The sequence below is a fragment of the Bacillus sp. MHSD_36 genome (assembly GCF_030757775.1).
Classification (GTDB): domain Bacteria; phylum Bacillota; class Bacilli; order Bacillales; family Bacillaceae_G; genus Bacillus_A.
The window spans coordinates 286669-401242 of record NZ_JAVBIS010000002.1 but is presented as its reverse complement, the minus strand read 5'-3'; the positions used below and the strand labels follow the sequence as shown (position 1 = coordinate 401242).

133 protein-coding genes, 2 riboswitches and 1 other annotated feature (2 of these 136 running past the window's edge) are annotated in these 114574 nt (G+C 36.5%); of the genes, 96 read left to right on the top strand and 37 right to left on the bottom strand.

Annotated features, from left to right (window positions below):
• The 3 genes from Q9B79_RS10175 to Q9B79_RS10165 all read left to right on the top strand — a co-directional run.
• Window positions 1-479, top strand: partial view of an ABC-2 transporter permease gene (locus tag Q9B79_RS10175; protein WP_306183891.1) — the 3' portion only. 145 nt of this gene lie to the left of the window's left edge; the window shows 479 of its 624 coding nt (coding positions 146-624); the start codon falls outside the window, past its left edge; it ends in the stop codon at window positions 477-479.
• A 17-nt stretch (window positions 480-496) separates the two neighbouring features.
• Window positions 497-1090, top strand: a complete 594-nt coding sequence (locus Q9B79_RS10170) for an ABC-2 transporter permease (protein ID WP_306183889.1) — start codon at window positions 497-499, stop codon at window positions 1088-1090.
• Between the two features lie 248 nt (window positions 1091-1338).
• Window positions 1339-1527, top strand: coding sequence for a hypothetical protein (locus Q9B79_RS10165; RefSeq protein ID WP_080470802.1), 189 nt, complete (start codon window positions 1339-1341; stop codon window positions 1525-1527).
• Between the two features lie 16 nt (window positions 1528-1543).
• Here the strand turns inward: Q9B79_RS10165 and Q9B79_RS10160 are convergent, their stop codons facing one another.
• The 5 genes from Q9B79_RS10160 to Q9B79_RS10140 all read right to left on the bottom strand — a co-directional run bounded on the left by Q9B79_RS10160 (window position 1544) and on the right by Q9B79_RS10140 (window position 4192).
• Complete coding sequence (locus Q9B79_RS10160) at window positions 1544-1801, bottom strand: DUF3975 family protein (protein WP_306183885.1); 258 nt, start codon at window positions 1799-1801, stop codon at window positions 1544-1546.
• Window positions 1802-1816: 15 nt separating this feature from the next.
• On the bottom strand, window positions 1817-2131 hold the full coding sequence (locus tag Q9B79_RS10155; protein WP_000312623.1) for a DMT family transporter: 315 nt from the start codon (window positions 2129-2131) through the stop codon (window positions 1817-1819).
• A 1-nt stretch (window position 2132) separates the two neighbouring features.
• On the bottom strand, window positions 2133-2465 hold the full coding sequence (locus tag Q9B79_RS10150) for a DMT family transporter (RefSeq protein ID WP_000312349.1): 333 nt from the start codon (window positions 2463-2465) through the stop codon (window positions 2133-2135).
• A 71-nt stretch (window positions 2466-2536) separates the two neighbouring features.
• Complete coding sequence (locus Q9B79_RS10145; protein WP_002181118.1) at window positions 2537-3118, bottom strand: TetR/AcrR family transcriptional regulator; 582 nt, start codon at window positions 3116-3118, stop codon at window positions 2537-2539.
• Between the two features lie 96 nt (window positions 3119-3214).
• Window positions 3215-4192, bottom strand: a complete 978-nt coding sequence (locus Q9B79_RS10140; RefSeq protein ID WP_029439903.1) for a LacI family DNA-binding transcriptional regulator — start codon at window positions 4190-4192, stop codon at window positions 3215-3217.
• A gap of 314 nt (window positions 4193-4506) precedes the next feature.
• On the opposite strand from Q9B79_RS10140, the gene Q9B79_RS10135 reads away from it, so the two are divergent.
• Window positions 4507-5043 carry a DNA polymerase III subunit delta gene (locus Q9B79_RS10135; protein ID WP_306184801.1) on the top strand — a complete coding sequence of 179 codons (537 nt, stop codon included), beginning with the start codon at window positions 4507-4509 and terminating at the stop codon, window positions 5041-5043.
• A 39-nt stretch (window positions 5044-5082) separates the two neighbouring features.
• Here Q9B79_RS10135 and Q9B79_RS10130 read toward each other — a convergent pair whose 3' ends face one another.
• Window positions 5083-5466 carry a rhodanese-like domain-containing protein gene (locus tag Q9B79_RS10130; protein ID WP_000108655.1) on the bottom strand — a complete coding sequence of 128 codons (384 nt, stop codon included), beginning with the start codon at window positions 5464-5466 and terminating at the stop codon, window positions 5083-5085.
• Window positions 5467-5636: 170 nt separating this feature from the next.
• Here Q9B79_RS10130 and Q9B79_RS10125 point away from each other — a divergent pair, with 170 nt between their 5' ends.
• Complete coding sequence (locus Q9B79_RS10125) at window positions 5637-6473, top strand: lipoate--protein ligase family protein (protein ID WP_000514079.1); 837 nt, start codon at window positions 5637-5639, stop codon at window positions 6471-6473.
• A gap of 28 nt (window positions 6474-6501) precedes the next feature.
• Here the strand turns inward: Q9B79_RS10125 and Q9B79_RS10120 are convergent, their stop codons facing one another.
• The 3 genes from Q9B79_RS10120 to Q9B79_RS10110 all read right to left on the bottom strand — a co-directional run bounded on the left by Q9B79_RS10120 (window position 6502) and on the right by Q9B79_RS10110 (window position 8539).
• Window positions 6502-7344: a hypothetical protein gene (locus tag Q9B79_RS10120; RefSeq protein WP_306183879.1), complete on the bottom strand. Its 843-nt coding sequence runs from the start codon at window positions 7342-7344 to the stop codon at window positions 6502-6504.
• Between the two features lie 200 nt (window positions 7345-7544).
• On the bottom strand, window positions 7545-8216 hold the full coding sequence (locus Q9B79_RS10115) for a DUF1129 domain-containing protein (RefSeq protein WP_306183877.1): 672 nt from the start codon (window positions 8214-8216) through the stop codon (window positions 7545-7547).
• A 5-nt stretch (window positions 8217-8221) separates the two neighbouring features.
• The gene (locus tag Q9B79_RS10110) at window positions 8222-8539 is read right to left on the bottom strand and encodes a PadR family transcriptional regulator (RefSeq protein WP_306183875.1); all 318 of its coding nucleotides are present in this window, start codon (window positions 8537-8539) and stop codon (window positions 8222-8224) included.
• A 156-nt stretch (window positions 8540-8695) separates the two neighbouring features.
• Between Q9B79_RS10110 and splB the strand changes: the two genes are divergently transcribed.
• The 3 genes from splB to Q9B79_RS10095 all read left to right on the top strand — a co-directional run bounded on the left by splB (window position 8696) and on the right by Q9B79_RS10095 (window position 11010).
• The gene (gene splB / locus Q9B79_RS10105; protein WP_372339545.1) at window positions 8696-9721 is read left to right on the top strand and encodes a spore photoproduct lyase; all 1026 of its coding nucleotides are present in this window, start codon (window positions 8696-8698) and stop codon (window positions 9719-9721) included.
• 144 nt (window positions 9722-9865) lie between these two features.
• Complete coding sequence (gene mntR / locus Q9B79_RS10100) at window positions 9866-10294, top strand: transcriptional regulator MntR (RefSeq protein WP_001143076.1); 429 nt, start codon at window positions 9866-9868, stop codon at window positions 10292-10294.
• A gap of 53 nt (window positions 10295-10347) precedes the next feature.
• Entirely contained in the window at window positions 10348-11010 is a 663-nt protein-coding gene (locus tag Q9B79_RS10095; RefSeq protein ID WP_306183871.1) for an HAD family hydrolase, read from the top strand.
• Here the strand turns inward: Q9B79_RS10095 and Q9B79_RS10090 are convergent.
• Window positions 11007-11408 (bottom strand): SA1362 family protein, encoded by a 402-nt coding sequence (locus tag Q9B79_RS10090; protein WP_001978909.1) that lies wholly within the window; start codon window positions 11406-11408, stop codon window positions 11007-11009. The two genes, Q9B79_RS10095 and Q9B79_RS10090, sit on opposite strands and share 4 nt — an antisense overlap.
• A gap of 79 nt (window positions 11409-11487) precedes the next feature.
• Window positions 11488-12408, bottom strand: coding sequence for a DUF1385 domain-containing protein (locus Q9B79_RS10085; RefSeq protein ID WP_306183868.1), 921 nt, complete (start codon window positions 12406-12408; stop codon window positions 11488-11490).
• Between the two features lie 244 nt (window positions 12409-12652).
• On the opposite strand from Q9B79_RS10085, the gene Q9B79_RS10080 reads away from it, so the two are divergent.
• Genes Q9B79_RS10080 through efp form a run of 4 tightly spaced genes read left to right on the top strand, consistent with a single transcriptional unit; the run spans window position 12653 to window position 15279 of the window.
• Window positions 12653-13141, top strand: coding sequence for a YqhR family membrane protein (locus tag Q9B79_RS10080; RefSeq protein ID WP_306183866.1), 489 nt, complete (start codon window positions 12653-12655; stop codon window positions 13139-13141).
• 52 nt (window positions 13142-13193) lie between these two features.
• On the top strand, window positions 13194-13634 hold the full coding sequence (aroQ, locus tag Q9B79_RS10075) for a type II 3-dehydroquinate dehydratase (protein WP_306183865.1): 441 nt from the start codon (window positions 13194-13196) through the stop codon (window positions 13632-13634).
• 4 nt (window positions 13635-13638) lie between these two features.
• Window positions 13639-14700 (top strand): Xaa-Pro dipeptidase, encoded by a 1062-nt coding sequence (gene pepQ / locus Q9B79_RS10070; protein ID WP_000411048.1) that lies wholly within the window; start codon window positions 13639-13641, stop codon window positions 14698-14700.
• 21 nt (window positions 14701-14721) lie between these two features.
• Complete coding sequence (gene efp, locus Q9B79_RS10065; protein ID WP_029439892.1) at window positions 14722-15279, top strand: elongation factor P; 558 nt, start codon at window positions 14722-14724, stop codon at window positions 15277-15279.
• A 35-nt stretch (window positions 15280-15314) separates the two neighbouring features.
• On the opposite strand, the gene Q9B79_RS10060 is transcribed toward efp, so the two are convergent.
• Window positions 15315-15617, bottom strand: coding sequence for a hypothetical protein (locus Q9B79_RS10060; protein WP_306183862.1), 303 nt, complete (start codon window positions 15615-15617; stop codon window positions 15315-15317).
• 189 nt (window positions 15618-15806) lie between these two features.
• Here Q9B79_RS10060 and Q9B79_RS10055 point away from each other — a divergent pair, with 189 nt between their 5' ends.
• The 9 genes from Q9B79_RS10055 to Q9B79_RS10015 are packed head-to-tail and all read left to right on the top strand — an operon-like array spanning window position 15807 to window position 21348.
• Window positions 15807-16088 carry a YqhV family protein gene (locus Q9B79_RS10055; protein WP_000816054.1) on the top strand — a complete coding sequence of 94 codons (282 nt, stop codon included), beginning with the start codon at window positions 15807-15809 and terminating at the stop codon, window positions 16086-16088.
• 28 nt (window positions 16089-16116) lie between these two features.
• A complete protein-coding gene (spoIIIAA, locus tag Q9B79_RS10050; protein ID WP_306183860.1) occupies window positions 16117-17043 on the top strand; it encodes a stage III sporulation protein AA in 927 nt (308 codons plus the stop codon).
• The gene (gene spoIIIAB, locus Q9B79_RS10045) at window positions 17037-17552 is read left to right on the top strand and encodes a stage III sporulation protein SpoIIIAB (protein WP_000238694.1); all 516 of its coding nucleotides are present in this window, start codon (window positions 17037-17039) and stop codon (window positions 17550-17552) included. Before spoIIIAA ends, spoIIIAB begins: the two co-directional genes overlap by 7 nt.
• Before the next feature lie 14 nt (window positions 17553-17566).
• Complete coding sequence (gene spoIIIAC / locus Q9B79_RS10040) at window positions 17567-17770, top strand: stage III sporulation protein AC (protein WP_000020914.1); 204 nt, start codon at window positions 17567-17569, stop codon at window positions 17768-17770.
• 24 nt (window positions 17771-17794) lie between these two features.
• Window positions 17795-18178, top strand: a complete 384-nt coding sequence (gene spoIIIAD / locus Q9B79_RS10035) for a stage III sporulation protein AD (RefSeq protein WP_079245909.1) — start codon at window positions 17795-17797, stop codon at window positions 18176-18178.
• 10 nt (window positions 18179-18188) lie between these two features.
• The gene (gene spoIIIAE, locus Q9B79_RS10030; RefSeq protein ID WP_140970405.1) at window positions 18189-19361 is read left to right on the top strand and encodes a stage III sporulation protein AE; all 1173 of its coding nucleotides are present in this window, start codon (window positions 18189-18191) and stop codon (window positions 19359-19361) included.
• Window positions 19362-19373: 12 nt separating this feature from the next.
• Entirely contained in the window at window positions 19374-20006 is a 633-nt protein-coding gene (gene spoIIIAF / locus Q9B79_RS10025) for a stage III sporulation protein AF (protein ID WP_098667336.1), read from the top strand.
• A complete protein-coding gene (spoIIIAG, locus tag Q9B79_RS10020; RefSeq protein WP_306183859.1) occupies window positions 19996-20658 on the top strand; it encodes a stage III sporulation protein AG in 663 nt (220 codons plus the stop codon). The genes spoIIIAF and spoIIIAG overlap by 11 nt, the downstream gene beginning before the upstream one ends.
• A 15-nt stretch (window positions 20659-20673) precedes the next feature.
• Complete coding sequence (locus Q9B79_RS10015; RefSeq protein ID WP_306183858.1) at window positions 20674-21348, top strand: SpoIIIAH-like family protein; 675 nt, start codon at window positions 20674-20676, stop codon at window positions 21346-21348.
• Window positions 21349-21548: 200 nt separating this feature from the next.
• Here Q9B79_RS10015 and Q9B79_RS10010 read toward each other — a convergent pair whose 3' ends face one another.
• Window positions 21549-21743 (bottom strand): DNA recombination protein RecO, encoded by a 195-nt coding sequence (locus tag Q9B79_RS10010; RefSeq protein WP_306183857.1) that lies wholly within the window; start codon window positions 21741-21743, stop codon window positions 21549-21551.
• A gap of 464 nt (window positions 21744-22207) precedes the next feature.
• On the opposite strand from Q9B79_RS10010, the gene accB reads away from it, so the two are divergent.
• The 15 genes from accB to Q9B79_RS09935 all read left to right on the top strand — a co-directional run bounded on the left by accB (window position 22208) and on the right by Q9B79_RS09935 (window position 37552).
• Window positions 22208-22696, top strand: coding sequence for an acetyl-CoA carboxylase biotin carboxyl carrier protein (gene accB / locus Q9B79_RS10005; RefSeq protein ID WP_306183856.1), 489 nt, complete (start codon window positions 22208-22210; stop codon window positions 22694-22696).
• 16 nt (window positions 22697-22712) lie between these two features.
• Window positions 22713-24065, top strand: a complete 1353-nt coding sequence (accC, locus tag Q9B79_RS10000; protein ID WP_306183855.1) for an acetyl-CoA carboxylase biotin carboxylase subunit — start codon at window positions 22713-22715, stop codon at window positions 24063-24065.
• A 22-nt stretch (window positions 24066-24087) separates the two neighbouring features.
• Complete coding sequence (locus Q9B79_RS09995; RefSeq protein ID WP_000807630.1) at window positions 24088-24480, top strand: Asp23/Gls24 family envelope stress response protein; 393 nt, start codon at window positions 24088-24090, stop codon at window positions 24478-24480.
• 347 nt (window positions 24481-24827) lie between these two features.
• Window positions 24828-25220 carry a N utilization substance protein NusB gene (gene nusB / locus Q9B79_RS09990; RefSeq protein ID WP_098667341.1) on the top strand — a complete coding sequence of 131 codons (393 nt, stop codon included), beginning with the start codon at window positions 24828-24830 and terminating at the stop codon, window positions 25218-25220.
• 23 nt (window positions 25221-25243) lie between these two features.
• Window positions 25244-26104, top strand: a complete 861-nt coding sequence (gene folD / locus Q9B79_RS09985) for a bifunctional methylenetetrahydrofolate dehydrogenase/methenyltetrahydrofolate cyclohydrolase FolD (RefSeq protein WP_306183852.1) — start codon at window positions 25244-25246, stop codon at window positions 26102-26104.
• 26 nt (window positions 26105-26130) lie between these two features.
• On the top strand, window positions 26131-27489 hold the full coding sequence (xseA, locus tag Q9B79_RS09980; RefSeq protein ID WP_306183849.1) for an exodeoxyribonuclease VII large subunit: 1359 nt from the start codon (window positions 26131-26133) through the stop codon (window positions 27487-27489).
• Window positions 27479-27709: an exodeoxyribonuclease VII small subunit gene (xseB, locus tag Q9B79_RS09975; RefSeq protein ID WP_000428423.1), complete on the top strand. Its 231-nt coding sequence runs from the start codon at window positions 27479-27481 to the stop codon at window positions 27707-27709. The genes xseA and xseB overlap by 11 nt, the downstream gene beginning before the upstream one ends.
• The gene (gene ispA, locus Q9B79_RS09970; RefSeq protein WP_306183846.1) at window positions 27709-28599 is read left to right on the top strand and encodes a (2E,6E)-farnesyl diphosphate synthase; all 891 of its coding nucleotides are present in this window, start codon (window positions 27709-27711) and stop codon (window positions 28597-28599) included. The genes xseB and ispA overlap by 1 nt, the downstream gene beginning before the upstream one ends.
• A gap of 302 nt (window positions 28600-28901) precedes the next feature.
• Complete coding sequence (gene dxs / locus Q9B79_RS09965; RefSeq protein ID WP_098667345.1) at window positions 28902-30794, top strand: 1-deoxy-D-xylulose-5-phosphate synthase; 1893 nt, start codon at window positions 28902-28904, stop codon at window positions 30792-30794.
• Between the two features lie 3 nt (window positions 30795-30797).
• Window positions 30798-31637: a TlyA family RNA methyltransferase gene (locus tag Q9B79_RS09960; protein ID WP_306183844.1), complete on the top strand. Its 840-nt coding sequence runs from the start codon at window positions 30798-30800 to the stop codon at window positions 31635-31637.
• Window positions 31638-31779: 142 nt separating this feature from the next.
• A complete protein-coding gene (gene argR / locus Q9B79_RS09955; protein WP_001032581.1) occupies window positions 31780-32229 on the top strand; it encodes an arginine repressor ArgR in 450 nt (149 codons plus the stop codon).
• A gap of 267 nt (window positions 32230-32496) precedes the next feature.
• Complete coding sequence (gene recN / locus Q9B79_RS09950) at window positions 32497-34236, top strand: DNA repair protein RecN (RefSeq protein ID WP_306183841.1); 1740 nt, start codon at window positions 32497-32499, stop codon at window positions 34234-34236.
• A 118-nt stretch (window positions 34237-34354) separates the two neighbouring features.
• Window positions 34355-35653: a SpoIVB peptidase gene (gene spoIVB, locus Q9B79_RS09945; RefSeq protein ID WP_098667348.1), complete on the top strand. Its 1299-nt coding sequence runs from the start codon at window positions 34355-34357 to the stop codon at window positions 35651-35653.
• A gap of 287 nt (window positions 35654-35940) precedes the next feature.
• Entirely contained in the window at window positions 35941-36735 is a 795-nt protein-coding gene (spo0A, locus tag Q9B79_RS09940; RefSeq protein WP_003161566.1) for a sporulation transcription factor Spo0A, read from the top strand.
• Between the two features lie 253 nt (window positions 36736-36988).
• Window positions 36989-37552 (top strand): PRK06770 family protein, encoded by a 564-nt coding sequence (locus tag Q9B79_RS09935; protein ID WP_306183838.1) that lies wholly within the window; start codon window positions 36989-36991, stop codon window positions 37550-37552.
• A gap of 239 nt (window positions 37553-37791) precedes the next feature.
• On the opposite strand, the gene Q9B79_RS09930 is transcribed toward Q9B79_RS09935, so the two are convergent.
• A complete protein-coding gene (locus Q9B79_RS09930; protein WP_001247671.1) occupies window positions 37792-37938 on the bottom strand; it encodes a YycC family protein in 147 nt (48 codons plus the stop codon).
• Between the two features lie 50 nt (window positions 37939-37988).
• Between Q9B79_RS09930 and Q9B79_RS09925 the strand changes: the two genes are divergently transcribed.
• A complete protein-coding gene (locus Q9B79_RS09925; RefSeq protein WP_098667349.1) occupies window positions 37989-38717 on the top strand; it encodes a glycerophosphodiester phosphodiesterase in 729 nt (242 codons plus the stop codon).
• 47 nt (window positions 38718-38764) lie between these two features.
• On the opposite strand, the gene Q9B79_RS09920 is transcribed toward Q9B79_RS09925, so the two are convergent.
• Window positions 38765-38998: a DUF2627 domain-containing protein gene (locus tag Q9B79_RS09920; protein ID WP_001190188.1), complete on the bottom strand. Its 234-nt coding sequence runs from the start codon at window positions 38996-38998 to the stop codon at window positions 38765-38767.
• Window positions 38999-39134: 136 nt separating this feature from the next.
• Between Q9B79_RS09920 and Q9B79_RS09915 the strand changes: the two genes are divergently transcribed.
• The 18 genes from Q9B79_RS09915 (at window position 39135) to Q9B79_RS09830 (ending at window position 57225) form a co-directional block, all read left to right on the top strand.
• Window positions 39135-41207, top strand: coding sequence for a sigma-54 interaction domain-containing protein (locus Q9B79_RS09915; protein ID WP_306183832.1), 2073 nt, complete (start codon window positions 39135-39137; stop codon window positions 41205-41207).
• A gap of 195 nt (window positions 41208-41402) precedes the next feature.
• Window positions 41403-42302, top strand: coding sequence for a phosphate butyryltransferase (gene yqiS / locus Q9B79_RS09910; RefSeq protein WP_306183830.1), 900 nt, complete (start codon window positions 41403-41405; stop codon window positions 42300-42302).
• 35 nt (window positions 42303-42337) lie between these two features.
• Window positions 42338-43438, top strand: coding sequence for a leucine dehydrogenase (locus tag Q9B79_RS09905; RefSeq protein WP_000171362.1), 1101 nt, complete (start codon window positions 42338-42340; stop codon window positions 43436-43438).
• 87 nt (window positions 43439-43525) lie between these two features.
• A complete protein-coding gene (gene buk / locus Q9B79_RS09900) occupies window positions 43526-44629 on the top strand; it encodes a butyrate kinase (RefSeq protein WP_306183828.1) in 1104 nt (367 codons plus the stop codon).
• Window positions 44630-44633: 4 nt separating this feature from the next.
• On the top strand, window positions 44634-46055 hold the full coding sequence (gene lpdA, locus Q9B79_RS09895) for a dihydrolipoyl dehydrogenase (protein WP_306183825.1): 1422 nt from the start codon (window positions 44634-44636) through the stop codon (window positions 46053-46055).
• A 27-nt stretch (window positions 46056-46082) separates the two neighbouring features.
• Window positions 46083-47084: a 3-methyl-2-oxobutanoate dehydrogenase subunit alpha gene (bfmBAA, locus tag Q9B79_RS09890; protein ID WP_000852554.1), complete on the top strand. Its 1002-nt coding sequence runs from the start codon at window positions 46083-46085 to the stop codon at window positions 47082-47084.
• 13 nt (window positions 47085-47097) lie between these two features.
• Entirely contained in the window at window positions 47098-48081 is a 984-nt protein-coding gene (bfmBAB, locus tag Q9B79_RS09885) for a 3-methyl-2-oxobutanoate dehydrogenase subunit beta (protein ID WP_000290076.1), read from the top strand.
• Between the two features lie 15 nt (window positions 48082-48096).
• Window positions 48097-49413, top strand: coding sequence for a dihydrolipoamide acetyltransferase family protein (locus tag Q9B79_RS09880; protein ID WP_306183822.1), 1317 nt, complete (start codon window positions 48097-48099; stop codon window positions 49411-49413).
• Between the two features lie 342 nt (window positions 49414-49755).
• A complete protein-coding gene (locus Q9B79_RS09875) occupies window positions 49756-50934 on the top strand; it encodes an FtsW/RodA/SpoVE family cell cycle protein (protein WP_306183820.1) in 1179 nt (392 codons plus the stop codon).
• A 107-nt stretch (window positions 50935-51041) separates the two neighbouring features.
• The gene (locus Q9B79_RS09870) at window positions 51042-51746 is read left to right on the top strand and encodes a DUF421 domain-containing protein (protein ID WP_048546371.1); all 705 of its coding nucleotides are present in this window, start codon (window positions 51042-51044) and stop codon (window positions 51744-51746) included.
• A 69-nt stretch (window positions 51747-51815) separates the two neighbouring features.
• Window positions 51816-52274 carry an NUDIX hydrolase gene (locus Q9B79_RS09865; RefSeq protein ID WP_306183817.1) on the top strand — a complete coding sequence of 153 codons (459 nt, stop codon included), beginning with the start codon at window positions 51816-51818 and terminating at the stop codon, window positions 52272-52274.
• A gap of 143 nt (window positions 52275-52417) precedes the next feature.
• Window positions 52418-52831 (top strand): BrxA/BrxB family bacilliredoxin, encoded by a 414-nt coding sequence (locus tag Q9B79_RS09860; RefSeq protein WP_001979317.1) that lies wholly within the window; start codon window positions 52418-52420, stop codon window positions 52829-52831.
• A gap of 250 nt (window positions 52832-53081) precedes the next feature.
• Window positions 53082-53861: a transporter substrate-binding domain-containing protein gene (locus Q9B79_RS09855; protein WP_306183815.1), complete on the top strand. Its 780-nt coding sequence runs from the start codon at window positions 53082-53084 to the stop codon at window positions 53859-53861.
• 36 nt (window positions 53862-53897) lie between these two features.
• Window positions 53898-54557, top strand: coding sequence for an amino acid ABC transporter permease (locus Q9B79_RS09850; protein WP_306183812.1), 660 nt, complete (start codon window positions 53898-53900; stop codon window positions 54555-54557).
• Window positions 54550-55272, top strand: a complete 723-nt coding sequence (locus Q9B79_RS09845; RefSeq protein WP_042512209.1) for an amino acid ABC transporter ATP-binding protein — start codon at window positions 54550-54552, stop codon at window positions 55270-55272. The genes Q9B79_RS09850 and Q9B79_RS09845 overlap by 8 nt, the downstream gene beginning before the upstream one ends.
• Before the next feature lie 100 nt (window positions 55273-55372).
• Complete coding sequence (locus Q9B79_RS09840; RefSeq protein WP_306183809.1) at window positions 55373-56341, top strand: aromatic acid exporter family protein; 969 nt, start codon at window positions 55373-55375, stop codon at window positions 56339-56341.
• Between the two features lie 16 nt (window positions 56342-56357).
• On the top strand, window positions 56358-56918 hold the full coding sequence (locus Q9B79_RS09835; protein WP_306183807.1) for a L,D-transpeptidase: 561 nt from the start codon (window positions 56358-56360) through the stop codon (window positions 56916-56918).
• Window positions 56919-56985: 67 nt separating this feature from the next.
• Window positions 56986-57225, top strand: a complete 240-nt coding sequence (locus Q9B79_RS09830; protein ID WP_306183805.1) for a DUF3894 domain-containing protein — start codon at window positions 56986-56988, stop codon at window positions 57223-57225.
• Between the two features lie 72 nt (window positions 57226-57297).
• On the opposite strand, the gene prli42 is transcribed toward Q9B79_RS09830, so the two are convergent.
• Window positions 57298-57390, bottom strand: a complete 93-nt coding sequence (prli42, locus tag Q9B79_RS09825) for a stressosome-associated protein Prli42 (RefSeq protein ID WP_000549038.1) — start codon at window positions 57388-57390, stop codon at window positions 57298-57300.
• Between the two features lie 188 nt (window positions 57391-57578).
• On the opposite strand from prli42, the gene Q9B79_RS09820 reads away from it, so the two are divergent.
• Together Q9B79_RS09820 and Q9B79_RS09815 are read left to right on the top strand one after the other, a co-directional pair.
• Entirely contained in the window at window positions 57579-58124 is a 546-nt protein-coding gene (locus Q9B79_RS09820; RefSeq protein WP_142337313.1) for a GNAT family N-acetyltransferase, read from the top strand.
• A 127-nt stretch (window positions 58125-58251) separates the two neighbouring features.
• Window positions 58252-59370: a tripeptidase T gene (locus tag Q9B79_RS09815; RefSeq protein ID WP_000609803.1), complete on the top strand. Its 1119-nt coding sequence runs from the start codon at window positions 58252-58254 to the stop codon at window positions 59368-59370.
• A gap of 44 nt (window positions 59371-59414) precedes the next feature.
• Here the strand turns inward: Q9B79_RS09815 and Q9B79_RS09810 are convergent, their stop codons facing one another.
• Entirely contained in the window at window positions 59415-59615 is a 201-nt protein-coding gene (locus Q9B79_RS09810) for a hypothetical protein (RefSeq protein ID WP_306183799.1), read from the bottom strand.
• Window positions 59616-59746: 131 nt separating this feature from the next.
• Here Q9B79_RS09810 and Q9B79_RS09805 point away from each other — a divergent pair, with 131 nt between their 5' ends.
• The gene (locus Q9B79_RS09805) at window positions 59747-60985 is read left to right on the top strand and encodes a DNA polymerase IV (RefSeq protein ID WP_306183797.1); all 1239 of its coding nucleotides are present in this window, start codon (window positions 59747-59749) and stop codon (window positions 60983-60985) included.
• A gap of 41 nt (window positions 60986-61026) precedes the next feature.
• Here Q9B79_RS09805 and Q9B79_RS09800 read toward each other — a convergent pair whose 3' ends face one another.
• The 3 genes from Q9B79_RS09800 to Q9B79_RS09790 all read right to left on the bottom strand — a co-directional run bounded on the left by Q9B79_RS09800 (window position 61027) and on the right by Q9B79_RS09790 (window position 65420).
• A complete protein-coding gene (locus Q9B79_RS09800; protein ID WP_306183795.1) occupies window positions 61027-61728 on the bottom strand; it encodes an MgtC/SapB family protein in 702 nt (233 codons plus the stop codon).
• A gap of 73 nt (window positions 61729-61801) precedes the next feature.
• A complete protein-coding gene (gene mgtA, locus Q9B79_RS09795; RefSeq protein ID WP_306183794.1) occupies window positions 61802-64507 on the bottom strand; it encodes a magnesium-translocating P-type ATPase in 2706 nt (901 codons plus the stop codon).
• A gap of 334 nt (window positions 64508-64841) precedes the next feature.
• Window positions 64842-65007, bottom strand: a riboswitch (M-box (ykoK) riboswitch).
• Window positions 65008-65168: 161 nt separating this feature from the next.
• Complete coding sequence (locus tag Q9B79_RS09790; RefSeq protein ID WP_000656495.1) at window positions 65169-65420, bottom strand: DUF3932 family protein; 252 nt, start codon at window positions 65418-65420, stop codon at window positions 65169-65171.
• 189 nt (window positions 65421-65609) lie between these two features.
• Here Q9B79_RS09790 and rnz point away from each other — a divergent pair, with 189 nt between their 5' ends.
• The 4 genes from rnz to sdaAA all read left to right on the top strand — a co-directional run bounded on the left by rnz (window position 65610) and on the right by sdaAA (window position 68832).
• Window positions 65610-66533 (top strand): ribonuclease Z, encoded by a 924-nt coding sequence (gene rnz, locus Q9B79_RS09785; protein ID WP_306183791.1) that lies wholly within the window; start codon window positions 65610-65612, stop codon window positions 66531-66533.
• Between the two features lie 347 nt (window positions 66534-66880).
• The gene (locus Q9B79_RS09780) at window positions 66881-67066 is read left to right on the top strand and encodes a hypothetical protein (protein WP_306183789.1); all 186 of its coding nucleotides are present in this window, start codon (window positions 66881-66883) and stop codon (window positions 67064-67066) included.
• Between the two features lie 209 nt (window positions 67067-67275).
• On the top strand, window positions 67276-67935 hold the full coding sequence (sdaAB, locus tag Q9B79_RS09775; protein ID WP_306183787.1) for an L-serine ammonia-lyase, iron-sulfur-dependent subunit beta: 660 nt from the start codon (window positions 67276-67278) through the stop codon (window positions 67933-67935).
• 18 nt (window positions 67936-67953) lie between these two features.
• The gene (gene sdaAA, locus Q9B79_RS09770) at window positions 67954-68832 is read left to right on the top strand and encodes an L-serine ammonia-lyase, iron-sulfur-dependent, subunit alpha (protein ID WP_306183784.1); all 879 of its coding nucleotides are present in this window, start codon (window positions 67954-67956) and stop codon (window positions 68830-68832) included.
• Between the two features lie 171 nt (window positions 68833-69003).
• Here the strand turns inward: sdaAA and proI are convergent, their stop codons facing one another.
• Complete coding sequence (gene proI, locus Q9B79_RS09765; RefSeq protein ID WP_306183782.1) at window positions 69004-69843, bottom strand: pyrroline-5-carboxylate reductase ProI; 840 nt, start codon at window positions 69841-69843, stop codon at window positions 69004-69006.
• Between the two features lie 165 nt (window positions 69844-70008).
• Between proI and Q9B79_RS09760 the strand changes: the two genes are divergently transcribed.
• The gene (locus Q9B79_RS09760) at window positions 70009-70962 is read left to right on the top strand and encodes an MBL fold metallo-hydrolase (RefSeq protein ID WP_306183780.1); all 954 of its coding nucleotides are present in this window, start codon (window positions 70009-70011) and stop codon (window positions 70960-70962) included.
• A 9-nt stretch (window positions 70963-70971) separates the two neighbouring features.
• Window positions 70972-71766, top strand: a complete 795-nt coding sequence (locus Q9B79_RS09755) for an SDR family oxidoreductase (protein ID WP_306183778.1) — start codon at window positions 70972-70974, stop codon at window positions 71764-71766.
• Window positions 71767-71796: 30 nt separating this feature from the next.
• Here the strand turns inward: Q9B79_RS09755 and Q9B79_RS09750 are convergent, their stop codons facing one another.
• Complete coding sequence (locus Q9B79_RS09750; protein WP_306183776.1) at window positions 71797-71982, bottom strand: YqzH family protein; 186 nt, start codon at window positions 71980-71982, stop codon at window positions 71797-71799.
• Window positions 71983-72206: 224 nt separating this feature from the next.
• On the opposite strand from Q9B79_RS09750, the gene argC reads away from it, so the two are divergent.
• From argC to Q9B79_RS09715, 7 genes are all read left to right on the top strand, one after another.
• Entirely contained in the window at window positions 72207-73244 is a 1038-nt protein-coding gene (gene argC, locus Q9B79_RS09745; RefSeq protein WP_306183774.1) for an N-acetyl-gamma-glutamyl-phosphate reductase, read from the top strand.
• Between the two features lie 10 nt (window positions 73245-73254).
• The gene (argJ, locus tag Q9B79_RS09740) at window positions 73255-74478 is read left to right on the top strand and encodes a bifunctional glutamate N-acetyltransferase/amino-acid acetyltransferase ArgJ (protein ID WP_306183772.1); all 1224 of its coding nucleotides are present in this window, start codon (window positions 73255-73257) and stop codon (window positions 74476-74478) included.
• 11 nt (window positions 74479-74489) lie between these two features.
• The gene (gene argB, locus Q9B79_RS09735) at window positions 74490-75257 is read left to right on the top strand and encodes an acetylglutamate kinase (RefSeq protein WP_306183770.1); all 768 of its coding nucleotides are present in this window, start codon (window positions 74490-74492) and stop codon (window positions 75255-75257) included.
• Window positions 75254-76414 carry an acetylornithine transaminase gene (locus Q9B79_RS09730; protein ID WP_306183768.1) on the top strand — a complete coding sequence of 387 codons (1161 nt, stop codon included), beginning with the start codon at window positions 75254-75256 and terminating at the stop codon, window positions 76412-76414. Before argB ends, Q9B79_RS09730 begins: the two co-directional genes overlap by 4 nt.
• 12 nt (window positions 76415-76426) lie before the next feature.
• The gene (gene argF / locus Q9B79_RS09725; protein WP_306183766.1) at window positions 76427-77377 is read left to right on the top strand and encodes an ornithine carbamoyltransferase; all 951 of its coding nucleotides are present in this window, start codon (window positions 76427-76429) and stop codon (window positions 77375-77377) included.
• A gap of 176 nt (window positions 77378-77553) precedes the next feature.
• On the top strand, window positions 77554-78114 hold the full coding sequence (locus tag Q9B79_RS09720; RefSeq protein WP_306183764.1) for a DUF2062 domain-containing protein: 561 nt from the start codon (window positions 77554-77556) through the stop codon (window positions 78112-78114).
• A 58-nt stretch (window positions 78115-78172) separates the two neighbouring features.
• Window positions 78173-78373: a hypothetical protein gene (locus tag Q9B79_RS09715; RefSeq protein WP_306183762.1), complete on the top strand. Its 201-nt coding sequence runs from the start codon at window positions 78173-78175 to the stop codon at window positions 78371-78373.
• A 24-nt stretch (window positions 78374-78397) separates the two neighbouring features.
• On the opposite strand, the gene Q9B79_RS09710 is transcribed toward Q9B79_RS09715, so the two are convergent.
• Both Q9B79_RS09710 and Q9B79_RS09705 read right to left on the bottom strand, forming a co-directional pair.
• Complete coding sequence (locus Q9B79_RS09710) at window positions 78398-78844, bottom strand: MarR family winged helix-turn-helix transcriptional regulator (protein ID WP_000445817.1); 447 nt, start codon at window positions 78842-78844, stop codon at window positions 78398-78400.
• 72 nt (window positions 78845-78916) lie between these two features.
• Window positions 78917-79696, bottom strand: a complete 780-nt coding sequence (locus Q9B79_RS09705) for a GDSL-type esterase/lipase family protein (protein WP_306183760.1) — start codon at window positions 79694-79696, stop codon at window positions 78917-78919.
• Window positions 79697-80061: 365 nt separating this feature from the next.
• Between Q9B79_RS09705 and cpdB the strand changes: the two genes are divergently transcribed.
• Window positions 80062-82446 carry a bifunctional 2',3'-cyclic-nucleotide 2'-phosphodiesterase/3'-nucleotidase gene (gene cpdB / locus Q9B79_RS09700; RefSeq protein ID WP_306183758.1) on the top strand — a complete coding sequence of 795 codons (2385 nt, stop codon included), beginning with the start codon at window positions 80062-80064 and terminating at the stop codon, window positions 82444-82446.
• Between the two features lie 48 nt (window positions 82447-82494).
• Here the strand turns inward: cpdB and nhaC are convergent, their stop codons facing one another.
• Window positions 82495-83868 carry a Na+/H+ antiporter NhaC gene (gene nhaC, locus Q9B79_RS09695; RefSeq protein WP_306183756.1) on the bottom strand — a complete coding sequence of 458 codons (1374 nt, stop codon included), beginning with the start codon at window positions 83866-83868 and terminating at the stop codon, window positions 82495-82497.
• Window positions 83869-84145: 277 nt separating this feature from the next.
• Window positions 84146-84366 (bottom strand) — a binding site (T-box leader).
• Window positions 84367-84507: 141 nt separating this feature from the next.
• Between nhaC and Q9B79_RS09690 the strand changes: the two genes are divergently transcribed.
• The 8 genes from Q9B79_RS09690 to Q9B79_RS09655 all read left to right on the top strand — a co-directional run bounded on the left by Q9B79_RS09690 (window position 84508) and on the right by Q9B79_RS09655 (window position 91420).
• Window positions 84508-84864: a hypothetical protein gene (locus Q9B79_RS09690; protein WP_306183754.1), complete on the top strand. Its 357-nt coding sequence runs from the start codon at window positions 84508-84510 to the stop codon at window positions 84862-84864.
• A 122-nt stretch (window positions 84865-84986) separates the two neighbouring features.
• Window positions 84987-86375, top strand: coding sequence for an adenosylmethionine--8-amino-7-oxononanoate transaminase (gene bioA / locus Q9B79_RS09685; protein WP_306183752.1), 1389 nt, complete (start codon window positions 84987-84989; stop codon window positions 86373-86375).
• Complete coding sequence (bioD, locus tag Q9B79_RS09680) at window positions 86375-87103, top strand: ATP-dependent dethiobiotin synthetase BioD (protein WP_306183750.1); 729 nt, start codon at window positions 86375-86377, stop codon at window positions 87101-87103. Before bioA ends, bioD begins: the two co-directional genes overlap by 1 nt.
• The gene (gene bioF / locus Q9B79_RS09675) at window positions 87069-88256 is read left to right on the top strand and encodes an 8-amino-7-oxononanoate synthase (protein ID WP_306183748.1); all 1188 of its coding nucleotides are present in this window, start codon (window positions 87069-87071) and stop codon (window positions 88254-88256) included. The genes bioD and bioF overlap by 35 nt, the downstream gene beginning before the upstream one ends.
• Window positions 88253-88993, top strand: coding sequence for an alpha/beta fold hydrolase (locus Q9B79_RS09670; protein ID WP_306183746.1), 741 nt, complete (start codon window positions 88253-88255; stop codon window positions 88991-88993). The genes bioF and Q9B79_RS09670 overlap by 4 nt, the downstream gene beginning before the upstream one ends.
• The gene (gene bioC / locus Q9B79_RS09665) at window positions 88959-89768 is read left to right on the top strand and encodes a malonyl-ACP O-methyltransferase BioC (protein WP_306183744.1); all 810 of its coding nucleotides are present in this window, start codon (window positions 88959-88961) and stop codon (window positions 89766-89768) included. Before Q9B79_RS09670 ends, bioC begins: the two co-directional genes overlap by 35 nt.
• A gap of 1 nt (window position 89769) precedes the next feature.
• Entirely contained in the window at window positions 89770-90768 is a 999-nt protein-coding gene (gene bioB, locus Q9B79_RS09660; protein WP_000815849.1) for a biotin synthase, read from the top strand.
• 331 nt (window positions 90769-91099) lie between these two features.
• Entirely contained in the window at window positions 91100-91420 is a 321-nt protein-coding gene (locus Q9B79_RS09655) for a hypothetical protein (protein ID WP_000549778.1), read from the top strand.
• A gap of 23 nt (window positions 91421-91443) precedes the next feature.
• On the opposite strand, the gene ribH is transcribed toward Q9B79_RS09655, so the two are convergent.
• The 5 genes from ribH to Q9B79_RS09630 form a co-directional block, all read right to left on the bottom strand.
• A complete protein-coding gene (gene ribH, locus Q9B79_RS09650; RefSeq protein ID WP_000230889.1) occupies window positions 91444-91905 on the bottom strand; it encodes a 6,7-dimethyl-8-ribityllumazine synthase in 462 nt (153 codons plus the stop codon).
• 18 nt (window positions 91906-91923) lie between these two features.
• Window positions 91924-93117 (bottom strand): bifunctional 3,4-dihydroxy-2-butanone 4-phosphate synthase/GTP cyclohydrolase II, encoded by a 1194-nt coding sequence (gene ribBA / locus Q9B79_RS09645; protein WP_306183742.1) that lies wholly within the window; start codon window positions 93115-93117, stop codon window positions 91924-91926.
• A gap of 12 nt (window positions 93118-93129) precedes the next feature.
• Entirely contained in the window at window positions 93130-93774 is a 645-nt protein-coding gene (gene ribE, locus Q9B79_RS09640; RefSeq protein WP_306183740.1) for a riboflavin synthase, read from the bottom strand.
• Entirely contained in the window at window positions 93756-94868 is a 1113-nt protein-coding gene (gene ribD, locus Q9B79_RS09635) for a bifunctional diaminohydroxyphosphoribosylaminopyrimidine deaminase/5-amino-6-(5-phosphoribosylamino)uracil reductase RibD (RefSeq protein WP_306183738.1), read from the bottom strand. The genes ribE and ribD overlap by 19 nt, the downstream gene beginning before the upstream one ends.
• Before the next feature lie 309 nt (window positions 94869-95177).
• Window positions 95178-95321, bottom strand: a riboswitch (FMN riboswitch).
• Window positions 95322-95509: 188 nt separating this feature from the next.
• Entirely contained in the window at window positions 95510-95716 is a 207-nt protein-coding gene (locus tag Q9B79_RS09630) for a CDGSH iron-sulfur domain-containing protein (RefSeq protein ID WP_001151582.1), read from the bottom strand.
• Window positions 95717-95855: 139 nt separating this feature from the next.
• Between Q9B79_RS09630 and Q9B79_RS09625 the strand changes: the two genes are divergently transcribed.
• Window positions 95856-96101, top strand: coding sequence for a DUF2552 family protein (locus Q9B79_RS09625; protein WP_000360810.1), 246 nt, complete (start codon window positions 95856-95858; stop codon window positions 96099-96101).
• A gap of 10 nt (window positions 96102-96111) precedes the next feature.
• On the opposite strand, the gene Q9B79_RS09620 is transcribed toward Q9B79_RS09625, so the two are convergent.
• On the bottom strand, window positions 96112-97035 hold the full coding sequence (locus Q9B79_RS09620) for an alpha/beta hydrolase (RefSeq protein ID WP_306183734.1): 924 nt from the start codon (window positions 97033-97035) through the stop codon (window positions 96112-96114).
• A gap of 81 nt (window positions 97036-97116) precedes the next feature.
• Here Q9B79_RS09620 and Q9B79_RS09615 point away from each other — a divergent pair, with 81 nt between their 5' ends.
• Together Q9B79_RS09615 and Q9B79_RS09610 are read left to right on the top strand one after the other, a co-directional pair.
• The gene (locus Q9B79_RS09615) at window positions 97117-97596 is read left to right on the top strand and encodes a GNAT family N-acetyltransferase (protein WP_306183732.1); all 480 of its coding nucleotides are present in this window, start codon (window positions 97117-97119) and stop codon (window positions 97594-97596) included.
• Window positions 97597-97698: 102 nt separating this feature from the next.
• Window positions 97699-98562: a LacI family DNA-binding transcriptional regulator gene (locus tag Q9B79_RS09610; RefSeq protein ID WP_306183731.1), complete on the top strand. Its 864-nt coding sequence runs from the start codon at window positions 97699-97701 to the stop codon at window positions 98560-98562.
• 23 nt (window positions 98563-98585) lie between these two features.
• Here the strand turns inward: Q9B79_RS09610 and Q9B79_RS09605 are convergent, their stop codons facing one another.
• Together Q9B79_RS09605 and Q9B79_RS09600 are read right to left on the bottom strand one after the other, a co-directional pair.
• Window positions 98586-99905: a Na+/H+ antiporter family protein gene (locus Q9B79_RS09605; protein ID WP_306183729.1), complete on the bottom strand. Its 1320-nt coding sequence runs from the start codon at window positions 99903-99905 to the stop codon at window positions 98586-98588.
• 284 nt (window positions 99906-100189) lie between these two features.
• On the bottom strand, window positions 100190-101188 hold the full coding sequence (locus Q9B79_RS09600; protein WP_306183727.1) for an alpha/beta fold hydrolase: 999 nt from the start codon (window positions 101186-101188) through the stop codon (window positions 100190-100192).
• Window positions 101189-101309: 121 nt separating this feature from the next.
• Between Q9B79_RS09600 and Q9B79_RS09595 the strand changes: the two genes are divergently transcribed.
• A complete protein-coding gene (locus Q9B79_RS09595; RefSeq protein ID WP_306183725.1) occupies window positions 101310-101786 on the top strand; it encodes a ribbon-helix-helix domain-containing protein in 477 nt (158 codons plus the stop codon).
• 123 nt (window positions 101787-101909) lie between these two features.
• On the opposite strand, the gene Q9B79_RS09590 is transcribed toward Q9B79_RS09595, so the two are convergent.
• Window positions 101910-103499: a bifunctional metallophosphatase/5'-nucleotidase gene (locus tag Q9B79_RS09590; protein ID WP_306183723.1), complete on the bottom strand. Its 1590-nt coding sequence runs from the start codon at window positions 103497-103499 to the stop codon at window positions 101910-101912.
• A gap of 200 nt (window positions 103500-103699) precedes the next feature.
• On the opposite strand from Q9B79_RS09590, the gene Q9B79_RS09585 reads away from it, so the two are divergent.
• The 3 genes from Q9B79_RS09585 to Q9B79_RS09575 all read left to right on the top strand — a co-directional run bounded on the left by Q9B79_RS09585 (window position 103700) and on the right by Q9B79_RS09575 (window position 105512).
• Window positions 103700-103963 carry a YqkE family protein gene (locus Q9B79_RS09585; protein ID WP_306183720.1) on the top strand — a complete coding sequence of 88 codons (264 nt, stop codon included), beginning with the start codon at window positions 103700-103702 and terminating at the stop codon, window positions 103961-103963.
• A gap of 68 nt (window positions 103964-104031) precedes the next feature.
• Window positions 104032-104556: a GrpB family protein gene (locus Q9B79_RS09580; protein ID WP_306183718.1), complete on the top strand. Its 525-nt coding sequence runs from the start codon at window positions 104032-104034 to the stop codon at window positions 104554-104556.
• Window positions 104557-104684: 128 nt separating this feature from the next.
• Window positions 104685-105512, top strand: coding sequence for an aldo/keto reductase (locus Q9B79_RS09575; RefSeq protein WP_306183716.1), 828 nt, complete (start codon window positions 104685-104687; stop codon window positions 105510-105512).
• Between the two features lie 29 nt (window positions 105513-105541).
• On the opposite strand, the gene lolS is transcribed toward Q9B79_RS09575, so the two are convergent.
• Window positions 105542-106456 carry an aldo/keto reductase gene (lolS, locus tag Q9B79_RS09570; RefSeq protein ID WP_306183714.1) on the bottom strand — a complete coding sequence of 305 codons (915 nt, stop codon included), beginning with the start codon at window positions 106454-106456 and terminating at the stop codon, window positions 105542-105544.
• 59 nt (window positions 106457-106515) lie between these two features.
• Entirely contained in the window at window positions 106516-106644 is a 129-nt protein-coding gene (mciZ, locus tag Q9B79_RS09565; RefSeq protein WP_306183712.1) for a Z-ring formation inhibitor MciZ, read from the bottom strand.
• Window positions 106645-106718: 74 nt separating this feature from the next.
• Between mciZ and Q9B79_RS09560 the strand changes: the two genes are divergently transcribed.
• Window positions 106719-107258, top strand: coding sequence for an NUDIX hydrolase (locus Q9B79_RS09560; RefSeq protein ID WP_000067041.1), 540 nt, complete (start codon window positions 106719-106721; stop codon window positions 107256-107258).
• Window positions 107259-107282: 24 nt separating this feature from the next.
• Here the strand turns inward: Q9B79_RS09560 and Q9B79_RS09555 are convergent, their stop codons facing one another.
• Window positions 107283-107834 (bottom strand): GNAT family N-acetyltransferase, encoded by a 552-nt coding sequence (locus Q9B79_RS09555; RefSeq protein ID WP_306183709.1) that lies wholly within the window; start codon window positions 107832-107834, stop codon window positions 107283-107285.
• Window positions 107835-107989: 155 nt separating this feature from the next.
• On the opposite strand from Q9B79_RS09555, the gene spoIIM reads away from it, so the two are divergent.
• The 8 genes from spoIIM to Q9B79_RS09515 all read left to right on the top strand — a co-directional run.
• Complete coding sequence (spoIIM, locus tag Q9B79_RS09550) at window positions 107990-108607, top strand: stage II sporulation protein M (protein ID WP_306183707.1); 618 nt, start codon at window positions 107990-107992, stop codon at window positions 108605-108607.
• Between the two features lie 106 nt (window positions 108608-108713).
• Window positions 108714-109169 carry a ferric iron uptake transcriptional regulator gene (gene fur / locus Q9B79_RS09545; protein ID WP_000392655.1) on the top strand — a complete coding sequence of 152 codons (456 nt, stop codon included), beginning with the start codon at window positions 108714-108716 and terminating at the stop codon, window positions 109167-109169.
• 103 nt (window positions 109170-109272) lie between these two features.
• A complete protein-coding gene (locus Q9B79_RS09540; protein ID WP_001250432.1) occupies window positions 109273-109503 on the top strand; it encodes a YqzK family protein in 231 nt (76 codons plus the stop codon).
• A gap of 6 nt (window positions 109504-109509) precedes the next feature.
• The gene (gene xerD / locus Q9B79_RS09535) at window positions 109510-110400 is read left to right on the top strand and encodes a site-specific tyrosine recombinase XerD (RefSeq protein WP_000390084.1); all 891 of its coding nucleotides are present in this window, start codon (window positions 109510-109512) and stop codon (window positions 110398-110400) included.
• 144 nt (window positions 110401-110544) lie between these two features.
• Entirely contained in the window at window positions 110545-111288 is a 744-nt protein-coding gene (locus Q9B79_RS09530; protein ID WP_306183703.1) for a FixH family protein, read from the top strand.
• 552 nt (window positions 111289-111840) lie between these two features.
• Entirely contained in the window at window positions 111841-113025 is a 1185-nt protein-coding gene (gene deoB / locus Q9B79_RS09525) for a phosphopentomutase (protein WP_001046083.1), read from the top strand.
• A gap of 12 nt (window positions 113026-113037) precedes the next feature.
• Window positions 113038-113859 (top strand): purine-nucleoside phosphorylase, encoded by an 822-nt coding sequence (locus Q9B79_RS09520; protein WP_001078446.1) that lies wholly within the window; start codon window positions 113038-113040, stop codon window positions 113857-113859.
• Window positions 113860-113866: 7 nt separating this feature from the next.
• Window positions 113867-114574: the 5' portion of a pyrimidine-nucleoside phosphorylase gene (locus Q9B79_RS09515; RefSeq protein WP_001243082.1), read on the top strand. It continues 597 nt past the right edge of the window; 708 of the gene's 1305 nt are visible here — the first part of the coding sequence; it begins with the start codon at window positions 113867-113869; its stop codon lies off the right edge, out of view.

Below are 114574 nucleotides of genomic sequence, written 5' to 3'. Positions count from 1 at the left end.
GAACAATATGGTCGACGAGTTATGAGGCTAGAAGTAAGAGTGAAAAGATATTAAATAGTTTACCGTTTGATCGTAAAGACATTGTCATAGCAAAATACATATTTGTAAGCATTTTAGTTTTTTTAGGTGTGGTTTTCTCACTTTTAGTGGGGCTAATTCAGTTGCAAAATGAACATATAACTGGATTTATGCTGTGGGGAGCGATTCTTGGTGGAATAACGGGAGGATTAGTTTATAGCATGATCGTACTCCCAATTGAATTTTCGGTAGAATATAGCAGTTCGAAACAGGCTGCTTATTTTATGGGAGTTATAGTTGGTGGATTAAGTGGAGTAATTGTAAGTAGTGAATGGTTAGATGTAGAGAATGCTTGGAGCACGAGTTTAGCCGTAAATGTTTGTGTTATAGCTGGGCTGCTTCTTTTATATATCATGTCTATGTTACTCTCAATTAATTTGTATAGTGAACGTGATTTGTAAGAGAGAGGGGAATAGTTTTGAAACAACTAATTTTAAAAGATTTCATCATTCAATGGAAGTTTTTAATTTGGTACATACTGTATCCTGTTTTCTTTTATATGGCCTTAACAGATACGGAAAATCTGTTCATAATTATGTCGGTAATTATTACAATTGGAGCAACAGTAAAAACATATGAAGCAGATAGTAAAAATGAGAGTGAAGTCATAGTAAATAGTTTACCAATATTGAAAAAACATATTGTGTATGCGAAATATATAGTAGCAATTATTATTCTTTTTATAAGTGTAACGGTCGGTTGTTTCACGATGGGAATGAAGAGCGGGGTTAACTTATTTGAGTTTATTGAAACGACAATGGTTGCTAGTATTAGCTTTATTTTAGTGTATTTAAGCTTTGTTTTACCAATATCCTTTTGGCTAGGGTATAAGAAAACTATTTTCATTACGATAGTAATATTCATGGCACCGATAGTTGTTTTAGAAGCTTTGTTTCAAATCGACTTAGAACAAATTCAACTATACAACAGCGTGTTATTCATTAGTTCAATATGCATGTTTATAATATCTATCTTCGTTTCAGTGAAATTGTATGAGAAGAGAGAATTTTAAAAGGTGCCCTATAAAAGGCACCTTCCTCAATAACGACAATAGGAAAGTAAAAGTTTATAAACAGAGAGGTTACTCGGTACAACATCTTTTGGAGTATGTAATATAAAGCTGAAAACGATAACGAGAATAAGAAAGAGGAAAAATAAAAATAGGATTTGCTTATGTATAGAATTTTGCATATTATCCACTCCTTTTTTAGGTAGTATGTCCAAAAGAAAGGAGTGTATGAAAAATTTTAGGAGGGGAGAATGATGAACAAAAGAAAATGGTTATATAGAATAGGGGTATTTTTATTTTCAATCGGTCTCATATTAGCAAATTTTTATTCTAATATACCACCACTATTTCCAAGTTTGCATAAAGGGGTTGGTATAAGTATTGCCATAGTCGGTCTGTTTTGTCTTATCACATCAAACTTTTATAGAAAGTCTGAATGAATATAAAAAAGGACAGTTATTCTTTTTCAGAAGAACTGTCCTTTTTAAATAACTTATTCCATAGTTTGGCGATACTCCATATAATGACGATTGCAATGGAGGCAATAATGGACCAAACGATTGATATCATTTCAAGTGTCATGTTAGGAAGGAATGTGAGAATGGATACTACTTTATGAAACAACCATTCTATTATGTGAAAACTTATTTGTAATAGAATGACGATACCAAGTGTGATCCATGCTAACAGTTGCTTCCCTTTTTCTCTCCACATGACATTCACCTCACGTTAGCTTAATAGTTTTAAGCCAACAGCGCCGCATAGAATGCAGCTTAAGAAAGCAAGACGACGCCAATCTGCTGATTCGCGGAAAATAAGGATGCCTAGAAGTGCACTTCCGGCAGTTCCGATTCCAGTCCAAATCGCGTAAGCAGTTCCCATCGGTAATGTGTTCATCGCAAGGGATAAGAAGAAGAAGCTTACGCCGAAGTTAGCGATTAAAATAACTTTTGGTGCCCAGCCTTTCTTTTCAGTGGCTACTTTCATAAAGAGTACACCAATAATCTCACAAATACCAGCTAGAATTAAAAATACCCAAGCCATTTTATGCGGCCTCCTTCGCTTCTTTTTCTTCTGTTACTCGTTTTAAACCAATTACGCCAAAGAAAATTAAACCGATTAATAATACTTTTACGATAGAGAATGGCTCTCCGAAAACGAAAATTTCTGTAAGAACGATTCCGCCAGCTCCAATTCCAGTGAAGACTGCGTATACAGTACCAACAGGTAAATCTTTATAAGCTCTAAATAATAAGACGAAACTAATTGTAATTAATAACGCAACACCAGCCCATTCAAGTGGAGCCTCCGCGTGTTTTAATCCAATTACCCAAAAGATTTCAATAATACCAGCTAAGATTACATAAATCCATGCCATATGTCATTTCTCCTTCCTACCAGTCGTTAGGTAAAGGGCTTAAAAACGACGCATTGCAAAGGAGCAATCCGTCAGTTTGAAAGTCCACGCCAAAATACTTGCCAAGAGGCGTTTAAACGAGTCTCAAAGCGATTTAAACCTGCGAATAGTAGTTCAACCATAAGTCCGTCTAGTAAGCATAGGAAAGCTTCCAGAGCGTCTTTCACTTCAATGTTATGCAGTTCACTTTGCTCGTTTGCCTGTTTAAATATAGGGAATAAAAGTTTTCCGACGTTTTCAATGTGCGCATTCGCTTTTTCAATAATTTGTTCGCGAAATGCATCAGGCGGAAAATAGGAAGTTCGTAACCAAAACATGGATTCTTCACTTTCACCAAATCGTTTTGCATAGCCCTTTAGTAACTGTAAGAGCAATTCTTCAGTAGACGAATTTGAAAATTTTTCGATATCGTCAGTGAAGCTTTGTAAATCTTTTTGAAGAGCGGATTCTAAGCATATAAAATATAGCTCTTCTTTTCCTTTAAAGTGTGCGTAAATCGATGGCTTTTTAATCCCAACTTCTTGAGCAATATTTGCTAATGAAGTTCCTTCGTAGCCGTAGCGCGCGAAATGAGAAAGTGCTACAGCTTTAATGCGGTTTGCTGTCATTTTCATCCCCTACCTACCGTTCGTTAGGTTCATTATATGCAATTAAAAATATAAAGTCAATAGGTGAAGAGCTGAAAAAGAGCGCTATAGGTAACGCTCCTTTTAGACAGTATCTCGCTCAATTAAATGGAATGAAAGCTCTTTTGCGTTCCCGATAATTTGCTCACTTTGGATTTGTTTATGGAATAAAGAAAACGCATGTGAGCCCATTTCGAGACCGGGATGTTCAATTGTTGAAATTTCTAACGCCTTTGAAATTTCATGGTTATCAAATCCAAGGATAGCAAGGTCTTCGGGTACTCGAAGACCTTGTTTTCGAGCCTCTGTTAATAAACCCGCTGCAACTTGATCGTTCGCTGTAAAAATAGCGGTTGGACGATTTTTCATGTTTAAAATACGATGGAGTATTTGTGCACCGTCTTGCATTGTATAGCATTGATGAAAAATCCATTCGGGATGTAACGTTTTGCCTTCGTTACGAAGTGTATCAGCAAACGCTTTTTCACGTTCCATGGAATTTACACTTGTTTTTCTTGCTAAACAAATCCCGATTTTTTCATGGCCTTTATTGAGTAAATAGGCGGTGCCGAGACGGAAGCCTTCATAATGATCTACGTAGACAGATGAAATGAGGGGGTGTTTCATTTTTTCGCATGAAATAATAGGAGCAAATTTTGCGAAAGGTTCAATTTGTTCCCATGAACTCGTTCGAGAGCAAATAATCATCCCGTCGAATTGTTTCATTTTCATCATTTCAAGAACACGAATTTCTTCGATACTATCGTAATTCGTTTGACATAAATTAATGTGATATCCAGCTGCTAACGCTTCGTTGCCGATTCCTTCAATAATGGTACTAAAGTATGGAAGGTTAATGAAAGGGAGCATAACACCGATCGTATATGTTTTTCCCTTTATTAAATGAATAGCATTTATATTTTTGGCATAGTTCAATTCTTCAACAGCATCGAGAACCCGCTTACGCTTTTCTTCTTTTACGTAAGGGTGATTATTAAGGACGCGAGAAACAGTTGATATGGATACACCAGCGGTTTTTGCAATTTGTTTTATATTGGCCATATGTATCACCTCTTGCCCTTATTATAAAGGGAAAATAATAAGAATGAAAAAATCTTGACCTGAAAAGCTTTTCACAAACTATGGTATGAATAAGGCTTCTTTTTATTCGCGTAACCTTTTCACTTGGGCGTAAGAATGATAGAGGTCTTTTTGTTTGCAAAATAGTTTTGTCAAAATGTGTGAGAATAACGTGGAAAGTTTTCAAAGGTGGAGCTTGGTGGCGAAGCGAATATGAAGAGCATATAAACGCTTCGTTCGTTAAGAGGGCGGTATGAAAGGGCGGAAACAAATTGAAAAAAAGGATCATTTGTTTCGTGTTTTCTAGTTTCGTACTAAGTTCATGTTCGTTTCAGCAAACGATACAAGAAGAAAAACAATTTGTAGGAACAACAGGAGGAACTATAGATCGTGTTACGGATCCAATTCCGCTGAAGGAGCTTCCAAAATATTTTCCAGTGAAATTTAAAGTGCCAGCGTTTTTACCGTATGACATTACGAGTGATGTGAAGGGGGAAGTCAGAAAGATTGGAAAAAAGAAGGCTGTTGTCATGATTAAATATAAACAGCAGGAGTCAGGTAGAAATGAATATATTGAGTTAAATGTTGCGAACTTTCCTTATAGTTTTCCAGATCTCGTGGAAGAGAAGCGATTTCAAGAACAAATGAAATTGCATAATGGAGCATTCGCTTATTTTAAAAATAAGGATGACTCCGAGCGAGGAGATGAATTTGCTGCACTTATATGGAAAGAGAAAGGACTTGAATATCAGCTGCTGTATCGTAATGCACAAGAAAATGATAAAGATGTGATTAAGAAAAATTTAGTATACATTGCAAATAATATGGAATGAAAAAACTAGCTGAAACATTCAGCTAGTTTTTGTATGTTATTATTTCTTTTTAATTTTCCCAGTCCACGTTTTGAATCCACCTTGTAATTGGTAGAAATCTTTGTAGCCTTGTTTCTTTAAGTATTGAGCCGCACGACCAGTACGGAATCCGCTTTGACAGTATAAGTAAACTGGTTGATCTTTACGAAGTTCTTTATGACGAAGGCGAATTTGTGATAACGGAATGTTACGTGCGCCTAAAATATGCCCTGCAGTATATTCGTCTGCTTCGCGAATATCGATAAGCTGTGCTTTACGGTAGCCAGCGCGAAACTCTTCTTCTGAAAGTGTTGTAATTAATTTTTTCTGATAGAAATACATCCATACAGTGTAACCGATGAACGCTACGATTACGGCTAATAAAATAATCCAAGTTGTTGACACGATTCTATCGCTCCCTTTTTTCTTATCCTACTTTCAATATTATAATGCCCGTATGTATTTATGCAACAGATTCATTTGTATATAAGAAGAAATTTCGTATTCTTTCACAAATTTTGTCGAATTTGGTAGACTAGAGAATGTGAAAAATAATTGGTTATATGAGGTGCAGGATGGGAAAAGAAAAATGGTGTTATATTAACTCTGGTCAATGTTCACCGGCATTTAATATGGCGTTAGATGAATGTTTATTAAATTGGCAAAGTGAAAAGAAAATGCCACCAACCATTCGTTTTTACGAATGGGAAGTACCAACATTAACAGTCGGGTATTTCCAGCGTGTTGAAAAAGATATTAATATGGATGTAGTTAACGAAAAGAAATATGGATTCGTTCGTCGTCAAACAGGCGGTAGGGGTGTACTACATGATAAAGAATTAACGTACAGTGTTATTGTGTCTGAAGATCATCCGAATATGCCAAAAACAGTTACAGAAGCGTATCGTGTTATTTCGCAAGGTTTACTAGATGGTTTTAAAGCATTAGGGCTAGAAGCGTATTATGCAGTTCCCAAAACAGAAGCAGATCGTGAAAATTTAAAAAATCCACGCTCAGGCGTATGTTTTGATGCGCCGTCTTGGTATGAAATTGTAGTAGAAGGAAGAAAAATCGCAGGTAGTGCGCAAACACGTCAAAAAGGTGTTATTTTACAGCACGGGTCGATTCCGTTAGAAATAGATTTAGATGAGTTATATGATCTGTTTTTATTCCCGAATGAACGTGTAAAAGAACGTATGAAGAGTATGTTCTCTTCTAAAGCGGTAGCAATTAATGAATTAACAGACCGTACGTTTACAATCGAGCAGTTAATTAAAGCGTTTGAGGTTGGGTTTGAAAAAGGATTAGATGTAGAGCTTGTTCCGTATGAATTAACAGAAGAACAATTACATGAAGTGCAAACATTAGCAAAAGAAAAGTATGAAAGTAAAGAATGGAATTATAAAAAATAAGAGGTGGCAATTGCCGCCTCTTATTTTTTTATAGTAAATTAAGTACTTTTTCTACTTTGATTCCTTTATCTTGTAAAGAACGAAGGCGATTGACAACGTCCATAATTTCTTTGTCAAATGTAACGCTAATACCTTGGCTTTGTAGTTCTTCTTTTAAGCTTTCAATAGAATCATCTATGTCGATGCCAAGCTCGTAATCTTGACAAACTTCAATTGTCTTTTTCACGAGTTTCACATAATTTTCTTGTAGTTTTGAATTTGTTTCAGTCAAAGCAGGTTGCTTCGGTTTTGCAGGCGCGACCGGTGCTGTCTCTTGCTTTGTAACTGGAGTTGGTACTTCTCGTTTCACAGGTGCTGGAGTAGATAATTCTACAGCTGCTTCTACACTTACTGGCTTCGGTGTCGGTGCCGGAGTAGGCTTAGGTGCTGTAGCAGGTGTTTCCACACGTGTAACAGGCTTTGGAGCAGGTGCAACTGCTTTTGGAGCTTCTACAACTACTTCTTTTTTCGGAGTAGTTTCTACAACTGTTTCTTCTTGTTCAGCAGCCTCTTTATTTTCTTTACTCCACATAACGCGTTCTATTTCTAGAGAAACATTATTTTTGTTCATCGCTGTTAATGTAACTTTACCAACTTCAGCGTTTCCAGTGAAATCAACAATTTTATAAATAACACTCTTGTTCCAATCCACGTTTCCGCTCAAAAATAATTCTTCGTTACATTTCGGCGTTAAGCCCTCGATTTTAATTTCTGCGTTTACACCGTTTTCACTATATACCATAATTAGCGAAGCATTTACATCTTCGTCTGCTAACATTAGTTCACGTACCATTTTGCCGGTGCGTACTTGCGTTTTCTTCTTAACTGACATCTAATTTCTCCTCTCAAAAATTCAGTAATAATAAAAAAATCGTATAACGAAAAATAATTGCTCACGAAGATTTATGATACCGATAATAAAAGCATCACGTCAACAATTAACTTTAATTATTTTGCATTTTTCTTATTTTCTTTATGAAATTTTTCAATTTGTAAAATTAGACAGAAGAAAAACAGCCTTTTGAAGGGCTGTTAAAAATTAGATTTTTTATATAGGAATTTATATAAAGCATAAAATAGGATAGCGATTAAAGCGTTTTGCCAAAAGGTTAGATGATAAATGAGATAAGGTTGTTTTTTAAAATAAATATTTAAGAATATAGCGGAACAAAATGGGATAGCAAATGCGAATCCAAATAGAATTCTTCTTTTCCAATTCATTTTCTGATCAAAGGAGTACCGCTTTAATAAATATAAAATGAATAGTATACCTAGTATAATTATTGAAACAGACAAAGTAGTTCCAAGGATACTAAAAGGTGGACTTATTATTTCGGTATTCTTTTCAAAAAAGAAAATGAAAAGAGAAGCAATGGTGTCTATTCCAAACTGTATAGCCAGAAGTAAGCAAATAACAAAGCCAATTAAAGAAGTTTTTTCTAACATTGTTTGAACCGGCAAAGACGATATGAGTTCATCACAATAAGATTGTAAGTCATCACCAAAAATGTCATAAGCATTTTTATTTTCTGCTTGTGCTTCAATGAGATGGTCTAATATTTCTAGTAATAGTTCTTCTACTTGTTGCTCTGGCACATTAGATAAACGAAGATAAACTAGCATATCGCTATAAGCAACTTCATTTTCAGGTGTTAGAAGTTCGCGTTGTTTGTTGTTCAATTTAATCATGTCTTGTGCATTCATCCTCATCACTCCCCCTGTAATAAATTGTTCACCGTTGTTGAAACCATTCCCCAGCTTTGTTTAAACTCTTCAAGCTGCTCTAATCCTTTATGGGTTACGTGATAATATTTACGTTTTGGACCAAGTGAGGAGGCTTTTAATGTTCCTTCAATCAATTTTTCTTTTTGCATACGTAACAATAACGGATATATGCTTCCTTCGCTTACGAATGTAAATCCGTGTTTATATAATTTTGCACTCAGTTCATATCCGTACACTTCTTCTTGTGAAATAATGTATAGGATGCAACCTTCTAGTACACCTTTTAACATTTGGCTGTGCATGATTTCACCACCTTTTACTCAGGTAACTTGCTGTGCAAGGTAGCTGTTATCCAAATTATAACATTCAGTAACTTGCAACGCAAGTTACTGAGGTGGAAAACTTTAATGCGTTTTAATTTTTCTACGTTCCCCATACTAACGAGAGGAGGGAAGTATATGAAACCGTTTATGCCAAAACTTGTTTACTTTGAACCAAAGGCACTCGAATATCCACTTGGAAAAGAGCTGTATGAGAAGTTTACAAAGATGGGATTAGAAATTCGTGAAACGACATCTCATAATCAAATAAGAAATTTGCCAGGTGAAAATGATTTGCAAAAGTATCGCAATGCAAAGGCAACGCTTGTCGTTGGGGTGAGGAAGACATTAAAGTTTGATACGTCAAAGCCATCAGCTGAATATGCAATTCCGCTTGCAACAGGATGTATGGGACATTGTCATTATTGCTATTTGCAAACGACACTTGGGAGTAAGCCTTACGTTCGCGTGTATGTGAATCTTGATGAAATATTTGAGAAGGCACAGCAATATATGGATGAAAGAGCACCTGAAATAACAAGATTTGAAGCGGCTTGTACATCGGATATCGTTGGAATCGATCATTTAACACATGCATTAAAGCGAGCGATAGAGTTTATTGGAGAAAGTGAATACGGGCGTTTACGTTTCGTTACGAAATATTCGCACGTTGATCATTTGTTAGATGCAAAACATAACGGGAAAACTCGTTTTAGGTTTAGTATTAATTCACGATATGTGATTAAAAATTTTGAGCCGGGGACGTCACCGTTTGAAGAGCGAATTGAAGCAGCTCGTAAAGTAGCAGGCGCGGGTTATCCACTTGGCTTTATAGTTGCGCCACTTTATATGCATGATGGATGGGAAGAAGGATACCGAGAACTATTTGAGCGACTGTACAATGCACTAAAGGATTTGTCCATACCGAATTTAACATTTGAATTAATTCAACATCGCTTTACAAAGCCAGCCAAAAAGGTTATTCAAGAGCGTTATCCGAGTACGAAGCTTGAGATGGATGAAGAGAAACGAAAATATAAATGGGGACGATACGGCATTGGGAAATACGTATATAAAAAAGATGACGCAGCAGTATTAGAAGAAACAATAAGAGGTTATATATATGAGTTTTTTCCTGATGCAGAAATACAATACTTTACTTAAGAGGAGTCTGTATACAAATACAGATTCTTTTTTGTTTTATATATTTAGGCTTGTTTTCAGCTTGTCACGTTATTCTTTCTGGTGTATCATTTTATTGATTGCTTCGTACGGAATGAGCAAAATGAAATTGGATGGAGGAAACCGATGCCTACCCCTAGTATGGAAGATTATATTGAACAAATTTATTTGTTGATTGATGAAAAGGGTTATGCCCGCGTATCTGATATTGCTGAAGCGCTTAGTGTACATCCATCCTCTGTAACAAAAATGGTGCAAAAATTAGACAAAGATGAATATCTAATTTATGAAAAATATAGAGGGCTTGTATTAACATCAAAAGGTAAAAAAATCGGAGAACGTCTCGTATATCGTCATGAATTGTTAGAGCAATTTATGCGTATTATCGGTGTGGATGAAAGTAAGATTTACAATGATGTAGAAGGAATTGAACATCATTTAAGTTGGGAAGCAATTGACCGCATTGGTGATTTAGTGCAATACTTTGAACAAGATGAGGTTCGGGTGGAAACCCTTCGTGGTGTTCAAAAGGCAAATGAAGAGAAAAGCAATTAAGGGGAACGTATGTCGTTTCCTTTTTTATTTCAATCGAAAAGGATGGGAGAATTATGAAAGCAATTATTTTTGATTTTGATGGATTAATTGTGGACACAGAAACAATATGGTTTCACTCTTTCAGAGACGCCGTTCGTGAGTATGGTGGAGATTTACCTTTAGAGGAATTTGCAAAATGTATTGGGACGACAGATGATGTACTGTATGCATATTTAAATGAGCAATTAAAAGAGAAGTTTAACAAGCATGCATTAAAAGAAAAAGTGAAAACTTTACATAAAGAGAAAATGAAAATACCAGAATCTCGCGACGGGGTAAAAGAATACTTAGAAGAAGCGAAAGAAATGGGATTAAAAATCGCGTTAGCTTCTAGTTCATCTAGAGAATGGGTGATTCCTTTTTTGGAAGAGCTACACATTCGAGATTATTTTGAAGTTATTAAAACGAGAGAAGATGTTGAAAAGGTAAAACCGGACCCAGCACTTTATCGAGTTGCGATAGAAGATTTAGGGATTGATCCATCTGAGGCTGTTGTATTTGAAGACTCGTTAAACGGATTGCAAGCAGCGATTGCAGCCGGATTAAAATGCGTTGTTGTACCTAATGATGTGACACGGAATTTACCCTTTGAAAATCATCACCTTCGAATTGAAAGTATGAAAGATAAAAGTCTGAAAGAAGTACTGCAAAATATAAAGAAAGACCGTATTTCCTAAAAGGAAGCACGGTCTTTCTTTTTGTTTTTTTTACCTTCAATGACAGTTAAATGGGATTGTTTTCTTTTACGCTTCAAAGTGGAAGGAGTGCCTTTTTTCCCTTTGTCATTAGAAGCGTTTGATTTAAAGAAAGAATTGCTTAGGGGTGCTACATTTTGTTTCCCATGTTTGCGGTTCGATTGTTTTGCAGCACGCTTATAAGAGCTTTGCGAATTTGCAGAACCGCTAGAGTTTGTAAACATTTTGTAGAGTAGATAAAAGATACCAACGACAGCCAACATGATACCAATATTTCTTAACACTCCCATTGGATCTGTAATGACAGATGAAACAAGGCCGAATATTGCTAATCCGATAATAAGCACAAATATAGCGAAAGTAAACGAACGACCGTTCATAAGGAACACCTCCTAAAAACATATATTAAAATTAGTATATTAACGATGAGGAAAGGAGTTGAACACCATTTTTAAATAATTATTGTTTGTTTTCTAAACGTAATAATTCTTCAAACGATGCAATAGCTACTTCCACTTGATCATCTGTTGGTTCTTTCGTTGTTAATAGTTGTAGCCATAATCCGGGATATCCAAGTATGCGTAATACTGGAATATCGCGTAATCGATTCGTAAATTGTAACACTTCAAAAGAAATGCCAAGAACGACAGGAATTAATAAAATTCGGTTTACGACTCTGGCCCACAGTGGATCTGTAGGGACAAGGAAATAAACAAACATTCCGATAATGACTGTAAATATAATAAAGCTACTGCCACAGCGATAATGAAGGCGAGTTTGTTTTTGTACATTTTCTACAGTCAGTGAAAGATTATTCTCATAAGCATTAATTACTTTATGCTCCGCACCGTGGTACTGAAAGACCCGCTTAATAAGTGGGGTTAAAGAAATAAAGTATATATAGCTCAATAATAGCATGAGCTTAATGACACTTTCGACAAAGATTTGCCCTGTATGAGATGGGAAAATCGGTCTCGTTAATTCAGCTAGTAGTGCAGGGACTGCTGTGAAAATGACTTTACCAAATATGAAAGATAAAACGCCAACTGCTGCAACTCCTAATACCATCGTTAACTTCGATTGTTCTTCTTTTTTATTTGCAATTTGTTCGTCGTCTTCTGGGTGGACATCAAATCGTTCTGAAGCAAAGTTCAAATGTTTTGCGCCGTTCGCACTTGCATCCACAATAGCGGCAATCCCTCGTAAAAATGGAATTTTTTTTAGGATAGATAATACTTTATTACGAACGCGTGGTAATCGATAAAATTCAATCGATTTATCTTTACGACGAACCGCTGTAACAGTATATTCTCTACCGCCAAACATAACTCCTTCTATGACTGCTTGCCCGCCATATATTTGTTTTGACTCTTCTGCCATGTTAACACCAACCTGTATTTGTTTCTCTCTTATGTAGAAAAAGAGGCAATTGTCATACTGGGTTCTGTCGTTTTGAAATAAGACAATCACCGAGTTTCCTTTATTTTATCGACAAATACAAGTATATGACAAGGAAAAATGTTACGAGAGTCGGACATTTCTTATTCTTTTTATAGACAAATTTCGCAGTATTTAAACATGGTTCAAAATAGTTTCGGACATACTATTAAGCGGAGGTGTCGATGTGAGTCAAGAACAATTAGGAACAAGGAATTTTGTACAAATTGGTTTATTTGGTGGACTCTTTTGGGGAGGGATATGGTATTTCCTTCATATATTTTCATTTACGGAAGCGGGACCGAACTATTTACTTTTACCGTTTGCCTTTGGAAGTTGGAAAGAAGGGGTATGGGGCAATGTGTCAGGAATTGTTTGTATGGGACTACTTTCGATTTTAATTGCCTTCTTGTATAAAGCGTTTTTGGCAAAATTTGAAGGGATTCTTCCAGGGATGATTTATGGTCTATTTTGGTGGGCGTTATTATTTTTGGGAATGGGGTTGATAGCGCCTGCTATTAAAAGCGCACTCCATTTACCGAAAGAAACAATTGTGACGACGATATGCATTTTTATATTGTATGGTGTGTTTATAGCATACTCTGTTGCTTACGCAGTAAATACTAATCAGGCCGAGCGAGAAGGGGGAGAGAAGACAAACTATTCAAATAAGTAACTCCTATGTTAAAATGTTGTATAGACATTTAATATTAAGGAGTTTTAAGCATATGAAAAAGGTACTCCTCGTAAACGGTCCTAACCTAAATCGCCTCGGTGTCAGGGAGGTAAATGTATATGGAAAGGGCACGCTAGCGACACTTGAAGCAGATATGAAGCAAGAAGCAGAAATAATGGGAGTGGGGTTAGAATGTTTCCAATCGAATCATGAAGGTGCGATTATCGATCGTATTCATGAGGCGGAAGATATATATGAAGGGATCATTTTAAATCCGGGAGCATTTACGCATTATAGCTATGCGATTCGAGATGCAATTGCGAGCATTTCGATTCCTGTTATTGAGGTACATATTTCTAACATTCACCAGCGTGAGTCGTTCCGTCATGAATCTGTGACGGCAGCTGTTTGTGCGGGACAAATTGTTGGATTTGGTTTTTATGGCTATAAGTTAGCGTTATTTGCATTAATGGAGAAATTGAGGGAGGCATAAAGTAATGGAGAAAATCGAAAGATTAAGAAGTGCATTTGATGAGGCTGGTATTGACGGTATTTTGTTAACAAATGAACATAGTCGTAGATATATGGCTAACTTCACAGGAACAGCTGGTGTTGTACTGATTTCGAAAAAACGTGCTCAATTTATTACAGATTTCCGTTATGTAGAGCAGGCTACTAAACAAGCGGTTGGATACGAGATTGTACAGCATGCAGGACTAATCATTGATGAAGTTGCAAAGCAAGTGAAAGAACTAGGAATTCAAAAGCTTGGCTTTGAGCAAGATACCCTTACATATAGTTCTTATTCAGCGCATAAAGAAGCAATCGATGCTGAATTTATCCCAACTTCTGGGCTTGTAGAAAAGTTACGCTTGATAAAGACTGATTCAGAGATTAAGATATTAAAGGAAGCTGCACAGATTGCAGATGCTGCCTTTGAACATATTCTATCATTCATTCGCCCGGGAGTATCTGAAATTGAAGTGTCAAATGAACTTGAATTTTTCATGAGAAAACAAGGAGCAACATCTTCTTCGTTTGATATTATCGTTGCTTCAGGTCTTCGTTCGGCATTACCGCACGGCGTGGCATCTGAAAAAGTGATAGAAACAGGAGATTTCGTTACATTAGACTTCGGCGCTTATTACAAAGGATATTGCTCTGATATTACTCGTACGATAGCAGTTGGTGAACCATCTGATAAATTGAAAGAAATTTATAATATCGTTTTAGAAGCACAACTACGTGGTGTGAACGGTATTAAAGCTGGTTTAACAGGCCGTGAAGCGGATGCGCTAACGCGCGATTACATAACGGAAAAAGGATATGGCGAATACTTCGGACACTCTACTGGTCATGGAATCGGTCTTGAAATCCATGAAGCACCAGGTTTAGCGTTCCGTTCTGATACAGTACTTGAACCAGGTATGGCTGTAACAGTAGAACCAGGTATTTATATTCCAGGTATTGGCGGCGTACGTATTGAAGATGATATCATTGTAACAAGTGAAGGTAATGAAGTAATTACGAAATCACCAAAAGAACTTATTATTTTGTAATACACAGGAGGATTTTTTTACATGATTTCAGTAAACGATTTTCGTACAGGTTTAACAATTTCAGTGGATAATAGCCTTTGGCAAGTACTTGATTTCCAACACGTAAAGCCAGGTAAAGGTGCTGCATTCGTTCGTTCTAAACTACGTAACCTTCGCACAGGTTCTGTTCAAGAGAAAACATTCCGTGCAGGTGAGAAAGTAGAAAAAGCACACATCGAAAACCGTCGTATGCAATACTTATATGCAAGCGGTGAGGCTCATGTATTTATGGATAACGGAACTTATGAGCAAATCGAACTTGGTGAAAACCAAATCGAGCGCGAGCTTAAATTCCTAAAAGAAAACATGGAAGTATCTATTATGACTTACCAAGGCGAAGTACTTGGTGTTGAACTTCCAAACACAGTTGAATTACAAGTTACAGAAACAGAGCCAGGTATTAAAGGTGATACTGCTTCTAACGTAACAAAACCAGCTACATTAGAAACTGGTCTTGTTGTACAAGTACCAATCTTCATTAACGAAGGCGAAATGCTTATCATCAACACTGGTGAAGGTAAATACGTTTCTCGTGCATAGTAGAAAAGCACTCGTGATTATCACGAGTGCTTTTTTTATAGGAAATAGGGTAGATAATAAATAGTGGTTATTATAAAGCTGAAAGCTGTAAGACTAGCAGCACCTGTTGTGTAAGGACTCCATGTCATTTGAAAAGGTTTTACCGTACCTGTTTTATATATAGTGTGATCAATGTTGGCGTTTCGGTTTATATTTAAAGCAATGAGCCAAATTGCACCGAATATCGCTAAACTACCAAGGAAAAAGGCCTCCATAAATGACCAACCGACCAATAATGAAAAAAGATAAATAAGAGCTAATTCTACTACGACAGTTAAACTAATTTTTAATATCTTCATATTTTCCCTCCTCCTTTTCAATGAATATACCATAAAATACCATCTGGATTAAGGATATTCAAATTATTTAAGGGTGATAGAGAAAAATTATGTTTTTAATTCTGAAATAGACAACCTCTGCATATGGTTGTACAAATATATTCTTTTTTAGCATACGCACTAGTAACCGTTATGGGAGAAGGTGGGAGAATGAAACAGTGGCTAGCGGCAATGGAAACATCTGTGCTTGTAATGGGGCTGCTTCGGTTGTTTTCAGGTAGCGCGGAAATATTCGCCGCTTTGCTTATGCTCTATGTGAATGATGCGAAGAAGGCATTGTTTATAAATGGTATGTTGGCGTTTGTTGGACCGACCGTATTAATTTTAACAATGACAATAGGCATAGCGAGTGTGGCAAGTGAGATTTCTTTCTTAAAACTCTTTTTTCTAGCGCTTGGAATTGGCTGCATTTTTATCGCGTTGTTGAAATAAGTAAGTCGAGTATAGTGGGGCGAAGCTGATGAAAGAAGTATTAGAAGTTTTACCGAAAACGATGAAGCGGTTAGTGGAAAGTTGTAAGCAGTACGATGCTCTAGAGGAAATCCGTGTTCGAATTGGAAGACCGCTAGAGTGTATTGCTCATGGTGAAGTATTTTTTTATGACTATGTTGTTACAGCAGAGGATGCTATTTACTTATTGAATAAGTTAAGTCAATTCTCAATTTATACGATGGAAGAAGAATTAAAGCGTGGGTATGTAACACTTCGAGGTGGGCATAGAATCGGCTTAGCAGGAAAAGTCATTACAGAAAAAAGCGCAGTGAAAATGATTCGAGATGTTTCTTCCTTTAATATTCGTATTGCTCGTCAAAAAATTGGAATTGCTGAACCACTTTTGCCGTATTTGTATGAATCACGATGGTTAAATACGATGGTAATTGGCCCGCCGCAAACGGGGAAAACAACACTTTTAAGAGATGTAGCACGTTGCATGAGTCAAGGTGTAAGTGCTTCGGAAATTCCTTCTTGTAAAGTGGGGATTGTTGATGAACGGTCAGAAATTGCTGGCTGTGTGAAGGGCATCCCGCAATATGACTTTGGCGCACGAGTAGATGTGTTAGATGCATGTCCAAAAGCTGAAGGAATGATGATGATGATCCGTTCTATGAGTCCAGATATTTTGATTGTAGATGAAATCGGACGTAAAGAAGATAGTGAAGCGATTATGGAAGCGGTGCATGCAGGGGTGCAGCTTTTTATAAGTGCACATGGATTTTCTTATGACGATGTTGTGAAACGCCCATCACTAAAGGCGGTGCTGGAGCTCGGTATATTTGATAGGTTTGTGGAACTATCAAAAGCAAGAGGGCCAGGAACAGTTATGCAAGTGAAAGATAAATATGGAAAACCGGTATTACCTCATAGAAAGGCTGAGGGCGTATGGTGAAAATATTTGGTGCAGTGTTAATCGTTGCGGTCAGCACCTTTTTCGGGTTTTCATACGCTAAAAGATACAGTGAGAGACCAAGGCAACTTAGATTATTAAAAGCGGCACTGCAATCATTAGAGGCAGAAATTATGTATGGGCATACACCATTGTCTGAAGCCGCTGAGCGATTAGTGAAACAAATGCCGAAGCCGTTAAATTGGATATTTCAAAGTTTCGCTAGAAGGCTAGAAAGCGGAGACCAAACAGTAAGAGAAGCTTGGATAGATAGTTTGAAAGAAAATTGGAAGCTAACAGCATTTCAACAAACTGAGTATGAGATTTTGCAACAATTTGGTGAAACGCTCGGACAACATGATCGTGAGTCACAGCAAAAACATATTCGCTTATGTATTACACATTTAGAAAGAGAAGAAGAAGAAGCGAAAGCTTTACAACTACAATATGAAAAAATGATTAAGAGCTTGGGGGTACTAGCGGGGCTACTTATCGTAATTTTACTGCTATAGGAGGGAGAAAGGCGATGTCCATTGATGTTGGATTAATATTTCAAATCGCCGGAATCGGCATAGTTTTAGCTTTCATTCATACCGTGCTAAAAGAATTAAAGCGAGAGGATATTGCGAATTGGGTTATCCTCGTCGGTTTTGTCGTTATTTTATTTCACGTTGCATTTTTAATTAATACGTTATTCGACAAGATTAAAAGTGTCTTTCTCTTCCAGTAAAAGGGGGCGGTTCGAATCGAAATTATACAAATTGTCGGATTAGGCCTCGTTGCTACGTTTTTAGCAGCTGTATTGAATCAGCATAAATCTAGTATTACGTCACTATTTATTGTGTTCGTAGGTAGCGTGATGTTTCTTATTTTAATTGATCAAATTCACGCTATTTTACAAATGATTGAGAGAGTAGCGAGTGAAGCGAAAGTTAGCAACGTATATGTAGAAACTTTGCTAAAAATTATTGGAATTGCTTATATTGCTGAGTTTGGAGCACAAATTACAAAGGATGCCGGACAAGGTGCAATTGCTTCGAAAATTGAATTAGCTGGAAAGATTTTAATTCTCGTTATGGCGATTCCTATTTTGACGGTAGTAATTGAAACTATTCTCGGATTTTTACCGACGGGATAAGGGGGAGTGAATGTTGAGGGGCTTTGGAGCTAAGCTGCTATTTGCTTGCTTCCTTTTCTTTTCTTTACCGGTTGTTGTACAAGCTTCTCCTGTAGAAACAAACGTCGTTGATCAACAATTGGATAAGCTCGGAATTGAAGATGTGAAGCAATTTTGGGACGGGCTTGTTACAAAATATGGAGGTTACTTACCAGAGAGTCAAAAAGGTAGCTTTATGGAGTTTGTAAAGGGAGAAAAAGAAATTTCTATAAAAGAGTGGATGCTAGGTTTATTAAAGTATTTATTTCACGAACTTGTTGCAAATGGGAAGCTACTTGGAACGCTTATTATGCTCACAATTTTTAGTGCATTGTTGCAATCACTGCAATCTTCCTTTTCAAAAAGTAGTGTAAGTAAAATTGCCGATGCAGTTGTATATATGGTACTGATTATTTTCGCTTTAAATAGCTTTTATGTCGTCATGACATATGCAAGAGAAACGATACAAACAATGGTAGATTTCATATTAGCGTTATTGCCTATCTTGCTTGCACTCATAGCGACAGGCGGTGGTGTTGTATCTGTATCGTTTTTTCATCCGATTATCATCTTCTTAATGAATACGAGTGGGCTTTTGATGAATTATATCGTTCTACCACTTTTATTACTTGCAACGATATTAAGTATTGTAAGTACGATGAGCGATCAATATAAAGTTACGAAATTGTCCAAGCTTTTGCAAAACGTTAGCGTCGGGATTATCGGTATCTTTTTAACGATTTTTTTAGGCGTATTATCTGTACAAGGAACAGCGACAGCTGTTGCTGATGGAATCGCTGTAAAAACAGCTAAATTTGTAACAGGTAACTTTATTCCAGTAGTAGGAAGGATGTTTACAGAGGCAGCGGATACTGTCATTAGTGCGTCGGGATTATTAAAAAACACAGTCGGAATTATTGGGCTCGTCATTCTATGCTTAATTGTCGCTTTTCCAGCGATTCAAATTTTTTGTATCGCATTTATTTATAAGTTCGCAGCAGCAGTATTGCAACCAGTTGGTGGTGGAGCAATTATTCAATGTTTAGATATCATTGGACGGAGCATCATTTATGTATTTGCTTGCTTAGCTATCGTATCGTTTATGTTTTTTTTAAGTATCACAATTATTATTGCTGCGGGGAACATTACACTTATGATGCGGTAGGAGGTGAAGGGTATGCAATTTGTTACAGAGTGGATTCGAAATATTATCGTTTTTTTACTCTTAGCGACAATGCTTCATCTGATTCTTCCAAATTCTAATTTGCAGAAGTACGTTAAATTCGTTGTAAGTCTATTATTAGTTGTTTTAATTTTAACGCCTCTATTTAAACTATTACAAACAGATGTAAATGAAGTAATCGCAAATTTTAATGAAGAGAAGTACGTAGCAGAAGGATCTGTAAAAAATTCAATAGATTCGAAGAAAAAAGAAATACAAGCTCTAACACGTGCATATAGTTTAGAAGAGATGGCTACCAAAATGAAAAAAGAAGTAGGAAAAGAGTTTGAGAAACAGTATGGTATGTCAGTCTCTGAAATACAAATAGTCGCAGCGGAAAGCACAGCGGAAGTAAAGTCAGCGAAAGATATTCAATCTGTTGTTGTGACGTTGAAAGAAAAAGAACGTAGTAAAAATGATGCAATCGAAACAGTAAAACCAGTGGAAATTAATGCGAAAGAACCGCCGAAAAAAGTAGAGGAAACGAATGTAGAAATGAAAGATTTCTTTTCGAGCAGGTGGCAACTAGAGAATAAACAAATCCAAGTTCAAATGGAAGGGAGGACAGGTAGAGTAAATGGACAATAAAGATAAAAATTCGAAGTTCTCATTTTTTCGAAACTTATTGAATGGGGATGAAAAAGAGAGTCATGAGAAAGGGAAAAAGGTAACACCTAAGTTTTTACTTGTCCTACTCATACTTGGAATTTTGCTTATGTTTTCTAGTAGTTTATTTTCAAGTAAAAAACAAGAAGTGCCTGTATTTAAAGAACAAAAAACGCAAAATCAAGAAAAAGACGTACCAACTTTTGGACAAAAAAATAATGATAATATGTCAAATGTAGAAAAATATGAAAAAGCGTATGAACAAGAATTAAAAGCAGCCTTAGAAGAAATAGCAGGAGTAAAAGATGTAACGATTAATGTGAATTTAGATTCATCAGAGGAAAAAATATTAGAAAAAAATACAGTGAAACGTTCACAAACAACAGGTGAAACAGATAAAACAGGCGGCAAAAGGGAAGTAGAAGACGAGTCTCTTGATGAGAAGACAGTCATTATACGTGAAGGGGATAAAGAAACTCCCGTTGTTTTACGAACAGAGAAACCGAAAGTACGAGGTGTCCTTGTCGTAGCAAAAGGAGTGGATAATATACAAGTTAAAGCGATGGTAAAAGAAGCTGTCATACGGCTGCTAGATGTACCAGCCCATCGCGTTTCAGTATCACCGAAAAATTGATAGGGAGGAAATAAAGTGTTAAAAAAACAAACGGTTTGGTTATTAACGATGTTAAGTTTAGTTGTTGTACTATCTGTTTATTACGTAACAACTCCTGACAAGATGAATACAGCATCGCCGACAACAGGTGAAAAGATTGGACAAGAAAAACAAGGTACTGATAAAGCTGTAACAAATGAAGCACCTAAAGAAACGCCGAAAAAAGAGAATGCAAACAAGGAAACATCAAATAAAGAAACGGACAAAAAAGAGAGTGGAAACAAGGAAACATCAAACAAGGAAACATCAAACAAAGAAACAAGCAAAAAAGAAGCAAATGTAACAGTTCAATCAAGTGATGAAAATTTCACAGCGTTACGTATGCAAATGGAAGATCAGCGAAGTGAACAAAAAGCAAGATTACAAGAAGTGATGAATTCAGCAAAATCTTCAGCGACAGAAAAGAGTAAAGCGAAAGATAATTTTGATGCAATTACGACAATGGAAACGAAGCAAGAGCTACTTGAGACAGTAATTAAATCTCAAGGTGGATATAAAGATGCCCTTGTAAGAGCTGATGGAACTGATATTAAAGTAACTGTAAAAGCGGCAAAACATTCACAAAAAGAAGCGAATAAAATTATCCAACTTGTAAGAAGTGAAGGCGGATCAAAAGATGTAGGTGTGAAATTTGATCCACCAACAAAATAAAAACTAATAATCCGCGGGGAAACCTCCGCGGATTATTAGTTTTACGCATCAAATTGTTTGAAAATAGTTAGATAAAGCGAAACTTTAATCAGCCCTCATTAATCGGGCTTTTACGGGCAGCCCGCCCCAACCTAACTTCTTTACTTTCCCTGAATTTTGCCCGGCAAATAGAGGGATAAAAATAATAATAGAAAAAGCTATCATTTTCGATAGCTTTTTTTTGTTTCGTCTTTGTAGTTGTTTTTACTATGTTCAACTCGGAACGGTGAAATACGTTGTGAGTAAAAGATTAGCGGTTCATGGTAACGATGATTACTTTTTCCTGATTTGACGTGGATGAAAAGAACGAATGCCCAAACCATTACGGCAGGTAAGAAGAGAATGAGCCATATCATGTGTCCACACCTCGATACGATATATTTTCTACACTTTGAACATACTATTCTTATATGAAGGAATGATGAACGACGTGTAAACAAAAAAATAATATTTGGTAAAAATATGTTATTGACTATAGATAAGGTGAAGAGTAAAGCGGTAATAATATATTTGTTTTGTAGCATTTTGAAAAAGTAAGGAATGTTTTTTAGGAAGTGGTCTTGCCAATTTTGTGTGAAACTTGGTATTATTACTAGGTAATAAATTTTTATTGGAATAATATTTTTACAGGAGTTTCAATTTATTATAAAGAAATATAAATTGGAATGTTTAAAAAATTTATCGTAAGATGGAAATAGTAACTATTTCTATTAGTAAATGAAATATCTAATAGAGTACATCGTATTTTTACAGTCAATCTAGTTTTAGTGACGGGAATCTGTAAAAACGGGACAAACAAGAGTATGGGAGTGGATTTTACATGTTTAAAATTCAAGAAGTTCGTGAATTAATTAAATTAATTGATAGCTCTAATATTGATGAATTTGAATACAAAAAAGATGGTACGACAATCAAAATGAAAAAGCGTGGCAATGAAGTTGTTGCGGTGCAAGCACCTGTAGCAAAACAAGTGGCACAACCAGTAGCACCTGTTGAAGTTGAAACAACAGTAGCGGCAGCACAAGTGGAAGTACCAAAACAAGAAGAGAAACAAGCTGTTCAAAATGAGAACCTACATAAAATTACATCACCGATGGTAGGTACATTCTATTCTTCTTCTTCGCCTGACACACCTGCATATGTAAGTGTTGGCGATAGAGTATCGAAAGATTCTATCGTATGTATTGTTGAGGCTATGAAGTTATTTAACGAAATTGATGCTGATGTAGAGGGCGAAATTGTTGAGATTCTTGTTAATAACGGACAGCTTGTTGAGTATGGACAACCGCTATTTCTTGTAAAAGCGTAATAAGGGAGTCTTTGTGATGATAAAAAAAGTATTAATAGCCAATCGTGGGGAAATTGCTGTACGAATTATTCGTGCTTGTAAAGAAATGGATATTGAAACAGTCGCAATTTATTCAGAAGCAGATAAAGAGTCACTTCACGTACAAATTGCAGATGAGGCGTATTGTGTAGGGCCAACGATTTCGAAAGAAAGCTATTTAAATTTGACGAATATTATTAGCGTTGCGAAGTTAACAGGCTGCGATGCTATTCATCCGGGATACGGATTCTTAGCAGAGAATGCAGATTTCGCAGAGTTATGTCGTGAATGTAACTTGATTTTTATCGGTCCAAGTCCAGAAGCTATTTCAAAGATGGGCACAAAAGACGTTGCTCGTGATACAATGAAAAAAGCAGGGGTTCCGATTGTACCAGGTTCACAAGGGATTATTAAAAATACCGAAGAAGCGATCGAACTTGCTAATCAAATTGGATATCCAGTTATTATTAAAGCGACTGCAGGTGGCGGCGGAAAAGGGATTCGTGTTGCGCGCCATGAGGAAGAGCTTGTAAAGGGAATTCAAATTACACAGCAAGAAGCTAGTACCGCTTTTGGGAACCCTGGTGTATACTTAGAGAAGTACGTTGAAGATTTCCGCCATGTTGAGATTCAAATAATGGCAGATACACACGGAAATGCCATTCATTTAGGAGAGCGTGATTGTACAATTCAGCGCCGTTTGCAAAAACTACTGGAAGAAAGCCCATCACCTGCACTTGATGAAAATGTTCGCAAGCAAATGGGTGAGGCAGCAGTAAAAGCGGCGGTAGCGGTTGATTATACAGGTGCTGGTACGGTTGAGTTTATTTATGAATATAGAACGAAAAGCTTTTATTTCATGGAGATGAATACGAGAATTCAAGTTGAGCATCCAGTTACTGAAATGGTAACAGGGATGGACTTAATTAAAGAACAAATTCTTGTTGCTTCTGGAGAAAAGTTATCGTTACAGCAAGAAGAAGTACAATTTAATGGTTGGGCAATTGAATGCCGAATTAATGCGGAAAACCCTGCCAAAAAATTTATGCCATCTCCAGGTAAAGTAGAAATGTACTTGCCACCAGGCGGATTTGGTATTCGCGTCGATTCAGCTGTATATCCGGGATATTCAATCCCACCTTTCTATGATTCGATGGTTGCTAAATTAATTGTTCACGGAAAAACACGTGAAGAGGCAATTGCAAAAATGAAGCGTGCACTCAGTGAGTTTGTCGTTGAAGGCGTACATACAACAATCCCGTTCCATTTGCAATTGTTAGATCATCCTGATTTTGTAAAAGGTGAGTTTAATACGAAGTTTTTGGAAGAGCATGAACTTGTGACGCAGTGATACATTAAAGGAGGTTTTTTTCATGGCTGAACATATGTTAGATATGGGTCAAGATACAACTCTTGGTAAAGTAGAAATTGCACCAGAAGTAATTGAAGTAATCGCAGGTATTGCAGCTGCTGAGGTAGAAGGCGTAGCGGCAATGCGTGGTAATTTTGCTACAGATGTTGTTGAGAAGTTAGGTAAGAAAAATCATGGTAAAGGTGTAAAGGTTGAATTAGCAAACGAAGATATTATCGTTGACCTTTATGTTGTAATGTATTTTGGCGTAGCAATTCCAGTTGTTGCACAAAAGATTCAAGACAACATTCGCCAAGCGCTCTTTACAATGACAGGGCTTGAGCCAAAAGAAGTGAATGTTCACATCGTTGGCGTAACATTCGAAACACAAAAAACAGAAATCGAACCAGTGTAAGAATGAAGAAGATGCCTAGTAACATAGGCATCTTTTTTATCGTTTCATTTCTTCACAAATTAAAACCCTCTAATTATTATACTATTTCAAAAAAAAAGAAATTAAAAAGAAAATGTTTCGTTTTTCCAAAAAACGTACATTGTGATAAGATATGGAACCTGAAGTTAATCTTTTTATTATTTTTCAGCCTTGTAACCCGTGTGTGAAACGATAAATTGTGTTATTATCATTGTATTATAAGGTTGGAAAATCAATGAAAACTGTAAGAGTAAGTGAATTGACGGCTTATAAATTATAATAATATAACAAAGCATAAGGAAAGACTTGAAGCATAAAGGAGAGTTACAATGAAACGTAGGACGGCTAGAGAAAGAGCTATGCAAGCATTATATCAAATGGATATTACAGGTGAATTAGAACCGAAAGTAGCGGTGGAAAACACGCTAGATGAAGGTGAAGAAACAAATGAGTTTTTAGAATCACTTGTAGTAGGTTTTGTAGAAAATAAAGAAGTAATTGACGAAGCGATTCGTCAAAACTTAAAAAAATGGAAGCTTGAGCGTATTAGTATTGTTGATCGCAGTATTTTACGTTTAGCTGTGTATGAAATGAAATACATGGAAGAAATTCCACACAACGTAACAATTAACGAAGCAATTGAAATTGCTAAAACATTTGGGGATGAGGAATCTCGTCGTTTTATTAACGGCGTTTTATCTAATATAAAAGATACACTGTAATTTCTTTAAGGGGGAATCTTAAAATGGTAGCAGTAATCATCAAAGGAAATGAAGTTGCGGAGAAAAAACGAGCACAATTAACAGAAGAAGTTGTGAAGTTGAAAGAGCAAGGGATTGTACCAGGATTAGCAGTTATTTTAGTTGGAGAAGATCCAGCATCTCGTTCTTATGTAAAAGGGAAAGAAAAGGGCTGTGAACAAGTAGGAATCTATTCAGAGTTAATTGAACTTCCTGAAACAATTACGGAGGAGCGTTTGCTTGCTGAAATCGATCGCTTAAATGGCGATGACCGTATAAATGGCATATTAGTGCAATTACCTTTACCAAAACATATTGAGGAAAAAGCTATCATTGAAAGAATTTCACCAGAAAAAGATGTAGATGGATTCCACCCAATCAGCGTGGGACGTATGATGACGGGACAAGATACATTCCTTCCATGTACACCGCACGGTATTGTAGAATTAGTAAAAGAAACAAATCTTGATATCTCGGGAAAACATGTTGTAGTAATTGGAAGAAGTAACATTGTCGGCAAACCAGTAGGACAATTGTTCTTAAACGAAAATGCAACTGTCACATATTGTCATTCTAAGACGAAAAATATGAAAGAGTTAACGAAGCTAGCTGATATTTTAATCGTAGCTGTTGGACGACCTAAGATGATAACAGCTGACTATATGAAAGAAGGAGCGGTTGTAATTGACGTTGGTGTAAACCGTTTAGAAACAGGTAAACTTTGTGGTGATGTTGACTTTGACAACGTATTAGATGTTGCGGGTTACATCACACCTGTGCCAAAGGGTGTTGGTCCAATGACGATCACAATGCTTCTTCATAATACTGTTGAATCGGCTAAACGTGCAGGTGTCGTTTGTAAATAATTTGAGTCGGCTATGAGGAGAGAGAAATGGAGAAACAATATTTAACCGTTACAGCGTTAACACGCTATATAAAAACAAAAATAGAATATGATCCGCATTTACAGTCTGTTTGGTTAAAAGGTGAAATTTCCAACTTTAAAAATCATAGCCGTGGCCATATGTATTTTACATTGAAAGATGAAAACGCAAGAATCGCAGCGGTTATGTTTGCGGGTCATAATCGTAATATTAAATTCAGACCTGAAAATGGGATGAAGGTGCTTGTGAAAGGGAAAATCTCTGTTTACGAGGCGAGTGGTTCTTATCAAATTTATATCCAAGACATGCAGCCTGACGGAATCGGAAACCTACATTTAGCTTACGAACAATTAAAGGTTCGTCTAGAGGAAGAAGGATTGTTTTCCCGAGTTTATAAAAAAACAATCCCTCCTTATGCAAAAACAATAGGTGTGATTACGTCACCAACAGGGGCAGCGATTCGTGATATTATAACAACGATTAAACGTCGTTATCCAATTGGAAATGTTATTGTGTTTCCAGTACTTGTACAGGGGGAGTCAGCAGCTCCCTCGATTGTACAAGCAATTCGTACAGCTAATGAAATGGAAGAGATAGATGTTCTAATCGTTGGGCGTGGTGGAGGCTCGATTGAGGAATTATGGGCGTTTAATGAAGAAATGGTTGCAAGGGCCATTTTCAAGAGTGAAATCCCTATTATTTCAGCAGTAGGCCATGAAACGGACTTTACAATTGCGGATTTTGTTGCCGATTTAAGAGCACCAACACCAACTGCAGCGGCCGAGCTGGCAGCGCCTAATATTATTGAGTTACAAGAAAAGGTATTACAAAGAACTCTAAGATTGCAAAGGGCAATGAGAGAGTTAGTACATAAAAAAGAAGAAAAACTACAAGTATTGCAAAAATCTTATGCGTTCCGTTATCCAAGACAAGTATATGAGCAAAAAGAAGAGCAGTTGGATAGAGCGTTAGAACAGCTTACTTTAGCGAAAGAGCGTTATATTGATAAAAAGGTAAATCAGTTAAAACAACTTTCATTTTATTTAGAGAAGCACCACCCATCTCAAAAAATTATGCAAACGAAGGTAGCAGTTGAAACGTTGCAAAAGCAATTGCAACGTGAAATGCAAACGTTACTTCAAACGAAAGAATTCGCCTTTGTAAGAGCTGCTCAAAAACTGGAAGCGTTAAGCCCGCTTAAAGTAATGATGAGAGGGTACGGGCTTGTATATGATGAAGAGAAGCAAGTGTTAAAAAGTGTGAAAGATGTCGGCCTTGGAGATGCTGTTTCAGTTCAATTACAAGATGGAATACTAGATTGTAGCGTATCAGGAATAGAGGAGCGTGAATTGAATAATGGAAAATAAATTAAGCTTTGAAGAGGCAATTTCGCAACTTGAGCATCTCGTTTCTAAGCTAGAGCAAGGTGACGTACCTTTAGAAGAAGCAATCTCTTATTTTAAAGAGGGTATGGAATTATCTAAGCTTTGTGACGAGAAGTTGAAGAACGTACAAGAACAAATGGCAGTTATTCTTGGGGAAGATGGAGAGCTTGAACCGTTTACTGCTTTAGGAGATGAAGCATAGTGACAATTGCTTTTGATACTTTTTTGAAAGAAAGTAAAACTTTCGTAGAAGAGAAGCTTGTAAGCTATGCAAATGAATTACAATGTCCAAATGTACTTCGTGAAGCGATGGCATATTCTTTGGAAGCGGGTGGAAAGCGTCTCCGCCCGTTACTTTTATTTGCAACATTACAAGCGTTTGGTAAAGAAAGAAATCTTGGAGTAGGTGCAGCTTGTGCTCTTGAAATGATACATACATACTCGTTAGTTCATGATGATTTACCTTGTATGGATGATGATGATTTAAGAAGAGGAAAGCCCACAAATCATAAAGTATTTGGTGAAGCGATGGCGGTTTTAGCGGGTGATGGTTTGTTGACATATGCTTTTCAAGTTATTATGGCATATGAGCAAAAGGAAATCTCTGCTGAGAAAAAAGTAAGGCTTGTACTTGAGCTTGCAAAAGCAGCAGGACCAGAAGGAATGGTTGGCGGACAAGTGGCAGATATGGAAGCGGAAGGGAAACAACTTACGATTGATGAGTTGGAGTATATTCATAAGCATAAGACTGGAAAACTACTTGAATTCGCTGTACTTGCCGGATCTATACTTTCTGATGCCACAGAAGAACAGGAAGAAAAGTTGCTTGCGTTTGCAAAATATATTGGTCTAGCTTTCCAAATTCGAGATGATATTTTAGATGTGGAAGGAACCGAAGAAGAGATTGGAAAACCGATTGGTAGTGATGTTTCCAACGAAAAGAGCACCTATACGACGTTATTTACTGTAGATAGAGCAAAGGATATTTTAGAAGAGACGATTGCAAAAGCAAAAGATGCTATTGGTTCCTTGCAATTACAAGATGAATATTTACTATCTATTTGCGATTTGATTGCAAAACGTAATAACTAATATAACAGCGTTTTCATTTGTTGAGTCATTCATCATTTTATGATATAAATGTAGGAAAAGGTTTTTCTTTTCTTGTTATTGGCAAAAATATATGTAGATTACATTGCCGTTATCACTTTGTGTTAGCGGCTATTTTTTTCATCGCCTAACGAAATATGGTTTATAATAGGATTAGGGCGCAATAGACTGGTTAATAGCAGGACAAGCTGAAAAATAAAAAAAGAGAATTTCTTGTTTTGTGTAAATGTTTTTTATTATATTTGACATGTTGACAGATTATGAAATGAAAGTGAGTGATCCATGTGGATCTAACGCAAATTCAAAACCCTAGTTTTTTGAAAGATATGTCTATCAGTGAACTAGAGGGATTGAGTGAGGATATTCGTAAGTTTTTAATTGAAGAGCTCTCTCAAACAGGTGGACATATTGCACCTAATTTAGGTGTAGTAGAACTCACAATTGCTCTGCATAAATTATTTGATAGCCCAAAAGATAAATTTTTATGGGACGTAGGACATCAATCCTATGTACATAAAATTTTAACTGGACGTGCAAAAGAATTCGGTACATTAAGGCAATATCAAGGTCTATGTGGTTTCCCAAAACGTTGCGAGAGTGAGCACGATGTATGGGAGACTGGCCATAGCTCGACATCATTATCTGCTGCGATGGGAATGGCTCTAGCACGTGATTTAAAGAAAACGAAAGAATATGTTATACCAATCATTGGTGATGGTGCTTTAACAGGCGGAATGGCTTTAGAGGCATTAAACCATATTGGACATGAAAAAACAGACATGATTGTTATTTTGAATGATAATGAAATGTCGATTGCACCAAACGTTGGTGCACTTCATAATGTACTTGGACGTCTACGTACCGCAGGAAAATATCAGTGGGTAAAAGATGAATTAGAGTATATATTGAAGAAAATCCCAGCAGTTGGTGGGAAAGTTGCTGCGACAGCAGAGAAAATAAAAGATAGTCTTAAATATTTACTAGTATCCGGTGTCTTTTTCGAGGAGTTAGGCTTTACGTATTTAGGTCCAGTCGATGGACATGATTATGAGAAGTTATTCGAAACGTTGCAATATGCAAAGAAAACAAAAGGTCCAGTACTTGTTCATGTTATTACGAAAAAAGGAAAAGGTTACAAACCAGCTGAGAGTGATGTTATTGGCACTTGGCATGGAACAGGACCTTATAAAATTGAATCGGGTGACTTCGTTAAACCGAAAGAAGTTGCACCAGCATGGAGTGCGGTTGTTAGTGAAACGGTACTTAAATTAGCGAGAACGGATGAGCGTATCGTTGCAATTACACCTGCGATGCCTGTCGGATCGAAACTTGAGAAATTCCAAAAAGAATTCCCAGATCGTATGATTGATGTAGGTATTGCAGAACAACATGCTACAACAATGGCAGCAGGTATGGCAACGCAAGGTATGAAGCCATTCTTAGCAATTTATTCAACATTCTTACAAAGAGCATATGACCAAGTTGTTCATGATATATGCCGCCAAAATTTAAATGTTTTCATCGGAATTGATCGCTCTGGTTTAGTAGGAGCAGATGGTGAGACGCATCAAGGTGTATTTGATATCTCATTCTTACGCCACTTGCCGAATATGGTACTTATGATGCCGAAAGACGAAAATGAAGGGCAGCATTTAGTATATACGGCGATGCAATATGAAGATGGACCTATCGCATTACGTTATGCGCGTGGTAATGGACTTGGTGTTCATATGGATGAAGAATTAAAGACGATTCCAATCGGTTCATGGGAAACGTTAAAAGAAGGTACACAAGCTGCTATTTTAACATTTGGTACGACAATACCAATGGCAATGGAAGCGGCTGAGCGTCTTGAAAAGGCTGGAGTTTCAGTGAAAGTAGTGAACGCTCGCTTTATTAAACCAATGGATGAAGCATATTTACATGACCTCTTAGGAAAAAATATACCGATTTTAACGATTGAAGAAGCTTGTTTAATCGGTGGTTTTGGAACGGGAGTAGTTGAATTTGCGTCTGAGAACGGGTACCATAGTGCGTTAATTGAACGAATGGGTATTCCAGACCGTTTCATAGAACACGGTAGTGTAACAAAATTATTAGAAGAAATTGGTTTAACGACAGATGCTGTTGTAGACCGTATTCATACAATGATTCCATCAAAACAAAAAAGGGCGTAACAAATGAGTGCAAAAAAAGAAAGAGTAGATGTACTATTAGTAGAGCGAGGACTTATAGAAACACGTGAGAAAGCAAAACGCGCCATTATGGCCGGACTTGTATATGCGAATGAGATGAGGCTGGATAAGCCAGGAGAGAAAATCCCACAAGATACAGAGATTACGGTGAAGGGACAAGTTATGCCGTATGTAAGCCGTGGTGGTTATAAACTTGAAAAGGCATTAGAGACATTTCATCTTGATTTACAAGATAAAGTTATGATAGATATTGGTTCATCAACTGGTGGCTTTACAGATTGTGCACTTCAAAATGGTGTGAAATTATCATATGCATTAGATGTAGGATACAATCAACTTGCATGGAAATTGCGTCAAGATGAGCGTGTTGTCGTAATGGAACGAACAAACTTCCGTTACGTAACGCCAGCAGACTTAGAACGTGGTTTACCGCAATTTGCTAGTATCGATGTTTCATTTATATCATTAAAGCTTATATTGCCAGTTTTAAAAACAATGCTTATGCCGAACGGGGATGTAGCAGCGTTAATTAAACCGCAGTTTGAAGCTGGAAGAGAGCAAGTTGGTAAAAAAGGTATCGTTCGTGATCGAAAAGTACATGAGGCTGTTGTAGAAATGATTGTCGACTTTGCTATAAAAGAAGGATACGACGTAGCAGGTTTAACATTCTCACCGATTACGGGCGGGGATGGTAACATTGAATTTTTAATTCATCTGAAATGGCATGGTGAACGTGAGAATGGCGAAAATCATTCTCCGGTTTCTGTTGAGCAAGTAGTTACAGAGGCGCATGATGTCCTAAAACAAAAAGGGAAAGGGGAATAACATATGTTGTTCCTCTTTTTGTTGTAATTGTATAATGATTGTAAAAACAATTGTGTACAAGTAACGAATTATAAGTTAACATAAATAAGTGAAGTATACCAATGTTTAAACTATGGTAAGAGATAGTGTGAGGTGCAAATGTATGAATAAAGGTCAGCGCCATATTAAAATCAGGGAAATTATTGCGAACAAAGAAATTGAAACACAAGATGAATTAGTTGATATTTTACGTAATGAGGGATTTAATGTAACGCAAGCAACAGTATCGCGCGATATTAAAGAACTGCACTTAGTGAAAGTACCATTACATGATGGTCGCTATAAATATAGCTTGCCAGCAGATCAACGATTTAACCCGTTACAAAAATTAAAACGTAATCTAGTGGATTCATTTGTAAAATTAGACACGGCAGGACATATGCTTGTGCTAAAAACATTGCCTGGTAACGCTCATTCACTTGGGGCACTTATTGATCATTTAGAGTGGGATGAGATCATCGGAACCATTTGTGGTGATGATACTTGCTTAATTATTTGCCGTACACCTGAAGATACAGGTGTTGTCTCTGATCGTTTCTTAAATATGCTGTAACAAAAAAATCTTGTTTGCTTTCCTCTGTAAAGTGGAAAGTGAACAGGATATTTTTATTGGTTAAAAACGTGAATTCTTAATTGTAATATAATATTTTCTTTGAATAAAATTAGAAAATAGGTGGATTGACCCGTAAAACAAATGTTTGGTACAATGGAGCGGTTAGAAGAGTAATTTATACATACAAACATATAGTATGACTATTTGAATAAAGAACTGAGAAAAGCCCTGAATAGGGGATTAGTTTATAACGAGGTGAATGGGGCATTGTTATCGGAATTATCGATTAGAAACTTTGCTATTATTGAGGCATTAAATATTTCTTTTCAAAAAGGATTAACGGTTTTAAGTGGTGAAACAGGAGCTGGAAAATCGATTATTATTGATGCGATTAGTTTACTTGTAGGTGGTCGTGGTTCAGCCGAATTCGTTCGATATGGGACGGAAAAAGCTGAAATAGAGGGGCTATTTTATGTAGAAGATGATAAGCATCCATGTATTGAAAAGGCAGAAGAGTTGGACATAGAAATAGAAGACGGCATGATTATTTTGAAGCGTGATATCGCTGCGAACGGAAAAAGTGTATGTCGTGTAAATGGGAAATTAGTTACTCTTAGTGTATTAAAAGAAATTGGAAAAACACTTGTTGATATTCATGGACAGCACGAAACGCAAGATTTAATGAATGAAGAGCGTCATTTATTTATGCTCGATCATTTTGATGGAGAGCGTATTGTTAAACAATTGGGTATATATCAAAACGTATACGCTGATTATGAGAAATTAAAAAAACAGTTAAAATCGTTAAGTGAAAATGAACAACAAATGGCACATCGCTTAGATTTAATTCAATTCCAACATGAAGAAATCCGTAAGGCGGATTTAAAGATGGATGAAGAAAATGGATTGACTGAAGAACGCTTGCAAATTTCTAATTTCGAAAAAATTTATAAAGCATTAGGCGATGCATATCGCTCGTTAAGCGCGGACGGACAAGGATTAGATAATGTAAGAAGCGCAATGGGACAAATGGAGAGTATTACACATTTAGATGAAGTGTATCAAGAAAATCATGACTCAATTGCAAATAGCTATTACTTATTGGAAGAAGTTGCGTATCAACTGAGAGAAAAGCTCGATATGATGGAATATGATCCGAATCGTTTAGACGAAATTGAAACGCGTTTAAATGAAATTCGTATGCTAAAGAGAAAATATGGAAATACTGTAGAAGAGATTTTAGCGTATGCTGATAAAATTGAACAAGAAATTTTTACGATTGAAAATAAAGACGTTCATATTGAAACGACGAAGAAGCAGTTAAAGGAATTAGAAGGTGTTATTCTGAAAGAAGCAACGTTGTTAAGTAATATGCGTCATGAGCTGGCAGAGCATCTTACAAATGCCATTCATCAGGAATTAAAAGAATTATATATGGAAAAAACAAAATTTGAAGTGAGAATTATGAAGAGAGAAGGAAATGCTGAAGAGCCTCTTGTGGAGGGAGCGCCAGTAAGACTTACGGCGGATGGCTATGACCATGTGGAATTTTATATTTCAACAAATCCAGGTGAGCCGTTAAAGCCACTTTCAAAGGTCGCTTCTGGCGGAGAGTTATCTCGTATTATTTTAGCTTTAAAAAGTATTTTTTCTAAGCATCAAGGTGTTGCATCTGTAATTTTTGATGAGGTGGATACTGGTGTAAGTGGTCGAGTTGCCCAGGCTATTGCGGAAAAAATTTATCGAGTATCAGTAAACTCACAAGTACTTTGTATTACGCACTTACCTCAAGTAGCTTCAATGGCGGATTCGCATTTATTTATTCGAAAACAAGTAGCGAATGATCGAACAATTACGTCAGTTACTGTTTTAACTATGGAGGATAAAGTAACAGAAATAGCTCGAATGATTTCTGGTGTGGAAATTACAGATTTAACGACAGAACATGCGAAAGAATTACTCACGCAAGCGCATCATTTTAAACAGACAGCAGAGGCTATCCAGTAATGGATAGCTTTTTTTCTCAAAAAATGATTTCTTAATTCTTCCGGTTATAAATAAAGCACTGCAAGGAGAGATTAAAAAGTGAAGCCAAGAGGCTGAATGTGGGGTAGGAGCGAGGAGAGTGAACAAATTGAAATTAGAAAGATTTCGCAAAATAATAGGTATTTTTCTCCTTGTTTCTTTAGTTTTTATAGGGTGTTTTAAACCGCTTCGAACGTTTATTTCATCCCCAAAGCAACTTGTTGTTTTTGAAGGACAACAATCAGAAATCGCTTCATTACCAGTGTTTCAAGCTTCATCTACAGATCGTCATGTGTTTACAGTAAGTTCAAATGAACAAAAACAAGGACTTATGGTAAATTCTCATCAAAATGGTGAAGCAGATATGGTGTTTCAACTTGCTGGTTTTCCAGTGAAAAAAGTAAATGTGAAAGTATTGAAAGATTTTAAAGTTATTCCAGGTGGACAATCAATTGGTGTGAAGTTAAACACAAAAGGGGTACTTGTTGTAGGCCATCATTTAATTCAAACTGAAAAAGGGAAAGTATCTCCTGGTGAAACAGCTGGTGTGCAAATTGGAGATATGATTACTGAAATTAACGGTAAAACAATTGAAAGAATGAGTGATGTAGCGCCATTTATTCATAGTAGTGGTGAAACTGGCGAACCGCTTAATCTTGTTTTATTAAGAGATGGAAAACAAATTCGTACTAAGTTAAAACCACAAAAAGACAGTGGAGAATCGTCATATCGCATTGGTTTATATATTCGTGATTCGGCAGCTGGAATCGGAACAATGACATTTGTTCATCCTGATTCTATGAAATATGGAGCACTTGGTCACGTTATTTCTGATAATGATACAAAAAAGCCGATTCAAGTCGAGGATGGACAAATTATGCGTTCGACAGTTACATCAATTGAAAGAGGTAGTCATGGGAATCCAGGAGAGAAATTAGCAAGGTTCTCACCGGATCGTGAAGTGATTGGCAATATTACAATAAACAGTCCGTTTGGTATTTTTGGCAAATTGAATACAAATATGACAAATGGCGTAATGGATAAAGCAATGCCTATTGCGCTATCTCATCAAGTAAAAGAAGGACCGGCAAAAATATTAACAGTTATTGATCAAGATAAAGTGGAAGCGTTTGATATTGAGGTTGTTAGTACAGTACCGCAAAAGTTTCCAGCAACGAAAGGCATGGTAATAAAAGTAACAGACAAACGTTTGTTAGCGAAAACGGGTGGTATCGTACAAGGGATGAGCGGAAGTCCAATTGTACAAAACGGGAAAGTAATTGGTGCTGTTACACATGTATTTGTAAATGATCCAACATCAGGATATGGTGTTCATATTGAATGGATGTTACATGAGGCTGGAATTAACATTTATGATCAAGAAAGAAAAGCGAGCTAATTAATAATTAGCTCGCTTTTCTATTGAAAAATTCGTTGAAATTTTGTAAAAGCTCCGCAAGAGGTGTTTTTTGTTGTAAAATGAAAGGAAAGGGTTGAACGTTTCGTTGTATTTCTATGATGGAATGTGTTGCGAAAGGGAATAAATGAACGATAAACATATTTTTTTGTGATTTTATCGGAAAGTAACAAACTTTAAAAGGGAATTTTCACACAATTGTCGAACAATTCATGTAGCCTAGAAGGATACACATGTCGGAGAATCGATTCGGTAAGGGAGGAAAAGCTGTGGAGAAAATTAAAGTATGTCTTGTGGATGATAATAAAGAATTAGTATCAATGCTAGAGAGTTATGTAGCTGCTCAAGATGATATGGAAGTAATCGGTACTGCTTATAATGGTCAAGAGTGTTTAAATTTATTAAAAGATAAACAGCCGGATGTACTCGTATTAGATATTATTATGCCACATTTAGATGGTTTAGCTGTACTAGAGAAAATGCGACATATTGAAAGGTTAAGACAGCCTAGCGTAATTATGTTGACAGCATTTGGACAAGAAGATGTGACGAAAAAAGCAGTTGACTTAGGTGCTTCATATTTCATATTAAAACCATTTGATATGGAGAATTTAACGAGTCATATTCGTCAAGTGAGCGGTAAAGCGAACGCTACTATTAAACGTCCACTGCCATCTTTCCGATCAGCAACAACAGTAGATGGAAAACCGAAAAACTTAGACGCGAGCATTACGAGTATCATTCATGAAATTGGTGTGCCTGCTCATATTAAAGGATACATGTACTTAAGGGAAGCAATTTCTATGGTGTACAATGACATCGAATTACTTGGATCTATTACGAAAGTATTGTATCCGGATATCGCGAAGAAATATAATACAACAGCGAGCCGCGTTGAACGCGCAATCCGTCATGCAATTGAAGTAGCATGGAGTCGAGGGAATATCGATTCTATTTCGTCCTTATTCGGTTATACAGTATCTATGTCAAAAGCAAAACCTACGAACTCTGAGTTTATCGCGATGGTTGCGGATAAGCTGAGACTTGAACATAAAGCTAGTTGAGAGTAAAAGTAGTAAGGGATTTAAGCTTTAGTAAAGCTTAATAATTCTTGAAATTGATACTCGATATCAAATTTAAAACCAATGAACTTTTTATTTAAAGACCAATGAATGTTATAATTCGTTGGTCTTTTTATTTTGTTGGGAAAAAGAGATTATTTGATAATATGGAAAATAAAACCTATTTTCAGTAATATTACATGTAAGTGAAGTTTTTTATAAGGCAATAAAATAGATATAGATAGGGAGAAGGGGAATGGAAAATAAAATTTCAACTTGGCTAGGAATAGTAGCAGCTATGGGAGTTCTTGCTATTACAGTTACATTTGGAATGTTAGAACTTGCAGATAATCCAGTAGATAAAGAAGTGAGCGCTCAAATAAATAAAAAAGAAGATCCAACGATAGTAGGTAGAGAGGTAGATGGGGGCTTTGTTGATGTGTATGTTACTGAAAATTCTACTGAAAGCGAAGTCATTATAGCGATGCATCGCATGACTCATCAAAAAGTGGTGGCAGAACGAAAATCGGGCTCTATCCCAATGATTCAAAATAATGCTAAAAAATTAAAAGAAATTATAAATAAGAGTAGCTTTGCGAAGAAAAATGAGCTTTTAGCAATTGCTGATAGATGGGCGAAAAAAGATTTTAGTAAAATTGTAGAAGATCACAATTATTTCTCGGATGCTCAAGAAGATAGCGCTTGTAAGGCAACTAGAGCAATGGATGCGTTAGAAGAGCAACATTATATTTTAACTACATTCGGGGAGGAAAAAGCGAAAGAACTGTACGAATCAGGGGATACTCCGCACGTTCAATAAAAAATAATATAAGGGGCTTCTAGTTTTTTTATTATCGTGTCTTAAGGACGCAATGAGACTTATAAATAAATAGTCTGCTTTCTTTATGACGTGTAACAAAAAAGAAAAGATGTGATCCATTATTAAATGATGAAGGAACGGCTAAATCGCATCGTAGTACATCTGTTAAAGGATTTTAGTAGGAAAGGCATCCATGATATAATAGAAAATAATAAAAAGTCCTGCAAAACAGGACTGTATTATTCTTCGTCTTTATTTTGTTTTTCTAATTCAACTAACTTTTGAATTAAAATGTGCTGCGGCATATGCATAAGTTGTTCTAGTGGAACACCTAATGCTTTTGATAGGCGGACTGCAGTGTCTGGAGAAATTTGTAATGGTCTCATAGAAGTACCTCCTTTTTCGTATAGTATAGCATAAGATTGGGGGAGTGAGGATGACTCTTATATTTGCACATCGTGGTGCAGCGGGAACATACCCAGAAAATACGATGATTTCATTTGAAGCAGCGGAATCTTTTAGAGCGGATGGAATTGAACTTGATGTTCAATTAACGAAAGACGGAAAGGTTGTCGTCATTCATGATGAAACAGTGAACCGGACAACAAATGGAAAAGGTGCGGTTCGGAATTATGTATATGAGGATTTATGTAAATTAGATGCGAGCTATAAATTTGGTGATAAAGTAGGATTTTGTAAAATACCTCTTTTAGAAGAAGTGTTAGAATGGATTGAACAAACAGAGTTGCTGCTTAATATTGAACTTAAAAATAATAAAATTCCATACAGAGGTTTAGAGGAAGAAGTTATAACGCTTGTACGTAAATTTAATTTAGAAGATCGTGTTATATTTTCCTCATTTAATCACTACAGTATGAAAAGGTGTCATATGATGGCTCCTGATATTCAAACAGCGATTTTATATCGCGAAGGTTTGCATAGTCCATGGGCATATGCGAAAAAAATGGGTGCTACAGCAGTACACCCTAATTATCGTTATCTTCAAGATGCTATTGCTGAACTAACGATGGAAAGTGATGTAGAGGTTCGGCCCTATACAATTAATGAAGAAACACTTATGCGGAAATACTTTGATATGAAAATTTCGGCAATTATTACTGATTATCCTGAAACGGCAAGAACGTTATTGCCAATAAAAAAATGAGACCGTGTGCAACGGTCTCATTTTTTATTGATAAATAGTGGGACTTCCTATCTTCTAAAGCGAGCTTGTACTTTATTTCGTTTACGGTCTCGGTGTAAGACGAAGCCACCAAAAATATAAAAACCGAGTCCGAAGCAAAGAGCGCCAATTAAAAATTGTAACCAAAGTATAGAGAGTGGAGGAAATAGAATCCCGAATACTGTATCTCTCATTAACTTAATGCCAAACACAGCTAATGAAATAGGGATGAGTGCTAATAATAGAGCAAGGTAACGCTGCATATAAACGCTCCTTTTCAGATTATTTTGTTTATTTTAATGATGTTATATGAAAAGGGGGTTTGTCAAGAGGGGGTTGAACGAGTAAGATAAGGGTGTGAAAAATTTTGCAGAGATACTTCGAGAGGAAGTGTAATATATGAAACAAAAAGTTTTAATTGTTGGTGCAGGTGAAGGTGGTAGTACACTGCTGCGTCTGTTACAAAGTTCGAATATATTTCAAATTATAGGGATTATTGATATAAATCCAATAGCAAAAGGGTTACAAATGGCAAAGGAATACGGGATTGCGATTGGAGAGAGTGTGGCTCCGTTTCTTTCTATGCACATTGATGTAATGTTTGATATGACAGGTGACGATGATTTACATAAAGATTTATTAAAGAAAAAGCATAAAGATACTCTTCTTATACCAGGTGATATTGCGAAGATTGTTACGAGGTTAGCACATGAGAAGGAAGATTTAATTGGAAAGTTAGAAGAGCAAACGCAGCAAGGTGATTTGATTTTAAACTCTACGCATGACGGTATGATAGTGATTAATCAAGAAGGACAAGTTCGCCTATTTAATAAAAGTGCAGAGCGTATTATCGGGTATAAAAAAGAAGATGCGGTAGGCAAATATATTTTAGAAGTTATTCCGACTAGTAAGTTGCTTCGTATTATACGTACGAAACAAATAGAAGTAAATTATGAATTGACGCTTGAGAATGGAAAGAAAATTATTACAACCCGTATTCCAATATTAAAAGAGGGGGGAGAAGTACAAGGGGCATTTGCGATTTTTAAAGATATAACAGAGGTTGTAGATCTTGCGGAAGAAGTTACAGATTTAAAGGAGATTCAAACGTTACTTGAGGCGATTATTAACTCGTCTGAGGAAGCCATTTCGGTCGTGGATGAAAAAGGACGAGGGTTAGTAATTAACCCTGCATATACGAAATTAACAGGTTTAACAGAAGAGGACATTATTGGGAAGCCAGCTACAACTGATATTGTAGAAGGTGAAAGTATGCATATGAAAGTACTTCGAACGCGTAGGGCGGTACGAGGAATACATATGAAGATTGGACAAAAAAAGCGAGACGTAATTGTAAACGTAGCACCGGTCATTGTGGATGGAATATTAAAAGGAAGCGTCGGTGTAATTCGTGACGTATCAGAAATTCAAAAGTTAACAAATGAATTGAATCGAGCAAGGCAAATTATTCGAACGTTAGAAGCGAAATATTCATTTGATGACATTGTCGGAAACTCAGATGAAACAACGGCTGCTATTGAGCAGGCGAAACTGGGGGCGAATACACCAGCAACAGTATTGCTACGCGGGGAGTCAGGGACAGGTAAAGAATTGTTTGCTCATGCTATCCATAATGGAAGTAATCGAAAATATAATAAGTTCGTTCGTGTAAACTGTGCAGCCATTTCGGAGACGTTGTTAGAAAGTGAATTATTTGGTTATGAGGAAGGGGCGTTTTCTGGCGCGAAAAGAGGCGGGAAACGTGGATTCTTTGAGGAAGCGAATAACGGTAGTATCTTTTTAGATGAAATAGGGGAACTATCTGCAAATACACAAGCAAAACTCCTTCGCGTTTTGCAAGAAAAAGAGATTGTAAAAGTTGGTGGAACGAAAGCGATCCCTATTAATGTACGGGTAATTGCAGCGACACATGTGAATTTAGAAAAGGCTATTCTAGAAGGAGAGTTTAGGGAGGATTTATATTATCGATTAAATAAAATTCCAATCCAAATTCCATCTCTTCGTCAGCGGAAAGGTGATATACCAGCTATTGCAGAAAGATTAATTCAAAAAATTAATCAGGATTATGGCCGGAATATAGAAGGGCTCACCAATTCGGCTATTTCGTATTTACAATCATATGAATGGCCAGGGAATGTGAGGGAACTTGAAAATATTTTGGGGAGAGCTATTATCTTTATGAATTACAACGAGACTTATATTGATGTAAACCATTTACCTCCATTACATAACGAAGAGCAGGTGGAGTCAAAGCAGGTTCATTTATTACCTGAGTTAGAAGAAAAGCCACTTGAACATTTAGTGACGGAGTTTGAAGGGAATATCATTCATGAGTATTTAGAGAGATTTGGTGGAAATAAAACACAAACGGCAAGAGCGTTAGGAATTTCAGTTCGAAATTTATATTACAAGCTAGAAAAGTATGAGTGTGCAAAAAATAGCATGCAATAAATTGCGTACCATGCAATTTATTGCATGGTATACAAAAAGCGACGAAATAAGACAGAATCTTTTGTTATTTTCCAAAGTATTGATTTTACTGCATTTTGAATGCGTTTTCATTATTGGTAAGACCACTTTTAAAAGTTGGCACGGTATTTGCTTTATAAAAAGACGAGGGACGACGGAAAGGGTTGATTACAAAATATGAAGTTAGAACACTTAATTGATCAAGCGGCAGGCCAGTCTAAAAAAACTGTGGCTGTAGCAGTAGCTGAAGATCATGAAGTAATTGAAGCTGTAGCAAAAGCAATTACATTACAGCTAGCTCAATTTCGTCTATATGGAAACCAAGAAAAAATAATGGAGATGTTACAAGAACATAGTTTACAAACTTCAGAACATATCGAAGTGATTGCAGCACAGTCAAGTACTGAGGCTGCAGAACTTTCTGTGAAAGCTGTGAGAAATGGCGAAGCAGATGTGCTCATGAAGGGAAACATCCCAACAGCAAATATTTTGAAAGCTGTATTAAATAAAGAGTGGGGACTTCGTAAAGGTAGCGTACTTTCACACGTTGCAGCATTTGAAGTTCCAAATTACGATCGTCTGATTTTTGTTACAGATGCAGCGATGAACATTGCACCTGATGTAACACAGAAAGCTGCTATTATACAGAATACTGTAGAAGTTGCCCAGGCAATAGGAATTGATTTGCCAAAGGTAGCACCAATTGCAGCGGTAGAGGTTGTGAATCCTGCGATGCAAGCGACAATTGATGCAGCGATGTTAACTCAAATGAATCGCCGCGGACAAATTAAAAATTGTGTCGTTGATGGACCACTTGCTTTAGATAATGCAGTATCACAAATTGCAGCAGAACATAAAGGCATAGTAAGTGATGTAGCAGGTAAGGCAGACATTTTACTCGTCCCAACGATTGAAGCTGGAAATGTGCTATATAAATCACTCGTATACTTTGCGGATGCAAAAGTAGGAGCAATGATTGCTGGCGCAAAAGCACCGATTGTTTTAACATCTCGTGCTGATTCAGCAGAAACAAAAGTATATTCATTAGCATTGGCAGTTGCGACTGCTTCAAAATAAACCAAATAGGGTAAAACAATTAGGGGGAAACGACAATGACATTAGAAATCTTCGAATACTTAGAAAAATATGATTATGAGCAAGTAGTATTTTGTCAAGATAAAGAATCTGGTTTAAAAGCAATCATTGCAATTCATGATACAACACTTGGACCAGCTCTTGGTGGAACGAGAATGTGGACATATGATTCTGAAGAAGCGGCGATTGAAGATGCATTGCGTCTTGCAAAAGGGATGACATACAAAAACGCAGCAGCTGGTTTAAACTTAGGTGGTGCGAAAACAGTAATTATCGGTGATCCACGTAAAGATAAGAGCGAAGCGATGTTCCGTGCATTAGGACGTTACATTCAAGGACTAAACGGACGTTACATTACAGCTGAAGATGTTGGTACAACAGTAGATGATATGGATATTATCCACGAAGAAACTGACTTTGTAACAGGTATTTCACCATCATTCGGTTCTTCTGGTAACCCATCTCCAGTAACTGCATACGGTGTGTATCGTGGTATGAAAGCTGCTGCGAAAGAGGCTTTCGGTACTGATAATTTAGAAGGAAAAGTAATTGCTGTTCAAGGTGTTGGTAACGTAGCATATCACCTATGCAAACATTTACACGCTGAAGGAGCAAAACTAATCGTTACAGATATTAATAAAGAAGCTGTACAACGTGCAGTAGAAGAATTCGGTGCAACAGCAGTTGAACCAAATGAAATTTACGGTGTTGAATGTGATATTTACGCACCATGTGCATTAGGCGCAACAGTTAATGACGAAACTATCCCACAACTTAAAGCAAAAGTAATCGCTGGTTCTGCAAATAACCAATTAAAAGAAGATCGTCACGGCGACATCATTCATGAAATGGGTATTGTATATGCACCAGACTATGTAATTAATGCAGGTGGCGTAATTAACGTAGCAGACGAGTTATATGGATACAATAGAGAACGTGCATTAAAACGTGTTGAGTCAATTTATGACACAATTGCAAAAGTAATCGAAATTTCAAAACGCGATGGCATTGCAACTTATGTAGCAGCTGATCGTCTAGCTGAAGAGCGCATTGCAAGCTTGAAAAACTCTCGTAGCACATACTTACGCAACGGTCACGACATTATTAGCCGTCGCTAATCATTCGTATATTACTTTTACAAAAGGTGTGGTTACCTCTTATGAGGTTTCCACCTCCTTTTGAATTTATTAGTGGAGGTAGCAACAGTGTCTTTAAATCGAATTCTTGTTATTAATCCGGGTAGTACATCCACAAAAATCGGTGTTTTTGATAATGAAAGACCGATTTTAGAAGAAACTATTCGTCATGACGAAGAACAGATTGGAAAATATAAGCGAATTATTGACCAATATGAGTTCCGTAAAGAAACGATCTTAGAAGTTCTACATTCTCACGGTATTAACATTTCAAAGTTAAACGCAGTTTGTGGACGCGGGGGATTACTTCGTCCAATCGAAGGCGGAACATACACAGTAAACGATGCGATGTTAGAAGATTTAAAAAATGGATTTAGCGGTCATCACGCTTCAAACCTTGGGGGCATTTTAGCATATGAAATTGCTTCTGGATTAAATATTCCGGCATTTATTGTAGACCCTGTCGTTGTAGACGAAATGGAGCCAATTGCGCGTATAAGTGGTATCGCTGGTATGGAACGTAAAAGTATTTTCCATGCATTAAATCAAAAAGCAGTTGCTCGTAAAGTAGCTGAAGAATTAAACCATAAATATGAGGATTTAAATTTATTAGTTACACATATGGGCGGTGGTATTACAGTTGGTGCTCATAAAAAAGGAAAAGTTATCGATGTAAATAATGGTTTAAATGGAGAAGGACCATTTAGCCCAGAACGTGCGGGTACAGTACCAGTAGGACAATTAGTTGAAATGTGCTTCTCTGGTGAGTATTACCGAGACGAAATGGTCAAAAAACTTGTTGGACAAGGTGGACTTGTAAGTCTTATCGGTACAAATGATGCGATTAAAGTAGAACAAATGGTTGAAAAAGGTGATCCTGAAGCAACCCTAATTTATAAGGCAATGGCGTATCAAGTTGCAAAAGAGATTGGCGGAGCTAGCGCTGTACTTCACGGGAAAATCGATGCAATCGTATTAACTGGTGGACTTGCTTACAGTAAAATTCTTGTTGATGAAATAAAAGAACGAGTAGACTGGATTGCAGATGTTATCGTACATCCAGGAGAAGATGAATTACAAGCATTAGCAGAAGGAGCACTTCGTGTACTGCGTGAAGAAGAAGCTCCAAAAGAATATATTGTACGTGAAAAAGAAACGGTAGCTAGGGGTTGAGATAATGGCAAAAGAATATGATTTAGTCATCGTTGGCGGCGGTACTGGTGGATATGTTGCTGCAATTCGTGCATCACAACTAGGTTTAAAAACTGCACTTGTTGAAAAAGAAAATCTTGGTGGCACTTGTCTACACAAAGGATGTATTCCTAGTAAAGCCCTTTTACGTAGTGCGGAAGTATACGCAACTGCTAAAAAAAGCGAAGAGTTCGGGGTTATTGCAAGTAATGTAGAACTAAACTTTGCGAAAGTACAAGAGCGTAAAGAGAAGATTGTAACGCAACTTCATAAAGGCGTTCAACACTTAATGAAACAAGGTAAAATTGATGTGTTTGAAGGTATTGGCCGTATTCTTGGCCCATCTATTTTCTCTCCAATGCCAGGGACAATTTCAGTTGAACTTGCAAGTGGAGAAGAGAATGAAATGTTAATTCCAAAAAATGTACTTATTGCAACAGGTTCTCGTCCAAATTCATTACCAGGTTTAGAATTAGACGGAGAGTACGTAATGTCTTCGGATCATGCCTTAAAAATGGAAACGCTTCCTAGCTCAATTATTATCGTTGGTGGCGGTGTAATTGGTATTGAGTGGGCATCTATGCTTGCTGACTTCGGTGTAGAAGTTACAGTCTTAGAGTATGCGAAAACGATACTACCACTAGAAGATCAAGATGTTTCAAAAGAAATGCAACGTCTATTCAAGAAAAAAGGTATTAAAGTGGTAACTGGTGCAAAAGTATTACCAGAAACATTGGTAAAAGATAATGGAGTAACAATCCAAGCTGAACATAACGGTGAGAATAAAGAATTTAAAGCAGAAAAAATGCTTGTATCTGTAGGACGACAAGCCAATACGCAAAATATTGGTTTAGAGAATACGGATATCGTTGTGGAAAAAGGATACATTCAAACAAATGAGTTTTATCAAACGAAAGAATCTCATATTTACGCAATCGGTGATGTAATCGGCGGTTTACAGCTTGCTCACGTTGCTTCTCATGAAGGAATTGTTGCAGTAGAGCATATTGCTGGTAAAGAAGTTACACCAATTGATTATTCTATGGTATCAAAATGCGTATATAGCAGTCCGGAAGTTGCTTCTGTCGGTTTAACAGAACAAGAAGCGAAAGAAAAAGGCTATAACTTAAAAGTAGGTAAGTTCTCATTCCGTGCAATCGGAAAAGCACTTGTGTACGGCGAATCAGATGGTTTCGTAAAACTTGTAGTTGATGAAGAAACAAATGACATTCTTGGTGTTCATATGATTGGACCACATGTAACAGATATGATTTCTGAAGCTGGTCTTGCAAGAGTACTTGATGCAACACCTTGGGAAGTAGCACATACAATTCATCCGCATCCATCATTATCTGAGGCGATTGGTGAAGCAGCGTTAGCTGTAGATGGAAAAGCGTTACACGCATAAAAATGTGGATTTAGGAGGTTATGAAAAATGGCAGAAGTAAAAGAAAAGCGCCATGAAGAGCTCGGCTTAAGTGATGAGCAAGTATTAGAAATGTTCCGTACGATGTTACTTGCACGTAAAATCGACGAACGTATGTGGTTATTAAACCGCGCTGGTAAAATTCCATTCGTAATTTCTTGTCAAGGACAAGAGGCAGCACAAGTTGGAGCAGCATTCGCTCTTGATAGAGAGAAAGATTATGCATTACCATACTACCGTGATATGGGTGTTGTACTAGCGTTTGGTATGACAGCGAAAGAGCTTATGCTATCCGGTTTCGCGAAAGCTGGAGATCCAAACTCTGGTGGTCGTCAAATGCCTGGTCACTTTGGTCAAAAGAAAAATCGTATTGTGACAGGTTCATCTCCAGTAACAACGCAAGTACCACATGCAGTTGGTATTGCATTAGCTGGGAAAATGGAAAAGAAAGATTTAGTAACGTTTGTTACATTCGGAGAAGGCTCTTCTAACCAGGGGGATTTCCATGAAGGGGCAAACTTTGCTGGCGTACACAAGTTACCTGTTATTTTCATGTGTGAAAATAATAAATACGCAATCTCTATTCCAGTTGAAAAACAATTAGCATGTAAAAATGTATCAGACCGTGCAATTGGATACGGTATGCCTGGATATACAGTAGACGGAAATGATCCGCTTGCAGTATATAAAGCTGTAAAAGAAGCGGCAGACCGTGGCCGCCGTGGTGAAGGTCCAACATTAATTGAAACAGTATCATATCGTTTAACAGCACATTCAAGTGACGATGATGATCGTGTTTATCGTGATAAAGAAGAAGTAGAAGAAGCGAAGAAAAATGATTCGATTATAACATTTGCTGCTTATTTAAAAGAGGTTGGCGTGTTAACTGAGGAATCTGAAAAACAAATGTTAGACGAAATTATGCATATCGTAAACGAAGCAACAGAATATGCAGAAAATGCTCCGTATGCAGCACCTGAAGATGCATTGAAGCACGTATACGCAGAATAGGGGGGAACGTTTCATGGCTGTAATGTCTTATATTGATGCTATTACATTAGCAATGCGCGAGGAAATGGAACGCGATGAGAAAGTATTCGTTTTAGGTGAAGATGTTGGTAAAAAAGGTGGCGTATTTAAAGCGACACACGGATTATATGATCAATTTGGTGAAGATCGTGCGCTAGATACACCACTTGCAGAATCTGCAATCGCTGGGGTAGCAATTGGTGCAGCGATGTATGGAATGCGTCCAATCGCTGAAATGCAGTTTGCTGATTTCATTATGCCAGCAGTAAACCAAATTGTTTCTGAGGCAGCAAAAATTCGTTACCGTTCTAATAATGATTGGACTTGTCCAATTACAGTTCGTGCGCCATTTGGCGGCGGTGTGCACGGTGCATTGTATCATTCACAATCTGTAGAAGCAATGTTTGCAAACCAACCTGGTTTAAAAATTGTTATCCCTTCTACACCATATGATGCAAAAGGCTTACTAAAAGCTGCAATTCGTGATGAAGATCCAGTATTATTCTTTGAACATAAACGTGCATATCGCTTAATTAAAGGTGAAGTGCCAGAAGATGATTACGTATTACCAATCGGAAAAGCAGATGTAAAGCGTGAAGGTGATGATATTACTGTTATCACATACGGATTATGTGTTCACTTTGCTCTTCAAGCGGCTGAAAAGCTAGCACAAGATGGCATTTCTGCACACATTCTTGATTTACGTACTGTATATCCATTAGATAAAGAAGCAATCATTGAAGCTGCTTCTAAAACAGGTAAAGTTCTTCTTGTAACAGAAGACAATAAAGAAGGAAGTATTATGAGTGAAGTGGCAGCAATTATTGCTGAAAACTGTCTGTTTGATTTAGATGCGCCAATCGCACGTCTTGCAGGTCCAGACGTTCCAGCAATGCCATATGCACCAACAATGGAAAAATTCTTTATGGTAAATCCAGATAAAGTTGAAAAAGCAATGCGTGAGCTTGCGGAATTTTAATCGGGGGGACTATACATGGCTGTAGAAAATATTACAATGCCTCAGCTTGGAGAGAGCGTTACAGAGGGTACAATTAGTAAATGGCTCGTGAATGTTGGCGATCACGTAAATAAGTATGATCCGCTTGCAGAAGTAATGACTGATAAAGTAAATGCTGAAGTACCATCTTCTTTCACTGGTATTGTGAAAGAGTTAATCGCTGGTGAAGGTGATACGTTAGCTGTAGGTGAAGTAGTTTGTGTGATTCAAGTAGAAGGCGCAGATGAAGTAGCAGCAACAGCTATTGAGGAAAAAACAAAAGAAGAACCAAAGGCAGAAGTAGCTACGCCTGAAAAAGCACCGAAAGCAAAACAACCAACTGATGGAAAACCTCGTTTTTCACCAGCTGTGTTAAAACTTGCGGGTGAGCATAACGTCGATTTAGATCTAGTAGAAGGTACGGGAGCAAATGGCCGTATTACTCGTAAAGATATTTTAAAACTAGTGGAATCTGGAAATATTCCGCAAGCAGGTGCGAAAAAAGAGGAAGCAGTAGCGGCAGTAGTAGAAGCGCGTCCAGAAGCACCAAAAGCAGCTCCAGCAGCACAAAAAGTAGAAGCTGCGAAACCAGTTTCTGTACCAACAATGCCTGGCGATATCGAAATTCCAGTAACAGGTGTGCGTAAAGCAATCGCAGCGAACATGTTACGTAGTAAACACGAAGCACCACACGCTTGGATGATGATTGAAGTAGATGTGACAAACCTTGTGTCATACCGTAATTCAATTAAAGGTGATTTCAAAAAGCGTGAAGGCTTTAACTTAACGTTCTTTGCTTTCTTCGTAAAAGCAGTAGCACAAGCGTTAAAAGAGTACCCTCAAATTAATTCAATGTGGGCTGGCGATAAAATCGTTCAGAAGAAAGATATTAATCTTTCTATCGCTGTTGCAACAGAGGATGAACTATTTGTACCAGTAATTAAACACGCAGACGAGAAGACAATTAAAGGTATCGCTCGTGAAATTACAGAACTTGCAGGAAAAGTACGTACGAAATCGTTAAAAGCGGACGAAATGCAAGGCGGAACATTTACAATTAATAACACAGGGTCATTCGGTTCTGTTCAATCTATGGGTATTATTAATTACCCACAAGCGGCTATTTTACAAGTTGAATCAATTGTAAAACGCCCAGTAATTATGGATAATGGTATGTTTGGTGCTCGTGACATGGTTAACTTATGTTTATCACTTGATCACCGTGTACTAGATGGCTTAATTTGTGGTAAGTTCTTAGGACGTGTAAAAGAAATTTTAGAAAATACGTCAGAAAACAATACATCTGTATATTAAATAAAAAGCTCGCTTATGGCGAGCTTTTTATCATCCTATTTCTTCATCTACATCCTACTATATGTATAATACCTTTCCCAGTAATCTTACAATGAACGATTATGTATTAGGAATTTATGAAAATACATTGCTGATATATGGTATATGGATATAAAATAAGAAAAGAATAATTTTTTTGGCAAATCTTACTGATGAAACTGTAGTATAATATATTGTATTGTATGAAAAAGAGAGTTATTCTATATAAGTGTTTTATAGATAATGTGTAATCAGTCGTCAAAACATGAAGAATGTTGACTCCTGGTTTTTTATTTTGCTGTAACAATGTTTCAGGAGGATGTCATGAAAAGAAGTACCGAGTTTCTAAAAAGTTTAGATGTAAAATTAATATTAATTTTGTTAGCATTATGTGTTACGAGTATAGCTGCTATATATAGCAGTCAGCAAACTGGCCAATATGGAGAGGCAAACTTTGCGATGAAACAGGGTTTGAACTACATAATTGGGGTCGTATTGTTATTGCTTGTTGCAAGCATTGACTTAGATCAATTACAAAAATTGTCTTGGCCACTTTATATCGTTGGATTTGCGTCACTTATTCTTTTGAAAATACTACCGGTTTCCACTTTCACACCTGAAAAATTAGGTGCAAAAAGATGGTTTGTATTTCCGTTAGTTGGACAAATTCAACCATCTGAGTTTTTCAAAATTTCATTGCTTCTCGTAGTAGCAAGTATAGCCGTGAAACATAATGCACAGTATATGGCAAGGACGTTCCAAACGGACTTAAAATTAGTAGGTAAAATTGTGCTAGTATCCCTACCGCCTATTGCTGTTGTATATAGCCAACCGGATACAGGGATGGTGTTCTTATATGCTGCTGCAATTGCATGTGTTTTATTTATGTCAGGTATTCAGAAGAAATTGATAGCGTTATGTACAGTTATTCCAGTCACCATATTATCTGCGTTAATATTTATTTACGTAAGGTATGAGGATTTCTTCTTTAATAAGTTAGTTACGTTACTAAAACCTCACCAACAATCACGTATTTTAGGTTGGTTAGATCCATTTGAACATACAGATCAAGGTTATCAAACACAGCAATCGATTTTAGCTGTAGGTAGTGGCGGTATGGAAGGAAAAGGGTTTGGCGAAGGTAACGTCTATATCCCTGAGAAGCATACTGACTTTATTTTCGCTACAATTGCCGAAGAAGGTGGATTTATCGTAGCAGCGTTAGTTGTATTCTTGTTCCTATTACTACTATATAGAACAATTATTATCGGTTATTCTGCTGATAATTTATTCGGTACATTATTATGTGCTGGATCGATTGGGATATTAACGGTTCAAATATTCCAAAACATCGGTATGATCGTTGGATTAATGCCTGTAAAAGGGATTGCATTACCGTTCTTATCATATGGGGGAAGTTCCTTGTTCTCGAATATGATTATGATGGGTCTCATATTATCCGTACGAAAAACGTATAAAAAGTATATGTTTTCCGTCAAGTAAGAAAAGCTGATTCGTTTACAAACGAATCAGCTTTTTTACATATATGCTCTTAAACGTTGCAAACTAAAATAAAGTAGCAGTTTGAGACGGGTAAGGAGTGCAAAGTGATGCATATGCATATTTTTGAAGGGGCGCGGCATCTTTCTAATAGTGAATGGGTTATTCGGGCTATTATAGCATATATATTTTTAATATTAGTTGCGAAAGCGATGGGACAAAGGTCCATCGCACAACTTCGTTTCTTAGATGTTGTATTAGTGTTATTGCTCGGGGGGAATATTTCTAATGCATTATCTGATGAAAAAGTAGGATTACTCGGCTCAATGATTACAACGTTCATACTCGTTGTACTTCACATTATAAGCTCAGTCTTAATGTTGAAATGGGATAGATGGAGACGCTTTTTAGAGCCAGCACCTATTATTCTTATACATAATGGTTCCATTGATTTTAGCAATTTGAAAAAAGCGAGAATTACGGTGGAATATTTATTTTCGGAACTTCGTATGCGAAATGTGAGCGACATTCAAAAGATTAAATTAGCATTATGGGAAGCGAACGGTGTTGTTTCTATATTTCAGTATCCAGAGTATGAGGCAGTTTCGCGGCTTGATCTGAAAGTGGCAGGAAAAAAATCTCCAGTTTCTTTTGTATTAGTAAAGGATGGGAGCATTCAGAAAGATGTACTTGCTTTATTAGGGAAAACAGAAGAATGGGCGAGAGAATTTCTAGAGAAGAATGCAGAAGTCGAATCCATTATGTTAGCTACAGTAGATGAAGCACATAAAATAAATATTTTGTTAAAAAAATGAAAAATATACGCATTTTGTCGTTTCATACATATGATACAATAGTGTGGACAATGAAAATGGAGGGATACGATGGGATATGTAGAAGAATTACGAAAAATAGTTGGTCATCGCCCTTTAATTTTAGTTGGTGCTGTTGTACTCGTTATAAATGAAAATGGATATGTATTACTACAACAAAGAACAGAGCCTTACGGAAAATGGGGGCTGCCTGGCGGATTAATGGAGCTTAGTGAATCACCAGAAGAAACTGCTTGTCGTGAAGTATACGAAGAAACAGGAATAGAAGTGAAGAACTTGCGATTAATCAATGTGTTTTCTGGAGCGAACTATTTTACAAAATTAGCAAACGGTGATGAATTTCAATCTGTAACGACCGCTTATTATACGGATGAATACGATGGAGATTTAGTTATGAATAAAGAAGAAGCGGTTCAGCTTATATTCTTCCCACCAACAGAACTACCTGACTATATTGTAGGATCGCATAAAAAAATGATTGCGGAATATATGAAGATTATAGAAAAGTGACAAAAAGGTGTTAGAACAGGGTTCTAACACCTTTTCTATACCCAAATACAAGTAAACTTACTTGTATTTCATAAACATTAACTGGTAAGATACAAATAGGTAGTTTTAGAGGAGGGAAAAGATTGATTAATTTTAACTTTTTTATGAATGATGTTGTCCGCCAAGCGCGTGAAGAGATTGTCTCTGCTGGATATACAGAATTAACGACGCCAGAAGCAGTAGAAGAAGCGTTTAAAAGAAATGGAACAACACTTGTAATGGTAAACTCTGTATGTGGTTGTGCAGGCGGTATTGCTCGTCCTGCTGCTGCGCATTCCGTACATTATGATAAACGACCTAACCATCTTGTAACGGTGTTTGCAGGTCAAGATAAAGAAGCGACAGCAAGAGCTCGTGAATACTTCGAAGGGTATCCACCTTCTTCTCCATCATTTGCTTTATTAAAAGATGGAAAAATTGTAACGATGGTAGAGCGTCATGAAATTGAAGGTCATGAACCGATGCAAGTTATTGCAAAACTACAATCTTATTTTGAAGAGAATTGTGAAGAACTATAAATATAAGCGAAAAGGCGGTACGTCCACTTAATTGTGGACGTACCGCCTTTTTATTTAGCGTTAAATTTTATGCGACATGCATATCCTTTGTGTTTTATGCATTGTTTTATACATGATGAATGGTGTTTTTACTGTTGTTTTATTTATTTTTATTTTATATATTGCATAAAAATGAAAGTGCTGATACAATACAAACATCGAATAAATATTCTATTAAACTTTTAAATATACATTATTAGGGGGAAGAAATATGAAGAAGTTATTATCAATATCGTTTGCACTTATTTTAATTGTAAGTATGTTCAGTGCTTGTAGTAATGGGGAAGAAAAGGCTACTGGGAAAAATAAGAAAGTACTGGTTATGGGGACTTCAGCAGATTATAAACCATATGAATACGTAGAAGCTTCAAAAAGTGATGAAATTATCGGCTTTGATGTGGATGTTGCTAAATATATCGGAAAAGAACTTGGTTATGAAGTGAAAGTGAAAGATATGGATTTTGGTGGTTTATTAGCATCTCTTAGCTCGGGAAAAGTTGATTTCGTAATGGCAGGTATGACGCCGACTGCAGAGCGTAAAAATAATGTTGATTTCACAGATATTTATTTCGTTGCGAAAAATATGGTCGTTTCTAAAAAGGATTCTAACATTAAATCTGTAGAGGATTTAAAAGGGAAAAAAGTAGGGGTACAAACAGGATCTATTCAAGAAGAGAAAGCGACAGAATTTAAAAAACAAGTAGATTTCAAAGTTGAGGGACGTGACCGTATACCAGAAATTGTACAAGAAATTAAAGCAGGTCGTTTTGACGCGGCAATTATAGAAGATACAGTTGCTAAAAATTATGTAGAGAAAATGAAAGATTTACAAGGGATTGAAATTCAAGAAGCGCCAGAAGAAGTTGGAGCAGCAATTGCCCTTCCGAAAAAAAGTGACAAAACAGCTGAATTTAATAAAGTAATTAAAAAAATGCAAGAAAATGGAGAAATGGATAAATTAGTGAAGAAATGGTTTGGCAGCGAAAAATAAGCTGCCTTTCACTTTTCTGTGAGGGGAATGAAAAGAATGAACTTAGATTTTTCGGCGATTACGCCTTCGATACCATATATATTAAAAGGCTTAGAAGTTACTTTGAAAATTGTAGCAGTATCAGCGCTAGTAGGGTTTATTTTAGGAATGCTATTAGCACTTTGCAAAATTGCTAGAATACGAGCTTTAAATATAGCGGCAGATCTGTATACATCAATTTTCCGTGGTACACCACTTGTATTGCAATTAATGATTATTTATTTCGGTGTCCCGCAAATAATTGGTTATGAAATACCAGCATTCGTAGCGGCTGTATTAGCATTTAGTTTGAATTCAGGTGCATATATGTCAGAAGTAATCCGTGCGGGCATTCAAGCGGTTGATAAGGGGCAAACCGAAGCGGCGATGGCTTTAGGAGTTCCTTATGGGAAAATGATGCGAAATATCATTTTCCCTCAAGCATTAAAAAATATATTACCAGCGCTTGTGAACGAGTTTGCGACACTTACGAAAGAATCGGCTGTAGTAACAGTAATAGGAGCGACGGATTTAATGCGCCGTGCTTACATTGTAGGTGGCGAGACGTTTAAATATCTTGAACCATTACTTTTTGTCGGACTGATTTATTATATGTTAGTCATTATTCTTACATTAGTCGGGAAGGCAATTGAAGGGAGAATGAAGAAAAGTGATTAAAATTGAAAACCTTCATAAATCATTTGGAAAAAATGAAGTATTAAAAGGAATTACAACAACGATTGAAAAAGGGGAAGTAGTAGCAATTATTGGACCGTCTGGATCAGGGAAATCAACATTTTTACGTTGTATGAATGTGTTAGAAGCACCGACGAATGGTCACATTTGGATTGGAACGGAAGAAGTAACGAATCCGAAAACGAATATTATGCACGTTCGTGAAAATGTCGGAATGGTATTTCAACATTTTCACCTATTTCCTCATATGACTGTATTAGAAAATATTACGTATGCTCCTATTCATGTAAAAGGAGTAACGAAACAAGAAGCTGAAAAGAAAGCCGAGAAACTTTTAGAGAAGGTCGGTTTATTAGATAAAAAAGATACGTATCCGAATCGTCTTTCGGGCGGACAGAAGCAACGTGTAGCGATTGCGAGAGCATTAGCGATGGAACCGGAAGTGATGTTATTCGATGAACCAACATCAGCACTAGATCCAGAGATGGTGAAAGAAGTATTAGAAGTTATGAAATCATTAGTTACGACAGGAATGACAATGGCGATTGTTACACATGAAATGGGATTCGCGAAAGAAGTAGCTGATCGTGTTCTCTTTTTAGATGGTGGAAAGCTTGTAGAAGATAGTGCGCCAGCAGAATTTTTTGCAGCACCGAAAAGTGAACGTGCGCAACAATTTTTACAAAAAATATTGTAATATGTAACGGTTACGTGAATAATAAGTAGAAAAGGATGACATTGTGTCATCCTTTTTTTATACTAGCTGTAAATACGTTTATACATATAGGAGCAATGCTATGTTCAAAATTGGATACCGTACAGTAAAAACAGCAATAGGGACAGGTGCAGCAGTTTTTATTGCTCAGTTATTAGGGTTAGAATTTTATAGTTCAGCGGGTATTTTAGTTATATTATGTGTACAAAATACGAAACGTAAATCACTTCAAGTATCGTTACATCGTTTTTTAGCTTGTGTATTATCAATGGTATTCGCGTTTTGTATTTTTGAAACAATTGGATATACACCGCTAGCAATTAGCGTATTATTACTTACATTTATTCCGACTGCAGTAATGCTTAAAATTCAAGAAGGTATTGTCACGAGTTCAGTTATTATGATGCATCTATATTCATTGAAACAAATTACATGGCTTATTGTTGGAAATGAAATTGCGATATTAACGATAGGGATTAGTGTGGCTTTATTAGTGAATATGTATATGCCAAGTAGTGAAAATAAGTTGAAAGAATATCAGGACAAAATAGAAAGTAATTTTAAAACGATTTTGTTTGAAATGGTCGTTTATTTACGAAATAGGGAAAGTAGTTGGAGTGGAGCAGAACTTATTGAAACTGAAAATATGCTAAGTGAAGCAAGGGATTTATCGTTTAAGAAGCTTGAGAATGCATTTATGCGAGAAGATGACTATTACTATCGTTACTTTAATATGCGCATGCAACAGTTCGAAATTTTAGAGCGGATGATACCATTAGCAGCTTCTTTATCATGGACATACGAACAAGCTGACATGATTGCAGATGTAGTTGAAAACATTGGAAACGCCATTAGTCCTGAGAGTACTGGGGTTATCTCCTTAAGACAGCTTCAAGAAATGAGAGAATTATTTAGGGACATGCCACTGCCAGTTACACGCGAAGAATTTGAGATACGTGCGAAACTTGTTCAACTTGTATATGAAATGGAGCAATATTTACTCATTAAAAGTCGTTTTAAGGGAAAGGATAATATAAAAGAACTTATATAGAAGGTAGGAATTATTTATGCCGTATCTTCTCTCTTTCATATTATGTCTTTCTTTATCGCCTATTTGGCCTCTTGGTGATAACCCACGTGCCGGGGATCCTTTTATTATTGTAAATAAAGCGACGAATAAATTAGCTTATATTGACGATGGAAAGGTTCAAAAGGTTTTTCCAGTCGCGACAGGGAAAACAAATGAATTAACTCCAGAGGGAACTTTTGATATTGTCATGAAAGCAAAGGATCCATATTATATTGCGAAGAATATTCCAGGGGGATCACCGAAAAATCCACTTGGATCTAGGTGGATGGGATTTAATGCAAGAGGAACTGATGGGAGTAAGTATGGAATACATGGAACAAACCAACCGAGTTCAATTGGAAAGTATATTTCACAAGGATGTATAAGAATGAAGAAAAATGATGTGGAATATTTATTTGAGCGCATTCCGATTGGAACGAAAGTATGGATTGTAAAATCAAAAAAATCATTTCAGCAATTGGCAAAAGAAAAAGGAGCCATTGCATATGAAAAAGCCAACGGAAAGGTTGGTTTTTTCTATTGTAATAAGTTGTCTTGACATGTGTACATAACCATGAGTTAATGAGAGTATAGAAAGATGAAGATGAAATAAAGGGGTTGCTCATATGTACTTGAATCCAAAAATTTCGTATATGCAATTTTTTATGGGATTTCTATTTGTTATTACATTCATGTTGGCAACTTTTAATATATGTTCTTATCTTGTAGCAATTGTATGTATGGCATTACTCAATTTTACTTTTGTTATTGGAGCATTTCAGCAGAAACAATATACAAGTTTTGTAATAGCACTTGTAATGTCATTTTCCTTTAGTATTGTAGCGATTGTGCTTTATATAAAATAAACCATCTCGATATCGAGATGGTTTATTTTATTATATGTAAAAAGTAAAAAAAGGACGAACAGGTCGTCCTTTTTACCAAAACATACTCGCGCCAGCAAGTAATGTTGTTACAAGCATAGAAATTAGCATTACATAAATCATAACTTTTTGAGCTTTTTTATGCATCGTTATACCTCCTTGCAAATCAGTACAATATCATTGTAACGAGAAATGATATTGTGGACAAGGGGAGAGAAATGACAAAATTCGAGAAGTACGTGTAAAGTATAACAGGAAATTTGTATGTATGTAGAGAATATATAAAATGATGGAGTGTAAGTTTTTTGTTATGCAAGCTGAAGAATGGAGATACGATGATGAAAATATATGAAACAAATCGTTTGCATTTAAGAGAAATTGATGAGTCGTATGCTGAAAAAGTTCTTCAATATTACGACAGAAATCGTGAATTTTTAAAAGCTTGGGAAGAGTATAGACCAGATGATTTTTTTACGTTAGATTATCAAAAGAAAAAGTTGCAAAAGGATAGAAAAGAGATCGCAGAAGGTAAAATCATCAGGCTTTGGATTTTTAAAAAGGGTGATGATACGAAAATAATTGGATGTATTTCATTTAATTTAATTGTTCGCGGAATTTATCAATCTTGTGTACTCGGCTATAAATTAGATAAGGCAGAGTTAAACAAAGGTTATACGACAGAAGCGCTTAGAAAAGCGATTCAAGTTGCTTTTGAGGAATTTCAATTACATCGTATAGAAGCACCGATTATGCCACGAAATTTAGCATCTATACAAGTCGTGACGAAGATAGGTTTTCAATATGAGGGTGTGTCTAGGAAGATGTTAATGGTTAACGGAGTGTGGGAAGATCATATGCGCTGGGTATTGTTAAATGAGTAATAGAAAGCAGATGGTTATCTAGACATATAAACCGTCTGTTTTTTGTCTTGTATTTCGAAACTTTTGCGAAATTCTGTTATAATTAATAGTGTTACATACATAATGGTAGTGCAGGAGGCGCAGTCTTATGATTAATCAAGAACGTTTAGTAAATGAATTTATGGAATTAGTACAAGTAGATTCTGAAACGAAATTTGAAGCAGAAATTTGCAAAGTATTAACAAAGAAATTCACAGATTTAGGTGTAGAAGTATTTGAAGATGACACAATGGCTGTTACTGGGCATGGTGCAGGTAACTTAATTTGTACATTACCAGCAACAAAAGATGGTGTTGATACAATTTACTTTACTTCTCATATGGATACAGTAGTTCCTGGTAATGGAATTAAGCCTTCTATTAAAGATGGATATATCGTATCAGATGGTACTACAATTTTAGGTGCGGATGATAAAGCAGGGTTAGCATCCATGTTCGAAGCAATCCGTGTTTTAAAAGAGAAAAATATTCCTCACGGTAAAATTGAATTTATTATTACAGTTGGAGAAGAATCTGGTCTTGTTGGTGCAAAAGCATTAGATCGTGAGCGCATTACAGCGAAATACGGTTATGCATTAGATAGCGATGGAAAAGTTGGTGAAATCGTTGTTGCAGCTCCAACACAAGCGAAAGTGAATGCGATTATTCGCGGGAAAACAGCTCACGCTGGTGTAGCACCAGAAAAAGGTGTATCTGCAATTACTATCGCAGCGAAAGCAATTGCGAAGATGCCACTTGGACGTATTGATTCTGAAACAACTGCAAATATTGGACGTTTTGAAGGTGGTACACAAACGAATATCGTTTGCGATCACGTGCAAATCTTTGCAGAAGCGCGTTCTTTAATCAATGAAAAAATGGAAGCACAAGTTGCAAAAATGAAAGAAGCATTTGAAACAACTGCAAAAGAAATGGGCGGTCACGCAGACGTTGAAGTAAACGTTATGTACCCAGGATTTAAATTTGCTGATGGCGATCACGTTGTAGAAGTTGCAAAACGTGCAGCTGAAAAAATTGGTCGTACACCTTCTCTTCACCAAAGTGGTGGCGGAAGTGATGCAAACGTAATTGCAGGACACGGGATTCCAACAGTTAACTTAGCGGTTGGTTATGAAGAAATTCATACAACAAATGAAAAGATTCCTGTTGAAGAATTAGCGAAAACAGCAGAATTAGTTGTTGCAATTATTGAAGAAGTAGCGAAGTAATGTAATAGAAAAAGCGTGTAAATCACAATGGATTTACACGCTTTTTATTTTGATTCGATGGCTTTTACAAGACGGATAAGCCAATACAAGAAAATCCATGGCAGTATGTCCCTTGTTATAATGCCTAGTAGACTTGGAAGAATCCCTGCTACGTTAATATCAAAAATAGGAAGTAATAAATAATTAATTAAGATGATTAATATAATAACGAGAAATGTATAATTGAGGTTACTGTTTGATTTCATAATAGATCACTCCTTTTACAAAAATATCCATATTCATAGCAAAAATAAGGATAAAAAGAATAAGTAATTATTATATTGTGCATGAATTTGGTATAATAAAGGAACAAATGTTCTTTGAAGGGGTGAGTACTATGCGAGAAATGTATCCGAAAAAGGGTCGTGTTATTTTACATGTAGATATGAATTGTTTTTTCGCATCTGTTGAAATTGCTCATGACCCATCATTACAAGGAAAGCCGTTAGCGGTCGCTGGAAATGAAAAAGAAAGAAAAGGAATTATCATAACATGTAGTTATGAGGCGAGAGAATATGGAATACGTACAACGATGCCTCTTTGGGAAGCAAAAAGGTTATGTCCGCAATTAGTTGTAAGGCATCCTAATTTTACATTATATCGTGAAGCTTCATTTCAAATGTTTCAAATCCTTTCCCGCTTTACGGAAAAAATACAACCAGTCTCTATAGATGAGGGATATTTAGATATTACAGATTGCTACACACTCGGTTCGCCTCTTGAAATTGCAAAGATGATTCAACAAGCATTATTAACAGAGTTACAGCTACCCTGTAGCATTGGGATTGCTCCGAACCTTTTCCTAGCAAAAACAGCTTCTGATATGAAAAAGCCTCTCGGTATTACTGTGCTTCGAAAACGAGATATTCCAGAAATGATTTGGCCACTTCCAGTTGGAGCGATGCATGGAATTGGAGAAAAAACGGCTGAAAAATTAAATGATATTCATATACAAACCATTGAGCAGTTAGCAAAAGGAAATGAACATATCATTCGCGCTAAAATTGGAAAGCACGGTGTTGATTTACAAAAGCGTGCAAAAGGTGTGGATGATAGAGAAGTTGATCCGAGTCAAATGGGACAACATAAAAGTGTTGGTAACTCGATGACTTTTTCAAAGGATATGGATGAAGAGAAAGAATTACTTGATATGTTAGAACGACTATCAAAATCAGTGAGTAAAAGATTACAAAAGCGAACTCTTGTCAGCTATAATATTCAAATTATGATTAAATATCATGATAGGCGGACAGTAACGCGGAGCAAGCAATTGAAAAATGCCATTTGGGAAGAACGAGATATTTTCCAGGCAGCATCTCGTTTATGGAAGCAACATTGGGATGGTGATTCCGTTCGCTTACTAGGTGTTACAGCTACTGAAGTAGAGTGGAAGACAGAATCGGTGAAACAATTAGATTTATTTTCATTTGAAGAAGATGCAAAAGAAGAGCCGCTACTAGCTGTCATCGATCAAATTAATGATAAATATGGAATGCCGATTTTACAACGAGGTAGTCAACTATTACGTAAGCAAGAAAAGTCTTTTCAACAAAAATTAGAAAATAAATTTATGTAGAAGGTGTCATGGAGTAGTGAATATCATGACACCTTTCATATTTAACTCGCTTCTAAATCTAAAGAAGTCTTCCAGCCAGCTCCAGTAACGCCAGATTCTAATAGCATTCTACTCACTATTTTTTCAATTAAGATAGCAGCATTTGTCTTGCAATGTAATGTAGCCTGTATACACACCTTTTGATTAGAATCTACGTCTTCACTATACAACTCTTTTAAACCGAGTCCTTCTGTACTTACCATATGCATAAGTGAAAAACGAATATGTGCTTCATTTTCTTCTGAACAAGTAAGGGAAAGTAAGTAGTTCGTTTGTTCTGGTGATTCTTCTTTTGATTTTTTATTCATAAAAAGAGCTATTGGGCGAAGGAGTATATTTGCAAGTAACACGCCGGTTGCACCTAATATAGCTGCAACGAGGAAACCGGCGCCTGTAAGAGTACCGACAGCAGCTGCACACCATAAAGTAGCTGCCGTATTTAGCCCTCTAATACTAAAACCATCGCGAATAATAACGCCATCCCCTAAAAAGCCAATGCCACTAACGACTTGAGCAGCAATGCGGGATGGGCTAGCATCATGATCAAGCATGACGGATAATAAAACAAATATACAGGCACCAAGTGATACGAGAGCATTTGTCCGTAACCCAGCCATTCGGTGTCTCCATTGTCTTTCCATTCCAATGCAAGCTCCTACAATAATTGCTATAACTAATCTGAATACAATGTCGTACCATACCATCATGGTCACCTCCATATATAAATATGTGTTATGTTTTTTAGAATGAGCGGGGAATACCCACTCATTCTTATTTTTACAACCAGCTATGAAACTTTTTAATATAAAGCTTTTTCAGGAATTGTGTTAAAAAAGCGTAGCCTAATAGTATTCCTACTAACCAAGGGAAGTAGTTAAGTGGCAATGCTTGTAAACCAACGGCTGCACCAAGTGGTGAGAATGGAATATAAATTCCGATTGCCATAATAAGAGCGGTTAATAAAACGACTGGTGTTGATGCAGTACTTTGAATGAACGGAATCTTCTGTGTTCTTATCATGTGAATAATTAAAGTTTGTGTTAACAATCCAACGACAAACCAACCAGATTGGAATAATGATTGTTCGCTAGCTGTATTCGCACCGAAGACGTTCCACATAACTACATATGTGATGATATCAAATATGGAACTAATAGGACCGATGCAAATAATGAAGTTCCGTAAGTTTGCAGTATCCCATTTTCTTGGTTTTTCTAAAAACTCTTTATCCATTTTGTCCCATGGAATAGACAATTGTGAAATATCATAAAGTAAGTTTTGAATTAAAAGGTGAATGGCAAGCATAGGCAAGAAGGGGATGAAAGCACTTGCTACTAACACACTAAATACATTTCCAAAGTTAGAACTAGCTGTCATTTTAATATATTTTAAAATATTTCCGAATGTAGTGCGTCCTTCTAGAATACCAGCTTCTAATATTGTTAAACTTTTCTCAAGTAAAATAATGTCGGAAGACTCTTTTGCAATATCGGTAGCAGTATCAACAGAAATGCCAACGTCAGCTTCACGTAACGCTACGGCATCGTTAATGCCATCTCCCATATAACCTACAGTGTGTCCATTTTCTTGTAATACTCGTATAATGCGAGATTTTTGCATTGGATTTAGTTTAGCAAATACAGTTGTTTCTTCGGCTAATTTCGCTAATACTTTATCAGGTAAAGAATTGATTTCGTAACCAAGGACAGGTTCACTGATATTCAATCCAACTTCTTTGCAAACTTTTCTTGTCACAATTTCGTTATCACCAGTTAAAATTTTCACTTGTACACCATGTTTTTGTAATGCTTGAATGGCAGTAGCCGCAGATGGTTTCGGTGGATCTAAAAAGCTAATATATCCAGCGAGAATCATATCGTTTTCATCTTGTACCGCGTACTTTTTATCATTTATTGGTCTATCTTTTTTATAAGCTACAGCAATGACACGCATACCTTCACTATTGAATGTCTCACTTAGTTGTTTTACATTTGAGCATATGCCATCGGTAAGAGAAACAACTTTGCCATCTATTTCGGTGTAGCTACAAATAGATAAAATTTCTTCTACTGCTCCTTTACAAACCATTGTATGTTCACCTGAAATATCTTTCACGATGACAGACATACGTCGGCGAGCAAAATCAAATGGAATTTCATCTAGTTTTTGAAAAATGGATGGATTAAACTTTTGGTTTTCTTCTGTATGTTTCATAACAGCTTTATCTATTAAATTTTTCAATCCTGTTTGATAGAAGCTATTTAAATAGGCAAAGTGTAATACACGATTACATGTATTACCGTTAGGATCTAAATGGTGAACAAGTACAACTTTATCTTCTGTTAAAGTTCCTGTTTTATCGGTACAAAGAATGTTCATAGCACCTAAGTTTTGAATAGAATTTAGTTGTTTTACAATTACTTTTTGTTTAGACATGTTAACAGCACCTTTTGCTAAATTAGCAGTCACAATCATTGGTAACATTTCAGGTGTGAGACCAACAGCAATTGCGATAGCGAAGAAGAATGCCTCTTGCCAATCGCCTTTTGTGAATCCGTTAATGAGAAGAACGATAGGCGCCATAATAAGCATGAATGTAATTAAGAGCCAGCTTACTTTGTTTACACCTTTATCAAAGCTTGTTTCTACGCGTTTACCGATCACTTTTTTTGCTAAAGAACCGAAATACGTATCGGTACTTGTGGAGATGACAACAGCTTTTGCACTACCACTTACAATAGTTGTACCCATAAAACAAAGATTTTCCATATCGAGTGGATTGTAATTTTTTTTCGTATTTTTCGGTAAGATATGTTTATTCTCTGTATGGTAGCAGTTTTCATACTTTTCCACAGGAAGTGCTTCCCCAGTTAAAGAGGACTGATTCACAAATAAATCTTTAGCTGATAAAATACGCACATCAGCCGGAACGATATCACCGGCTGAAAGTGAAATAATATCGCCAGGTACAAGTTCTTCAATTGGAATTTCCGTTGAATCATTTTGCTTCAAATTCATTACGTTTTTTGTTTCGTGTACAAATCTATCTATTCTAAAGACGCTCGCCGTTGTTCGAACCATAGCTTTTAACTGATTCGCAGCTTTTTGAGAACGAAATTCTTGTAAAAAGCGAATTGTTGCACTTAGCATTACCATTACAGATACAACAAGGGTTCCTTGTATGTCATCTGTGAAAAAAGAGAGTGCACCGAGAGCTAATAAAACAAAAATAAATGGATTTTTAAATGCTAATAGAAATTGAACGTACCACGGCGATGTTTTATTATGAGCGATTTCATTCGGGCCATATAAAGAAAGTCTATGAGATGCTTCTTCTTTAGAGAGTCCATTTTCTGTTGTTTCTAAAAGTCGTAACGCTTTGTTTGCATCCTGCGTTGCGACTTCCACTAATAATTTGTTATTTGTTTTCATACAATCTTGATCGTATGAATGTTTTGTTTCTTGTCTTTGTAAATTTAACATTGATAGTTCCTCCTTTTTCATGAAGGAGGAAACAAGCTGTTACTCGACTATTTAAAAATGAGGAGGAACAGTTTCTTTCCTACCTACAAGATGAAATATGAACGTAAAACATATGGGTATCTGGGCCGAATCATCAATTGCCAACTGTTCCTCACCTCCGTACAATTTAGTAGTTTCTGAATATGCTATGTTTGTTTCATAGTAAGGTGCATATATACGTAAAAAGACCTTTACTCAAAACGAGTAAAGGTCTGAATTCGCAGCTAAAAGAGTCCGTAACAAATACTGTTAGTAAACATAGATAAAAACAGTTTTTGTGTATGACAAAATATGTGCACCTCTCCCTCGTTGAGTTTTAGCACTGTATAGCATAGGTACTGAAACCAGCTACGTTAAAAAAGGCCTTCATTCCGACCTTTCCTGTTGACCCATTGGCGTCTCTCGACATTTTTGGGCAGCAGCGTTTCTCTATACAGGAGCCTCACCTAACAGAGACCATATTCAATTACATGTTGAATGTTAGCACTGTAAAATTATAGTGTCAATATCTTTTTTTGAAAAATCAAATAGGTTTATGATGGCTATATAGTAGGAAATAAGAGGGAAAATAAATACTTTAATGACATAAAAAAAGCACTGATTGCAGTGCTTTTTTTATAGATTATGAGATTGTAGCATTTTCAAAAATAACAATTTCTGAACTGTTTGTTGTTGAAACGCGTTGTGCGTAATATGTTAAAGCTGAAGAAATATATGTTGGTAACGAATCATTTGTGTGTGTTGTTGTGTATTCATGGATTAATTCTTTCAAAGTCGTCCATTCTAATTGTGCTGGGTGATCAGACACGAAAGAACTTACCCAGCGATCAAATGAAGATGAAAAATCAGTTTGTAAACGAAATGCTTCTTTCATAATAAAACGCTCCCTTAACATGTAGTATAATCATTTTAACATAAAACACGAACGATTGCTAAGTTTTTTGAGTGTAACGTTCGTGATATATAGTTGTCTAGATGATTGGTTATGTAAATTCGATTTGCCATTTGAAATAACATTCCGTAAGATGAAAGGTAGATTATATAAAGAGCTGGAGGAAAGAAAGTGGAATTTGTATTTTTAGGAACTGGTGCAGGTGTTCCTTCGAAAGGAAGGAATGTTTCAGCAATTGCTTTGCAATTGTTAGAAGAACGAGGACAGACTTGGTTATTTGATTGTGGCGAGGCGACGCAACATCAAATATTACATACATCAGTACGCCCACGCCGCATTGAAAAAATATTTATTACGCATTTACATGGTGATCATATTTTTGGCTTGCCTGGTTTATTAGGAAGCCGTTCATTTCAAGGAGGGACTACACCTTTAACAGTGTACGGACCAAAAGGAATTAAACAATTTATTGAAGTGGCATTATCAGTAAGTACGACACATGTAAAATATCCACTTGAAATTGTTGAGATAACAGAAGAAGGTACTGTGTTTGAAGACAATGAATTTCATGTGGAAACGAAAAGATTGTCACATGGTATTGAATGTTTTGGGTATCGTATTACAGAGAAAGATATACAAGGTGCCCTTTTAGTCGATAAATTGCTGGAGATGGGTGTGAAACCAGGTCCACTCTTTAAACGTTTAAAAGATGGAGAAGTAGTTGAATTAGAAAATGGTACGATACTAAATGGAAAAGATTTTATCGGCCCACCTCAAAAGGGAAGAATTATTACCATTTTAGGTGATACAAGATATTGTGAAGCGAGTAGAGAGCTGGCGCAAGACGCTGATGTACTTGTTCATGAAGCAACTTTCGCGGCAGAAGATGAACAACAAGCGTATGATTATTTCCATTCCACATCTAAGCAAGCTGCGAGTATTGCACTTCAGGCAAATGCAAAACGTTTAATATTGACTCATATTAGTTCTCGTTATCAAGGAGATACATATAAGGAATTATTGAAAGAGGCAAGGGAACTATTTTCTAATACAGAAATAGCTACGGACTTAAAATCATTTCCAGTAGAAAGATAATAATGGTATAAAAAAATGGTGACGAGAGGTTGCCATTTTTTTATTTCTAAAAAAATTAAAATAAAACTGTTATCATTTTATGCTTACATTAGATGAAACAGAAAATTTTAATGATGTGAAGATATAGGATGAAAATACATAGTATCGATTATTTAGAAAAACTGTTATATAAGTCGGACGACATACGAGTGATACAAATAGCAAAAATGGATTTTTATTCAGAACTTTTAAAATTCATTAAAAGTAAGCGTTTTATTAAAAACAAGTTATAATGAGGGCAGATTATAATTTATTGTAGGCTACATGCATTTGAGCTATTTTTCGTAACAAGTGAAGGTGACTAAATTGTGAGAGAGCAACATGAAAATTATAATAGGAAGGATATTACTATTGTTTGTATTAAGTCTTTTTCACTTTTTTGTTTTAAAGCATCAAAAAGTATGAAAGCAATGGGAGTTTCACTTGTTTATGCTATCCTTGTAAGGGGTTATGTGTTAAACTTTGGATTGCTACCAGACTTTATTGTGGGTTAGCTTATATTATTTTTAAATGAGGGTAATGCTAAGTTTCTTAATTTATTATTAGAAGAGGTATTATTTCAGGATATATTGCTTCACTGTTATTTAAAAACGATCCAATTCGTATAGCCGAACAAATTCGTGGTACAACTGGAAAAGCAACCGATTCGGTAGCTTAATAGAATAGTAAAAAATTTTTTCATAGAGGTTTAGGGGGAGTTATGATGAAGTATCGCTCAGTATTTGATATTATTGGTCCAGTTATGATTGGTCCATCAAGTTCACATACAGCAGGCGCAGCAAGAATGGGGCAAGTTGCTCGCCAGCTGTTTCGTCATGAACCAGAAAGAGTAAGCATTTCATTATATGGATCATTTGCAAAGACGTATCGTGGGCATGGTACAGATGTAGCGCTAATAGGTGGGATATTAGGATTTGAAACAGATGATTTACGTATTCCAGAGGCACTAGACATAGCAAAAGAGCGCGAAATTGAAGTGGAATTCATTGAAGAAGATGCAAATGCACCTCACCCAAATACAGCGAGAATTCGTTTGTATAAAGGTGAAGAAGAAATTGAAGTTGTTGCTTGCTCAATTGGTGGCGGTAAAATTGAAGTTGTAGAATTAAATGGATTCGATCTTCAATTATCAGGCACGAGTCCAGCACTACTTATTGTAAATAACGATCGCTTCGGTGCTATTGCAGCAGTAGCTTCAATCCTTGCGAAACACGAGATTAACATTAGTACAATGAGTGTTTCTCGTAAAGAAAAAGGAAGAAGAGCGCTTATGGTCATCGAAACAGATGAAATATTAGCAGATGAAGTGATTGAAGAAATAAAAGCGCAACAAAATATTTGTCAAGTAACTATTATGGAATAATTGCAGGGGGGACACACCATGTTTCGGAACGCAGCGGAACTAGTGGCGCAAGCTAAAGAACAAAATGTAAAAATCGCAGAAATTATGATTCAATGTGAAATGGAAACAAGAAGTATTTCGCGTGAAGAAGTAATTGCTGGTATGGAAAAGAACTTAGTCGTGATGGAGCAAGCAGTAGAACGTGGTATTCGCGGAGTGAAATCACCAACTGGTTTAACTGGTGGAGATGCTGTAAAAGTTCAAGCGTATATGAAGAGCGGAAAAGGCTTATCTGGAGATACGATTTTGGACGCAGTGAGTAAAGCTGTTGCAACAAATGAAGTAAACGCAGCAATGGGAATTATTTGTGCAACACCAACAGCAGGGTCTGCTGGAACAGTGCCAGGTGTACTATTTGCACTAAGAGAAAAATTGCAGCCTACACGTGAAGAAATGATTGAATTCTTATTTACAGCAGGAGCTTTTGGTATGGTTGTTGCCAATAACGCTTGTATTTCTGGTGCAGCGGGAGGATGCCAAGCTGAAGTTGGTTCAGCAAGTGGAATGGCAGCTGCAGCTGCAGTTGAAATGGCTGGCGGAACGCCAGATCAAGCAGCTACAGCGATGGCAATTTCATTAAAGAACATGCTTGGTTTAGTATGCGATCCTGTTGCAGGACTTGTAGAAGTACCTTGCGTAAAACGTAATGCAGCGGGTGCTTCAAATGCGATGATTTCAGCTGATTTAGCATTAGCTGGTGTAACGAGTACCATTCCATGTGATGAAGTAATTGAGGCAATGTTTAGAATCGGACAAACGATGCCAGTAGCACTTCGTGAAACAGCTGAAGGTGGACTTGCAGCAACACCGACTGGTCGCCGTCTGCAAGAAGAGATTTTTGGGAAGACTAATAACTAAACAATATATATTTATAAAAAATGGAGCTCAAGTAAGATTGAGCTCCATTTTTTATCCCACTTTAATGGGCAGTAAGACCCCCACCTCAAAATGCAGCGAAAGCAAAGAATTTAGGTGGGGGGCGGGCTGCCCATTAAAGTCCGATTGGTGAGGGCTGATTAAAGTTTCACTTTATTTTTCTTTTGTTAGTTGTTCTAATGTTATCCCAAGATTATGCGATCGTTGTGTAGCCTGTGTAATACAAGAAATAAGCGCTTGTTGAAATTGGTGTTCTTGCAATACTTCAATGCCCGCTTCGGTCGTTCCACCAGGAGAGGTAATTTCCTTTCGCAAAATAGACGGATGTTTTTCACTTGCTTTTAGCATTTCAGCAGCACCAATCATCGTTTGAAGAATAAGTGACTTTGCAACATCCTCTTTTAAACCGATTTTTTTTGCAGCTTCTTCCATCGCTTCTACTACGTAATAAATATAAGCAGGCCCACTTCCAGATAATGCAGTGACAGCATGCATATCTTCTTCCTCTACAACAGAGACGAGACCGATCGTTTCAAATAAAGCGATGGCAGTTTGAATATGTTCCGCTGTTGCATGCTTTGAAGGTGAGATAGCAGTAGCTGATTTTAAAATAGCTGCAGATGTATTTGGCATGGCACGAATAATCGGAACGTCCTTTTGAAGTAGATTTCTAATTGAATGAGTAGAAACACCTGCTAATAACGAAATAATAAGCAGGTTATTATGTATGTCTTCTTTAAAAGGGGTAAGGGCTTCTGCAACATCTTTTGGCTTCATTGCTAGAAAAAGAATATTTGTATTAGTAAGTAGTTCTTTTTTATTATGTGTACCTTTGACACCGTATTTGTTATGTAGTTCCTGTAATCTTGTCTCGTTAGAACGATTACTTACAGTAATTTGTTCGCCTTTCACAACATTTGCATGTAACAAGCCACCAATAATCGCTTCAGCAATAGAGCCCGCACCGAGAAAGGAAATGTTTTGAATACACATGATGTTCCTCCTTTAATTTTGGTTAGAAATTCTTATAAATGTACATACATTCGTTTTTTTCTAGGAAACACCTCTTTTTATCTGAAAATAATGACAAATATATAAGGAAGTTGTAAACTGAAGAAGTATTCATTTTTGAACCGGAAAGAGACAGGGGGGCTAAGCATGACGGCGATTCACCGAATGGAGATTCCTGTGCCATTTGCAGTTGAAACTGTGAATGTGTTTTTAGTTGAGGGGGAGACATTAACATTAATTGATACAGGGACTAATACAGAAGAGGCAAGAAATGCGTTAGAAAGTCAATTAGGTACATTAGGATATACGATAGAAGATATTGAAACAGTAGTCATTACGCACCATCATGCGGATCATTGTGGGCTTTTAAATATATTTTCTGAGAAGACGAACATTATTGGACACCCTTGGAATGAGCCTTGGATCACGCAAAATCCAGAATTTTTAAAGCGATATCATGAGTTTTTTAGAGAGACGGCTTTACAATTTGGTGTTCCAGCAGCATTTTTGAAAGACGAGGCGTTATTGACGACAAGGACACTGAAATATTCTTGTAATAGATCGTTAACGCATACTGTGAGAGAGGGAGATCGTATTGATTCAATGCCTGGTTTTACAGTGATTGAAACACCAGGTCATGCTTCCACTCATATTTCATTATATAGAGAATCTGATGGAATACTAATTGGCGGGGATGCTCTCATTAGTCATATTTCTTCGAATCCAATATTAGAACCACCATATGAAGGACAAACAGAAAGGGCACGCCCGTTATTGCAATATAATCAAACGTTAAAGCGTTTAAGTGAAATGAATATTTCGCGCATTTTATCAGGACATGGAGAAGATGTTCTAAATGTGAAACAACTTATTGAAACGAGATTACAAAAGCAAGAAATACGTGCGTTTAAAGTGCTTGAGTTACTAAAGGAAAAACCAATGACAGCATTTGAAGTATGTGTAAAACTATTTCCAGTATTATATAAGGAGCAATTGCCACTTACTATTTCAGAAACGGTTGGACAATTAGACTTTTTAGCATATAATCAACAAGTGATGATTGATGATTCTTCGCAACAATTGATTTATTATGCAAAGTAGGTGACAGCAATGACGGGACGTTTACAAAATAAAGTAATCGTCATTACAGGTGCTTCTAGTGGAATTGGGGAGCAAGTTGCAATGCAAGTTGCAGAACAAGGAGCAACGCCAGTATTAATGGCTAGAACAGAAGAGAAATTAAAAGCATTAGCAGAAAAAATTAAAGAAACTTATAATACGCCTTGCTATTATTATGTATTAGATGTAAGTGAAGAGACGGAAGTACAATCTGTTTTTTCAAAGGTATTACAGGAAGTGGGACGTATTGATATATTAGTAAACAATGCGGGATTTGGTATTTTTAAAACGTTTGAAGATGCGTCAATGGATGAAGTGAAAGATATGTTTCAAGTAAATGTATTTGGATTAGTAGCCTGTACGAAAGCAGTACTACCTTATATGGTGAAAAGAAACGAAGGGCATATTATTAATATTGCTTCACTTGCTGGGAAAATTGCAACTCCGAAATCGAGTGCGTATGCAGCGACGAAACATGCCGTATTAGGATTTACGAATAGTTTACGTATGGAATTATCTAGTACAAATATTTTCGTAACAGCGATTAATCCAGGTCCAATCGATACGAACTTTTTTGAAATAGCTGATCAATCTGGTACATATGTGAAAAATATGAGACGATACATGTTAAAACCAACATATGTTGCAGAACAAATCGTAAAATCGATGCAAATGAAAAAGCGTGAAGTAAACTTACCGAAGTGGATGGGCATTGGTCCGAAGCTGTATGTTCTATTCCCGGGTTTATTTGAGCGTATTGCAGGCAAATCATTAAGTAAAAAATAGGAGATTTCCATATGGAAATCTCCTATTTTTTTATTTTCCAGTCACATAATCGTAAACGATATCCTCAATTGCCTCGTATACATCAATTTCAGTATTTGAATGAATTATCGTTTGAATATGTTTAATTAGCATTTCCTGATCTTCATTTGACATAGGATTACATTGATATTGTTGAAAACTTTTTATAATCATTTTCTCAATTAATTTCTCATTCATGTTTTTCCCCGCCTGTATGTATACATGTATTGTTTTATTGTACTTGAAGCAAAACAAAAAAACTACTATACACTATTTATGTATAAAAAATCTGCTCTGTATATTGTTTTTTCAGTAAAATTAAGTTTTTAAAGTTTATTAAATTTATAAATATTTAATTGACTCTATAAATATACAATATTATAATCATACTTAATTTAAAGAATTGATATGAGGAGGAGCATATGAAAGTCGCAATTATTGGAGCAACTGGGTATGGAGGTATTGAGTTAATTCGGTTATTAGAGCAACATCCATATTTTTCGATAGCATCTCTTCATTCTTTTTCTCAAGTTGGCGAGTGTATAACAAATGTATATCCGCATTTTCAAAACGTTCTTGTTCATACGTTACAAGAAATTGATGCAGAGGAAATAGTGAAAGAAGCAGAAATTGTATTTTTGGCAACCCCGGCAGGAGTATCAGCAGAGCTAACTCCAAAATTATTAGCAGTAGGTTTAAAAGTAATTGACCTATCTGGAGACTTTCGTATGAAAGACCCTTTTATATATGAACAGTGGTACAAAAGGACAGCTGCAAAAGAAGAAGTTCTTAGTAAAGCTGTATATGGGTTAAGTGAATGGAAAAGGTCTGAGATTCAAAATGCAGATTTAATTGCAAACCCAGGATGCTTTGCTACAGCTGCATTATTAGCGGTATTGCCATTAGTCCGTAACGGCATAATTGAAGAGGATTCCATAATTATTGATGCGAAATCAGGAGTATCAGGAGCAGGCAAAACGCCAACAACAATGACTCACTTTCCTGAGTTATACGATAACCTGCGTATTTATAAAGTAAATGAGCATCAACACGTTCCTGAGATCGAGCAAATGCTTAGAGAGTGGGATAGGGAAACAAAGCCAATCACGTTTAGTACGCATTTAATACCGATATCACGGGGGATTATGGTTACACTTTATGCGAAAGTAAAACGAGAAATGGAAATAGAGAAACTTCAAAAATTATATGAAGAAACGTATGAGCAATCGCCTTTCATTCGAATTCGTATGCAAGGAGAGTTTCCAAGTCCGAAAGAAGTGAGGGGCTCAAATTATTGTGATATGGGGATAGCTTACGATGAAAGAACCGGAAGAGTGACAGTCGTTTCTGTTATAGACAATATGATGAAAGGTGCGGCTGGGCAAGCGATTCAAAATGCAAATATAGTAGCGGGACTAGAAGAAACAACAGGTTTACAGCATATGCCGCTTTATTTATAAGGGGGACATGATGATTAAAGTAGAGTCTATTACAAAATTAAAAAATGGTTCAATTGTAACGCCAAAAGGCTTTTCGGCAATCGGTACTGCAAATGATTTGAAAAAAGACAAAAAGGATTTAGGTGTAATCATTTGTGAAGTGCCAGCATCATGTGCTGCCGTTTATACAACGAATCAAATACAAGCAGCTCCCCTGCAAGTAACGAAAGAAAGTATAGCGGCTGAAGGGAAATTACAAGCTATTATCGTCAATAGTGGAAATGCAAATGCTTGTACAGGAATGAAAGGGTTACAGGATGCTTACGAGATGCGTGCATTAGGAGCGGAACATTTTGGAGTGAAAGAAAATTACGTTGCAGTTGCTTCAACAGGTGTAATTGGTGTCCCTTTACCGATGGATATCATCCGAAAGGGAATTGCAACTCTTATCCCGACGAAGGAAGAAAGTGAAGCTCATTCTTTTTCTGAAGCAATCTTAACGACGGATCTTATAACGAAAGAAACTTGCTATGAGATGATGATTGATGGGAAGAAAGTGACGATTGCTGGTGTTGCGAAAGGTTCAGGGATGATTCATCCAAATATGGCAACGATGCTAAGTTTTATTACGACAGACGCTCATATAGAGCATGACGTATTACAAACAGCATTATCACAAATCACGAATCATACATTCAATCAAATTACGGTAGATGGAGATACTTCTACGAATGATATGGTCATCGTTATGGCAAGTGGATTATCAGAAACGAAACCAATCAATATGGAACATGCAGATTGGGAAACTTTCGTATTTGTTTTACAGAAGGTATGTGAAGATTTAGCGAAAAAAATCGCACAAGATGGTGAGGGCGCTACAAAGTTAATAGAAGTAAATGTGTTAGGAGCTCGAACGAATGAAGAAGCAAAGAAAATTGCAAAGCAAATAGTCGGTTCGAGTCTTGTGAAAACAGCAATACATGGTGAAGATCCAAACTGGGGGCGAATTATTAGCAGTATTGGACAAAGTGAAGTCGCGATTAACCCAAATACAATTGATATTACTCTTCAATCTATTGCGGTGCTGAAAAATAGCGAACCTCAAATGTTTTCTGAAGAGGAAATGAAAATGAAATTAAAAGAACATGAAATTATGATTAATGTGTATTTACATTTAGGAGAAGAGACAGGATCAGCTTGGGGCTGTGACCTAAGCTATGAATATGTGAAAATAAACGCTTGTTATCGTACATAAGGAGAGAGAAGATGAGCGATTATATTGTAGTGAAATGCGGCGGTAGTATGTTGGATCAACTAAATGATGTGTTTTTTGATTGCATAAAGAAATTGCAACAGAAGTATAAAGTAGTGATTGTCCATGGCGGTGGCCCAGAAATTGATGCTCAATTAAAAGATTGTAACATCGAAGTAGAAAAAAGAGATGGATTACGAGTAACACCAAAAGAAGTTATGGATATTGTTCAAATGGTGCTATGCGGAAGTACGAATAAAAAGTTTGTAATGAAGTTGCAAAGACATAATTTACTTGCGGTAGGTTGCTCAGGGTGTGATGGCAAGTTACTTCAAGTTCAACCTGTCGGTGAGGAGATAGGATATGTGGGAGAAGTAAGGTATGTCGAAACGGCCTTACTAAAAGGATTAATAAATATGAACTATATTCCTGTTATTGCTCCGGTCGGCATAAATGATAATGAGATTTATAACATAAATGCAGATACCGCCGCAGCTGGAATTGCGGCCGCATTATCTGCAAAAGAACTCATTTTTATTACAGATGTAGATGGGGTATTACATGAAGGGAAGTTAGTAAAGAAAACCGACGAATTTGAGATTGTTAATTTTATAGAAAACGGTGTTATTACAGGTGGGATGATTCCGAAAGTACAGGCGGCACTAACATCATTAAAAATGGGAGTGCAAAAGGTTAGTATCGTAAATGGAACGAAGGATTTTACTGGGGTTACAGGTGAGTGTATCGGAACGACGGTAACGAGGGGTGTGAGTATTGCATGACCAGTCATCTTTTTCAAACGTATGGGAGAAGAAAGATTGAGTTTGTAAAGGGAAAAGGAACGAAAGTTATTGATAATAACAGTAAGCAATATTTAGATTTCACATCAGGAATCGGTGTATGTAATTTAGGACATTGTCATCCTATTGTTATGAAAGCCGTACAAGAGCAACTGCATGAAATATGGCATATATCTAACCTGTTTACAAACAGCTTACAAGAAGAAGTCGCGTCATTATTAACAGAAAATATAGCATTAGATTATGTGTTTTTCTGTAATAGTGGGGCAGAGGCGAATGAAGCAGCTTTGAAATTAGCCCGTAAGCATACTGGAAAATCTCTCGTCGTAACATGCGAGCAGTCTTTTCACGGTAGAACATTCGGAACGATGAGTGCGACGGGACAAAATAAAGTGAAAGAGGGATTTGGTCCATTACTTCCATCTTTTTTACATATTCCTTTTAACGATATTAAGGCATTGGAAGCGGTAATGAATGAAGAAGTTGCGGCAGTAATGGTAGAAGTTGTTCAAGGTGAGGGAGGAGTAGTACCGGCTAATCTAGCCTTTTTGATAGAGATTGAAACATTATGTAAGAAGTCCGGTTCCCTATTTATTATAGATGAAGTACAAACTGGAATTGGAAGAACTGGGACATTATTTGCTTACGAACAAATGGGAATACATCCTCATATCGTTACTACCGCTAAGGCGCTTGGAAATGGCATTCCAGTTGGAGCAATGATTGGCCGGAAAGAACTTGGAACATCGTTTCCTGCAGGATCACACGGTTCAACGTTTGGTGGAAACTATATTGCAATGGCTGCAGCGAAAGAAGTATTGCAAATAACTAAGAAACCATCGTTTTTAAAAGAAGTAAAGGAAAAGGGCGAGTACGTATTACGGAAGTTGCAAGAGGAATTACGACATGTCGAATGTATTCAAAATATACGTGGTAAGGGGCTTATGATTGGAATTGAGTGTACGCATGAGGTTTCAAGTTTTATAGAACAACTAGAGAAAGAAGGGCTTCTCGTATTACAAGCAGGACCTACTGTTATAAGACTATTACCACCACTTATTGTGACGAATGAAGAATTAGAACAGGCAGTATATATGATAAAAAAAGTAGTTTGTACAAAAAACGTATCAATTATATAAGGGGGAAGTTTCATGTCAACTGTACAAGTACCGAAATTAAATACGAAGGATCTTTTAACATTAGAAGAACTGACACAAGAAGAAATTATTTCTTTAATTGAGTTCGCTATATATTTAAAAAAGAATAAGCAGGAGCCTTTATTACAGGGCAAAATATTAGGGCTTATCTTTGATAAACATTCAACTCGTACTCGCGTATCTTTTGAAGCGGGAATGGTACAGCTCGGGGGACATGGTATGTTTTTAAGTGGGAAAGAGATGCAGATTGGAAGAGGAGAGAGCGTTTCAGATACTGCGAAAGTATTATCTCATTATATTGACGGGATCATGATACGTACATTCTCACATGCGGATGTAGAAGAGCTTGCGAAAGAATCGAGCATACCTGTAATTAACGGTTTAACGGACGATCATCATCCTTGTCAAGCATTGGCAGACTTAATGACAATATATGAAGAAAAAAATACATTTAAAGGAACAAAATTGGCTTACGTAGGTGACGGAAATAATGTATGTCATTCATTGTTGTTAGCGAGTGCGAAAGTCGGAATGCATATGGCTGTTGCAACGCCTATAGGATATGAACCGAATGAAGAGATTGTAAAAAAAGCGTTAGCGATTGCCGAGCAAACAGGAGCTGAAATTGAAATTCTGCATAACCCTGAACTAGCGGTGAATGAAGCAGATTTCATTTATACTGACGTTTGGATGAGCATGGGGCAAGAGGGAGAAGAAGAGAAATATACTTTATTTCAACCTTACCAAATCAATAAAGAACTTGTTACGCATGCGAAGCAAACATATCGTTTCTTACACTGTTTACCTGCCCATCGCGAAGAGGAAGTAACAGGGGAAATTATAGATGGACCACAGTCTATCGTCTTTAAGCAAGCTGGTAATCGATTGCATGCGCAAAAAGCATTATTAGTAAGTTTATTTAAAAATGTAGAAGAGCTTTCTTAAATGAAGTGCACCTCAATTGTTAGACACGAATAACAATTTGAGGTGCACTTTTTATATTGAAATGTCATATGTATATTTAGTTAACCATTTCGATATCATTTATAATAAAAGAGAAAGTGAAATTTGTTTTTCAGAGTATGTAAGGGCATACTACATATAAAAATATAGTTAAAGAGATGATGAGAGTGAAAACACCTAAGAAAACATATTCGTTTTTTCAGCGGATGTGGAGAATATTAAAGTTTCAATATTATAAGTTACTTCGATCACCAGAAGGTGCAAAGAAAGTATCATTAGGTTTTGCGATTGGTTTTGGTTTAGAGATGCTGGTTATATATACGGCATCGCTCGTATATATAGTATTTTATCCAATCGTTCGATTAGCGAAGGGATCCTTTCCTGCTGCGGTTATTGGTAATATTATTGGGAAAATATCATTTTTACCGGTATTGTTATTTCCATTTGCTTATGCGTTAGGAAAAATGATTTATCCATTTCATGTGAAAAAAATACACCATGAACCATTTACAATGTCTGACTTGTTCTCAAGCCACATTTTTACGATGTTAAAGAGCTTGTTACAGAGTGAGGTGTATGTATTAATTGGTATGACGATAATAGGAGTTGTGTTTGGGGTAATTTCATATTTTGTTGTGCATTATTTATATGAAAAGAACCGTAAGTTACGTTTGAAGAACAGAAAGAAACGAGTGAGAGAACCACTTGTGCAAATATAAAGAGAGTCACACTCATTTTCTCCTTTGAATATGTTTAAGAAAAAGGAGGAGAGAATGAATGTATTATTACGTACCGCAAGTATATCCATATGTAAATTATTATCCGGTTTATGATATGAATAGACAATACGAATTATATCGACAACAACAAGTACAGCAATTGTCACAAATACAACAACAGCCTACGCAAGAACAAAAACCATATTTAACGACATGGCCATATTCAAATGTATACTACGGTAATTATTACGAATCATAAAGCTGCTTCTATTTAGAAGCAGCTTTATGCGTTCGTTTTCAAAATTAAATTTTGAATGGTTTGAAGAGAGTGAATGAGTTTTTCACGTTCTTCCTCAGATAACGTTTGGAAATTTTCCTTTAATTTGTCTAAAATGAATTGTTGATATTGATTTACTAACAATTTCCCTTCAGCTGTTAGGGAAATTAAAATGACCCGTCGATCTTTTTCGCTATAATGACGCTCTATTAATTCTTCTTGAATCAGTTTATTTAATAGAGGTGTCATATTGGGCCTTGAAATCGCTAGCCGCTTGCCGATTTCGGAAACTGCTAATGTGCCATTTTCATGCAGAAGTAGTAATACTTGTGTATGTGATGGCGGCATATGTCTTTGAGAAGAAAATTCTCCAGGAAGCATAAATTTGCGATAAAAAAGAGGCACTAGCGAAAGAAGATGATCAACAATACGTTCCCACTCGCGTGATTCCATATAAAGGCCCCCTTCCACTCTCATTGTAACAAAAAAGACATGTTATAAAAATAGAATTGTTTCATGGAAATTTTAATATTTGTAGGCCAACACTTTTTTTGTAAATGAATCGGCAATAATCGTATAGCCTTTGTCATTCGGGTGTACTTGGTCAAAGAGTAATTCTTTCTTATCATTAGATATTAATTTGCGAATTGGTAAAACGATAGACGGTTGATTTGCTTTAGCAATGGAATAAACAGATTCATTCCAGCCATCTAAAAACATATCTGCATAACTCGCGATGGAATCATCAAGTTGTAACGGGTTATAGAGTTCAGAAAGAATGAGTAAAGCATCCGGATTTTGATCTCGAACTGTCTTTACAATATTTTTTACATCCGCTTCAAAATGAGCCTTTTCTTTATTTAACATTTTAATACCGTCTATAACACCGACATCACGATTTAAGCGAAATAAATTATTTCCTCCAATATTTATCGTAATGATATTTGCTGCTCTAATCTTTTGCTTTACATCTTCTGATTGAACTTTTTTAGCGAGACGATCTGTTGTAAGACCGTTTATCCCAAGATTTTCTACGGTAATTGGTTTATGAATTTGTGCTTCGATTTGTCTAGAAGCTAATTCAGCAAATCCTCCCTGCGTCGATCCATATCCTTTGGCGAGCGAATCACCTAGTACGAGATGATAGAAAGAATCGTTTGTTTGCTTATCAATCCAACTTGGAGTAGATGTTTTTTCTGTTTTTTCTTCTGGTTCATTTTGTTTTGTCTCATCGTTCTTTTCAAAATAAGAATAAGAAATGATTAGAAGGAGGAGACAAACAATTGTTAAGATGACTTTTTTCATAAATTCATCCTCCTTGTAATTGGTAATTGTATCATATTCAGCAGTATTAACAATGTAAGGGCATATTATATGTTTATGAAAAGTTTATAATAACTTTACAGAAAATTTGTTGAAGTTTGTCAAAAAATATTGACGATAGGAAAGAACTTTATATATGATAATGTCAGATAAGGTGAAACTTTAATTAGTGGGAGCTTTATTTCCTATTAATTGTTAGTCTTCATCAATCGAGCGTTTAAGGGGACTACTCGTTAGCGCAGGGTGAAATGAAAATTGTGTCTCTAATAGAAGAAAAAAGGTATGTGGTTAGAGAAAGATAGGGATTCATTTCATTATTTCTGGTAATTGTATAAGGGGGATTTTTTGTGAAAAAGTCAAAAAAAATGCTAGCTGGAGCAACTCTTGCTATTGGTGTTATAGCGCCGCAAGTATTGCCAGCAACAGCTCATGCAGATGAGCAAACTGGGGAGAGTACGGTTAACTTACGAATTCTAGAAACATCAGATATTCACGTTAACTTAATGAATTACGATTATTATCAAACAAAAACAGATAATAAAGTAGGTCTTGTACAAACTGCAACACTTGTTAATAAGGCACGTGAAGAAGCGAAGAACTCTGTCCTATTTGATGATGGGGATGCATTACAAGGGACACCACTTGGAGATTATGTAGCGAATAAAATAAATGATCCGAAGAAGCCTGTGGATCCTAGTTATACACATCCATTATATCGTTTAATGAATTTAATGAAGTATGACGTCATCTCTCTTGGGAATCATGAATTTAACTACGGTTTAGACTATTTAAACAAAGTAATTAGTAAAACAGAGTTCCCGGTTATTAACTCGAACGTCTATAAAGATGATCATGATAATAATGAAGCGAACGATGAAAATTATTTTAAACCATATCATATTTTAGAGAAAGAAGTAGTGGATGAAGCAGGCCAAAAACAAATAGTAAAAATTGGTGTAATAGGATTTGTCCCACCTCAAGTTATGAACTGGGATAAGGCAAATTTAGAAGGAAAAGTAAAAGCGAAAGATATTGTCAAAACAGCGAATAAATTAGTACCGAAACTGAAAAATGAGGAACATGCAGATATTGTCGTTGCACTAGCGCATTCTGGCGTCGATAAGAGTGGATACAACGTTGGGATGGAAAATGCGTCGTATTATTTAACAGAAGTTCCTGGTGTAGATGCAGTATTAATGGGACATTCACATACTGAAGTGAAGGATGTATTTAATGGTGTTCCAGTTGTAATGCCTGGCGTCTTTGGAAGTAACTTAGGTATTATTGATATGCAATTGAAAAAGGTAAACGGAAAATGGGAAGTACAAAAAGAGCAATCGAAGCCGCAACTTCGTCCGATTGCTGATGGTAAAGGGAACCCATTCGTACAATCTGATGAAAAATTAGTTAATGAAATTAAAGATGAGCATCAAGCGACAATTGATTATGTGAATACAGCTGTAGGAAAAACGACAGCGCCAATTAATAGTTATTTCTCATTAGTACAAGATGATCCTTCCGTACAACTTGTGACAAATGCGCAAAAATGGTATGTAGAAGAGGAATTTAAAAAACCAGATTACGAAAAATATAAAGGAATTCCAGTTTTATCTGCGGGTGCACCATTTAAAGCAGGTGGCCGAAACGGTGCTACATATTATACGGACATTCCAGCTGGAACGTTAGCGATTAAAAACGTGGCAGATTTATATGTATATCCAAATACTTTATATGCTGTAAAAGTAAATGGGGCACAAGTGAAAGAATGGCTTGAAATGTCTGCAGGTCAGTTTAATCAAATTTATCCAAAGAAAACAGAAGAACAGCCGTTAGTAAATATAGGATACCCTACATATAACTTCGATATTTTAGATGGCTTAAAATACGAAATTGATGTAACACAACCAGCGAAATACGATAAAGATGGAAAAGTTGTAAATGCAAATGCGAATCGTATTGTAAATATGACATATGAAGGTAAACCAGTAGCTGACAATCAAGAGTTTATTGTCGCTACAAATAACTATCGTGGAAGTAGCCAAACGTTCCCAGGTGTAAGCAAAGGGGAAGTTGTATATCAATCACAAGATGAAACACGTCAAATCATTGTGAAGTATATGCAAGAAACACCAGTTATTGATCCAGCAGCAGATAAAAATTGGATGTTTAAACCGATTGTTGCCGATAAATTACATACAACATTCGATTCTTCACCAAATGCACAAAAATATATAAAGAAAGATGGGAAAATATCATATGTTGGACCATCTGAAAATGAATTTGCTAAATATGCAATTGATATAACGAAGAAGAACGATGATGATAAGGAAACTGGTGGAGAGAACCCAACACCACCAACAACAGGTGAAGGAAATAATGGAGGAAATCCAACAACACCACCAACAGGTGAAGGGAATAACGGAGAGAACCCAACGACACCACCAACAGGTGAAGGGAATAATGGAGAGAACCCAACGACACCACCAACAGGTGAAGGGAATAATGGAGAGAATCCAACGACACCACCAACAGATGAAGGTAATAATGCAGGATCTGGACAAACTACAATGGATAATCAAAACGCAAAAGAAACAACAACAGTAAGCGAAAAGAAAGAAGAACGTGATTTACCGAAGACTGGTACAAGTGTTGTTTCTACAATTGGAGCAGGTTTGGCGTTTGTTGGAGCAGGATTACTTCTGTTATTTAGAAGAAAGAAAGCAAATAGATAGTGGAGAAATATAAAAGGATTACCGATTCAGGTAATCCTTTTTAATATATTATGAAAGTGTTACAGCTTTTTCTTTCTTCCATGAAAGGCCAAATCCAGTGAAACCAACAATTATTGTTAAGACTGGGCAAGCTAAACAGAAAATTGCGAATGGAAGGTAATCAAATGTCGGAATGCCAAGGACGTTCGATAAGAATACACCACTTACACCCCATGGTACGAGCGGATTAATAACTGTACCTGCATCTTCTAATACTCGTGATAAATTACGACGTTCTAAACCGACTTCATCGTATTTATTAGCAAATGCTTGTCCTGTTAAAACGATGGATAAGTATTGCTCACCAAGTAAGAAATTTACACCAATTGCAGTTGAAGCAGTAGAAATAATTAAGCGTGTACTATTTTTTACGAAGCTAGAGATGATATTCATCAGCTGCGCGATAATACCCATTCCTTGTAATAATCCTCCCATACAAAGAGCTAGGAAAATAAGCGCAATCGACATCATCATACTTTGTAAACCACCGCGAGATAGTAAGCTATCAATGTCTTTAATACCAGTTTTAGAAACATAGCCGTCTTGCATAATTTTCATTAAATCAGCTAAAGAAGTGCTAGGTTTAAAAATAAAGAGAATAATAATTCCTACCACGATTCCTGCAAGCAATGTTGGAACTGCTGGAACTTTTTTAAATGCGAATAGGAACAGTAATAAAATTGGGATTAGTGTAACGATAGAAATTGTTGTATTTTTCTCTAATGTACTAATAAAGTTTGTGAAGTCAACGTCTCCGCTAGTGCCGCCTCCTAAAATGAAAAATGCGATAAAAGCAATAATGAAGGCTGGAACTGTTGTCCAAAGCATGTTACGAATGTGCTCAAATAAATCTACACCCGTTACAGCAGGAGCTAAGTTTGTTGTATCAGATAAAGGAGACATTTTATCTCCAAAGAACGCACCAGAAATAATTGCACCAGCAATTAGAGCCGGATCGTATCCGAGAGCACTACCCATGCCCATAAAGGCAAGTCCTACAGTTGCGGCAGTTGTAAAGGCACTACCGATACTCGTTCCAACAATTGCACAAACAACGAAAACAGTTGGAATGAAAATTTTAGGAGATACAAGTTGGAAGCCGTATACCATTAAAGTTGGGATTGTTCCAGCGGCGATCCAAACACTAATTAATACGCCTACAAGTAAGAAAATAAAAATAGATGGAATACCAGCTGAAATACTACTAATCATCCCTTTTTCCATCGTAGACCAATCAATTTTTTTCATAAATCCAAATGCTAATAAAAGAACGATGCCAAATAAAATCGGGATGTGTGGTGAAACTTCTAATTTGATAACACTAAAGCCAATGCAGAAAAAGATAAAAATTGTTAAAAGAACAGATTCAATTTTTGAAACCATTGTGTTCCCCTCCTAAGTAATCTAAAATAGCTCTTTTTTATATAAAATTCGCCAATATTGTTTATTTCCTTCTAAAATTTAGAATTTTGTGACAAATTACCGATAATTGTTGGTTTTTCAATATGATTCGAAAATGATTGGATAAAAAAACGTCCCTGCATATAATTATGCAGGGACGAAGAAATCGCGGTACCACCCTAGCTTGTGAAATGAATGTATCACAAAATAAAGGGTCGTATGATATGCGCTAATAAAATAAAAACGTCCCTGCAATATATGCAGGGACGAAAAATTCGCGGTACCACCCTAAATTGTGAAACAGTGTCGTTTCACCACTCTTTAGATATAACGGTCTATAACCGTCTTTTACTACTCCTTACGTTTCGCAAAAGAAGCTCCAGGGGGTAATTCATAATTCGCTCTGTACTGGTTCGCACCGACCACCAGCTCTCTGAAATCAGAAATCGAAATACTACTAAATCCTATCAATGCCGATTCATATGATGTTAGTTAAATTTTTATCATATATTCGTCTGACATGTCAATAAAAATATTCAATAATTTTTTAGGGAAATAAAGGAGAACGATTTTAATCCTGTGAAAATGTGCGTTATAATGAATTTGAAAGGGGAGGAAAGAGTGAAGAAAAAAATAATTCTTTTTACTACCTTACTAGTCATCGGCGGAAGTGCTGGAATTTACACAGCTTTTGCAGCTGAATCAGAGCAGGCGAAACAAAAGCAAATACAGCAGTCAGAAGTGAAGAAAGCAAAAGAAGCTGAAGAGAAGAAGTCGATGGAAAAAGCAGCTGAGAAACTAGGGGTTTCTACGGAAGGGAAAACAAAAGAAGAGGTTGCGAAAGAAGTAAATACCGCAAGATTTGAGAAGCGCCATGATCTATTGATTGAACATGCAAAACAACTTGGGATTGATACAGAAGGAAAAAAAGATGAAGAGATTATTTTAGAAATCGGAAAGATACAACATGGAAAGTAGAACAACTTATCGTATGATAAGTTGTTCTTTTTAAAGAACTACTTGATTTAAAAATAATTGACAGTCATTTAGATTTAATGTTAACTATATTTATAAACTAGTTGACATTAGGGGTGACAATTGTGACTTTTAGTAAGAGTACGACTGACAAACCGTCATATACATATGAAGAGTTATCGGAGAAAAATAAAGCCTATGTATGGCATCCGTTTACACAAATGAAGGATTATTTAGAAGAAGATCCTGTCATTATTGAACGAGGAGAGGGAAGAAAGCTATACGATGTAAAGGGAAATGAATATTGGGACGGTGTTTCATCTATTTGGTTAAATGTTCATGGACATCAAGTACCGGAACTAGATGAGGCAATTCGTAAACAATTAAATAAAATTGCCCATTCTACTATGTTAGGACTTGCTAACGTTCCATCTATTTTATTAGCGGAAAAAATAATTGAAGTTGTACCAGAAGGTTTGAAGAAAGTATTTTATTCAGACTCTGGTTCTAGCGCCGTTGAAATTGCAATTAAGATGGCTTTTCAATATTGGCAGCATAAAGGGAAACCGAAGAAACAAAGATTTGTTACATTAAAAGAAGCATATCATGGCGACACAATTGGAGCTGTTTCAGTAGGAGCAATAGACTTATTTCACCAAGTGTATAGTTCACTTTTATTTGAGGCAATTAAAATGCCATATCCATATACATATCGTTCTCCTTATGGAAATGATAAGGAGGAAATTGTGAAAAAACATTTAGAAGAAATGGAAGAGCTGCTAAAAGATAAACATGAAGAAATTGCGGCGCTTATTGTAGAACCTTTAATGCAAGGTGCTGGCGGTATGATTACAATGCCAAAAGGATACTTAAAAGGGCTACGTAATTTATGTACGAAATATAATGTTTTATTTATTACAGATGAGGTAGCGACTGGATTTGGGCGTACTGGAAAAATGTTTGCATGTGAACATGAAAATATAACACCGGACATTTTAACAGCCGGGAAAGGTTTAACGGGCGGATATTTACCAGTTGCAATTACTGTAACGACAGATGAAGTTTATAATGCCTTTTTAGGAGGCTATGAAGAACAAAAAACGTTTTTCCACGGACATAGTTATACAGGGAATCCATTAGGGTGTGCGGTAGCAATTGCGAATCTAGAACTATATGAAAAAACAAATTTAATAGAAGAAGTAGCGCGTAAAACAGAATATGTGGCGACGCAATTAGAGGAACTCTTTGCATATAAACATGTAGGGGATATTCGTCAGTGCGGGTTAATGATTGGAATTGAACTTGTGAAGAATAAGGAAACGAAAGAAGCGTTTGAATGGACAGAGAGAGTTGGGGTTCAAGTATGTAAACGCTCGAGAGAACTAGGCATGATTATCCGACCGCTCGGTAATACGATTGTATTTATGCCTCCACTTGCTTCTACAATTGAGGAGATTGATGATATGTTACGCATTTTGTATAAAGCAATCTCGGATGTTACGGAGGGAGAATAATGAGTGGTTTTTTTATAACAGCAACGGATACTGAAGTGGGGAAAACAGTAGTCGCCGGTGCATTAGCAGGTGTATTTAGAGAATTGGGATATAATATCGGGGTATATAAACCGTTGCAAAGTGGACATGTTGCATCAAATCCAGAGGGAGATGCAGCAAGGCTAAAAGCATTATCAGGTGTACCGACAAAAGAAGATGAAATTTGCCCTTATTCTATTGAAGAGCCGCTTGCTCCGAGACTTGCCATGAAAAGAGCTGGAAGAGTAGTACATGTACAGGACATTATTCATCACTATAATGAACGATTGAAAGAGTTTAATAGTCTACTTGTAGAAGGAGCAGGTGGATTAGCTGTTCCGTATACAGAGGACGCTTTAGTAATTGATTTCGCAAAAGAATTACAACTTCCACTTATTGTAATAGCACGCCCTACATTAGGGACAGTAAATCATACAGTTTTAACGATTGCTTATGCAAAGGCACATGGTTTAACAGTAGCAGGTGTAATTTTATCTGGCTGCAAAGAATGCGAAATGGAAAGAGTACAAGAAAATAAAGAAATGATTGAAGAGCTAAGTGGGGTACCGGTTATAGGTTTATTACCATTCTTTGAAGGTGAGTTTACAAAAGAAGAAGTCTTGGAATCTGCTAAAGAATATATAATGATTTCAAAATTAGAGGAGCTTATCCGAAATGAATCAAACGTGGCGCACACATCTTCAATCTAAATTGCAACAATTAAATGAGCAAGGGCAGTATCGCAATTTGCATGTAACAGAACAAGCAGAAGAGACATGGCTTATTCGAGATGAGAAAAGGATGCTAAATTTAGCGTCAAATAATTATTTAGGATTAGCTGGTGATGAAAGGTTAAAAGAAGCTGCTATTGCATGCACAAGAAAATATGGAGCAGGGGCGACGGCATCAAGACTAGTTGTAGGAAATTATTCACTGTATGAAGAGGTTGAGAGAAGTATATGTGATTGGAAAGGCACTGAAAAAGCCTTAGTTGTAAATAGTGGATATACCGCAAATGTTGGGGTGATCTCTTCATTAGCGAGTCGTCACGATATTGTGTTTAGTGACAAATTAAATCATGCAAGTATCGTCGATGGAATTATATTAAGCGGGGCAGAGCATAAAAGGTATCGTCATAATGATTTAAATCATCTGGAGACGTTGTTAAAAACAGCATCTCCTGAAAAGAAGAAATTAATCGTAACAGATACTGTTTTTAGTATGGATGGTGATACTGCGTATTTGAGGGAGTTAGTGGAGCTGAAAGAGAAATACGGGGCAATCATTATAGTTGATGAAGCACATGCGAGTGGAATATATGGAATCGGCGGAGCTGGATTATCTCATATAGAAGAAGATCTTGCTCAAAACATAGATATACATATGGGGACGTTTAGTAAGGCTTTAGGGTGTTATGGTGCGTATTTGACAGGCGATGCAATTTATATAGAGTATTTACACAATATGATGAGAAGCTTTATTTTTACTACTGCATTACCGCCAGGAACATTAGGAGCGGTACAAAAAGCAATTGAAATTGTAAAAGAAGATAATGAAAGAAGAGAGAGGCTTATAGAGAATGGAGCATATTTCAGAAACCATTTACGAGAAGCTGGTTTTGATATAGGAAATAGCTCAACTCATATTGTACCGATCGTAGTCGGTTCAAATGAAACAGCTTTACGGTTTAGTAAAAGGTTGCAACAGGTAGGGATTGCTGCAATTGCAATTCGTCCACCAACGGTTCCAGTTAAAAGTTCACGGGTCCGTTTTGCAGTTACATCCCAACATACAATAGCTGATTTGAACTGGGCTATTCAGCATATTATACGCATTGGTAAAGAAGAGGGGTTTTTAGTATGAAAGAGCTAAAGATTATTTTTATTCCTGGGTGGGGAATGGAAGAAAATATTTGGACTTTAGTTCTGCCGTATTTTAAAGGATATTCTGTTCAATGTATCAATTGGCGTAATGTGAAAGAACAAAGTGAATTTGCAGGGCGAATAATAGATGTAGCAAAGGATGAAAATGTAATTTTAGTTGGGTGGTCATTAGGGGCGTTAGCGGCAGTTGAAGCTCATAAAAAGATTAAGGCAAAAGGTATCGTATTAATTGGTGGTACTGCCAAATTTATAAATACGAGCGACTATACGAGTGGATGGAATGCTTTGCATGTAGAACGGCTAAAAAAGAATTTGGCGAGAAAGAAAGAAGATACGCTCAAGCGGTTTTATGAAAATATGTTTACGAAAGATGAGCTGAAAGAGAATAAAAGCTTTGAAGATATAATAAAACACTTTAAAGGTGATTCTATTCAGTCTTTACAATTAGGTTTAGATTATTTAATAGAAACAGATATGAGAGAAGAACTGAAAGAAGTTAAAGTTCCTATCCTACTTATTCACGGAGAGCAGGATGTAATATGTCCATTGTCTGCAGCACGTAATATGGCTAAGAATGAGACTGCTATGCTCAAGGTAGTAAATAAGGCTGGACATGCATTATGCGTAACGAATTTCGAATATTGCGTAAATGAAATAATTCAATTTGTAGAGGGGATACGACATGATCAACAAAACGTTACTACAAAAACGGTTTAACGTGGCAGCTGTATCCTACGATCAATATGCAAATGTACAAAAAAAGATGGCACATTCATTACTTTCTACATTAAATCAGCGATATAGTGCAAATGCATCGATACGTATTTTAGAACTTGGATGCGGGACAGGATATGTTACAGAGCAATTATCAAACTTATTTCCGAAAGCACATATTACAGCTATTGATTTTGCTGAAAGTATGATTGCAGTTGCGAAAAATAGAAAAAATGTAAACAATGTAACATTTTACTGTGAGGATATCGAAAGATTACGACTAGAAGAAACGTATGATGTCATTATTTCAAATGCCACATTTCAATGGCTAAATGATTTAAAACAAGTGATAAGAAATTTATTTCATCATTTGTCTATAGATGGAATATTACTCTTTTCAACGTTTGGACAGGAAACATTTCAAGAATTGCATGCTTCGTTCCAGCGGGCGAAAGAAGAAAAAAATATACAAAATGAAACATCGATTGGGCAACGTTTTTATTCGAAAAATCAGTTGCTCCATATATGTGAGATAGAAACAGGGGATGTACATGTTTCTGAAACATGTTACATAGAGAGATTTACAAAAGTTAGGGAGTTTCTACATTCTATTCGTAAAGTAGGAGCGACCAATAGTAATAAAGAATCATATTGTCAAAGTCCCTCACTCTTTCGTGCGATGCTTCGTATATACGAAAGAGACTTCACGGAAAATGAAGGGATAATGGCAACGTATCATGCTTTATTTGTGCATATAACAAAAGAGGGGAAGAGATGAAATGAAACAAGTACAAACAAAAAGGGATTGGAAAAAACTTGCATACGACGTAGTAGAAGAGAAAATGATTACGAAAGAAGATGCAATAGCGATATTAGAGGCTGACGATACAGAGATTTTAGAAATTATGAATGCAGCTTACATCATTCGCCATCATCACTTTGGTAAGAAAGTAAAATTAAATATGATTATTAATACGAAGTCTGGATTATGCCCTGAAGATTGCGGATATTGTTCACAATCTATTATTTCAGAAGCACCGATTGATAAATATGCATGGCTAACGCAGGAAAAGATTGTAGAAGGAGCACATGAAGCAATTCGCCGTAAAGCGGGTACATATTGTATTGTGGCGTCTGGTCGTCGTCCGACGGATAAAGAGGTCAATCACGTAATTGGAGCAGTTAAGGAGATTCGTGAAACGACAGATTTAAAGATTTGTTGTTGTTTAGGTTTCTTAAATGAAGATCAAGCAGGACGTTTAGCGGAAGCGGGCGTACATCGTTATAACCATAACTTAAATACACATGCAAATAATTATGAAAGCATTTGCTCGACTCATACGTATGACGATCGTGTTGATACAGTTCAAAAAGCGAAACAAGCGGGCATTTCACCATGCTCAGGAGCGATTTTTGGAATGGGAGAGACAATAGAAGAGCGTGCTGAAATTGCATTCGAATTACAACGTATAGATGCAGATTCAATTCCATGTAATTTCCTTGTTGCTGTAAAGGGTACGCCGCTTGAAGGGCAAAAGGAGTTAACACCAGTAGAATGTTTAAAAGTGCTGGCGATGATGCGCTTTGTAAACCCAACGAAAGAAATTCGTATTTCAGGAGGGCGTGAAATTAATTTACGTTCTGTACAGCCAATCGGTTTATTTGCAGCGAACTCTATTTTTGTTGGAGACTACTTAACGACAGCTGGACAAGAACCGACTGCAGACTGGGGTATGATTGAAGATTTAGGGTTTGAGATTGAGGAATGTGCATTATAAGATAGAAAAAAGCAAACTTATAAAAGAGTTTGCTTTTTTTGTAAATAAAATGTAATAAATAATTGTGAACGCTTGGTACTATTGGCTTTTGAGCGAAAAAAAGAATTTTGGTGGACGAATTTTCCAAGCCCCAATTGTACATAGTAAATATGTAATTTATCCGACTTTAATGGGCAGTAAGACCCCCACCTCAAAATTCAGCGAAAGCAAAGAAGTTAGGTGGGGGATCAACTGCCCATAAAAGTCCGATTGGTTCAACTAATAATCAGTGGGGGATGAAGAACCCCCCACTGATTAAAGTTTCACTTTATATTGGGTTGGAGGATTTTACATGCACAAATATATATTAGCGATAATGACTTGTCTAATTTTACTAAAAGCGATAAGTGCTGATCCAGTTAAGGCCGCCGAAAATCCTGAACAAAAAGAGATGCAACAACGAATTGAACAACATTTTCGAACGAAAGCTGAACATTTTGGATTGAAAACAGAAGGGAAAGATTTAAAGGAAGTACGAAAAGAAATTACTATCATAGAAGAAGCGAAGAAAAGAGAGAATGTATGGAGAACAGCACAAACGCTTCGTATACAAACAGAAGGAAAAACAATGGATGAATTAATAAAAGATGTACGGAAAAAAGTAAAGAAATAAAAAAGAGGCCGCAGCCTCTTTTTTTATGCCCATTGTTTTGATAAGTGAGCCATTTCAATCGCAGCAACGGCAGATTCATAGCCTTTATTACCAGCTTTCGTGCCTGCGCGTTCAATCGCTTGCTCGATTGTTTCGGTCGTTAATACACCGAAAATAACTGGGATGTCTGTTTGTAGTGATAAAGATGCAACACCTTTTGCCACTTCATTACAAACGTAATCGTAATGTGTTGTAGCACCGCGAATGACAGTGCCTAACGTAATAACAGCATCATACTTCCCGCTATTAGCCATCTTTTTAGCGATTAAAGGAATTTCAAATGCACCAGGAACCCAAGCAACATCAATATCAGCTTCTTCTACACCGTGACGCTTTAATCCATCTAAAGCTCCGCCAAGTAACTTACTTGTAATAAATTCATTAAAACGTCCAACAACAACCCCAACTTTTAATCCTGTACCAACTAAATGACCTTCGAATACCATAATAAATCTCTCCTTTAATTATAAGTTTAGTAAATGTCCTAATTTGTTTACTTTTGTTTGTAAATACGTTTTATTCTCTTCTTTTGTTGGCATTTGTAACGGTACACGCTCGATTACTTCTAAATCGTAACCTTGTAAGCCAGCAATTTTTCGAGGATTATTCGTTAATAATCGTAAACGTTGTAAACCTAAATCTTTTAATATTTGAGCGCCAATACCGTAATCACGTAAATCAGCTGGGAATCCAAGCTTTTCATTTGCTTCTACAGTATCGAAGCCTTCTTCTTGTAACTTATAAGCGCGAAGCTTATTCAGAAGTCCAATGCCTCGTCCTTCTTGTCTCATATAAAGAAGAACGCCTTTTCCTTCACGCTCAATTTGAGTAAGTGCAGCATGGAGTTGTGGTCCGCAATCACAGCGGCACGAGCCAAATACATCTCCTGTTAAGCACTCTGAATGAACGCGTACAAGTACAGGCTCTCCTGTTGAAATATCACCTTTTACGAGTGCGATATGCTCTTTCGAATCTAATGAATTAGAATAGCCAATCGCATGGAAAGTACCGAAATCTGTAGGTAATGTAATTTCCACTTCTCGCGTCACTAATGTTTCATGGTGGCGGCGATAAGCAATTAAATCTTCTATTGTAATCATTTTTATATCAAATTGTTTTGCGCACTGTAGTAAATCAGGTACGCGTGCCATCGTACCATCCTCATTAATAATTTCGCAAATGACGCCAGCTGGTTCTGCTCCGCAAAGCTGTGCTAAATCGACAGCAGCTTCTGTGTGACCAGCACGGCGCAGGACACCGCCTTCTTTCGCAATTAATGGAAAGATATGCCCAGGACGATTGAAATCAGCCCCTTTTGATGCAGGATTTAACAATTCTTGTATCGTAGTTGCACGTTCGTGAGCGCTAATTCCTGTTGTTGTAGAAACGTGATCAATACTCACTGTAAATGCAGTATGATGCGAATCCGTATTATGAGCTACCATCGGTTCTAATTGTAGACGTTCTGCGTACCCTTCTGTAATCGGTACACAAACGAGGCCGCGTCCATGTGTAATCATAAAATTAATTGTTTCTGGCGTAATATACTCTGCTAAAGCGATAAAGTCGCCTTCATTTTCGCGGTTTTCATCATCACATACGATAACGACTTTTCCTTGTTTTAAATCTTCTAGAGCTTCTTCAATACGATGAAACATCATGCTTCCCCCTTATAGAAATCCGTTTTCTTGTAAAAAGCTTTCGGTCATTGAATTTGTTCGTTTTACAGGTTTAGAAATAAAGCGTTCGATATATTTACCAATCATGTCGCACTCAATGTTTACGATGTCACCGGTGTTCTTTTCTCCAATAACAGATTCGCTTACTGTGTGCGGGATGAGTGAAATGGTAATGGAAGATTCGTCCATATCAAATATTGTTAAACTCGTTCCATCAACAGCAACGGATCCTTTATGCAAACAATAGCGCAGCAACTCATCAGCAATAGTTATTTTGTAATAGGCGGCATTATAGTGTTGTTTTTTGCTTAAAATCGTCCCGATGCCATCAATATGCCCTGAAACGAAATGTCCACCGAATCGTCCATTTGCCGCCATTGCACGTTCTAAATTTACTTTGCATTGCGGTTTAAGCATGCGAAGTGATGTTGATTGCATCGTTTCAGGCATTGCGTCTACTGTGAATGAAGTTGTTGTGAAACTCGTTACAGTTAAGCAAATACCGTTCACCGCGATACTATCACCTAGGTGGACATCTGATAAAATTTTATTTGCATGGATCGTTAACTTCATCGCTTCTCCGCTTTGTTGCATGTTTGCAATCGTTCCTAATTCTTCTACAATTCCTGTAAACATTCCGTCACCTCACTTCGGGCATGCGCAACAATTTTTATATCATCGCCAATTTGTTTCATCTCTTGAATTTTCAAGGAAAGTGCATCTTGTAATGTTGAAAAACCATTTCCACCAAATAAAGTAGGGGCATCATTCCCGCCAATTAATTTTGGGCTTATATAAGTTATAATTTCATTGAAATTATTTGTTTGTAAGAAACTTGCATGAACTGTTTGACCACCTTCGACGAAAAGAGATAGCATTTGTTTTTCACCGAGTAGGTCTAAAACATCTTGAATTTCAATTTGCTTCGTTTTCATTTGGAATATCACTATATTTTCAGATTCATAAGAAGCTATTTTCTCATTATTTACATCCTTACCGACAAAAATCCATGTCGGTGCTAAGCCATCTGTTATGACATGAGAAGATGGTGGCGTTCGTAAATGGGTATCTAAAATAACGCGTATAGGATGTTTACCCCCGTTAGGAATTCTTGTTGTTAAATGCGGATTATCAGCTATAACTGTATTCACTCCAACGAGAATCGCATCATGTGTATGGCGATATTGGTGAACATCAGCTCGTGCTTTTTCACCTGTAATCCACTTACTTTCACCAGTGACAGTCGCTGTTTTTCCGTCTAAGCTCATTGCTGTTTTTATTGTTACAAATGGACGTTTCGTTTTCATGTAGTGAAAAAAGTAGCGATTTAATAAAAGTGCTTCCGCTTCAAGAACACCAGTAGTTACTTGGATGCCAGCTTCTTCTAATCTCTTTTTTCCATTACCAGATACGAGTGGATTACAATCAAGAGTAGCAATTACAACGCGCTTAACTTCTTTTTTGATGAGTAATTCACAGCAAGGTGGTGTTTTTCCAAAATGGCTACACGGTTCAAGTGTTACATACACGGTAGCTCCTTTTGCTTTTTCACCAGCCATATGAAGAGCATGAACTTCTGCGTGTTCTTCACCAGCACGTAAATGAGCCCCCATACCGACGATGTTTCCGTCTTTTACAACAACAGCACCAACCATAGGATTTGGACTTGTTTGTCCGGATGTTCCTTCTGCTAACTGCAGGGCAAGCCTCATATATTCTTGATCTGTCATTCTTTTCACCTCTCCTGAAAAAATCAAAAAACCCCAAGGATTTTATATCCTTGGGGTTTGGGAGATGTGATTTCTAGAAATATAGTTCGAATACGAAAGTATAGGAAAGAAACCTAACGATGATTGATATTTTGGCATAAGGAAAAAACCTAGCAAAATATCGAATTTTTCAAACGCTAGTCGTATCTTTTTATTCCAGTATAGAAACATAAGTATACAAAATAAAACATATATAAAGATTCAAAATGAAACTTTAAAAATATACATACTGAAATAAAAGTGTATTCGCTATATAAGATTACTAGAAAACATATCCTTCTCCCATCCAGACTATACTGTCGGCCCTAGAGTTTCACTAGATCCACCGTTTTCGAGTTGAAAACGGGTCACGGACTTAGAAGTTTGCACTTCATCACCGCCGGTTGGGAATTTCACCCGACCCCGAAGGATGTTGTTTGCTCAAATTATAGCACAAAAAAGACAAAAGGCTAGTAAAAAATATTCGAATGTGAAGAATTGTGTGAAAATATAGGTAGCCTGGCATGGAGACAAAAGTATTAGAAATGTTGTAAGGAGAAGGGGATAACGGAGTTGTAAAAAGAAAAACATGCACAAAAAAAATGTGCATGTTACATGTGAAATTATTCTGCTTCTGGTGCTCTAACAACAGATTCGAATTTACCTTTATGCGAAGCATCGCAATAAGGCATATTTTTTGATAAACCACAACGGCATAAAGAAAATGCCGGTTTTGCTGGGAATACATTCCCTTGTGAATCAACTAATTCCACGTCCCCTGTAACGCGAAAAGAGCCATTATCATTTACTTTAATTTGTACTTTAGCCAACGCTATCCCTCCTTCCCAAACGCTTAATTTCATCATATAATCAAGAGAAGTACTTGACAATATCAAATGAGCACTTTCTTTGGGAGAGAAGAGAGTGTTATAATGTTTTTTATAACTGACTAGAGTAAGGTGACGAAAGATGGATAAACAATTACGTACATTACGAAATATTGCAAATGAGCGCACGTGGGCATCATTTTTGAATGATAATCATCCATATAGTTTGTTACACTGGTCCATTGCCGGTGTAGGACAAGAGTCAAAGGATGTTTGGCTACTTCAAGATGAAGTAACATTTCAAACGACAGAATTTCCAACGTTAGATGATGCAATGCAATGGATTTCTGAAAATATGGAACAAGTTACAGACGTTTTAGCGCAATAAAAAAACAGGCTTATGCAAGCCTGTTTTTTGTTTCTTTTACAAATGAGTTTAAAAATTGATCAACGGCTGCTTCATACTCTTCTTTATTTTCATTATAAGAGCAAGCGTGTGCGCCGTGTTCTGCAATATAAAGTTGTTTATTGTTTTCCTTCGCGTCATATAGTGCTTTCGTCATATCAGCTAAAATATAATCATCATCTTTACTATGAATAAAGAGGACGGGATTGTTAATGTTTTTTATACAATCGATTGGTGAAACTTCACGAATCGTATAGCCGTCACGCACTTTTAAAAAAGCATTTGCTAAAGGTAATAAAGGCCATTTAGGTAAATGGAATTCAACCTTTAAACGGTGCTGTAATTGTCCGTAGAAATCAGAAAAAGGACAATCTGCAACATAGAAATCAGCGCCATCTTCTACAAGTCCTGCATACTGAAGAAGTGTTGCAGCTCCCATTGATTCACCATGAATACCGAGTGTTATATTTGTTCCAAAACGATTTTTTAGCCAGTCAACTACAGATTTTAAATCATGTTTCTCATAGTATCCATAGCTTGTTGTTTTTCCACCAGTTTTACCATGACGACGATGATCGTAAATAACGACATTATATCCTCTGTTTAAAAATAAGTTTGCATATTTTACAGAGTTCATTTTATTTACAGTTACGCCGTGACAGAAAATCATAAATTTGTTGGAATGACCAGCAGGAATGTAATATCCGTGAAGATCATATCCGAATTGCGAAGGGATATGAATTTCTTCTTTATGAAGAGCATCAAAATCTTCTATACGAAAATGTTTTTTCGTTTCTCTTTCGAGTACTTCTTCCTCTGTTTTTTTCTTTAAGTACATCACTTTATTTGTAAAGAAAATCCCAAGGGCAGTTATCGCACCTAGTACAGTAAACAATGCTGCAAAAAAACGTTTCATACTTTACCTCATCCTCCAAATACCGTTACATGTGATACACTTATATTGTATCACAATGATAGAAACGGGGAGAAATAGGAAATGGTGCATATACAAAAAATTACGCCAGAGATGAAAGAAACAATCAGAATATTCATGTGTGAGAACTGGGGGAGCTCATTAATGGTTTCACGTGGGAAGGGGCATCAATTAGAAGAGTTACCAGGATTTGTTGCGCTCTCTAATGACAGAATAATCGGAATTATAACATATGAAGTGATTGGAAATACGTGCGAAATTGTATCGTTAGACAGCTTTGAAGAAAGAAAAGGAATAGGGACGAAACTTGTAGATTGTGTATTACAAATTGCAGAAGAAGAGCAGTGCGATCGGGTTTGGCTTATTACAACAAATGATAATATGAATGCGTTACGTTTTTACCAAAAACGTAATTTTTTGATGACGAATTTATATGTGAATGCGGTTGAGGAGGCACGAAAAATAAAGAAAGAGATTCCGCTTATTGGGTATGATAATATCCCGATTTTACATGAAATTCAATTAGAATATCGTTTAGTGTAATGATGTAACAATTTTCAGAAATATAAGTTATTAACCTTGACGAATATTGTAATTTAGGTTACCGTAAAATTGTAATCTATTACCATATTAAGGGGTGACGATGTGGCAACTATACGTGATGTTGCAAAATTGGCAGGTGTTTCAGTCGCAACCGTTTCACGAGTTATGAATGAAAAAGGATACGTTCATGAGGACACAGTAAAACAAGTAAAGGAAGCAATTGAGGAATTACGTTATAGGCCAAATAGTGCAGCAAAGCCATTATTTAAAGAGAATTCAACGATAATTGCATTACTTGTAGATAATCTATATGACCCATCAAACATCACTTTGCTACATTGTATTGAGGAAATAGCATATAAAGAAGGATATCAAACTATTGTTTGTAATATAGAGAATAAAGATAGATACATACATATGTTGAAGGAAAATAACGTTGCAGGTGTTATTTTGACAAGATCCGTTTTTAAAAGTATAGGAGAAATCCCACTTCCGTTTGTTGTGATTGATGAAAAAAAATCCCATGCAAATTATTATGAAAGTGGCCAAAGAGCGGTCTCTTTATTAAAAGAAAAAGGCTGTCACTTTCTTGCTTATTTCGGTGAGGGCGAAGATAGTGAAGAAATGGAAGAGTACATATCAGGATTTTTAGACGCTGTTTGGGAGGAGAGAATCTCTTATCGAGAAGTATGTGTACAAGGGTATACGAATAAACAATTTATTACATTATTGCAAACTTATCCGTATATAGATGGAATTGTAACTTCAAGTGATAAGATTACTTTTGAGTTGATTCGAGCAGCAAAAAAATTAAATATCCGTATACCGGATAAATTGAGAATGATTGGACTGAACGGGAGTATAGACAGTGAATGGACAGGTCCGTCATTTATACAAATGGAAAGTTGTATCGAAGAAAATGGGAAAATAGCGATGCAACAATTAAAAGGAAAAATAAAAAAGTAAAAGGTGCGTATAAAACGCACCTTTTATAATGTAATGGCCGCAATAAAGCCGAATATAAGTAACGGTATATTATAATGCAGAAAAGTTGGTACACATGTATCCCATATATGATGGTGTTGACCATCAGCATTTAAACCGGATGTTGGTCCAAGTGTACTATCTGATGCTGGAGATCCTGCATCGCCTAGCGCTCCGGCTGTACCGATAATTGCAATGGTGGCCATTGGACTAAATCCAAGCTGCATGCAAAGAGGTACAAAAATTGTTGTTAAAATAGGGATGGTTGAAAAAGATGAACCAATTCCCATCGTAACAAGAAGTCCAATCACAAGCATAAGAAAGGCTGCGAGTGGTTTATTATTTCCAATTATATGTGCACTTGTTTGTACAAGAGATTCAACATGTCCTGTCTTTCGAAGAACAGCGCCAAATCCAGCGGCTGCAATCATAACAAAACCGATAAAGGACATCATGCGCATTCCGCTTGTTAATATTGCATCTGCTTCTTTAAGAGGTAGACTACCACTTACTGATAAGACGATAATCCCTGCTAAAGCACCGAAAATCATGGATTCTGTTGCTAATTGAACAGTTAATGTGGCAATGATAGATAATAATCCGAAAGTAATGCTACGCTTTGTATAGGGAACGATTTCATTTGAGGTAGTATGAATTTGTTCTGTTTCATACGTACGAGGCTTTCGGTATGTAATGAAAACTGCTACACATAATCCGATAATCATACCGATTGCTGGAATAGTCATTGCTTTTGGAATAAGCGCGACATCAAATGTAAGACCGCTTTGCGCAGCATTTGTTTGCAATACGTCATGATAAATTTTTCCGAACCCTGCTGGAATCCACATATAAGGAGTAATCAATCCGAATGTAATAATACATGTAACAAGTCTGCGATCCACTTTCAATTCATTTAATACTTTTAAAAGTGCTGGAATTAAGATGGGGATGAAAGCGATATGAACAGGAATTACATTTTGTGAGAAACAAGCCATTGTTAAAATGATGAATAGAATAAGTATTTTAGAATAAACTTGTTTTTTTGTGTCTTGTTCATTGCCAATCCATTTTAATGCAGTTTGAATCATGGCATCTGGAAGTCCTGTTTTGGAAAGTGAAATAGCGAAACCGCCGAGCATTGCATAACTTAAAGCGATTGGAGCGCTGTTTCCAAGACCAGTTGTAAAAGTGTTAATCGTTTCTGAAATACCGAGTCCGCCGATAATTCCGCCTGTTAAAGCTCCAACAATGATGGCGACAATGACCTGGACACGTAACAAACTAAGCAATAGCATAACCGCTACTGCGACGAGTACAGCATTCATAATAAATGTAATCTCCCCAAAATTTTATTGTGTTAAGGCAAGTAAATATGAATCACCTTGCTATATTTATCCCGTTTTAATGGGCAGTAAGACCCTCACCTCAAAATGCAGCGAAAGCAAAGAATTTAGGTAGGGGTCGGGCTGCCCATTAAAGTCCGATTGGTGAGGGCTAATAATCAGTGGGGGATAAAGAAACCCCCCACTGATTAAAGTTTCACTTTATATATAGTTGCGACATATTATTATAAATTGTTTTCTATGAAATGTAAAAGAGCCTTTTATTACTAATGCTGAAAAGCTAGCTCTTGTTTAATGGATTGTAAAGATTGAGCGAATAATTCTGGTTCTTCTAAATCGGGAGAATGTGCTGAATTTGGGAACCAAATCATTTTTTTTATGGGCGCTTCTATTACATCACAATACTCCTGAACGAGTGCGTAAGGAGTTTGATAATCGTAGCGACCAGAACAAAAATAAACCGGAATAGATAAACTTGAAATAGAAGAAAAGAAATCGATTGTTAGCATTTCTTCCCATAAAACGCCAGATTTTATATTTCCTGCGAGAAACTTGAACCAATCTAATAGCGTATATTCAGGAGAAAAGAAGCCTTTTCGTATGAAAGAAAAGGAAGATCCGTTTTGGATTGCTCCTCCGAATGTACCAAGCCATTTTCTTTGAATAATAAGGCGTCTCGTATCTAAAAATGGTGGTTTTCCTAATTTTAAAAGAGACGCTAACGCTTTTTTATGATCATGCTTTTTGGCAGAACGAATTAAATGCTGATATAGCAATTCTTCGTTTTGTTTCATATGTACAATCTGACCAATACCGATGTAAGCCTCGATATACTGTGGATATTGATGTGCTATGTTAAGCCCAATAATGCTTCCCCAAGAATGACCAGCGAGAAATAGTTTCTGTTTATTGAACTTTTTAAGTACATATTGAATTACTTCTTTTGCATCGGACACGAATTGTTCGATTGTAAAATTTGCTCCGAAATCTTTCATTGAAAAGGATTTACCTGCTCCGCGCTGATCCCAATTAATTACGATGAAGTGTTTCTCTAATTCTTTTTGGAAATGACGAATAAATCCAATTTGTGCCATGCCCGGTCCGCCATGACAGCATAATAAAATAGGTTGATCTACGTTTTGCCCGCGCATAAGGAGAGTTTGTTTTCGATTATGAATCATAACGCTTTCCATCGTAGCGATACTATTAGGAATGATTTGTTTATTTTCATTATAAAACTGAGGGGTATAGCTACGGAAAAGCATATTGAAAACCTCCTTTTCTGAAATCGTATGAATCGCACAGGCTATTCGTTTTGCATATACTATTAGAAAATCATTGTAACATACCATACTAGTGTCATTTCAACACGGGAGGAGGGAAATTGTGACGATTGGAGAAATTATAGATTGTTTAAATAGACGTGAACCCATCGCTATCATAGCAAAACGTCTTGAAATAAGCCCGTATACATTATCGAAGAAATTAAGATCGATTGGATACGAATATGATGGAGAACAGAAGAAACGTATTTTTGTAGGAGACGGAGAAGAACCTCGTCACTTACAACTCCAAGAAGCGACAGCCCTTCAATATGAGAAAACGGATTATCAATTATTAATTTATAAACAATTACAAAGTATTTATGAGTTATTAAGAAAGAGAGAAGAAGTAATCACGCCGATTATGAGTATAAGTACAGAAAAAAAGAAACGTACTTTTTCTATTAATAAAGAAATATTAGCAAAATTAGACGTTATATCAGAATCGAAAGGAATTCAAAAATCTAAACTTGTAGAAGAAGCGTTACAACAATTTTTACAACAATATGATTTTAACAACACATCCCATTTTGATAAATAAAGAAAAGGATACTATGTTCATTGTAAGAACGAGTATCCTTTTTAGGTTTTACTAATATTGTGAATTAAGTATAAGTGCGTATCCTTTATAATAAAAAATCTGGATCGCATAGTAGGGAAATACTTAATTTATCTTTTGAATTCTTCCATCAATAACTGGCTGAATTGGTTCTTTTAATTGTTTTACGTAATCGACTAGCGCTTCAAAGTCGTTTGGACCAGTTTCTGCATTTTTCCCATTTTGAAATGATACGAATCCATCACCGCCAGAAGCTAAGAAGGCATTTGCAACTACGCTATACGTTTTAGATGGAGATAATTCTTCTCCATTTGTCAAACGTATATTTGTAACTTTTTCCCCGTTTGGTTTATTGGCATCCCACGTATATTGAATACCTGAAATTTGAAGCATACGCGTCGTACCTTTTTGCCACTGCTGATTTAAAATGTCGCGAATATCTTGGCCTGTTAAATCTACTTTAATTAATTGGTTTCCAAAAGGTTGAATGCCGTATAATTCGCCCCATGTAATATCGCCAGCATCTAAGTCATTACGAATACCACCAGGATTCATAAGTGCGATTTGGGCTTGCATCGTTTGACGCTGCGCGTCGGCGATTACATTCCCAAGAGTAGATTCACCAGCATCATTCTGTTTACGGTCGATAGGTGCTGTAGATTTTCCTACAACTTCATTTACAAGTGGTGCAATTTTTTCTTTATATTGATCTATTTTTTGTTTTACTTGTTTATCAGGTTCTACACCTTCATGATATGTTGTAATCACTTCAGCTTTTTTCTTTACAATGTCTTTTGTTTTACGATCAATTGTTACATCTACGTCTGAGAAAGCTGTTCCGTAAGAGTTTGCTTGGACGATTAGTTTATTATTTACAGTACCATTTACATACGTGTGACTATGTCCGCCGAAAATAACGTCAACTTCCGGATCTGTTTCATTTGCAATTCGAGTAAGGTCGCCGTTTGTCACGCCAGACTCATCAGTTGTTCCGCCGACATGGGCAAGGACGACGATGGATTTAACACCGAGACGCTTTAATTGTTGCGTTGATTTATTAATTGCTTCTACTTCGTCAGTGATCTGTACATTTTTAAGCATAGTAGGCATCACGACATTTGGTGTATCAGTTGTAACAACGCCAATGAATCCTACAGGAACACCATCTACCATTTTTACAGTAAATGGTGGTAAAAACAAGCGGCCAGTTGATTTGTTATAGAAATTTGCAGCGACATAAGGGAAGTTTGCGCCTTTGAAATTGCCTGTTTTCTCATGGTAACCACCATAAATAAGTCGGTGCATTTCATCAATACCTTCATCAAATTCATGGTTTCCGATTGTACCAACATCAAATTTTAAGTCATTTAAAAATTCAATCGTTGGTTCGTCTTGTAACAACGCTGAAACTGGTGGACTAGCTCCGACAATATCGCCAGCGTGTACGAGAAGTGTATTCGGGTTTTGCTTTTTACGTTCTTTTAAATAAGTGGCTAAGTAATCAGCGCCACCAGCTTCTTTGTTATTAATTTTTTTAACAGTATCTAGTTGTCCATGGAAATCATTAATACCAAGCATTTGTACGTCTATGTAGCGGTTTTGTTCAGCTGGAGTCTGGGATGGGGGAGCGGCAAATACGGTTGAAAAAGTAATGGTGCTTAAAACGGCAACAGCAGGAATGATTTTTTTCCACATAATGTTCTTCTCCTTTTTTATAATCTGACATCATACGACATAATTTTAATAGATTCATAGGATTATATCTATACAAAAATTTAGTTTTTTCGAAAAATTAACATATTTACAAAAGGTGAATAATAGAGTAAAGAACCTTTTTTATTGGCGAGTTCATTGTGTATCTACTATAATGGAGAAAAAAGTAAAAGGTGAGTAGTATGAAGAAAAAGAAACAAAGACAAATGCAAAGACAATCGCAAGTGAATAAATCAGAGAAAGAGTCGCTTACATTAGGCGATCAATTAAATGATTCACTCATGCAGCAATTAAAGAATAAGAAGAAAGAATTGCAAGTGAGAGAAGAGGAAAAAGTGGCAGCTGAACAGGAAAGAAAGCGCCAAGAACAAAAAGAACGTGAAAAGAATAAATCATTTGAAGAACTGTTAAGTGAAAGTAGCCTTACTTGGAAAGACTTTAAATAATACAAAAAATGATCAGTGAATACCACTGATCATTTTTTTGACGAGCTTGTAAGAAAAGGGGAGTTTGCATGAGGAAAATTGTAGTCGTTCCGTATGAAAATCATTGGAACGAAAAATTTCAAATAGAGGCCGAAAGATTAAAAGCGGCGATGCCAGAAACGATAGAAATTCATCACATTGGCAGTACATCAGTGCCAGGGCTGGCAGCTAAACCTATTATTGATATGATCATGGAAGTAGAAAGTATAGATAGAGTAGATCATTGGAATGAACGATTTAAAGAGCTGGGCTATATCGTAAAAGGGGAGAATGGTATTTCAGGACGCCGTTTTTTTATTCATGGAACCGAGGAAAAACGCTCGTATCACTTACACGTGTTTGAAAAAGGAAATCCTGAAATAGTAAGGCATTTAGCATTTCGTGATTATATGATGGCTCATTGTGAAGAAGCTGAGGCATATGCTACTTTAAAGAAAGAATTAGCTGAAAAATATACATATGATGGTACGTTATACTCGGAAGGGAAAAATGAGTTTGTACGTAATGTTGATGAAAAAGCGAAGAAATGGATAGAAAATAACGTGAATGAATGAGTTCGCATTATTTTTTAAGGTGTATAAATTTATTATGTAAACTGTACATATGTTTTGACTTTTTGGTTGAATCTTGTTCAAATAAAGTGGTGGCTTATAAAAAACGTAATAATGAAAGGGAGACGACTGTGCACATTCCAACAACTACACTTCATAATGGCGTAAAAATGCCAATGATTGGTCTAGGCGTTTACAAAGCGAAAGAAGGCGACGAAGTAAAACAAGCAGTAAAAACAGCGTTAGAAGTTGGATACCGTTCAATTGATACAGCGACTGTATATGAAAATGAAAGCGGTGTCGGAGAAGCGGTTCGTGAATCAGGTGTTCCGAGAGAAGACATATTTATTACAACAAAAGTTTGGAACGACGATCAAGGATACGAGGAAACACTTGAGGCATTTGAAAAAAGCTTAAAGAAATTACAAATGGATTATGTAGATTTATATTTAATACATTGGCCAATAAGAGGAAAGTATGTCGATACGTACCGAGCGTTAGAAAAACTGTATGAAGAAGGTAAAGTGCGCGCGATTGGTGTTTCTAATTTTCATAAACATCATTTAGAGCTGTTATTACCAAATTGTAAGGTGAAGCCGATGGTAAACCAAGTGGAACTTCATCCGATGTTAGCACAATTTGAATTGCGTGATTTCTGCCAAGGTGAGCAAATTCAAATGGAAGCATGGAGCCCATTAATGAGAGGCGGGGAAGTATTCGAGCACCCGATTATTCAGGGCATTGCGACCAAATATAATAAAACACCTGCGCAAGTTATATTGAGATGGGATATTCAAAGCGGGGTAGTGACGATTCCGAAATCTGTCACACCATCTCGCATTAAGGAGAATTTTACTATCTTTGATTTTTCACTAACAGAAGAAGAGATGACTCAAATTAATACGTTAAATCGTAATTTACACGTAGGAACGAATCCAGATAAATATGATACGCTATAAAAAGACGCTACCATACTGGTAGCGTCTTTTTAACGGTGTAAAGCATAGGTATCACATTTAGCAATTTGCTGAAGTTGTATATATTCTGCTGTTGTTAACTCTATTTGTTTACTAGCCTGTACATTTTCTTGTAATTGCCCAATAGAGCTTGCACCAGGTATAACAGCTGCCACAGTTTCATTATGTAAGCAATATTGAATAGCTGTTCCAGTTAAGGAGTTTTCTCTGATTATTTCTTTTACACTCGCAAGCGTCGCATATAATTCATCGTAAGAATAAGAAAGGTAATCTTTTTCTTTTACTCTTTCTATCTTTCTTGCATTATTGTCAGTTAAAATTCCTTTTGCAAGTGGTCCACGAGCAATGACGCTAATTTGATGTTCATTTAGGAGTGGGAACCATTCTTCAGGGCGACGATTTAAAAGGCTATATTCCATTAGTACACTAACGATATTTGAACGTTTGGCATACTCACGGATGACATTTGGACGTATAGAAGAAATACCATATTGGCGAATGATACCTTCTTTTTTTAATTCTTCAAAGGCTTCAATTATTTCATCTATAGGATCTTCAATCGTCCCGCCATGAAGTTGATATAAATCAATATAATCAGTTTGAAGTCTACGTAAACTTTCTTTCACTGCAGCCTTTATGTAATTTTTAGAAGGATCCCAAGACCAGCCGTTTTTTTCTTCTGTCCATCGATTTCCAACCTTCGTTGTAAGAATAATTTGGTCTCGTTTTCCTTTTAAGGCTTTTCCAACAAATTCTTCGTTTAATCCATAATCATATAAATCCGCTGTATCAAAAAAATTGATTCCTAAATCGATAGCTTCATCGATAATACGCATAGCTTCTGTTTCAGATGTACCGAGAGACATACAGCCAAGTCCCATTTCTGTCACAAATAAATCTGAGCTTCCTAATTGACGTTTTTTCATAAGTCAACCTCCTTATCCTTATTCTTATTGTACGCAAGGGAAAAGAGGTTGACAAACGTTTACTTTTTAGTTGCTGCAATCCACTCTTGTACAGTTGTATACTCTTTGCCATATTGTTTTAGCTTATGGCGAATTTGCCATGCTTTTCCGACTAAAGTGACGCGATTTGGTAAAATATAAACTTTCATTTCTATCACGCTCCTTTCAATGTGGTAAAATGTATGAAGAAAGAATAGGAAATAGAACAGGGAGATGAAGTAGTATGAGTAATCTTGCAGAGAGAACAGTAAAAACTGAACCGATTTTTGATGGTAGAGTTATAAAAGTTCGTGTTGATGATGTAGTATTACCAAATGGAGCAATGAGTAAACGTGAAATTGTAAATCACCCTGGTGCAGTTGCTATTATTGCTATTACTGATGAGGGGAAAATCGTGCTTGTTGAGCAGTATCGTAAAGCGCTTGAAAAGGCGATTATAGAAATTCCTGCAGGCAAGTTAGAACCTGGTGAAAAACCTGAGGTGACAGCAGTGCGTGAATTAGAAGAGGAAACAGGTTATGTATGTGAAAATATGGAGCTTATTACTTCTTTCTATACATCTCCAGGATTTGCAGATGAAATTTTATACGTATATAAAGCGACAGGTTTGACGAAGAAAGAAAATAAAGCTGAGTTAGATGAAGATGAGTTTGTGGAATTGATGGAAGTTTCGTTAGAAGAGGCGATTACTCTTATGAAAGATCTTCGTATTCATGATGCGAAGACGATGTTTGCAGTACAATATTTACAACTACAAAAATAAACACTCGCCAAAGGCGAGTGTTTTTTAATTGATTTTTGCGTATACGCGTGCATCACGTAAGCTACCATCTGGTGCAATGAAATCATTTTCCATTGTACCTTCTAGAATAAATTCTAAACGTTCTGCTAGGTTACATGCATTTGTATTTGTTGCATCAATACGAATTTCAACTCTTCTAGCACTTAGCTTATCAAAGGCAAATTGAATGGCACCTTTAATAGCTTCGGTCATATATCCTTGTTTTGTATAGGCACTATGCAGCCAGAAGTGAAGTGAAAACTTTGGAATATCCCAGTTTTCAGGTTTGAGCGTGATAGCTCCGATGAATGTACCTGATACTTTATCGTATAAGTGAAAATCAAGTGTTTCACGAAGTAAAAACTGTCCGTGAGCGTTACGAACGATTTCTTCAGCACTTTCTTCTGTTTCAGCTTTAATTGGCATCCACGGTACTAAGTCTTCTAGAGAAGCTTGGATTGCTTCATACACTTCTGCACCATCACCTGGAAATGGCTTACGAACTTGTAAGCGTTCAGTTTGAAATAATGTTGGAAAATCTAATAATAATGGTTTCAAGAGAAATCCCTCCTATTCTCTACTTTTTAGTTTAGCAAAGTAGAGCGGAATTTCAATGTTAATTCGTCATACTTTTTTCTTTCTTTCATACATTTTTAGTAAGAGTGTGAACGGAGGGAAGAAAAATGTGGCGAAAAACTTGGCAAGACCGTGTAATGTCTCACATACAGGAAAACTCTTCATTATATATATTTAACGCTGTTTTATTATTGATGGGAGTAATATTTGGGGCCATTCTTGTAAATAGTCTACAATTAAATCAAAAACAAGATTTATCATTTTATTTACAACGTTTTTTTGGACAAGTTTCTAAAGGAGAATTTGCTATTGCAAGCGAAATGTTTCGAGAAAGTTACTTTTCACAATTAAAATACATTGGATTTATTTGGATTTTAGGGATTTCAATTATTGGATTGCCACTTATTTTTATTTTATTGTTTGTAAAAGGAGTAGTTGTCGGATTTACAGTAGGTTTTTTAGTAAGTCAGCATGGATGGAATGGATTATTATTAGCATTTGTTTCTGTATTGCCGCAAAATCTCATTATCATTCCAGTATTTCTCGTTATGACAACAATCGCTGCAAGCTTTTCCTTACGAATGATTAGGCATCAATTTATACGGAAAATAACTGAGCCACTATTACCATTATTAATTCGTTATACATGCTTCTTTCTTATCATTGGAGTGGTGCTCGCTCTCGCTTCTAGTGTAGAAGCTTATGCATCACCATTTTTAATGAAAGAAGTCGTTGAGGCTATTAATAAACAATAAATACTTTGTGAGAATAATTATCAATTTGTTTTTATTGTTTTTCTTTTGACAGAAGCCCTTCTTCTGATATAATGGTGTAAGAGTGGCGAGGAGGGAGTAGTACCGAATGGAAGAAAGAATTGAACGAATTAAGAAGCAATTACATGCAGCGAGCTACAAATTAACACCGCAACGTGAAGCAACAGTTCGTGTGCTGCTAGAAAATGAAGAAGATCATTTAAGCGCAGAAGATGTTTACCTCCTTGTAAAAGAAAAGTCGCCAGAGATCGGATTAGCAACCGTCTATCGAACTTTAGAATTATTATCTGAGTTAAAAGTTGTCGATAAGATTAACTTCGGAGACGGTGTTTCACGCTATGACTTACGCCAAGAAGGTGCGCAGCGTTTCCACCATCATTTGATTTGTACACAATGTGGTGCTGTACAAGAAATACAAGAAGATTTACTTGGTGAAGTGGAAAGGAAAGTAGAACATGACTGGAGCTTTAAGGTGAAGGATCATCGTTTAACATTCCATGGGATTTGTAAAAATTGTCAAGAAAATGAAACGGATGAAAAATAACCTTTTCCTATTTAACTAGGAAGAGGTTTTTTATTTGAATAAGGTATAAATTGGTGAAAGCTTGGCATATGTTGTAATAACTTATATTTTGGAGGAATTTACAATGCGCCGAGCCTTAAAATTAACTTTTGATGGGATAAAAGTATTTTTATTATTTACAAGTTGTACGATTTTGTTTTATTTCGCTATACTATGGATAAATGAAGAATATGAAAGCTATCATCGTTATGAAAAGCCAAAAGAAGAGACTGTAGAAAAAGTATCAGGGAATGAAGAGCCGGCAAAGGATGCTTTCGTAAATAGAATGATGTTTTTCTATGAAAATGGGGAGTAGTGTAGATTGGAAGATCAATTAAAAGATTTTATTCATTATATGGTTGTCGAAAAAGGGCTAGCGAAAAACACAGTAGTATCTTATGAACGTGATTTAAAAAGTTATGTAAAGTACTTGCAAAATGTAGAACAAGCGAAAAGCTTTCATGAAGTGACACGCTTGCACATTGTTAACTTTCTGCAGCATTTAAAAGAAAACGGAAAATCTTCGAAAACATTAGCACGTCATATTGCATCGATCCGTTCGTTCCACCAATTCTTACTTCGTGAACGAGCGGTAGAGCACGATCCATCCGTACATATTGAGACGCCACAAGGAGAACGGAAATTACCGAAAGTATTATCAGTCGATGAAGTAGAGGCGTTACTTCAGACACCAAAAATGACGAGTGCTTTTGGGGTTCGTGATAAAGCGATGCTAGAGTTACTGTATGCAACAGGACTTCGTGTTTCGGAATTAATTGCCTTAAATTTAGAAGATGTACATTTAACAATGGGGTTCGTTCGTTGCATAGGGAAAGGGAATAAAGAAAGAATTATTCCACTAGGAAGTTTAGCAACGGAAGCGATTCAAAAGTATATTGAAAAGGGAAGAAGAGAATTGATGGGTAAAAAAGTAGTAGATGCACTCTTTTTAAACCATCATGGGAATCGATTATCAAGACAAGGTTTTTGGAAAATTTTAAAACGATTAGCGAAAGAAGCAAATATTGAAAAAGAACTTACACCTCATACATTGCGCCATTCTTTTGCTACGCATTTATTAGAAAATGGAGCAGACTTGCGCGCTGTGCAAGAAATGCTTGGACATGCAGATATTTCAACGACACAAATTTATACGCATGTTTCAAAAACTAGATTAAAAGATGTATATAAACAGTTTCATCCGAGAGCATAGATACTATGCTCTTTTTTTCATAGATTCAAAAGGCTATAGTATTTCACAGAAACTTCACAAACATTTCGTACATTGTTTTCAGCAGAAGACTAGAATATTACAATGTTTTTCCTCTATACTAAATAAGGTATGAAGGAGGAAATGATGATGAAAAAACTTATTATGACTTTATTTATCGCGATGCTAGCATTGGCTGGCTGTAATACAAACAAAGAAGAACCGAAAAAAGAACAGAAACTAGAAGCTGTAAAAGTAGCAGTTCAAACAAATCCGAAGGAAATTAAACCTGGTGAAAAAACAGAAGTACAAGCACTTGTTACACAAGGAAAAGAAAAGGTAACGGATGCTGATGATGTAAAGTTTGAAATTTGGAAAGCTGGCGACGAAAAGCACGAAATGTTAGATGGTAAGCATAAAGGAAAAGGTGTTTATGCGGTAGAGAAAACGTTTGAGACGGATGGAGTATACCACATTATCGCTCACGCAAATGCACGTGAAATGCATGTTATGCCAGAAGTAAAAGTGGCTGTAGGGAATGCGAAAGTAGAAGATGCGAAAAAAGAAAATAGTGATCACGGTGCAGGACATGGCGATCATAAAAGCGATACAATGATCCACCTTATGGCTGGTGACATAAAAGCAAATGCTGAATCAACAATGAAAGTTCACTTAAAACAAAAAGAAGAAGCATTAACTGGTGCTGAAGTCCAACTTGAAATTTGGAAAGATGGTGTTGAAAAACACGAATTTATTCCAGCGAAAGAAGGAAATAAAGGAGAGTATGAAACGAAACATACTTTCAAAGAAAAAGGTTCTTACAAAGTGAAAGTTCATGTTAAAAAAGGCGAACTACATGAACATAAGGAAGAAACAGTAGAAGTAAAATAAGTGAAGCTTTAATCAGTGGGGTGGTTCTTCATCCCCCCACTGATTATCAGCCCTCACCAATCGGACTTTAATGGGCAGCCCGACCCCACCTAAATTCTTTGCTTTCGCTGCATTTTGAGGTGGGGGTCTTACTGCCCATTAAAGCGGGATAAAAAGTAGCTCATTAGAGCTACTTTTTATTTTTATCTCGTTCTTTGCGGAGAGATTAAAATTTCACCTTATATGAAGAAATAAATCATAAAATCATTAGCACTTCTTTGCATAATGGATTACAATAGAAGTGTGAAGAAAATGAGAAATTCTACGAAAATGTATTAAAAAGAAAGCGTAAACATGTTATGATATCAGTATCAGATGTCTGACATCTGACTTAGAAAAAACTAGAAATGTTTTTGAGTCGTTTTAAAGTAAACGAAATAGGTTAGAGAATCATTTAAAGAAGTACTGTTTGACAATGAGAACGAAAGATAATTCTTATGGAGAACAGTTTCACTTTATAGCGTTTTGAACATACTACAAGAAGTAGAACTGAACTTATAGGAGGTCGCAGTTATGAATAAATATAAACGTATATTCCTAGTCGTAATGGACTCTGTTGGAATCGGTGAAGCACCAGATGCTGAACAATTTGGTGATTTAGGATCTGACACAATTGGTCACATTGCTGAACATATGAATGGGTTACAAATGCCTAACATGGTGAAATTAGGTCTTGGTAACATTCGTGAAATGAAAGGCATCTCTAAAGTAGAAAAACCACTTGGATATTATACAAAAATGCAAGAGAAATCTACTGGTAAAGACACAATGACAGGTCACTGGGAAATCATGGGTCTTTACATTGATACACCATTCCAAGTGTTCCCAGAAGGATTCCCAAAAGAATTACTTGATGAATTAGAAGAAAAAACAGGCCGTAAAATCATCGGTAATAAACCAGCTTCTGGAACTGAGATTCTTGATGAACTTGGTCAAGAACAAATGGAAACAGGTTCTTTAATCGTTTACACTTCTGCTGATAGCGTTCTGCAAATTGCAGCACACGAAGAAGTAGTGCCGCTTGATGAGTTATATAAAATTTGTAAAATTGCACGTGAATTAACGTTAGACGAGAAGTACATGGTAGGCCGCGTTATCGCTCGTCCATTCGTTGGTGAGCCTGGAAACTTTACTCGTACACCGAACCGTCATGACTATGCATTAAAACCATTCGGCCGTACAGTAATGAATGAATTAAAAGATAGTGATTATGATGTAATTGCTATCGGTAAAATCTCTGACATCTATGATGGTGAAGGGGTAACTGAATCACTTCGTACGAAGTCTAATATGGATGGAATGGATAAGCTTGTAGATACATTAAATATGGACTTTACAGGTCTTAGCTTCTTAAACTTAGTTGACTTTGATGCATTATTCGGTCACCGCCGTGATCCACAAGGATACGGAGAAGCATTGCAAGAATATGATGCACGTCTTCCAGAAGTATTCGAAAAACTAAAAGAAGATGATCTATTATTAATTACAGCAGACCACGGGAATGACCCAGTTCACCACGGAACTGACCATACACGTGAATATGTACCGTTATTAGCATATAGCCCAAGCATGAAAGAAGGCGGACAAGAGTTACCACTTCGTCAAACATTTGCTGATATTGGTGCAACTGTAGCAGAAAACTTCGGTGTGAAAATGCCAGAATACGGAACAAGCTTCTTAAACGAGCTAAAGAAATAGGGGGATAAACAAATGAATCGTGAACTTATTACAAAATCAGCTTCATACTTAAAAGAGAAATTTCAAGAGACACCACAAGTAGGACTAATCCTTGGATCTGGACTAGGTGTATTAGCAGACGAAATCGAGAACGCAGTAACAGTACCTTACAGTGAAATTCCTGAATTCCCAGTATCAACTGTAGAAGGTCATGCAGGCCAACTTGTATTCGGTACACTTCAAGGTGTAACAGTAGTAGCAATGCAAGGACGTTTCCACTTCTATGAAGGATACGACATGCAAAAAGTAACATTCCCAGTTCGTGTTATGAAGGAACTAGGTGTAGAAACAGTTGTTGTAACAAATGCAGCTGGTGGTGTAAATACATCATTTGAACCGGGCGATCTTATGTTAATTTCAGATCACATTAACTTCATGGGTACAAATCCATTAATCGGACCAAATGATTCTGAAATGGGTGTGCGTTTCCCTGATATGTCTACATCATACACAGTAGAGCTTCGCGAAATGGCGAAACAAGTTGCAGCAGACTTAAATATTAAAGTACAAGAAGGTGTATACGTTGGAATGACAGGTCCTGTATATGAAACACCTGCTGAAATTCGTATGCTTCGTACACTTGGCGGAGATGCAGTTGGTATGTCAACAGTACCTGAAGTAATTGTAGCGCGTCATGCTGGTATGAAAGTACTTGGTATTTCTTGTATTTCAAATATGGCAGCTGGTATTTTAGATCAGCCACTTCACCACGATGAAGTAATCGAAACGACAGAACGTGTTAAAGCTAACTTCTTAGCATTAGTAAAAGCAATCGTAAAACAAATGAAGGGGTGACCTCACAATGAGAATGGTGGACCTAATTGCAAAAAAACGTGACGGACATGCATTAACGACAGAAGAAATTAACTTTATTGTTGAAGGATATACGAATGGTGATATTCCTGATTATCAAGTAAGTTCACTTGCAATGGCAATTTTCTTCCAAGATATGAACGATCAAGAACGTGCTGATTTAACAATGGCAATGGTAAATAGCGGTGATACAATCGACTTATCAGCTATTGAAGGAGTAAAAGTAGATAAGCACTCAACAGGTGGCGTTGGTGATACAACAACACTTGTATTAGGTCCATTAGTAGCCGCTTTAGGTGTACCGGTTGCAAAAATGTCTGGACGTGGTCTAGGACATACTGGTGGTACAATCGATAAATTAGAAGCAGTTCCAGGATTCCATGTTGAAATCGAAAATGATGAATTTATGCGTCTTGTGAATGAGAATAAAATCGCAGTTATCGGTCAAAGTGGAAACTTAACACCTGCGGATAAAAAATTGTACGCACTTCGTGATGTAACAGCAACAGTAAACTCAATTCCGCTTATTGCAAGCTCAATTATGAGTAAAAAAATTGCTGCTGGTGCAGATGCAATTGTTCTTGATGTAAAAACTGGAGCAGGTGCATTTATGAAAACAGATGAAGATGCAAAACGTTTAGCAGAAGCGATGGTGCGCATTGGTAATAACGTTGGTCGTAATACGATGGCTGTTATT

Coding starts and splice junctions, on each gene's coding strand:
- bioB (WP_000815849.1), top strand. CDS start 89,770: ATGAAACAAGTACAAACAAAAAGGGATTGGAAAAAACTTGCATACGAC.
- Q9B79_RS09850 (WP_306183812.1), top strand. CDS start 53,898: ATGAACTTAGATTTTTCGGCGATTACGCCTTCGATACCATATATATTA.
- Q9B79_RS09530 (WP_306183703.1), top strand. CDS start 110,545: ATGATGAAAAAACTTATTATGACTTTATTTATCGCGATGCTAGCATTG.
- spoIIIAA (WP_306183860.1), top strand. CDS start 16,117: ATGAAAGAAGTATTAGAAGTTTTACCGAAAACGATGAAGCGGTTAGTG.
- splB (WP_372339545.1), top strand. CDS start 8,696: ATGAAACCGTTTATGCCAAAACTTGTTTACTTTGAACCAAAGGCACTC.
- spoIIIAG (WP_306183859.1), top strand. CDS start 19,996: ATGGACAATAAAGATAAAAATTCGAAGTTCTCATTTTTTCGAAACTTA.
- spoIIIAF (WP_098667336.1), top strand. CDS start 19,374: ATGCAATTTGTTACAGAGTGGATTCGAAATATTATCGTTTTTTTACTC.
- Q9B79_RS09720 (WP_306183764.1), top strand. CDS start 77,554: ATGATGAGAGTGAAAACACCTAAGAAAACATATTCGTTTTTTCAGCGG.
- pepQ (WP_000411048.1), top strand. CDS start 13,639: ATGGAGAAAATCGAAAGATTAAGAAGTGCATTTGATGAGGCTGGTATT.
- bfmBAB (WP_000290076.1), top strand. CDS start 47,098: ATGGCTGTAATGTCTTATATTGATGCTATTACATTAGCAATGCGCGAG.
- Q9B79_RS10085 (WP_306183868.1), bottom strand. CDS start 12,408: ATGGCAGAAGAGTCAAAACAAATATATGGCGGGCAAGCAGTCATAGAA.
- argC (WP_306183774.1), top strand. CDS start 72,207: ATGAAAGTCGCAATTATTGGAGCAACTGGGTATGGAGGTATTGAGTTA.
- Q9B79_RS10060 (WP_306183862.1), bottom strand. CDS start 15,617: ATGAAGATATTAAAAATTAGTTTAACTGTCGTAGTAGAATTAGCTCTT.
- Q9B79_RS09960 (WP_306183844.1), top strand. CDS start 30,798: ATGAGTGCAAAAAAAGAAAGAGTAGATGTACTATTAGTAGAGCGAGGA.
- Q9B79_RS09860 (WP_001979317.1), top strand. CDS start 52,418: ATGAATGATGTTGTCCGCCAAGCGCGTGAAGAGATTGTCTCTGCTGGA.
- argB (WP_306183770.1), top strand. CDS start 74,490: ATGAGCGATTATATTGTAGTGAAATGCGGCGGTAGTATGTTGGATCAA.
- Q9B79_RS09715 (WP_306183762.1), top strand. CDS start 78,173: ATGTATTATTACGTACCGCAAGTATATCCATATGTAAATTATTATCCG.
- Q9B79_RS09790 (WP_000656495.1), bottom strand. CDS start 65,420: ATGAAAGAAGCATTTCGTTTACAAACTGATTTTTCATCTTCATTTGAT.
- xseB (WP_000428423.1), top strand. CDS start 27,479: ATGGAAAATAAATTAAGCTTTGAAGAGGCAATTTCGCAACTTGAGCAT.
- Q9B79_RS09920 (WP_001190188.1), bottom strand. CDS start 38,998: ATGCAGCGTTACCTTGCTCTATTATTAGCACTCATCCCTATTTCATTA.
- Q9B79_RS09585 (WP_306183720.1), top strand. CDS start 103,700: ATGAAGAAAAAGAAACAAAGACAAATGCAAAGACAATCGCAAGTGAAT.
- Q9B79_RS10055 (WP_000816054.1), top strand. CDS start 15,807: ATGAAACAGTGGCTAGCGGCAATGGAAACATCTGTGCTTGTAATGGGG.
- Q9B79_RS09615 (WP_306183732.1), top strand. CDS start 97,117: ATGGTGCATATACAAAAAATTACGCCAGAGATGAAAGAAACAATCAGA.
- Q9B79_RS10160 (WP_306183885.1), bottom strand. CDS start 1,801: ATGTGGAGAGAAAAAGGGAAGCAACTGTTAGCATGGATCACACTTGGT.
- Q9B79_RS10120 (WP_306183879.1), bottom strand. CDS start 7,344: ATGTCAGTTAAGAAGAAAACGCAAGTACGCACCGGCAAAATGGTACGT.
- ribH (WP_000230889.1), bottom strand. CDS start 91,905: ATGGTATTCGAAGGTCATTTAGTTGGTACAGGATTAAAAGTTGGGGTT.
- spoIIIAE (WP_140970405.1), top strand. CDS start 18,189: ATGTTGAGGGGCTTTGGAGCTAAGCTGCTATTTGCTTGCTTCCTTTTC.
- accC (WP_306183855.1), top strand. CDS start 22,713: ATGATAAAAAAAGTATTAATAGCCAATCGTGGGGAAATTGCTGTACGA.
- Q9B79_RS09590 (WP_306183723.1), bottom strand. CDS start 103,499: ATGTGGAAAAAAATCATTCCTGCTGTTGCCGTTTTAAGCACCATTACT.
- sdaAA (WP_306183784.1), top strand. CDS start 67,954: ATGTTTCGGAACGCAGCGGAACTAGTGGCGCAAGCTAAAGAACAAAAT.
- proI (WP_306183782.1), bottom strand. CDS start 69,843: ATGTGTATTCAAAACATTTCCTTTCTCGGTGCGGGCTCTATTGCTGAA.
- Q9B79_RS09540 (WP_001250432.1), top strand. CDS start 109,273: ATGCGCCGAGCCTTAAAATTAACTTTTGATGGGATAAAAGTATTTTTA.
- Q9B79_RS09815 (WP_000609803.1), top strand. CDS start 58,252: ATGATTAATCAAGAACGTTTAGTAAATGAATTTATGGAATTAGTACAA.
- Q9B79_RS09670 (WP_306183746.1), top strand. CDS start 88,253: ATGAAAGAGCTAAAGATTATTTTTATTCCTGGGTGGGGAATGGAAGAA.
- mgtA (WP_306183794.1), bottom strand. CDS start 64,507: ATGTTAAATTTACAAAGACAAGAAACAAAACATTCATACGATCAAGAT.
- lolS (WP_306183714.1), bottom strand. CDS start 106,456: ATGAAAAAACGTCAATTAGGAAGCTCAGATTTATTTGTGACAGAAATG.
- Q9B79_RS09875 (WP_306183820.1), top strand. CDS start 49,756: ATGAAAAGAAGTACCGAGTTTCTAAAAAGTTTAGATGTAAAATTAATA.
- yqiS (WP_306183830.1), top strand. CDS start 41,403: ATGAAGTTAGAACACTTAATTGATCAAGCGGCAGGCCAGTCTAAAAAA.
- nhaC (WP_306183756.1), bottom strand. CDS start 83,868: ATGGTTTCAAAAATTGAATCTGTTCTTTTAACAATTTTTATCTTTTTC.
- fur (WP_000392655.1), top strand. CDS start 108,714: ATGGAAGAAAGAATTGAACGAATTAAGAAGCAATTACATGCAGCGAGC.
- Q9B79_RS09830 (WP_306183805.1), top strand. CDS start 56,986: ATGTACTTGAATCCAAAAATTTCGTATATGCAATTTTTTATGGGATTT.
- Q9B79_RS09905 (WP_000171362.1), top strand. CDS start 42,338: ATGACATTAGAAATCTTCGAATACTTAGAAAAATATGATTATGAGCAA.
- Q9B79_RS09930 (WP_001247671.1), bottom strand. CDS start 37,938: ATGAGACCATTACAAATTTCTCCAGACACTGCAGTCCGCCTATCAAAA.
- Q9B79_RS09840 (WP_306183809.1), top strand. CDS start 55,373: ATGTTCAAAATTGGATACCGTACAGTAAAAACAGCAATAGGGACAGGT.
- Q9B79_RS09880 (WP_306183822.1), top strand. CDS start 48,097: ATGGCTGTAGAAAATATTACAATGCCTCAGCTTGGAGAGAGCGTTACA.
- argJ (WP_306183772.1), top strand. CDS start 73,255: ATGATTAAAGTAGAGTCTATTACAAAATTAAAAAATGGTTCAATTGTA.
- Q9B79_RS09760 (WP_306183780.1), top strand. CDS start 70,009: ATGACGGCGATTCACCGAATGGAGATTCCTGTGCCATTTGCAGTTGAA.
- Q9B79_RS10155 (WP_000312623.1), bottom strand. CDS start 2,131: ATGGCTTGGGTATTTTTAATTCTAGCTGGTATTTGTGAGATTATTGGT.
- ribD (WP_306183738.1), bottom strand. CDS start 94,868: ATGACAGATCAAGAATATATGAGGCTTGCCCTGCAGTTAGCAGAAGGA.
- nusB (WP_098667341.1), top strand. CDS start 24,828: ATGAAACGTAGGACGGCTAGAGAAAGAGCTATGCAAGCATTATATCAA.
- Q9B79_RS09835 (WP_306183807.1), top strand. CDS start 56,358: ATGCCGTATCTTCTCTCTTTCATATTATGTCTTTCTTTATCGCCTATT.
- Q9B79_RS10125 (WP_000514079.1), top strand. CDS start 5,637: ATGGGAAAAGAAAAATGGTGTTATATTAACTCTGGTCAATGTTCACCG.
- Q9B79_RS09805 (WP_306183797.1), top strand. CDS start 59,747: ATGCGAGAAATGTATCCGAAAAAGGGTCGTGTTATTTTACATGTAGAT.
- accB (WP_306183856.1), top strand. CDS start 22,208: ATGTTTAAAATTCAAGAAGTTCGTGAATTAATTAAATTAATTGATAGC.
- ribE (WP_306183740.1), bottom strand. CDS start 93,774: ATGTTTACAGGAATTGTAGAAGAATTAGGAACGATTGCAAACATGCAA.
- spoIIM (WP_306183707.1), top strand. CDS start 107,990: ATGTCTCACATACAGGAAAACTCTTCATTATATATATTTAACGCTGTT.
- argR (WP_001032581.1), top strand. CDS start 31,780: ATGAATAAAGGTCAGCGCCATATTAAAATCAGGGAAATTATTGCGAAC.
- Q9B79_RS09755 (WP_306183778.1), top strand. CDS start 70,972: ATGACGGGACGTTTACAAAATAAAGTAATCGTCATTACAGGTGCTTCT.
- Q9B79_RS10095 (WP_306183871.1), top strand. CDS start 10,348: ATGAAAGCAATTATTTTTGATTTTGATGGATTAATTGTGGACACAGAA.
- Q9B79_RS09865 (WP_306183817.1), top strand. CDS start 51,816: ATGGGATATGTAGAAGAATTACGAAAAATAGTTGGTCATCGCCCTTTA.
- Q9B79_RS10010 (WP_306183857.1), bottom strand. CDS start 21,743: ATGATATGGCTCATTCTCTTCTTACCTGCCGTAATGGTTTGGGCATTC.
- Q9B79_RS09600 (WP_306183727.1), bottom strand. CDS start 101,188: ATGCTTTTCCGTAGCTATACCCCTCAGTTTTATAATGAAAATAAACAA.
- argF (WP_306183766.1), top strand. CDS start 76,427: ATGTCAACTGTACAAGTACCGAAATTAAATACGAAGGATCTTTTAACA.
- ribBA (WP_306183742.1), bottom strand. CDS start 93,117: ATGTTTCATCGTATTGAAGAAGCTCTAGAAGATTTAAAACAAGGAAAA.
- deoB (WP_001046083.1), top strand. CDS start 111,841: ATGAATAAATATAAACGTATATTCCTAGTCGTAATGGACTCTGTTGGA.
- Q9B79_RS10145 (WP_002181118.1), bottom strand. CDS start 3,118: ATGAAAATGACAGCAAACCGCATTAAAGCTGTAGCACTTTCTCATTTC.
- mntR (WP_001143076.1), top strand. CDS start 9,866: ATGCCTACCCCTAGTATGGAAGATTATATTGAACAAATTTATTTGTTG.
- Q9B79_RS10150 (WP_000312349.1), bottom strand. CDS start 2,465: ATGGCATGGATTTATGTAATCTTAGCTGGTATTATTGAAATCTTTTGG.
- Q9B79_RS09625 (WP_000360810.1), top strand. CDS start 95,856: ATGGATAAACAATTACGTACATTACGAAATATTGCAAATGAGCGCACG.
- Q9B79_RS10140 (WP_029439903.1), bottom strand. CDS start 4,192: ATGGCCAATATAAAACAAATTGCAAAAACCGCTGGTGTATCCATATCA.
- Q9B79_RS10165 (WP_080470802.1), top strand. CDS start 1,339: ATGATGAACAAAAGAAAATGGTTATATAGAATAGGGGTATTTTTATTT.
- Q9B79_RS09855 (WP_306183815.1), top strand. CDS start 53,082: ATGAAGAAGTTATTATCAATATCGTTTGCACTTATTTTAATTGTAAGT.
- mciZ (WP_306183712.1), bottom strand. CDS start 106,644: ATGAAAGTTTATATTTTACCAAATCGCGTCACTTTAGTCGGAAAAGCA.
- Q9B79_RS09655 (WP_000549778.1), top strand. CDS start 91,100: ATGCACAAATATATATTAGCGATAATGACTTGTCTAATTTTACTAAAA.
- Q9B79_RS09925 (WP_098667349.1), top strand. CDS start 37,989: ATGACTCTTATATTTGCACATCGTGGTGCAGCGGGAACATACCCAGAA.
- Q9B79_RS09705 (WP_306183760.1), bottom strand. CDS start 79,696: ATGAAAAAAGTCATCTTAACAATTGTTTGTCTCCTCCTTCTAATCATT.
- Q9B79_RS09820 (WP_142337313.1), top strand. CDS start 57,579: ATGATGAAAATATATGAAACAAATCGTTTGCATTTAAGAGAAATTGAT.
- prli42 (WP_000549038.1), bottom strand. CDS start 57,390: ATGCATAAAAAAGCTCAAAAAGTTATGATTTATGTAATGCTAATTTCT.
- lpdA (WP_306183825.1), top strand. CDS start 44,634: ATGGCAAAAGAATATGATTTAGTCATCGTTGGCGGCGGTACTGGTGGA.
- Q9B79_RS09915 (WP_306183832.1), top strand. CDS start 39,135: ATGAAACAAAAAGTTTTAATTGTTGGTGCAGGTGAAGGTGGTAGTACA.
- Q9B79_RS10090 (WP_001978909.1), bottom strand. CDS start 11,408: ATGAACGGTCGTTCGTTTACTTTCGCTATATTTGTGCTTATTATCGGA.
- sdaAB (WP_306183787.1), top strand. CDS start 67,276: ATGAAGTATCGCTCAGTATTTGATATTATTGGTCCAGTTATGATTGGT.
- Q9B79_RS10110 (WP_306183875.1), bottom strand. CDS start 8,539: ATGCACAGCCAAATGTTAAAAGGTGTACTAGAAGGTTGCATCCTATAC.
- efp (WP_029439892.1), top strand. CDS start 14,722: ATGATTTCAGTAAACGATTTTCGTACAGGTTTAACAATTTCAGTGGAT.
- Q9B79_RS09730 (WP_306183768.1), top strand. CDS start 75,254: ATGACCAGTCATCTTTTTCAAACGTATGGGAGAAGAAAGATTGAGTTT.
- Q9B79_RS09800 (WP_306183795.1), bottom strand. CDS start 61,728: ATGGTATGGTACGACATTGTATTCAGATTAGTTATAGCAATTATTGTA.
- bioF (WP_306183748.1), top strand. CDS start 87,069: ATGAATCAAACGTGGCGCACACATCTTCAATCTAAATTGCAACAATTA.
- Q9B79_RS09620 (WP_306183734.1), bottom strand. CDS start 97,035: ATGAAACGTTTTTTTGCAGCATTGTTTACTGTACTAGGTGCGATAACT.
- aroQ (WP_306183865.1), top strand. CDS start 13,194: ATGAAAAAGGTACTCCTCGTAAACGGTCCTAACCTAAATCGCCTCGGT.
- Q9B79_RS09710 (WP_000445817.1), bottom strand. CDS start 78,844: ATGGAATCACGCGAGTGGGAACGTATTGTTGATCATCTTCTTTCGCTA.
- Q9B79_RS09750 (WP_306183776.1), bottom strand. CDS start 71,982: ATGAATGAGAAATTAATTGAGAAAATGATTATAAAAAGTTTTCAACAA.
- Q9B79_RS09870 (WP_048546371.1), top strand. CDS start 51,042: ATGCATATGCATATTTTTGAAGGGGCGCGGCATCTTTCTAATAGTGAA.
- bioC (WP_306183744.1), top strand. CDS start 88,959: ATGATCAACAAAACGTTACTACAAAAACGGTTTAACGTGGCAGCTGTA.
- spoIIIAB (WP_000238694.1), top strand. CDS start 17,037: ATGGTGAAAATATTTGGTGCAGTGTTAATCGTTGCGGTCAGCACCTTT.
- folD (WP_306183852.1), top strand. CDS start 25,244: ATGGTAGCAGTAATCATCAAAGGAAATGAAGTTGCGGAGAAAAAACGA.
- Q9B79_RS09520 (WP_001078446.1), top strand. CDS start 113,038: ATGAATCGTGAACTTATTACAAAATCAGCTTCATACTTAAAAGAGAAA.
- bioD (WP_306183750.1), top strand. CDS start 86,375: ATGAGTGGTTTTTTTATAACAGCAACGGATACTGAAGTGGGGAAAACA.
- Q9B79_RS09995 (WP_000807630.1), top strand. CDS start 24,088: ATGGCTGAACATATGTTAGATATGGGTCAAGATACAACTCTTGGTAAA.
- Q9B79_RS09810 (WP_306183799.1), bottom strand. CDS start 59,615: ATGAAATCAAACAGTAACCTCAATTATACATTTCTCGTTATTATATTA.
- Q9B79_RS10115 (WP_306183877.1), bottom strand. CDS start 8,216: ATGAATGCACAAGACATGATTAAATTGAACAACAAACAACGCGAACTT.
- spoIIIAC (WP_000020914.1), top strand. CDS start 17,567: ATGTCCATTGATGTTGGATTAATATTTCAAATCGCCGGAATCGGCATA.
- Q9B79_RS09580 (WP_306183718.1), top strand. CDS start 104,032: ATGAGGAAAATTGTAGTCGTTCCGTATGAAAATCATTGGAACGAAAAA.
- bfmBAA (WP_000852554.1), top strand. CDS start 46,083: ATGGCAGAAGTAAAAGAAAAGCGCCATGAAGAGCTCGGCTTAAGTGAT.
- xseA (WP_306183849.1), top strand. CDS start 26,131: ATGGAGAAACAATATTTAACCGTTACAGCGTTAACACGCTATATAAAA.
- Q9B79_RS09935 (WP_306183838.1), top strand. CDS start 36,989: ATGGAAAATAAAATTTCAACTTGGCTAGGAATAGTAGCAGCTATGGGA.
- Q9B79_RS09605 (WP_306183729.1), bottom strand. CDS start 99,905: ATGAATGCTGTACTCGTCGCAGTAGCGGTTATGCTATTGCTTAGTTTG.
- Q9B79_RS09560 (WP_000067041.1), top strand. CDS start 106,719: ATGAGTAATCTTGCAGAGAGAACAGTAAAAACTGAACCGATTTTTGAT.